Annotated in this window: 101 protein-coding genes and 2 pseudogenes (2 of these 103 running past the window's edge); 39 read left to right on the top strand and 64 right to left on the bottom strand. The window is 74.1% G+C overall.

The genetic code is table 11. The features are described from left to right. Positions 1–740, top strand: partial view of a PfkB family carbohydrate kinase gene (locus tag AC6JBM_RS08970; protein WP_497983124.1) — the 3' portion only. Its footprint begins 202 nt before the window's first position; only the last 740 of its 942 coding nucleotides appear in the window; the start codon falls outside the window, past its left edge; the stop codon is at positions 738–740. Between the two features lie 65 nt (positions 741–805). On the opposite strand, the gene AC6JBM_RS08965 is transcribed toward AC6JBM_RS08970, so the two are convergent. The 4 genes from AC6JBM_RS08965 to AC6JBM_RS08950 all read right to left on the bottom strand — a co-directional run bounded on the left by AC6JBM_RS08965 (position 806) and on the right by AC6JBM_RS08950 (position 2,910). Beyond that, entirely contained in the window at positions 806–1,090 is a 285-nt protein-coding gene (locus AC6JBM_RS08965; RefSeq protein ID WP_497983123.1) for a DUF6959 family protein, read from the bottom strand. A gap of 108 nt (positions 1,091–1,198) precedes the next feature. Beyond that, positions 1,199–1,435 carry a hypothetical protein gene (locus AC6JBM_RS08960; RefSeq protein WP_350622455.1) on the bottom strand — a complete coding sequence of 79 codons (237 nt, stop codon included), beginning with the start codon at positions 1,433–1,435 and terminating at the stop codon, positions 1,199–1,201. A 65-nt stretch (positions 1,436–1,500) separates the two neighbouring features. Continuing rightward, positions 1,501–2,385 (bottom strand): hypothetical protein, encoded by an 885-nt coding sequence (locus tag AC6JBM_RS08955; protein ID WP_497983122.1) that lies wholly within the window; start codon positions 2,383–2,385, stop codon positions 1,501–1,503. A 30-nt stretch (positions 2,386–2,415) separates the two neighbouring features. Continuing rightward, positions 2,416–2,910: a SigE family RNA polymerase sigma factor gene (locus tag AC6JBM_RS08950; RefSeq protein WP_350622459.1), complete on the bottom strand. Its 495-nt coding sequence runs from the start codon at positions 2,908–2,910 to the stop codon at positions 2,416–2,418. A 91-nt stretch (positions 2,911–3,001) separates the two neighbouring features. Between AC6JBM_RS08950 and AC6JBM_RS08945 the strand changes: the two genes are divergently transcribed. Next, on the top strand, positions 3,002–3,826 hold the full coding sequence (locus AC6JBM_RS08945) for a hypothetical protein (RefSeq protein WP_497983121.1): 825 nt from the start codon (positions 3,002–3,004) through the stop codon (positions 3,824–3,826). Here AC6JBM_RS08945 and helR read toward each other — a convergent pair. Beyond that, positions 3,810–5,930: an RNA polymerase recycling motor ATPase HelR gene (gene helR, locus AC6JBM_RS08940; protein ID WP_497983120.1), complete on the bottom strand. Its 2,121-nt coding sequence runs from the start codon at positions 5,928–5,930 to the stop codon at positions 3,810–3,812. The two genes, AC6JBM_RS08945 and helR, sit on opposite strands and share 17 nt — an antisense overlap. A 178-nt stretch (positions 5,931–6,108) precedes the next feature. Between helR and AC6JBM_RS08935 the strand changes: the two genes are divergently transcribed. Both AC6JBM_RS08935 and AC6JBM_RS08930 read left to right on the top strand, forming a co-directional pair. Next, positions 6,109–6,435: a hypothetical protein gene (locus AC6JBM_RS08935; RefSeq protein ID WP_350622465.1), complete on the top strand. Its 327-nt coding sequence runs from the start codon at positions 6,109–6,111 to the stop codon at positions 6,433–6,435. Positions 6,436–6,536: 101 nt separating this feature from the next. Beyond that, the gene (locus tag AC6JBM_RS08930; RefSeq protein WP_497983119.1) at positions 6,537–7,394 is read left to right on the top strand and encodes an alpha/beta fold hydrolase; all 858 of its coding nucleotides are present in this window, start codon (positions 6,537–6,539) and stop codon (positions 7,392–7,394) included. Here the strand turns inward: AC6JBM_RS08930 and AC6JBM_RS08925 are convergent. The 10 genes from AC6JBM_RS08925 to glgX all read right to left on the bottom strand — a co-directional run bounded on the left by AC6JBM_RS08925 (position 7,348) and on the right by glgX (position 18,978). After that, complete coding sequence (locus AC6JBM_RS08925; RefSeq protein WP_497983118.1) at positions 7,348–7,671, bottom strand: hypothetical protein; 324 nt, start codon at positions 7,669–7,671, stop codon at positions 7,348–7,350. The two genes, AC6JBM_RS08930 and AC6JBM_RS08925, sit on opposite strands and share 47 nt — an antisense overlap. A gap of 732 nt (positions 7,672–8,403) precedes the next feature. Next, the gene (locus AC6JBM_RS08920; protein WP_497983117.1) at positions 8,404–9,168 is read right to left on the bottom strand and encodes a hypothetical protein; all 765 of its coding nucleotides are present in this window, start codon (positions 9,166–9,168) and stop codon (positions 8,404–8,406) included. A gap of 427 nt (positions 9,169–9,595) precedes the next feature. Beyond that, positions 9,596–11,353 (bottom strand): ankyrin repeat domain-containing protein, encoded by a 1,758-nt coding sequence (locus AC6JBM_RS08915; protein WP_497983116.1) that lies wholly within the window; start codon positions 11,351–11,353, stop codon positions 9,596–9,598. Further along, the gene (locus AC6JBM_RS08910; protein WP_497983115.1) at positions 11,340–12,188 is read right to left on the bottom strand and encodes a type 1 glutamine amidotransferase domain-containing protein; all 849 of its coding nucleotides are present in this window, start codon (positions 12,186–12,188) and stop codon (positions 11,340–11,342) included. Before AC6JBM_RS08910 ends, AC6JBM_RS08915 begins: the two co-directional genes overlap by 14 nt. After that, positions 12,185–13,009, bottom strand: a complete 825-nt coding sequence (locus AC6JBM_RS08905; protein ID WP_497983114.1) for an MBL fold metallo-hydrolase — start codon at positions 13,007–13,009, stop codon at positions 12,185–12,187. Before AC6JBM_RS08905 ends, AC6JBM_RS08910 begins: the two co-directional genes overlap by 4 nt. Further along, entirely contained in the window at positions 13,002–13,775 is a 774-nt protein-coding gene (locus AC6JBM_RS08900) for a DJ-1/PfpI family protein (protein ID WP_497983113.1), read from the bottom strand. The genes AC6JBM_RS08905 and AC6JBM_RS08900 overlap by 8 nt, the downstream gene beginning before the upstream one ends. After that, positions 13,772–14,203: an ester cyclase gene (locus AC6JBM_RS08895; RefSeq protein WP_497983112.1), complete on the bottom strand. Its 432-nt coding sequence runs from the start codon at positions 14,201–14,203 to the stop codon at positions 13,772–13,774. Before AC6JBM_RS08895 ends, AC6JBM_RS08900 begins: the two co-directional genes overlap by 4 nt. 11 nt (positions 14,204–14,214) lie before the next feature. Continuing rightward, positions 14,215–14,799, bottom strand: coding sequence for a DJ-1/PfpI family protein (locus tag AC6JBM_RS08890; RefSeq protein ID WP_497983111.1), 585 nt, complete (start codon positions 14,797–14,799; stop codon positions 14,215–14,217). Next, positions 14,796–16,931 (bottom strand): AGE family epimerase/isomerase, encoded by a 2,136-nt coding sequence (locus AC6JBM_RS08885; RefSeq protein ID WP_497983110.1) that lies wholly within the window; start codon positions 16,929–16,931, stop codon positions 14,796–14,798. The genes AC6JBM_RS08890 and AC6JBM_RS08885 overlap by 4 nt, the downstream gene beginning before the upstream one ends. A 13-nt stretch (positions 16,932–16,944) precedes the next feature. Beyond that, positions 16,945–18,978, bottom strand: a complete 2,034-nt coding sequence (gene glgX, locus AC6JBM_RS08880) for a glycogen debranching protein GlgX (RefSeq protein ID WP_497983109.1) — start codon at positions 18,976–18,978, stop codon at positions 16,945–16,947. 89 nt (positions 18,979–19,067) lie between these two features. Here glgX and AC6JBM_RS08875 point away from each other — a divergent pair, with 89 nt between their 5' ends. After that, positions 19,068–19,847 carry a bestrophin-like domain gene (locus AC6JBM_RS08875; protein WP_497983108.1) on the top strand — a complete coding sequence of 260 codons (780 nt, stop codon included), beginning with the start codon at positions 19,068–19,070 and terminating at the stop codon, positions 19,845–19,847. Here the strand turns inward: AC6JBM_RS08875 and AC6JBM_RS08870 are convergent. Next, positions 19,817–20,740: a hypothetical protein gene (locus AC6JBM_RS08870; RefSeq protein WP_497983107.1), complete on the bottom strand. Its 924-nt coding sequence runs from the start codon at positions 20,738–20,740 to the stop codon at positions 19,817–19,819. The genes AC6JBM_RS08875 and AC6JBM_RS08870 overlap by 31 nt on opposite strands. A 36-nt stretch (positions 20,741–20,776) precedes the next feature. Here AC6JBM_RS08870 and AC6JBM_RS08865 point away from each other — a divergent pair, with 36 nt between their 5' ends. After that, positions 20,777–21,499, top strand: a complete 723-nt coding sequence (locus AC6JBM_RS08865) for an alpha/beta fold hydrolase (RefSeq protein ID WP_497983106.1) — start codon at positions 20,777–20,779, stop codon at positions 21,497–21,499. 632 nt (positions 21,500–22,131) lie between these two features. Here the strand turns inward: AC6JBM_RS08865 and AC6JBM_RS08860 are convergent. Continuing rightward, complete coding sequence (locus AC6JBM_RS08860) at positions 22,132–23,172, bottom strand: WD40/YVTN/BNR-like repeat-containing protein (protein WP_497983105.1); 1,041 nt, start codon at positions 23,170–23,172, stop codon at positions 22,132–22,134. 42 nt (positions 23,173–23,214) lie between these two features. Beyond that, a complete protein-coding gene (locus AC6JBM_RS08855; protein WP_497983104.1) occupies positions 23,215–24,750 on the bottom strand; it encodes an alpha-L-arabinofuranosidase B in 1,536 nt (511 codons plus the stop codon). 162 nt (positions 24,751–24,912) lie between these two features. Here AC6JBM_RS08855 and AC6JBM_RS08850 point away from each other — a divergent pair, with 162 nt between their 5' ends. Continuing rightward, positions 24,913–25,920 (top strand): NAD(P)H-binding protein, encoded by a 1,008-nt coding sequence (locus AC6JBM_RS08850; protein WP_497983103.1) that lies wholly within the window; start codon positions 24,913–24,915, stop codon positions 25,918–25,920. After that, a complete protein-coding gene (locus tag AC6JBM_RS08845) occupies positions 25,917–26,618 on the top strand; it encodes a CPBP family intramembrane glutamic endopeptidase (protein ID WP_497983102.1) in 702 nt (233 codons plus the stop codon). Before AC6JBM_RS08850 ends, AC6JBM_RS08845 begins: the two co-directional genes overlap by 4 nt. Here the strand turns inward: AC6JBM_RS08845 and AC6JBM_RS08840 are convergent. The 3 genes from AC6JBM_RS08840 to AC6JBM_RS08830 form a co-directional block, all read right to left on the bottom strand. Continuing rightward, the gene (locus AC6JBM_RS08840) at positions 26,615–27,106 is read right to left on the bottom strand and encodes an SRPBCC family protein (protein ID WP_497983101.1); all 492 of its coding nucleotides are present in this window, start codon (positions 27,104–27,106) and stop codon (positions 26,615–26,617) included. The genes AC6JBM_RS08845 and AC6JBM_RS08840 overlap by 4 nt on opposite strands. Further along, the gene (locus AC6JBM_RS08835; RefSeq protein ID WP_350622506.1) at positions 27,106–27,444 is read right to left on the bottom strand and encodes an ArsR/SmtB family transcription factor; all 339 of its coding nucleotides are present in this window, start codon (positions 27,442–27,444) and stop codon (positions 27,106–27,108) included. Before AC6JBM_RS08835 ends, AC6JBM_RS08840 begins: the two co-directional genes overlap by 1 nt. 132 nt (positions 27,445–27,576) lie before the next feature. Beyond that, positions 27,577–28,308, bottom strand: coding sequence for an alpha/beta fold hydrolase (locus AC6JBM_RS08830; RefSeq protein ID WP_497983100.1), 732 nt, complete (start codon positions 28,306–28,308; stop codon positions 27,577–27,579). Positions 28,309–28,362: 54 nt separating this feature from the next. On the opposite strand from AC6JBM_RS08830, the gene AC6JBM_RS08825 reads away from it, so the two are divergent. From AC6JBM_RS08825 to AC6JBM_RS08815, 3 genes are read left to right on the top strand one after another with little or no spacing between them, the layout of a single operon-like run. Beyond that, complete coding sequence (locus AC6JBM_RS08825) at positions 28,363–30,015, top strand: GMC family oxidoreductase N-terminal domain-containing protein (RefSeq protein ID WP_497983099.1); 1,653 nt, start codon at positions 28,363–28,365, stop codon at positions 30,013–30,015. After that, positions 30,012–30,617, top strand: a complete 606-nt coding sequence (locus AC6JBM_RS08820) for a TetR/AcrR family transcriptional regulator (RefSeq protein WP_497983098.1) — start codon at positions 30,012–30,014, stop codon at positions 30,615–30,617. Before AC6JBM_RS08825 ends, AC6JBM_RS08820 begins: the two co-directional genes overlap by 4 nt. Then, positions 30,614–32,047, top strand: a complete 1,434-nt coding sequence (locus AC6JBM_RS08815) for a flavin-containing monooxygenase (protein ID WP_497983097.1) — start codon at positions 30,614–30,616, stop codon at positions 32,045–32,047. Before AC6JBM_RS08820 ends, AC6JBM_RS08815 begins: the two co-directional genes overlap by 4 nt. On the opposite strand, the gene AC6JBM_RS08810 is transcribed toward AC6JBM_RS08815, so the two are convergent. Beyond that, positions 32,038–32,646: an acetoacetate decarboxylase family protein gene (locus AC6JBM_RS08810; protein WP_497983096.1), complete on the bottom strand. Its 609-nt coding sequence runs from the start codon at positions 32,644–32,646 to the stop codon at positions 32,038–32,040. The two genes, AC6JBM_RS08815 and AC6JBM_RS08810, sit on opposite strands and share 10 nt — an antisense overlap. Before the next feature lie 128 nt (positions 32,647–32,774). On the opposite strand from AC6JBM_RS08810, the gene AC6JBM_RS08805 reads away from it, so the two are divergent. Then, positions 32,775–33,140, top strand: a complete 366-nt coding sequence (locus AC6JBM_RS08805) for a hypothetical protein (protein ID WP_497983095.1) — start codon at positions 32,775–32,777, stop codon at positions 33,138–33,140. A 6-nt stretch (positions 33,141–33,146) separates the two neighbouring features. On the opposite strand, the gene AC6JBM_RS08800 is transcribed toward AC6JBM_RS08805, so the two are convergent. The 5 genes from AC6JBM_RS08800 to AC6JBM_RS08780 all read right to left on the bottom strand — a co-directional run bounded on the left by AC6JBM_RS08800 (position 33,147) and on the right by AC6JBM_RS08780 (position 38,305). Next, a complete protein-coding gene (locus AC6JBM_RS08800; protein ID WP_497983094.1) occupies positions 33,147–33,806 on the bottom strand; it encodes a response regulator in 660 nt (219 codons plus the stop codon). Next, positions 33,803–35,050 (bottom strand): sensor histidine kinase, encoded by a 1,248-nt coding sequence (locus AC6JBM_RS08795; RefSeq protein ID WP_497983093.1) that lies wholly within the window; start codon positions 35,048–35,050, stop codon positions 33,803–33,805. Before AC6JBM_RS08795 ends, AC6JBM_RS08800 begins: the two co-directional genes overlap by 4 nt. Before the next feature lie 84 nt (positions 35,051–35,134). Then, entirely contained in the window at positions 35,135–35,983 is an 849-nt protein-coding gene (locus AC6JBM_RS08790; protein WP_497983092.1) for an ABC-2 transporter permease family protein, read from the bottom strand. Next, on the bottom strand, positions 35,980–36,909 hold the full coding sequence (locus AC6JBM_RS08785; RefSeq protein WP_497983091.1) for an ABC transporter ATP-binding protein: 930 nt from the start codon (positions 36,907–36,909) through the stop codon (positions 35,980–35,982). The genes AC6JBM_RS08790 and AC6JBM_RS08785 overlap by 4 nt, the downstream gene beginning before the upstream one ends. 166 nt (positions 36,910–37,075) lie before the next feature. Next, complete coding sequence (locus AC6JBM_RS08780) at positions 37,076–38,305, bottom strand: D-alanyl-D-alanine carboxypeptidase family protein (protein WP_497983090.1); 1,230 nt, start codon at positions 38,303–38,305, stop codon at positions 37,076–37,078. Here AC6JBM_RS08780 and AC6JBM_RS08775 point away from each other — a divergent pair. Both AC6JBM_RS08775 and AC6JBM_RS08770 read left to right on the top strand, forming a co-directional pair. Then, a pseudogene (locus AC6JBM_RS08775) lies at positions 38,304–39,235 on the top strand (DUF6891 domain-containing protein). The gene AC6JBM_RS08780 and the pseudogene AC6JBM_RS08775 sit on opposite strands and share 2 nt — an antisense overlap. Positions 39,236–39,308: 73 nt before the next feature. Then, complete coding sequence (locus AC6JBM_RS08770; RefSeq protein WP_497983089.1) at positions 39,309–41,546, top strand: putative bifunctional diguanylate cyclase/phosphodiesterase; 2,238 nt, start codon at positions 39,309–39,311, stop codon at positions 41,544–41,546. 4 nt (positions 41,547–41,550) lie between these two features. Here the strand turns inward: AC6JBM_RS08770 and AC6JBM_RS08765 are convergent, their stop codons facing one another. Beyond that, positions 41,551–42,897 (bottom strand): chitosanase, encoded by a 1,347-nt coding sequence (locus AC6JBM_RS08765; RefSeq protein ID WP_497983088.1) that lies wholly within the window; start codon positions 42,895–42,897, stop codon positions 41,551–41,553. Positions 42,898–42,986: 89 nt separating this feature from the next. Continuing rightward, positions 42,987–45,215: a sensor histidine kinase gene (locus AC6JBM_RS08760; protein WP_497983087.1), complete on the bottom strand. Its 2,229-nt coding sequence runs from the start codon at positions 45,213–45,215 to the stop codon at positions 42,987–42,989. A gap of 65 nt (positions 45,216–45,280) precedes the next feature. Between AC6JBM_RS08760 and AC6JBM_RS08755 the strand changes: the two genes are divergently transcribed. Together AC6JBM_RS08755 and lysS are read left to right on the top strand one after the other, a co-directional pair. Beyond that, positions 45,281–45,658 carry a response regulator transcription factor gene (locus AC6JBM_RS08755; protein ID WP_350622534.1) on the top strand — a complete coding sequence of 126 codons (378 nt, stop codon included), beginning with the start codon at positions 45,281–45,283 and terminating at the stop codon, positions 45,656–45,658. Between the two features lie 33 nt (positions 45,659–45,691). Further along, positions 45,692–47,347: a lysine--tRNA ligase gene (gene lysS, locus AC6JBM_RS08750; RefSeq protein WP_497983086.1), complete on the top strand. Its 1,656-nt coding sequence runs from the start codon at positions 45,692–45,694 to the stop codon at positions 47,345–47,347. On the opposite strand, the gene AC6JBM_RS08745 is transcribed toward lysS, so the two are convergent. After that, complete coding sequence (locus AC6JBM_RS08745) at positions 47,306–48,157, bottom strand: ornithine cyclodeaminase family protein (protein WP_497983085.1); 852 nt, start codon at positions 48,155–48,157, stop codon at positions 47,306–47,308. The genes lysS and AC6JBM_RS08745 overlap by 42 nt on opposite strands. 87 nt (positions 48,158–48,244) lie before the next feature. Here AC6JBM_RS08745 and AC6JBM_RS08740 point away from each other — a divergent pair, with 87 nt between their 5' ends. From AC6JBM_RS08740 to AC6JBM_RS08720, 5 genes are all read left to right on the top strand, one after another. Beyond that, positions 48,245–49,144 carry a UbiA prenyltransferase family protein gene (locus AC6JBM_RS08740; RefSeq protein WP_497983084.1) on the top strand — a complete coding sequence of 300 codons (900 nt, stop codon included), beginning with the start codon at positions 48,245–48,247 and terminating at the stop codon, positions 49,142–49,144. A gap of 90 nt (positions 49,145–49,234) precedes the next feature. Continuing rightward, positions 49,235–49,408, top strand: a complete 174-nt coding sequence (locus AC6JBM_RS08735; RefSeq protein ID WP_497983083.1) for a hypothetical protein — start codon at positions 49,235–49,237, stop codon at positions 49,406–49,408. A gap of 3 nt (positions 49,409–49,411) precedes the next feature. Then, entirely contained in the window at positions 49,412–50,185 is a 774-nt protein-coding gene (locus tag AC6JBM_RS08730; protein ID WP_497983082.1) for a tetratricopeptide repeat protein, read from the top strand. A gap of 67 nt (positions 50,186–50,252) precedes the next feature. Beyond that, positions 50,253–50,873, top strand: coding sequence for an FKBP-type peptidyl-prolyl cis-trans isomerase (locus AC6JBM_RS08725; protein WP_497983081.1), 621 nt, complete (start codon positions 50,253–50,255; stop codon positions 50,871–50,873). 167 nt (positions 50,874–51,040) lie between these two features. Continuing rightward, complete coding sequence (locus tag AC6JBM_RS08720) at positions 51,041–52,156, top strand: ankyrin repeat domain-containing protein (RefSeq protein WP_497983080.1); 1,116 nt, start codon at positions 51,041–51,043, stop codon at positions 52,154–52,156. Between the two features lie 139 nt (positions 52,157–52,295). Here AC6JBM_RS08720 and AC6JBM_RS08715 read toward each other — a convergent pair whose 3' ends face one another. Next, positions 52,296–52,961 (bottom strand): TetR/AcrR family transcriptional regulator, encoded by a 666-nt coding sequence (locus tag AC6JBM_RS08715; RefSeq protein WP_497983079.1) that lies wholly within the window; start codon positions 52,959–52,961, stop codon positions 52,296–52,298. Between the two features lie 57 nt (positions 52,962–53,018). Here AC6JBM_RS08715 and AC6JBM_RS08710 point away from each other — a divergent pair, with 57 nt between their 5' ends. Then, on the top strand, positions 53,019–53,870 hold the full coding sequence (locus tag AC6JBM_RS08710) for an NAD(P)H-binding protein (protein WP_497983078.1): 852 nt from the start codon (positions 53,019–53,021) through the stop codon (positions 53,868–53,870). Positions 53,871–54,109: 239 nt separating this feature from the next. Here AC6JBM_RS08710 and AC6JBM_RS08705 read toward each other — a convergent pair whose 3' ends face one another. Next, positions 54,110–55,255, bottom strand: a complete 1,146-nt coding sequence (locus AC6JBM_RS08705) for a trans-sulfuration enzyme family protein (protein ID WP_497983077.1) — start codon at positions 55,253–55,255, stop codon at positions 54,110–54,112. A gap of 71 nt (positions 55,256–55,326) precedes the next feature. Here AC6JBM_RS08705 and AC6JBM_RS08700 point away from each other — a divergent pair, with 71 nt between their 5' ends. Then, entirely contained in the window at positions 55,327–55,926 is a 600-nt protein-coding gene (locus tag AC6JBM_RS08700) for a C40 family peptidase (RefSeq protein ID WP_497983076.1), read from the top strand. On the opposite strand, the gene AC6JBM_RS08695 is transcribed toward AC6JBM_RS08700, so the two are convergent. Further along, on the bottom strand, positions 55,913–57,019 hold the full coding sequence (locus AC6JBM_RS08695) for an ROK family transcriptional regulator (protein WP_497983075.1): 1,107 nt from the start codon (positions 57,017–57,019) through the stop codon (positions 55,913–55,915). The genes AC6JBM_RS08700 and AC6JBM_RS08695 overlap by 14 nt on opposite strands. Before the next feature lie 42 nt (positions 57,020–57,061). Here AC6JBM_RS08695 and AC6JBM_RS08690 point away from each other — a divergent pair, with 42 nt between their 5' ends. Next, complete coding sequence (locus AC6JBM_RS08690; protein ID WP_497983074.1) at positions 57,062–57,673, top strand: HAD family hydrolase; 612 nt, start codon at positions 57,062–57,064, stop codon at positions 57,671–57,673. On the opposite strand, the gene AC6JBM_RS08685 is transcribed toward AC6JBM_RS08690, so the two are convergent. Continuing rightward, positions 57,627–58,034, bottom strand: coding sequence for a winged helix-turn-helix transcriptional regulator (locus AC6JBM_RS08685; RefSeq protein ID WP_497983073.1), 408 nt, complete (start codon positions 58,032–58,034; stop codon positions 57,627–57,629). The genes AC6JBM_RS08690 and AC6JBM_RS08685 overlap by 47 nt on opposite strands. A gap of 54 nt (positions 58,035–58,088) precedes the next feature. Between AC6JBM_RS08685 and AC6JBM_RS08680 the strand changes: the two genes are divergently transcribed. After that, on the top strand, positions 58,089–58,544 hold the full coding sequence (locus AC6JBM_RS08680) for a group II truncated hemoglobin (RefSeq protein ID WP_497983072.1): 456 nt from the start codon (positions 58,089–58,091) through the stop codon (positions 58,542–58,544). A gap of 26 nt (positions 58,545–58,570) precedes the next feature. Here the strand turns inward: AC6JBM_RS08680 and AC6JBM_RS08675 are convergent, their stop codons facing one another. Both AC6JBM_RS08675 and AC6JBM_RS08670 read right to left on the bottom strand, forming a co-directional pair. Then, the gene (locus AC6JBM_RS08675; RefSeq protein WP_497983071.1) at positions 58,571–59,506 is read right to left on the bottom strand and encodes a GNAT family N-acetyltransferase; all 936 of its coding nucleotides are present in this window, start codon (positions 59,504–59,506) and stop codon (positions 58,571–58,573) included. A 63-nt stretch (positions 59,507–59,569) separates the two neighbouring features. After that, positions 59,570–60,379, bottom strand: coding sequence for a winged helix-turn-helix transcriptional regulator (locus AC6JBM_RS08670; RefSeq protein ID WP_497986434.1), 810 nt, complete (start codon positions 60,377–60,379; stop codon positions 59,570–59,572). 104 nt (positions 60,380–60,483) lie between these two features. Between AC6JBM_RS08670 and AC6JBM_RS08665 the strand changes: the two are divergent. Further along, a pseudogene (locus AC6JBM_RS08665) lies at positions 60,484–61,644 on the top strand (MFS transporter); the annotation flags it as partial. A 397-nt stretch (positions 61,645–62,041) separates the two neighbouring features. On the opposite strand, the gene AC6JBM_RS08660 reads toward AC6JBM_RS08665, so the two are convergent. Continuing rightward, positions 62,042–62,806: an SDR family oxidoreductase gene (locus tag AC6JBM_RS08660; protein WP_497983070.1), complete on the bottom strand. Its 765-nt coding sequence runs from the start codon at positions 62,804–62,806 to the stop codon at positions 62,042–62,044. A gap of 64 nt (positions 62,807–62,870) precedes the next feature. Continuing rightward, positions 62,871–63,341, bottom strand: coding sequence for a hypothetical protein (locus AC6JBM_RS08655; RefSeq protein WP_497983069.1), 471 nt, complete (start codon positions 63,339–63,341; stop codon positions 62,871–62,873). A 306-nt stretch (positions 63,342–63,647) separates the two neighbouring features. Between AC6JBM_RS08655 and AC6JBM_RS08650 the strand changes: the two genes are divergently transcribed. Beyond that, a complete protein-coding gene (locus AC6JBM_RS08650; protein ID WP_497983068.1) occupies positions 63,648–64,319 on the top strand; it encodes a hypothetical protein in 672 nt (223 codons plus the stop codon). Here AC6JBM_RS08650 and AC6JBM_RS08645 read toward each other — a convergent pair. Beyond that, positions 64,316–64,606, bottom strand: a complete 291-nt coding sequence (locus tag AC6JBM_RS08645; RefSeq protein ID WP_350610710.1) for a peptidoglycan-binding protein — start codon at positions 64,604–64,606, stop codon at positions 64,316–64,318. The two genes, AC6JBM_RS08650 and AC6JBM_RS08645, sit on opposite strands and share 4 nt — an antisense overlap. A 49-nt stretch (positions 64,607–64,655) precedes the next feature. Continuing rightward, positions 64,656–67,310 carry an AAA domain-containing protein gene (locus tag AC6JBM_RS08640; protein WP_497983067.1) on the bottom strand — a complete coding sequence of 885 codons (2,655 nt, stop codon included), beginning with the start codon at positions 67,308–67,310 and terminating at the stop codon, positions 64,656–64,658. A gap of 354 nt (positions 67,311–67,664) precedes the next feature. Between AC6JBM_RS08640 and AC6JBM_RS08635 the strand changes: the two genes are divergently transcribed. After that, positions 67,665–68,810, top strand: coding sequence for an ROK family transcriptional regulator (locus AC6JBM_RS08635; RefSeq protein ID WP_497983066.1), 1,146 nt, complete (start codon positions 67,665–67,667; stop codon positions 68,808–68,810). Positions 68,811–68,812: 2 nt separating this feature from the next. Here the strand turns inward: AC6JBM_RS08635 and AC6JBM_RS08630 are convergent, their stop codons facing one another. Then, complete coding sequence (locus AC6JBM_RS08630) at positions 68,813–69,220, bottom strand: hypothetical protein (protein ID WP_497983065.1); 408 nt, start codon at positions 69,218–69,220, stop codon at positions 68,813–68,815. A 185-nt stretch (positions 69,221–69,405) separates the two neighbouring features. Here AC6JBM_RS08630 and AC6JBM_RS08625 point away from each other — a divergent pair, with 185 nt between their 5' ends. Continuing rightward, entirely contained in the window at positions 69,406–70,188 is a 783-nt protein-coding gene (locus AC6JBM_RS08625; RefSeq protein ID WP_497983064.1) for a universal stress protein, read from the top strand. Here AC6JBM_RS08625 and yidD read toward each other — a convergent pair. The 6 genes from yidD to sthA form a co-directional block, all read right to left on the bottom strand. After that, positions 70,185–70,613: a membrane protein insertion efficiency factor YidD gene (gene yidD / locus AC6JBM_RS08620; protein ID WP_497983063.1), complete on the bottom strand. Its 429-nt coding sequence runs from the start codon at positions 70,611–70,613 to the stop codon at positions 70,185–70,187. The genes AC6JBM_RS08625 and yidD overlap by 4 nt on opposite strands. A 48-nt stretch (positions 70,614–70,661) precedes the next feature. Next, positions 70,662–71,933 (bottom strand): aminotransferase class I/II-fold pyridoxal phosphate-dependent enzyme, encoded by a 1,272-nt coding sequence (locus AC6JBM_RS08615; RefSeq protein ID WP_497983062.1) that lies wholly within the window; start codon positions 71,931–71,933, stop codon positions 70,662–70,664. 18 nt (positions 71,934–71,951) lie between these two features. Then, positions 71,952–75,062 (bottom strand): putative bifunctional diguanylate cyclase/phosphodiesterase, encoded by a 3,111-nt coding sequence (locus AC6JBM_RS08610; protein ID WP_497983061.1) that lies wholly within the window; start codon positions 75,060–75,062, stop codon positions 71,952–71,954. 254 nt (positions 75,063–75,316) lie between these two features. Further along, a complete protein-coding gene (locus AC6JBM_RS08605; RefSeq protein ID WP_497986433.1) occupies positions 75,317–76,480 on the bottom strand; it encodes an MFS transporter in 1,164 nt (387 codons plus the stop codon). Between the two features lie 121 nt (positions 76,481–76,601). After that, a complete protein-coding gene (locus AC6JBM_RS08600; protein ID WP_497983060.1) occupies positions 76,602–78,107 on the bottom strand; it encodes an NTF2-like N-terminal transpeptidase domain-containing protein in 1,506 nt (501 codons plus the stop codon). Positions 78,108–78,209: 102 nt separating this feature from the next. Further along, positions 78,210–79,613: a Si-specific NAD(P)(+) transhydrogenase gene (sthA, locus tag AC6JBM_RS08595; RefSeq protein ID WP_497983059.1), complete on the bottom strand. Its 1,404-nt coding sequence runs from the start codon at positions 79,611–79,613 to the stop codon at positions 78,210–78,212. A 296-nt stretch (positions 79,614–79,909) separates the two neighbouring features. Here sthA and AC6JBM_RS08590 point away from each other — a divergent pair, with 296 nt between their 5' ends. Continuing rightward, on the top strand, positions 79,910–80,404 hold the full coding sequence (locus tag AC6JBM_RS08590; protein WP_497983058.1) for a type II toxin-antitoxin system PemK/MazF family toxin: 495 nt from the start codon (positions 79,910–79,912) through the stop codon (positions 80,402–80,404). 493 nt (positions 80,405–80,897) lie between these two features. Here the strand turns inward: AC6JBM_RS08590 and AC6JBM_RS08585 are convergent, their stop codons facing one another. Beyond that, positions 80,898–81,557, bottom strand: coding sequence for a hypothetical protein (locus AC6JBM_RS08585; protein ID WP_497983057.1), 660 nt, complete (start codon positions 81,555–81,557; stop codon positions 80,898–80,900). 577 nt (positions 81,558–82,134) lie between these two features. Here AC6JBM_RS08585 and AC6JBM_RS08580 point away from each other — a divergent pair. Further along, positions 82,135–82,485, top strand: a complete 351-nt coding sequence (locus tag AC6JBM_RS08580) for an STAS domain-containing protein (protein ID WP_350610723.1) — start codon at positions 82,135–82,137, stop codon at positions 82,483–82,485. Between the two features lie 332 nt (positions 82,486–82,817). Here the strand turns inward: AC6JBM_RS08580 and AC6JBM_RS08575 are convergent, their stop codons facing one another. The 3 genes from AC6JBM_RS08575 to AC6JBM_RS08565 form a co-directional block, all read right to left on the bottom strand. Beyond that, positions 82,818–83,702, bottom strand: coding sequence for a DUF3159 domain-containing protein (locus AC6JBM_RS08575; protein ID WP_497983056.1), 885 nt, complete (start codon positions 83,700–83,702; stop codon positions 82,818–82,820). A gap of 195 nt (positions 83,703–83,897) precedes the next feature. Beyond that, positions 83,898–85,097 carry a polysaccharide lyase family 7 protein gene (locus AC6JBM_RS08570; protein WP_497983055.1) on the bottom strand — a complete coding sequence of 400 codons (1,200 nt, stop codon included), beginning with the start codon at positions 85,095–85,097 and terminating at the stop codon, positions 83,898–83,900. A 146-nt stretch (positions 85,098–85,243) separates the two neighbouring features. Then, on the bottom strand, positions 85,244–85,969 hold the full coding sequence (locus tag AC6JBM_RS08565) for a tyrosine-protein phosphatase (protein ID WP_497983054.1): 726 nt from the start codon (positions 85,967–85,969) through the stop codon (positions 85,244–85,246). 250 nt (positions 85,970–86,219) lie between these two features. Between AC6JBM_RS08565 and AC6JBM_RS08560 the strand changes: the two genes are divergently transcribed. The 5 genes from AC6JBM_RS08560 (at position 86,220) to AC6JBM_RS08540 (ending at position 94,258) form a co-directional block, all read left to right on the top strand. Then, entirely contained in the window at positions 86,220–87,596 is a 1,377-nt protein-coding gene (locus AC6JBM_RS08560; RefSeq protein WP_497983053.1) for an aromatic acid exporter family protein, read from the top strand. A 303-nt stretch (positions 87,597–87,899) separates the two neighbouring features. Then, positions 87,900–88,784, top strand: a complete 885-nt coding sequence (locus tag AC6JBM_RS08555; RefSeq protein ID WP_497983052.1) for a septum formation family protein — start codon at positions 87,900–87,902, stop codon at positions 88,782–88,784. A 140-nt stretch (positions 88,785–88,924) separates the two neighbouring features. Next, a complete protein-coding gene (locus AC6JBM_RS08550; protein ID WP_497983051.1) occupies positions 88,925–90,493 on the top strand; it encodes an ABC-F family ATP-binding cassette domain-containing protein in 1,569 nt (522 codons plus the stop codon). A 190-nt stretch (positions 90,494–90,683) separates the two neighbouring features. After that, positions 90,684–93,068: a DUF6493 family protein gene (locus AC6JBM_RS08545; protein WP_497983050.1), complete on the top strand. Its 2,385-nt coding sequence runs from the start codon at positions 90,684–90,686 to the stop codon at positions 93,066–93,068. Beyond that, positions 93,065–94,258 carry an SWIM zinc finger family protein gene (locus AC6JBM_RS08540; RefSeq protein WP_497983049.1) on the top strand — a complete coding sequence of 398 codons (1,194 nt, stop codon included), beginning with the start codon at positions 93,065–93,067 and terminating at the stop codon, positions 94,256–94,258. Before AC6JBM_RS08545 ends, AC6JBM_RS08540 begins: the two co-directional genes overlap by 4 nt. A gap of 23 nt (positions 94,259–94,281) precedes the next feature. Here AC6JBM_RS08540 and AC6JBM_RS08535 read toward each other — a convergent pair whose 3' ends face one another. The 3 genes from AC6JBM_RS08535 to AC6JBM_RS08525 form a co-directional block, all read right to left on the bottom strand. After that, complete coding sequence (locus AC6JBM_RS08535) at positions 94,282–94,788, bottom strand: hypothetical protein (RefSeq protein WP_497983048.1); 507 nt, start codon at positions 94,786–94,788, stop codon at positions 94,282–94,284. Between the two features lie 197 nt (positions 94,789–94,985). Then, a complete protein-coding gene (locus AC6JBM_RS08530; RefSeq protein ID WP_497983047.1) occupies positions 94,986–96,044 on the bottom strand; it encodes an FAD-dependent oxidoreductase in 1,059 nt (352 codons plus the stop codon). A gap of 18 nt (positions 96,045–96,062) precedes the next feature. Further along, entirely contained in the window at positions 96,063–98,027 is a 1,965-nt protein-coding gene (locus AC6JBM_RS08525; protein WP_497983046.1) for a hypothetical protein, read from the bottom strand. A gap of 117 nt (positions 98,028–98,144) precedes the next feature. Between AC6JBM_RS08525 and AC6JBM_RS08520 the strand changes: the two genes are divergently transcribed. Genes AC6JBM_RS08520 through AC6JBM_RS08510 form a run of 3 tightly spaced genes read left to right on the top strand, consistent with a single transcriptional unit; the run spans position 98,145 to position 101,533 of the window. Then, positions 98,145–99,104: a phosphotransferase family protein gene (locus AC6JBM_RS08520; protein WP_497983045.1), complete on the top strand. Its 960-nt coding sequence runs from the start codon at positions 98,145–98,147 to the stop codon at positions 99,102–99,104. A 46-nt stretch (positions 99,105–99,150) separates the two neighbouring features. Then, positions 99,151–100,920: a PAS domain-containing protein gene (locus AC6JBM_RS08515; RefSeq protein ID WP_497983044.1), complete on the top strand. Its 1,770-nt coding sequence runs from the start codon at positions 99,151–99,153 to the stop codon at positions 100,918–100,920. 46 nt (positions 100,921–100,966) lie between these two features. Beyond that, positions 100,967–101,533, top strand: coding sequence for an O-methyltransferase (locus AC6JBM_RS08510; RefSeq protein WP_497983043.1), 567 nt, complete (start codon positions 100,967–100,969; stop codon positions 101,531–101,533). Here AC6JBM_RS08510 and AC6JBM_RS08505 read toward each other — a convergent pair. From AC6JBM_RS08505 to AC6JBM_RS08460, 10 genes are all read right to left on the bottom strand, one after another. Next, positions 101,517–101,957: a universal stress protein gene (locus AC6JBM_RS08505; protein ID WP_350610739.1), complete on the bottom strand. Its 441-nt coding sequence runs from the start codon at positions 101,955–101,957 to the stop codon at positions 101,517–101,519. The genes AC6JBM_RS08510 and AC6JBM_RS08505 overlap by 17 nt on opposite strands. Before the next feature lie 17 nt (positions 101,958–101,974). After that, entirely contained in the window at positions 101,975–102,508 is a 534-nt protein-coding gene (locus tag AC6JBM_RS08500; RefSeq protein ID WP_497983042.1) for an MgtC/SapB family protein, read from the bottom strand. 22 nt (positions 102,509–102,530) lie between these two features. Beyond that, a complete protein-coding gene (locus AC6JBM_RS08495; RefSeq protein WP_497983041.1) occupies positions 102,531–103,316 on the bottom strand; it encodes a phosphotransferase in 786 nt (261 codons plus the stop codon). Between the two features lie 32 nt (positions 103,317–103,348). Beyond that, positions 103,349–103,960, bottom strand: coding sequence for an Rv1352/Rv1906c domain-containing protein (locus tag AC6JBM_RS08490; protein WP_497983040.1), 612 nt, complete (start codon positions 103,958–103,960; stop codon positions 103,349–103,351). A gap of 132 nt (positions 103,961–104,092) precedes the next feature. Then, a complete protein-coding gene (locus tag AC6JBM_RS08485) occupies positions 104,093–104,581 on the bottom strand; it encodes a GtrA family protein (protein ID WP_497983039.1) in 489 nt (162 codons plus the stop codon). Then, positions 104,578–106,089 carry an ArnT family glycosyltransferase gene (locus AC6JBM_RS08480; protein ID WP_497983038.1) on the bottom strand — a complete coding sequence of 504 codons (1,512 nt, stop codon included), beginning with the start codon at positions 106,087–106,089 and terminating at the stop codon, positions 104,578–104,580. The genes AC6JBM_RS08485 and AC6JBM_RS08480 overlap by 4 nt, the downstream gene beginning before the upstream one ends. Further along, positions 106,086–108,170: a glycosyltransferase family 2 protein gene (locus AC6JBM_RS08475; RefSeq protein WP_497983037.1), complete on the bottom strand. Its 2,085-nt coding sequence runs from the start codon at positions 108,168–108,170 to the stop codon at positions 106,086–106,088. Before AC6JBM_RS08475 ends, AC6JBM_RS08480 begins: the two co-directional genes overlap by 4 nt. 17 nt (positions 108,171–108,187) lie before the next feature. Further along, entirely contained in the window at positions 108,188–111,634 is a 3,447-nt protein-coding gene (locus tag AC6JBM_RS08470; protein WP_497983036.1) for a PA14 domain-containing protein, read from the bottom strand. 143 nt (positions 111,635–111,777) lie between these two features. Continuing rightward, on the bottom strand, positions 111,778–113,040 hold the full coding sequence (locus tag AC6JBM_RS08465; RefSeq protein ID WP_497983035.1) for a cytochrome P450: 1,263 nt from the start codon (positions 113,038–113,040) through the stop codon (positions 111,778–111,780). Between the two features lie 48 nt (positions 113,041–113,088). Next, positions 113,089–113,209, bottom strand: the end of a protein-coding gene (locus AC6JBM_RS08460; RefSeq protein ID WP_497983034.1) for a flotillin family protein. 1,322 nt of this gene lie beyond the right edge of the window; only the last 121 of its 1,443 coding nucleotides appear in the window; the start codon falls outside the window, past its right edge; the stop codon is at positions 113,089–113,091.

Raw genomic sequence — 113,209 nt, 5'->3', positions numbered from 1 at the left:
CGGTACGGGCGCTCGCCGGCGAACTGGACGTGCGGTTCGTCGACAGCGGCGCCGAGACCCGGCAGTGCCTGTGCCTGCTCGACGACGCCGGCGTGCTGACCGAGGTGTACGAGCCGGTCCCGCCCGTACCGCCGACCGTCTGGCCCGTCCTGCGCGACGTGCTGGCCGGCGAGATCACCGCGCTCGAGCCGGGCGACCTGGTCGCGGTGTCCGGGCGGGTGCCCCCGGGACTGCCGGTCGACGCGCTGGCCCAGATCGTGGATCTCGCGGCGGCCCGGGAAGTGGCCGTCGTCGTCGACTCCGACGGCCCGGCGCTGATTGAGGCGGTGCGGCGCGGGCCGGCGCTGGTCAAGGTGAACGCGCACGAGGCGGCGGCCGCGACGCACGGTGCGGCCGACCCGCTGGCCGCGCTCCGGTCGATGGGGGCTCATGCCGTCGTGGTGACCGATGGCTCCTCCGGGGCCCGGTACCTCGGCGACGACGGCACCCGGCTCGCCGTGACGCACGAGCCGATCGCCGGCGCGCTGCCGGTGGGCAGCGGCGACGCGTTTCTCGCCGGCTTCGCCGCGCACCGGCTGCGCGGGACCGCCGTGGACGTAGCGGAGTCGCTGCGCGTCGCCGCGGCAGCCGCGCGCGCCAACGCGCGGCACCTACCGGCCGGCGACATCTCCTGGGAGGCCGTCAACGCCGAACTCCCCCAGGTACGCGTCGAGCCCGGGCCAACCGGTACGTGCGTGTGAACACATAGGCGAAGGCGATCGAGGCCGAGTCGCGCGGTCAGCCCTGCTACTGACCGTCGCTGGGACTACGGCTCGTCGCGGACGTAGGGCCTCGCAAGGCCCTGGTCCGCCAGTGCCGACGCGTAGAAGCGCAGCATGTCGGTCATCTCCCCCACCGCGTAGTCGAGATCGTCCAGCGCCTCCTCGTCGTCGGCGGCGCGGCGCAACCGGGCGGCCGCGTCGGCGAAGGCTCGATGCAGCACGGAGAACGTGTCGCCCTGCACGTGGAGGCCCGGATACGCGCGGCCGTCCAGCCAGGTGACCGCGATGTTGCCGCCTCGCACGATGACGCGTGCCTGCTCGACACTCACCCGGCGATCATCCCATCGGAGGCGCGGAGCCGGGGGCGACACCGAGGTGGTGGCCGCCTCCGGTGCGGCGGGGGCGGCCCTCGGCCGGGTGGTGGCGGGGTGCGCCGGCTACGGCAGCGGGTGCCCGCCGTCGCCGTCGACCTTCGTGTCCATGACGCCGTCCTCGTCCAGGTCGACCATGGTGACGTTCACCTGGCCGTCGCCGTCGCTGTCGAGCTGGAACAGGTCGGCCTTGCCGTTGCCGTCGGTGTCGATGGCGAGGACGTCGTTGACGCCGTCGTGGTTGGTGTCGACGGCCAGCAGCTCGGTGCGCTGCTCGCCGCGGGTCTGCACGGGTTCGGTCATGGGCGGCACGATACGGCGGCGGCACCCGGGCCGGGCGACCCGGGTGCCGCCGCCGGTGCGGTGGCTCAGGCGACGATGTGGAAGGCCTGGTCGAGGGCGAGCGCGGCGAGCCGCTGGTCGTCGAAGGGCAGCTCGGTCAGCGGCGGGGCGGTGTTCTCCGGCGTGAAGTTGCCCTGCCGGGACTGCGCGACGTAGACGGTCGTGCCGTCGGGGTAGCGGTACGTCGACCACTTGTCGAGCCGGCCGTCGGTCTTGCTGCCGGTCGACAGCGCGACGGTCTGGCCGCCGGACTGCACGGTCGTGCAGGTGCCCGGCGCGGACCAGAAGATCAGGTCGCACAGGCCGGCGCCGGGGCGCAGGCCCGGCTCGTACACCTCCACGATCAGCTGCCCGGCGGTGGCGCCCTTGCGGATCTCCAGGGTGACCAGGTAGCTCCAGCGGTCCTGGCCGCCGACCTTGTCCTCGAACTGGGCCTGCACGATGTTCATCGGCGCGTCGGGAACGGCGGTGTAGCCGGCCGGCACCAGCGAGATCACGTGCGCGGCGAGGGCCTTCGCGGCGTCGGCCTTGCGGCCGGCCCGAGCGGTGCGGTCGCCCTGCGGCGAGCCGTCCACGCCGGTGGGCCAGACGGGCTTGGTCTCCCCGCCGGTCCCGATCGGCACCGGGCTCGGGGTGCCGTTCGCGCTGGGGCCGTTGCCGCTGGCCAGCGGGACGGGGCTCGGGGCGCCGGGGCCGGCGGCCTGCTGGGCGCCCGAGCCGGCGGTGGCCACCACCAGGCCGAGCGCGGTGACGATGGCGAGCACGCCAGCCCCGGCGGCCCCGGTGGCGAGCGTGCGGCGCCGGGCCGCGCGGCGGCCGGCCTGCAGGGCACCGCCCGGCGGCATGCTCGGCGGCGCGGTGGTGTGGTCGAGGGCGTCGCGCAGCGAGGCCCGGAACTCCAGTTCGTCCATGATGTTCGCGCTCTTTCGTCGCAGCGGTGGTCAGTCGGTGGTGAACGTCGGGCTCAGCCGGGCGCGCAGGGTCTGCAGTCCCCGTGCCGCCTGGCTCTTGACCGTGCCCGCCGAGCAGCCGAGCAGCTCGGCGGTCTCCTCGACGGAGAGGTCCTCCCAGTAGCGCAGGATCAGCACGGCGCGCTGCCGGGCCGGTACCGCGCTCAGGGCGGCCAGCACCGCGACCCGCTCCTCGGGCCCGGTGTCCACGGTCGGCGGCTCCGGCGGCGTGTCGCTGGTGCGCACGCGCCGCCACCAGCCGAGCCGCCGCTCGTCGAGGTACGTGCGCACGAGCGTGCGCCGCAGGTACCCGTCGAGCACCTCGTGCCGCGAGACCCGGTTCCAGGCGAGGTACAGCTTCGTGAACGCCGTCTGGGTGAGGTCCTCGGCCCGGTGCCAGTCGCCGCACAGCAGAAACGCCGTGCCGCGCATCGCGTCCGACCGCGCGGCGAAGTACTCGGCGAATGCCGTGTCCCGATCCGTCATGCGCTACTCACGGTCGCGGCCCTCCACCGGGTTGCACGCCCGGCCCGAATTTCTTCTGGCGCCGAACCCGGGCCGGGTGATCCAATGCGCCGTGCTCGCTCGTCACTGGCGCTGGGGCGCCGCCGCCGTCTCGCTCGCCACCGCGCTGTGGACCGCCTGGTTCACCGCCGGGCCCGTCGGCGAGTGGTTCACCACCGCATTGTTCCTCCTGGTGCCGCCGATCATCGCCGCGCTCATCGCCCCGGCGTGGCGCCCGGGGGCGGCCGTGACCGGGGCACTGCTGGTGGCGTTCGCCGGACTCGTCCTGTTCTCCACCGAGCGGCCGGACTCGCTGCGCCCGCCGCAGACCGACTGGCTGCTGCCGTACCTCGCGCTGGCCCTCGTCGCCTGGATCGCCGCGTTCGCCGCCCGGGTGGTCGCGGCCGGACCCGAGCGGCGCAGGACGGTCCTGCTCGCGGGCGCGGGCGGCGCCGTCGTGCTGCTGTGCCTGGCCGGGATCGTCGCGGGCGGCCCCGGCGGGCAGCGCCCCGGCTCCGGTGACGTGGACATCGACCGCAACGACCTGGTGCCGTTCCCCGCGGCCCTGCAGGACCGGCGGGTCGCCTTCGACTGCCGGACGGGCACCGGCGTGTGCACCGAGCTGATCGAGTTCTGGAGCGAGACCGGTCAGTCCCCGGACGAGGTCGCCGCGACGCTCGCGGCGCACCTGCGCACCCGGGGCTGGCCGATGGCCGAGGACCCGCGGACCGGACGGCTCACCGGCTGCCTGCCGATCCGCGGGGTGCTGCACTGGTCCGACCGGGCCTGCGCCGAGCTCGTCGCGTCCGCGGACCTGGACTGGCCCGGGGACGTCAAGCACCACGACGACGGCCTGGTGCTGGCGCTCGGGGCGGAGCCGCTCAGCTCGTCAGGATGACCAGCCGCTGGGTGGCACGGGTCATCGCGACGTACCGGTCGACCGCCCCCTCGACGCCCTCGCCGAACGCCTGCGGGTCGACGAGCACGACCAGGTCGAACTCGAGCCCCTTGGACAGCTCCGGGGTGAGCGAGCGCACCCGGTCCGTGCCCGGGAACCCCGGGGCGCCGATGACGCACGCGACGCCCTCGCCCCCGGCGTGCCCGGCGAGCCATGCGTCCACGATGGACGGCAGTTCGGCCGCGGTACCGTACGCGACCGGCACGCCGCCCTGGCGGATCGACACCGGCACGTTCGCGTCGGGCAGCGCGGCCCGGATCACCGGCTCCGCCTCGGCCATGATCTCGGCCGGCGTGCGGTAGTTGACGGTCAGCGACGCGAGCTCGATCCGGTCGAACCCGGCCCGCTCGAGCCGCTCCCGCCACGACTCGGTGAACCCGTGCCGCGCCTGGGCCCGGTCCCCCACGATGGTGAAGCTGCGCGACGGGCAGCGCAGCAGCAGCATCTGCCACTCGGCGTCGGTGAGCTCCTGGGCCTCGTCGACCACGATGTGCGCGAACGGGCCGGCCAGCGAGTCCGGGTCCACCCGCGTGAGCGCCGCCTCGTCGACGAGGGCATCGTGGAAGTCCTCGACGCGCAGCATCGAGACCAGCCCGGCACCGTACTCGTCGTCGGCGACGGCCACGATGTCGTCCACGACCCCGCGCATCCGCTCCCGCTCGACGGCCGCCTCCGCGGACTGCCGGTGCCGGCGCCGCACCGCGTCCGGGTCGCCGAGGCGCTGCCGGGCGGCGTCGAGCAGCGGCAGGTCCGAGACCGTCCACGCCGACGGTTCCGATCGCTGCAGCAGCCGTACCTCCTCGTCGCTCAGCCACGGCGCGCACTTGCGCAGATAGGCCGGTACCGAATAAAGATCCCCGACCAGGTCCGCCGCCTCGAGCAGGGGCCACGCGCGGCCGAACGCCGAGCCCAGGTCCCGGTTGCGGCGCAGCTCCCGCGGGTCGGCCTCGTGCCGGTCGGCCAGGATCTCGACGAGCTCGGCCCAGACCAGGTCGCGGGCCTCGTTGTGCGGGATGCCCGGCTCCGCCGCCAGGAACGCCTCGGCCCAGTCCTCGGCGGTGACGCGCAGGTCGGCGTCCTCGGTCGCCACGAGCGTCGGCCTGGTGGGCGGCCGCTCGTAGAAGCGCACCGCCTCCTCGATCGCGTGGACCATCCGCGCCGAGGACTTGAGCCGGGCCACCCGCGGGTCCGGCTCGGCCGCGGCCGCCTCGCCCTCGGCCACCAGGTCGCGCACCGTGCACGTCTGCACCCCCTCCTCGCCGAGGCTCGGCAGCACGTCGGAGACGTACGCGAGGTACGGCTGATGCGGCCCGACGAAGAGCACGCCGCCGCGGCGGTGCCCGAGCCGCGGGTCGGCGTAGAGCAGGTAGGCGGTGCGGTGCAGCGCGACGACGGTCTTGCCCGTGCCCGGCCCGCCGTCCACGACGAGGGCCCCGCCGGAGCCGGCCCGGATGATGGCGTCCTGGTCGGCCTGGATGGTGCCGAGCACGTCGCGCATCCGGGCCGAGCGGTCGCCGCCGAGGCTCGCGATGAACGCGGACTGGTCGTCCAGCGCGGCGTGGCCCTCGAGCCCGGCGGCGGTGAACACCTCGTCCCAGTAGTCGGTGATGCGGCCGCGGGTCCAGCGGTACCGGCGCCGGCTCGCCAGGCCCATCGGGTTGGCGTGGGTCGCGCCGAAGAACGGCTCCGCGGCCGGCGAGCGCCAGTCGAGCAGGAGCCGCCCGCCGTCGGCGCCGGTGAGCCCGAGCCGGCCGACGTAGACCGGCTCGCCGCCGTCCTCGGCGACCATCCGGCCCAGGCACAGGTCCAGGCTGTAGCGGCGCAGGGTGCGCAGGCGGGCGGTCAGGCGGTACACCTCCTGGTCCCGGTCCATCGCGGCCTGCCCGATCCCGCCGGGCGCCCGGCGCTCGGCGTCGAGCCGCGCCTCGAGCTCCGCGGTCACCTGCCCGAGCCGCGCGGCGATGGCCGCGAAGTGCTTCTCGTCGGCGGCGATGAGCGCCGGATCGTCCTTGGCCGGCTCGGACAGCGCGAACACTTCGGTCATGCGCGAATTCCCCCTTATTGGCACGAGACCGCCGATTCTGCGCCCCGACCGGGGCCTTGCCGCAAGCCCCCACCTGCGGTATACGCTAAGAATGGAGGAGCGATATGTGCTCCTCTTTTGCATATGACGGCTCGGCAGCCATTGATGGGCGCCGCTTGTTCTGCCGAGAATTCCGGCCATGAAGATGCGCCGTCTCCTGACCCTCGCCGCCGGCACCGTCCTCGCCGGCGCCGCCACCGTCGCCTTCGCCGCACCCGCCCAGGCCGCCACCGTCGACATCCCCTTCGGCCCCTTGTCCATCGGCGACTACTGCCACTCGCGCTACTCCACGGCATGGATCGGCTTCTACGAGAGCAGCGGGCTGCGCTGCTACACCGGCTCGAGCCCGCTGCAGTACGTGGGCAGCGGCGACCCGTACCTGGCGTGCAAGTACCTGACGCCGGACGTGGTGATGAGCGCGTCCCGCGGCGCGTCGGACGCCCTGGTCTGCCGCGTCATCCGCTGACCCGTCACGCCCGCCGGGCCGGGCACCGGCCCGGCGGCCCTGGTCTCGCAGCCGGCTAAACTGCTAACATCGTTCGCAGTTGCCGTACGCGAGGGGGAGGCATGCAGCAGCGGATCGTCGCGCCCGACGGGGCGGACATCGTGGTGCACAGTGTTGGCAGCGGGCCCGGCATCGTCGTGGTGCACGGCGGCGGGGTCACGATCGGGATCTACCAGCGGCTGGCGAACAGGCTCGCCGACCGGTTCACCGTGCACCGCTACAACCGGCGCGGACGGGAGGACGCCGGGCCACGCCGGGAGCCCTACACCTTCGAGCAGGACATCGACGACCTCGGGGCGGTGCTCGCGCACACGGGGGCGGGCAACGTCATCGGGCACAGCGCCGGCGGGTTCATCGCGCTCGAGGCCGCGCTGCGGCTGCCCATCCGGCGGCTCGCGCTCTACGACGCCGCCGTCAACATCGACGGCATGTTCCCGGCCGCGTGGCTCGACGCGGCGACGGCCGCGGCCCGGGCCGGGCAGACCGCGCGGGCCATGGCGCTCACCGGCGCCGGGATCAACACGCACTCGGGGACGTCCCGGCTGCCGCTGGGGATGCGGATCGCGATCTGCCGGCTGTTCCTGCGCACGTCGATCGGGCGGATGATGGGCGGGCTGCTGGCCACGACGCTCGACGAGTCGAACCAGATCCGCCTCGCCGACGGGCCGGCCACGCGCTGGGCCGCGGTGCGGGCCGAGGTGCTGCTGGCCTACGGGGCCGCCGGGCCGCCGTACTACGCCCCGCTCAACGCGGCCCTCGCCGACGCCCTGCCGCACGCGCGCGTGCTGCCCGTCGCGCGCAGCGGGCACGACGGCATCAACCGGGCGCCGGACTCGATCGTGGCGCCGCTCGCCGCGTTCTTCGCCGCACCAATCAGTGGATCCACGGAAGATCCGGAGGCATCTCGTACGTCACGCTGACGTCGAACCCCCCGTCCCCCTCGACCGTGAAGGTCAGGCCGAACCGGGACGGGCTGCCCCGGGCGACCATCGCGGCGCGCAGCGCGAGCAGCGTGTCGCTCAGCTCGTCGGTCCACGGATCGGCGAACGCCACCCAGCCGCTGCTGTCCAGCGGCCCGGTCGCCGAGTGAAACTCCATGCGCGCGCCGGTGTAGTGGTCGTCCACCTCGGCCAGCAGCACCGAGCGGACGGCCTCGGGCGGGGTGACCTTGCGCACGATGGCGACGATCGTGTCCACACACGAGATGCACGCGGCCGACACCTCAGACAAGGCTGACCCACATATCGACCATGGTCTCAGGATAGGGTGCGCCGGAAATCACTCGCACGGCAGGGCGCCGATACGATCCGCGACCACGGCGGGGGCTGATCGCGCCGCGCGGGTGCGGCACGACCGGGGCCGGCGCCGTGGAGCACACGCCGCCGCGCGGCACCGCACCGGACGGCGCGCGAACGCGGGTCCGTGCCAGCTTCCGAAGCGGCGTCGGCACTCCCGAGCCCGGCGGACGGCGGACGGCGGACGGCGGACGGCGGGCGGGCGGCGGCGAACGAGTCGCGATGGCCGGGCGCGTCGGACGGACAGCTGCGGACGACGGCAGCTGCGGACGACGGCAGCTGCGGACGACGGCAGCTGCGGACGACGGCAGCTGCGGACGACGGCAGCTGCGGACGACGGCAGCTGCGGACGACGGCAGCTGCGGACGACGGCAGCTGCGGACGACGGCAGCGGGCGGCGGGCGGCGGCGGACGGCGGCAGCTGCGGACGGCGGGTGCAGACGACGGCGGCGGGCGGCGGCGGGCGGCGGGCGGCGGGCGGCGAACGAGTGCGATGGCCGGGCGCGGCGGCGGGCGGCAACAGCGACGGCAACAGCGACGGACGGCGGACAGCGACGGCTGCGGCGAACGAGTGCCGACGGCCGAAAGCCGGACGGGTGACAGCCGAAGGACAGACGGTGGCGCGTGCCGGTGCTCAGTCGGCGAGGGCGGGGTTGGCCTCGACCAGCGGGCGCCCGTCGGCCAGCACCGTCCGCGCGGCCAGGGCGCGGACCAGGGCCCGCCCGCCGCTCACCGCCCCGTCCTCGTCGTTGCCGACCGCGGCCGGCGGCACCCGCAGCGTGACGAGCCGCCCGCCGCCGACGTCGGTGGTGTCCACGTCGAGCCCGGCGGTGTCCACCCGAGCGGCCGTGTCCCGCAGCCAGGTCGCCAGGGAGAACACCGGCAGCCCGCGGCGCCAGTGGTTCCAGTCCTGCCGCACGTGCACGAGGTCGATCCAGGCGTAGTCGGCCGCCCAGATCCGTCCGGCCTCGGCGACGAGCGCGGCGATGCCGGGCAGCCGCTCCTCCAGGGCCGGGTTCAGCAGCGGCTTGGTGCCGATCCGCAGCTCCGCCCGCGCCCCGGCCCGCCCCGGATCGGGGTCGCGCCACGTGATCCAGAGCCGCCCGCGGCCGAGCCCGAGCGCCTCGACGCCGGTGTTGCCGGTCGCGGCGAGGGCTTCCCGCAGCCCCCCGGCGGTCGCGTCGTCCGCCACGGGCAGCTGGCCGCCGCCGGCGGTCATCCGCACGGTGTCGGCCTCCCCCGGGAACACGGCGGCCAGGGCGCGCATGGTCTCGAGCAGGCGGCCGGCCCCCTCGGCCGCCGTCGATAACCGCGACGGCCCGTCGGTCCAGATCTCCCAGCGGTACGACATGTGCCCTCCGAAGCCCTCGTGCTCCCGCGCCGACACGGAACCCCGCACGGCTCGTGCCCCATGCCCGGCGCGGCGCGCGGCACCCGTCCCGGATGTGCCCGGTTCGGGCCGCGCCGCGCGCGGAGGGCATCGTTCGGTCCCGTACGACCTCCGCCAACCTATACGCCGCCCCGCGGCGACGTGTCGACCGGCTCGGGTCTGCGCTCGGCGCGGGCGAACTCGCCGGCGGTGAGCCGGGCGCGGGCGTAGGCCCGGGCCTTGTTCACCAGCCCGGGCCCGGCCGCGACAACGCGCAGTAGCGCGCCGCGCCGAAGACCGGCGGGACGAAGCCCGGCGGCGGCCGCCACTGAGGCGGCCGCGGTCCAGGCGGTTTTGGAATCGGATGCGCTGGATCGATGCGTGATGTCATGCCGACCTCCCCGTGTCTCGGCACACATCGATGCTATCCGACCCGGGCACCGCCCCGCCGACCCGATTACCCTGAGTGAGCACCCCGAGACGGATCGGCGGGCGCGCTGAGGGCGGCGAGGACGGCGGCCGCGTGCGGCCTGAGCACCGGGTCGGCGAGCGCCGCCGTGGCCCGGCCGAGCGGGGTGACGCCGGTGTGGTCGGGGATGTCGGCGCGGGCCCCGTGCGCGACGGCCCAGCGGATCTGCTCGAGGTGGCTGTCCACGGTGGACGGCGGGGCGGTGAGCGCGCGGTGCACGGTGTCGTCCAGGGCCGTCTGGCCGTTGATCGCCGGGCGCTCGTTGAGGGCGGCGGCGAAGGCGAGCGGCGGCATGTGCTCGGCGATCGCCCGCAGGCAGGCGAAGTGGTTGAGCACGGCGGCCCGGATGACGGCGTCGACGGCCATCGGGTGCCGCTCCGGCCGATCGGGGTCCGCGCCGCGGGCCAGCAGGTCGCGTACCACGCGCAGCCGGGCGGCGGCGGTCTCCTCGTCGGGGTCGGTGCCGGTGACCGCGGCGATGATCGGGGTCTGGCCGAGCGGGCCGCCCTGGCGGTTCAGGCCGAGGCCGGGCGCCGCGAGGCAGGCGGCGATGCGGGCCTCGTCGCGCGGGTCGGCGAGGGCGGCGACGAGCGCGTCGACGGGCGGGTCCGGCTCGCCGGCGATCGAGGCGAGGAGCCGGGCGCGGTAGGCGGCCTGCTCCTCGGCGAGCGGCAGGTCGGGCAGCAGGGACAGGATGGGCTCGTTGTGCCACAGCTCGGCCATGGTGCGGGCCGTGTAGCCGCGGACGTTGCAGGCCACGAGCAGCGCCGCGGGGTCGAAGGTCTCGAGCAGCCAGGCGACGAGGTCGCGGTGCCGGGCGCTGCCGAAGAAGACCGCCTGCAGCAGCACGGTGTGGCCGTTGACCGCGCTGGTCGCGTGGACGTGCTCGGGGTGGCGCTCCAGCAGCGCCCGCACGGTGGCGAGGTCGCCGTGCTGGGCGGCCCAGAAGACCGGCAGCGCGTCGGCGTCGGCGACCCGCAGGCCGGGGTCGGCGCCGGCGTCCAGCAGCATCCGGACCGCGGCGGCCTGCCCGCGCACCGCCGCCGCGCACAGCAGCGTCCAGCCCCGCGGGTCGCGCAGGTCCGGGTCGCCGCCGCCGCGCAGGTGGCGGGCGAGGGCGTCGAGGTCGCCGGCCCGGGCCGCGGCGAAGACGGGCCCGGTCAGCCACTCGGTGATGCTGAGCCGCTGGTAGAGCTCGTCGGCGGACATGCCGTCGTCGACGGGCACGGCGACCGGCATCGGGGTCATGCGCAGCAGGGACAGGGCCCGCATCGCGCAGTACCGCAGCCAGAGATCGCCATCGAGCGCGTCCAGCAGCAGCTTGCCCACAGTGGACGGATCACGCAGCGAGCACCCGACGCGCAGCAGGGCGCTCGCGGCGATGGCGTTGTCGAGCGGGTCCGGGCCGAAGGTGCCGTCCTCGCGCTCCATGGCCCGGAAGAACGCGATGGAGCCGTCCACTGTGGATCGGTCCGGCCAGGAGCACTCGTCGGCGACCGCGATCGTCATGAAGTGCTCCTCGCGGGTCGCCGCCCGCGAGGCCATCGCCGTGAGGGCCGGGCCCAGCAGGTCCCCGGCCCCGCCGACCATGTTCAGCCGCAGCACCGCCCCGGCCAGGGCCAGCACCGGTCCCCCGGCCGGCCAGAGCGCGAGCACCTCGGCCCGCACGTCGTCCGGGTGCGGCGTGCGGGCGCCGAGCAGCTCCAGCGCCTTCAAAGCGCTGAGGGAGTGATCAGACGAGAGCATCGGCGAAGCCGTACACCCGCAGGTCCTCCGTCAGCGCCCGCACCATCACCGAGCCGCACAGGTCGCTCTCGCCCACCGAGCGGCTGGTCAGGAACGGGTGGTCGAGGATCACGGAGAGCCGGTGCCCGACGTTGCCGTGGAAGCGCCCGTGCGGCCCGACCGCGTCGCGCAGGATGTACTCCAGCGAGAACGGCGGCGCCTCGAACACCAGCGGCGCCCCGTTGGCGCTCACGGCCCAGCCCGCGGTGTAGTCGTACTCCATGGTGTGCCCGGTGACGTGCCGCCCCTCGATGATCGGGCGCCGGTCGTCGAGCTCGCGGGCCATGGCCAGGCAGGTCACCGCGTAGCACTCGGCGGCGATGAGCTTGCCGGCCGCGTGGAAGCCGAGCACGAGGTCGTGCACGCGCGGGTTGTTCACCATGTCGACGATGGGGCCGCTGCCGCCGACGAGGAGCAGGGCGTCGTAGCGGGGCACGATCGCGTCCCAGGCCGCCTGCCGCCGGTCGTAGTACTCCTCCATCGCCGCGATGTAGCTGCCCGAGCTCAGGTACGGCCGGACGGGCAGCAGCCCGGCGAGGCTCTGGCGGTCCTTGAAGTACGTCTCCCAGTCCGTGGTCCGGGCCCGCTCCCCCATCTCGGGCGAGGTGACCGGCCGGCCGAGCGGCGGGTCCACATAGGAGCTGTCGAGGCTCCCGCCGTCCGGCAGCGGCTGCGCGCCGGTCGGGGTGGCGAAGTGCACGCTGATCCCGGCCGCCTCGAGCCGGTCGATGGGCAGCAGCAGCTCCTGCGCCCAGAACCCGTGCTCGGACACGACGCACAACACGTTCTTGCTCACGGGTTGACCTCCACGGTGGACGACTCGAACAGGCGCGGGATGAAGATGTCCAGCAGCTGCGGGCAGCGCCGCTGCGGGTAGGCGGCCAGCAGCGCCTCGCGGAAGGCGGCCGGGTCGTCGTGGGCCAGGCGCTGCTCGGCGAAGGCGAGGTAGTCGGCGTTGTGCAGCACCTCGGCGGCGTCGGCGACGGGGCCGTGCCCGGCGAGGAACACGTCGGAGCCGGAGGTGGCCATGACCCGCAGCAGCGCGACGGTGTTGGCGGCGTCGCGGGTGACGTACACGTGCGTGCCGCTGTAGACGAGGTCCTGCGCGATCGTGACGCCGTGCCCGGGCAGGGTCAGCACCAGCTGGGCGGAGCACTCGGCGTCGCGCACGACGTCGATCCGGTAGTCGACCCCGTCGACGGTGTCGAAGCCGGGCTCGGCCACGTGCCGCGGCATCACGACGGCGTCGGGGACCAACGGGCCGTACTGCGCCTGCCGCGCGGCCCGCTGCGCCTCCCCGGTGCGGCGCAGCTCCTCGATCGTCGCCTCGGCGGCCCAGACGGGCACGTCGGGGAAGGCGGTGCTGAGGCCGAACCAGTGGTCGACGTGGGCGTGGCTGAGGTACACCTTGCGGATCGGCTTGTTCAGCGCCTCCACGAAGCGCCGGAAGGCGATCGCGTAGGGCGCGACGAACTGCCCGTCGACGACCACGAGCGCGTCGGCGGTCTCCAGCACGTGCGTGGAGTCGGCGAGGAACTCGTCGGGCGCGGTGAAGGTGTGGACCGTGAGGTCCCCCCGCACGAACGAGGACGTGTACGGATCGGGCAGCTCAGGCATGGGCGCTCACCGGATTCCTGGCCAGGACCTCGACGAGCTTGGCGCCGAACGCCTGCGCCGACTCGACCGAGAGCCCGGTGACGAAGGGATGGTCGTGCACGACGCTGGGGTGCTCGCGGGAGGTCCTCGGGTCCGAGGCGACCGTCCCGTCCGGGCCGACCGCGTCCTGCACCATGTACTGCAGCGGGAACACGAACCCGCTCGTCTTGAGCTGCAGCCGCGGGTTGTCCGGGGTCGCGCGGACCACGTCGTACTCCAGATCCTCGACGAAGTCCCAGGCGTGCGGGTGCGCGGTGACGTGCCGGCCGTGGATCACGGAGCGCATGCCGTCGTCCGGGTCCCGGGTGAAGGCGAGCGCGGCGACGGCGTAGCAGAGCGCGCCGATCGTCTTGCCGGACTTGTACGCGTCGAGCACGAGCCGGTGCACGAGCCCGTTGCCGGCGACGTCCAGCGCGGACCCGGCCCCGCCGACGATGACGAGCGCGTCGTAGTCGTCCATGTCGGCGTCGCGGGTGCGGATCGGGTCCGCCCACTCGCCGGTGTCGAGGATCTGGTTGACCCGCGCCAGCAGCTCCGGCGGGTTCATCTTCACCTTCTGCATCGGGTCGACGAACTGCGGGTCCATGCTGATGACGCCGGGCAGCGGGGTCTTGCCGAGATAGGTGGCCAGCGTGAGGTCGTGCCCGGCCTCCTTGAGCGCGTCCCAGGGACCCTGCAGCTCCTCGGCCCACACGCCGTAGTTCGAGGCGATGACGAGAATTCTCACTGTTCCTCCTGCGACGAGTCCGAACCCTGCAACTGGCGGATCGCGGTGCCCCAGTCCTCGAGGTGGTGCAGGACCGACAGCCGCCCGTCGTCGCCGATCTCGTGCACGTCGATGGTCATGATGCTGAACGAGCGCCCGGTGTGCGGGACCATGAAGTCGCCGGCCGGGGTGCCCGACAGCTCGCTGCGCACGGCGATGTGGACGCCGTCGACGCTGAGGTGGAGGATCTCCACGTTGATGTCGGGCACCAGGTCGAAGAGGCCCTCGATGTACGGCCGCGTCTCGGCCTTGGTGCGGTAGCGCCCGTTGGTGTAGTACGAGCGCCAGTCGTCGGCCAGGACGGCGAACCCGGCGTCCCAGTCCCGCCGCTTGCTGCGGAACAGGTCGTAGAACGGTTCGATGAGCCGCTCCGCCGCTTGCTTGGTCATGATCCTCCCCCTCACACCGGCGCCGGGACCGCGGCCGCGACCCGGTCGATGACGGCCCGGGCGAAGAGGCCGGCCTGTGCGCCGGTGCGCCCGGTGACGAGGTCGCCGTCGACGACGACGTCCCGGTCGACGTAGCGCGCGCCCATGTTGAGCACGTCGCCGTACAGGTTGGGATGGCACGTCACCTCGCGGCCGCGGACGAGCTCGGGGGTCCGCGAGAGCAGCCACAGGCCGTGGCAGATGACGCCCTTGACGATCGTGGGCTCGGCGAAGGCCCGCTGCAGCAAGCGTGTCGCCGGCGGCAGGTCGTGCAGGTCCTCGCTGTAGCGCAGCCGGTCGGCGACGAACGCGCTGGGCACGATGACCGCCGAGTAGCCGCGCAGCGCCGCGTCGTCGAGGTCCTCGAAGGACCGTTCGCACACGAACGGCGCCTTGTACTCGTGCCCGGTGAACGTCAGCCGCGGCTGGCCCCACAGGCGGCTGAGGAAATGCACCTCCGCGCCCTCCTCCGGGAAGCGGTAGGAGTAGTACCAGATCTCGTGCTCGTAGAAGTCGCTCTCGATGAGGACCGCGATGCGGTGGCCGGCGAGCCTCACCGCACGAGCTCCTGGTCGAGCCGGCTGTCGCGCAGCTCCCGCTCGACCTGCCCGGCCGCGCCGGTGACGCGCAGCTCGACCTCGCGCTGCTGCTTGAGCATCGCGAGGTAGCGGGTCGCCTCCGGGTCGAGGTACACCAGCCCGGCCGCGTCGAGCTCGAGCCGCCGGCAGCCGTGGTCGAGCGCGCCGTCCAGGGCCGAGCGCAGCACCTCCATCCGCGGCGGGGTGAGGGACCCGGCGAGACTGATCTTCGCGGTACCGTCGCCGATGCGCAGCGTGTCGGCGCTGAACGCGACCGTCGGGCCGGTCAGGCGCACGCGCACCGTCTGCGGCTCGGTGCTGTGCGGCAGGTTCACCGTCATCGCGTCGGCGTCGAAGTCCGCGTGCTCGTGGCCGTCGACCCACACCTGCGCGATGCGCACCGCCCTGGGCGGCAGCAGGTCGGGCGCGACGCGCAGGGTCCCGCCGAACGCGCCCGGCCGCGGCGCGAAGTACAGCTCCAGCGGCTGGCCCTGGGTCTCCAGGTTCTGGTAGACGGCGGAGAGGTAGCACAGCTCGGCGCTGTGGTACATCGCCATCGAGTGCGAGCCCTTGCTGCGCTCCCCGCCGAGCATGAACGGGTTGCCGTTGGCGAGCACGTTGAAGTACACGCCGCCGGCCGTGGTGTCGAGCATCCAGCCGTTGTAGAAGGCGGCGCTCTCCCGGGCGTACTTGCTGTAGAACGGGTGCGCGAAGACCGCGTCGAGGATCTGGTAGGCGAGGATCCCCTGCTCCTGCTGCCACCAGGCCTTGCGGTCGTGCCAGACGAGCCGGTGGACGCTTTCCCCGGGCGCGGTGTGCCGCTCGACCATGTCGTACCAGCCGCCGCGCTGGCGGTCCATGCCGACGGCGGGCATGAGGTCGGCGATGCGCCGGGCGAAGGCGACCCAGTCGGCGTTCGGGCGCAGGTTGTTCACCCGGGTCAGGTTCCACGCGATCTTCAGGTTGTGCCCGACGATGGCCCGGTCGAGCTGCTGGCCGTACTCGCGGTCGTGGCTCCAGTCGCCGTGGAACTTCTCCTGCACGAACGGGCTGCTGTCGTAGTCCTGGAAGTGCGCGGTGATGATGTCGCACAGCTCGGCGAGCTCGTCGGCGTAGCGGCGCTCCCCCGTGGCCAGGTAGAGGTTGATGAGGTACGCCGGGATGTGGTCGCCGATCGAGTTCCAGTTCTTGCGGTCGGCGTTGGTGCGGGTGCCGTCGTCGAGGGACGGGCTGTGCGGGTCGAACGTGACCGGGTCGATGTGCGAGTAGTACCCGCCCCGCTCGGGGTCCTTGAAGTAGTGCTGGAACAGGTTCACGGTCAGGTCGATGATCTCGCGCAGGCGCGGGTCGCCGGTGATGCGGTACACCTGCGTGATGCCGGCGAGGGCGTAGATCTGCTCGTAGCACGGGATCGCGTCGAAGTCGTCGCCGGACTCGGAGGCGAAGACCTTGCGCTCGGTGCCGTCGGGGTTGATGACGAGCGCGTGGTACCAGTACGCGATCTGCTGGCTCCGGTCGATGCTGCACAGGTTGTCGATCATGTAGTTGGCACCCGCGACCGCCGCCCGCAGGTACCGCTCCCGCCCAGTCATGAGGTGCGCGGTGGCCAGCCCGTAGACGAGCCGCGAGACGGTGTCGGTCTCCTGGCGCGCGACCCCGGTCTTCGCTCCCTCCATCGACAGGTCGGTGCGGTAGGCGCGGTAGTCGAACGCGGTCGCGCCCGGGCCGAACTCCTCGTCGAGGTAGAAGTCGGCGATCCGCGCGATCTGGTCGACCCACCAGCCGGGCGCCTCGAACCGGAACTCGTCGGGCTCCTTGCCGAACATGAGCACGTGCTTGGCCTCGAACGCCGTGTGCTCCTGCTGCGGGTAGAAGATCCCGTAGATGTGCACCAGGCGCCCGTGTTGCAGCATCTTCCCGAGCTGGGCCGTCGCGTCGAGGTAGCCGTCACCGAGGTTGCGCACCATCTCGGCCGTCGTGGTGTCGGTGAGCGTGATCCGGTACGGGCGCCCGTCGGAGGTGTTCAGCTCGATGGTGCGGCTGGTGTCGTCGTAGCTGATGACGTAGCCCGCGATGAGATCGGAGAACGTGAAGTCGATGGCGTTGGGCACGGGGTGGCTCCTCTTACGCGTGGGACAGGAGCACGGCGATGCTGCGGCCGCGCAGGGTGTAGTGCGGACCGGCGACGGCCGGTTCGGCGCCCTCGTCGCGCAGGTCGTCACCCGCGGGCAGGGCGGTGTCGATGGCCCGCACCCAGCGGCGGCCGTCGACGGGGATCTGGAAGTCCAGCGGCTCCCAGTACATGTTCATCATGACGTGCAGGTCGGGTCCTCCCGCGCGGCCGCGGACGGTGCACGCCAGCGCCCGGGCCTGCGGGTCGGACCAGTTCGGGGCGCCGAGGTCGGTGCCGTGCCAGGCCGCCTCGTCCGGCGTGTAGAACTCGGGGGCGCGCAGGGTCGCGTGGCGGTCCCGGAAGGCGATGAGGCCGCGCCAGAAGCGCAGCAGTCCGGCGTTGCTCCCGGCCAGGTGCCAGTTGACCCAGCCGATCGGGTTGTCCTGGCAGTACGCGTTGTTGTTGCCCTGCTGGGTGCGGGCGAACTCGTCGCCCGCGAGCATCATCGGCACCCCGCGGGACAGCATGAGCAGGGTCGCCAGGTTCTTCATCTGCTGTTCACGCAGCGCCAGCACGCCGGGGTCGCCGGTCGGACCCTCCGCGCCGCAGTTCCAGCTCATGTTGTCGTCGTTGCCGTCGCGGTTGCCCTCGCCGTTGGCCTCGTTGTGCTTGTGGTCGTAGGAGACCAGGTCCGCGAGGGTGAAGCCGTCGTGGCAGGTGACGAAGTTGACGGAGTTGGACGGGGCGTGCCCGCGGGCCTGGTACAGCGAGGCGCTGCCCCCGAGCCGGTCGGCGACCTCGCCCACGAGCCCGGGGTCGCCGCGCACGAACCGGCGCATGGTGTCGCGGAAGCGGCCGTTCCACTCCGCCCAGCGGTAGCCCGGATAGCGCCCGACCTCGTAGGCGCCGGCCGCGTCCCACGCCTCCGCGATGATCTTCGTGTCGGCGAGGGTCTCGGACAGCTCGATCTGCCAGACCGCCGGCGGCTCGTCGAGCACGGCGCCGCCGGCCCCGCGGGTGAGCACCGCGGCCTCGTCGAAGCGGAACCCGTCCACGTGTATGTCGCGCACCCAGAACTCGAGGCAGTCCTGGATGAGCTTGGTGACGATGGGGTGGTTGGCCATGAGGGTGTTGCCGCAGCCGGAGTAGTCGGCGTAGTACCGCGGGTCGGCCGGGTCGAGGTAGTAGTAGTTCGCGTTGTCCAGGCCGGCGAAGGCGAACAGCGGGCCGAGGAGGTTGCCCTCGTCGGTGTGGTTGAACACCACGTCGAGGATCACCTCGATGCCGGCCGCGTGCAGGGCCCGCACCATGTCCCGGAACTCGTCGAGGTGCTCGCCGCCTTCGGGGTTGCGGCAGTACCGCGCGTGCGGGGCGAAGAACGCCGCGGTGCTGTACCCCCAGAAGTTGCGGCCCGTGTCATCGAAGTCCGCGACCGGCATCAGCTCGACCGCGGTGACCCCGAGCCGGCGCAGGTGCGGGATCTTCTCCACCACGCCGGCGAACGTGCCCGGGTGCGCCACCGCGGCGCTCGGCGAGCGCGTGAAGCCCCCGACGTGCAGCTCGTAGATCACCTGGTCGGCGAGCGGGCGGTTCAGGGGGCGGTCGCCGCGCCAGTCGTACGCGTCCACGTCGATGACCACCGAGCGCAGCGAGCGCGCGGTGTTGTCGCCCGGGCGGCAGGCCGCGTCGCGGTCCCAGCGGGCGCGGGAGACGCCCCTGGCGTAGGGATCGATGAGCGCCTTGTGCGGGTCGAAGCGGTTGCCGCCGCCCTCGGGGCCGGTCACGCGGAAGGCGTAGAAGGCCGGCGCCCGCAGCCCGCGCACGTAGCCGTGCCAGGTCGCGAAGCTCCGGTTGGTCAGCGGGTCGAGCCGGAGCGTGTGCGCGGGCCGCTCGGCGTCGTACGAGTCGAACAGCAGCAGTTCGACCCCGGTGGCATGCTCCGAGAAGAGTGCGAAGTTCACGCCCTCGGCGTCGCATCGGGCCCCGAACGGATGCGCTCGTCCGGGTTCGAGGGTCAGGGCGGTGTCCAGCGCCTGCGAGCTCATGGCGCCGACCGTAGCAAGATGATCACCGCGGGTGACCGGATCGCGCGTTCTGGGTCGGCCGCACCCGGGGCCCATTACCGTGTGATCGCGTGGAACTGTGGCTCGTGCGGGACGTCCCGGCGTGGCTCGTCGGCGTCCTGCTCATCGCCGGGCTGCCCGGCCTCACGCTCGCCTTCGACACCTTCGTGCACCGGCACCTGCCGCACCGCCGGCTCAAGCGCCACAACGAGGTCACCGGCGTCATCGTCGCCACCGTCGGCGTCGCCTACGCGATCGTCATCGGGCTGTGCGTGGTGTCGCTGTGGGAGGGCTACAAGGACGCGCAGGACACCGCCCGCGAGGAGGCCGTCGCGCTGACCCCGCTCGTGCCGGGCAGCGCGGTCTTCGGCGCCGACGTGCAGCGCTCGGTCCGGGCGGAGATCGTGCGGTACGAGCGCGACATCATCGCCGGCTGGCCCGCGCACCTGAACTCCGACCCGGACCCGCGCCGCATCGCCGACCTCGACCACCTCACCGGCGTCATCGCCGCGCTGCAGCCGGCGACGGAGGCGCAGAAGGCGTTCGTCACCGACGCCCTGCGTACGATCGGCCACGCCGAGGCCATGCGGCAGGCGGCGAAGTCCGAGGCCGACGATCGCCAGATGTCCCCGGTGATGTGGATCGGCGTGCTCACCGCGACGGTGGCGATCCTGGCGCTGTGCCCGCTGTTCGGCCTCGACGACACCGCGGTGCGCCGCACGCTGCTCGCGCTGGCCTCGGCGGTCATCGCGACCAACCTCTACCTGGTGGTGGAGATGAACTTCCCGTACTACGGCGCGTTCTCGGTCGGCACCGACGCCTACCGGGACGTGGTCGCCGCGCTGTCCTGAGCGTGCCGCCGCAGGTTGCTCATGGACAGGATGGACGAGCGCACCTCCTGCAGCAGCTCGGTAGTGCTCAGCGGCCGCCCCCACTCAGTCATCGCGGCGTCGTCGAAGCCGATGGTCTCGATGCCGCAGCCGTACCGCGTGCCGAGCAGCCGGATCGCGTCACAGTGCTGGTGGCGCACGTAGGGCGCGTTCGTGACGAGCAGGACCCGGTCGCCGGGGCGGGGCCGCTCGACGATCTCCGCCCACCCGGTGAGCGTGTCGGCGGTGTTGGCCCGCAGCCCCGGCCGCGTCGAGGGCGCCGCGAGCACGTGGATGCCGCCGTCCCACGACCGGTGATGCTCGTGCGCCGCCGCGGGCTCGCCGATGCCGAGGAACCGCTTGAACGCCTCGGCCATCATGTCGGCCTCGGTGTCGACGGGCCCGAGCCCGAGCCGCGCCCCCTCGCGGAACTCGCGGTCGTCGCGCCACCGCAGGCTGGCGAGCCCGGTGAGCGTCCGCGTCGTGAGCCCGGCGCCGAGCAGGCGGGCCGTGTAGTCGGTCCGCCCGAGGGTCACCCGGATTCCACCCCCGAGGACGAGCACGTGATCGTATGCGCGGTGCGCGGGGGCGGGCCGCCCGCCCATCCCGAGCGCGTGCAGGAGGTCGCGGACGCGCCGGTCCCGCTCCGGCTCGAAGTCGATCCGCTCGGTGTCGAAGCGCTCCTTCACGCCGCCGCGGTAGTCCCAGACCGCGCAGAACCCGGCCAGCTCCGCGAGCGACTGCCCGGCCGCGCCGCCGAACTCGGCCACCAGCTCACCCATCGCGGGCGACGCCGCCCACGCGTCGGCGGCCGCGGCCACCTCGCGCAGGTCCTGGCCGCCGGGCTCGCATCGCGGGAGGGGAAACGGTTCCATGGTCCCGGAAGCGTACACACGGCGAAGGTGAGACCCATGCAGACGCGTCTTCCCGACGGCCGGCGGCTGAGCTGGACCGAGCACGGCGACCCGGCCGCCCCGCCGGTGCTGTTCCTGCACGGCACCCCGGGCGCGCCGGCCGACCGCCCGCCCGCGACCGGCATCCGCCTGCTCTGCGTCGACCGCCCCGGCTACGGCGCCTCGGACCCGGCCGCGCGCCCGGCGCTGCTCGGCGTCGCCGACGACGTCGAGCACCTGCGGCGGTCCCTGGGCATCGAGCGCTGGGGCGTGCTCGGCTTCTCCGGCGGGGCGCCCTTCGCCCTGGCGTGCGCGGCCCGCCACCCGCGCCGCCTCACGGGGGTGGTCGCGGCGAGCCTGACCGGGCCGGACCGGGAGCTGCACACCGTCCACGGCCGGGAGCGGCGGCAGGCCTGGCGGCTGCGCCACGTCCCCGGTCTCGGCCGCCGGCACGTCACGCGGGCCGCCGCCGCGTTCGCCCCGCACGCGGCCGGCGTGGCCGCGGACTGGCTGGCCACCGACATCCACCCGTGGCGCTTCCGCCTGCGCGACGCAGCCGTCCGCACCCTGATCTGGGCCGGCGCCGGCGACCGGGGCCGCGCGGTGCCGGACGCGCCGCTGGTCGCCGCGCGCATCCCCGGCGCCGAGGTGCGCATCGCCGCCGACGCCGGCCACACCCCGGCCCCGGCCCACTGGGCGGCGATGCTCGCCTGGCTCGCGGCGCCGCCGTCACTGTCGTGAATGCGGCACGATCCGCTTTGTAACCTCGCCGCGCGCCAGGGCGTGTCATGCGTATCGGGCCGGAGCACCCACCGGCCTCTGGGACCGCGGACGGCCGATCGACAAGACGGGGGCGATCGGCCGTCCGCGCCCGTGCCGCCGGCCCCGGCGCAGCCCGGGCGGCCCGCCCGGGTGAGCACCCGCTCGGCCTGCCCGGCCATGTCCCGCACCAGGTCCGTCGCCGACGCCACGGAGCCGATGCGGTCCACCGCCTCGCCGGCCCAGACCGGCAGCGGCGGGATCGCGCCCCGCGCCACGTCGGCCGCGTACTGCTCGCGCACCGCCTCGGTCGCGGCGGCCTCCGGCGGCAGGTCGCGGAAGCGGTCCAGGTACGGGTGGCCGAGCGTGCGCGCCGTGTACCGCCGCGGCCAGGCGGAGCCGCGCGCCACGTCCAGGATGCGGCTCCGCGAGGTGTCCTCGCCCCGGCCGGCCAGCAGCGCCCCGGTGATCGCGGAGCCGGCTCCCCACGGGCCGCCGGGGTCCGCGAGCAGGGGCAGCTCCCGGCCGAGCCGCCCATCGGGGCGAGCGCGATCGGATGCCGCACGCCGAGCAGGCGCGTGAACGCCGTCACGAGGCTCAGGGGGCGAGCCCGGTCAGCGCAGGCGGGCGATGCGACCCAGCTCGCCCGACGCCCAGCAGGCGCCGTCCGCGCAGGCCACGGCGTCGAAGCTGCCGGTGTCGAAGCGGGTCCAGGTGCGGCCGCCGTCGCGGGTCCAGTCACTGCCGGTCGGGCCGACCGCGTACGCGGTGTCGTCGCGGGGCGAGCGCCAGGCCACGCCGGAGCGGTACTCGCCGGGGACCGTGCGCGCGACCGTCCACGTGCGCCCGCCGTCGCGGCTCGTGACGGCGCCGTCCGGGGCCGAGGCCGGCACGGCGAAGTCCCCGCCGACCGCGAGGCCGTGCGCCCGGTCGCGGAAGGCGAGGGAGTAGATGCCGGCCGAGGCGCCCGACGGGACCGGGGTGGTCGCGGCCGTCCAGTGGCGGCCGCGGTCGCTCGTGCGCAGGACCCGGGACGCGGAGCCGCCGCCGGTGGCGAACCAGGCGTCCGGGCCGGGGCGGGCGGCGGTCACCAGGCAGGTGCCGCTGGCGGCGAAGGCGAACTCGCCGTCGAGGGCCGCGGGCAGCTCGGCGCGCTGCGGCGCCCAGTGCCGGCCGCCGTCCTCGGTGGCCAGGAGCTGGAAGCGGCCGTCGACCGGGTCGCCGAGGGCGAGGCCGTGGCGGCGGTCGAAGAAGGCGAAGCAGTCGTAGAACGCGGCCTCGTCGGTGTTGCGGAAGGTCTCGGTCCAGGTGCGGCCGCCGTTGTCGGTGAGGTACACCCGCGAATCCTCGCCATTGCCGATCGACAGGACGACGGCGTGCTCGGCGTCGAAGGCCTCGATGTCGCGGAACTGCAGGCCGGCGGTGTCCGGCGGCCCGACGGAGCGCCAGCTGCGCCCGCCGTCGACGGTGCGCAGGACGGTGCCCCCGGTGCCGGAGGCCCAGGCGACCCGGTCGCTCACGGCGGCGAGGCCGCGCAGGCGCGCGGTGGAGCCGGTGTCGAGCAGCCGCCACGACGGTGCCGGCGGCCATCCGAAGCCGCCGGCACCGAGGACGACGGCAAGTCCGAGCGTGATCGCGACGATGCGGGACCTCATGTCGCCCGAACTTACCGACTTCGATGGAGTTTGGACAGTGCCTCAGGGGGTCCAGGGTGCGGTGACGACCCAGCTCACGTCGTCGGACCACAGCGCCGCGGCGTCCCACGCGTTCGAGCCGCCGTTGCTCGCGATGTAGAGCAGGTTGTTGTAGTGGCGGATGTACCGGTCGGAGAAGTTGAGCGACCGCAACGCGTTGCCCTGCCCGTTCTTGCCGGCCTCGGAGCAGAAGGTCGCGTCCTGGGCGAACAGGGCGCTGCCGTCGTTGGCCTGCAACGAGATCTGGTAGTTCTGGTGCCGCAGGTACTGCCCGCCGGTGTTCTTGGACTCGAACGAGTAGCAGGAGCTGTTGCCGAGCCCGGCGCGCACGATCCAGGAGGCGTTGGCCTTGTCCGTGGCCGCGCTCGACGCGCTCACCACCGCCGTGTTCACGGTGCCGCCGGAGTGGCTGATGTACCGCGTGGTGCAGCACGCCGTCGTCGCCCGCAGCGAGATCGACTGGCCCGGCGTGAGCGTGGTGCCGCTGCCCTGCCCGGAGGTGTTGTAGTTCGCGGCGACGATGTTGGCCTGGACCGAGTTCTCGGTGGCGTCGCTCGGGTAGCCCGAGGTCATGACGCCCTCGTAGAAGGTGCCGGCGGAGCTGTTGCTGTTGTCGCCGCCGATGCCCAGGATGATCGCGCCCTCCTTCTTCATCGGGTTGTAGCCGGACGCGTTCGGCCGGGCCCCGTTGTAGAAGGTCGACAGGCCGCCGGACTGCGCGTTGGCGCCGCGGATCGACCAGTGGTTCGGCTCGCCCTTGACGATCGCGGTCACGAACCGGTTGGCGATGCTCGGGTCGTTGCTGTTGTACCCGGGGTTCACGCCCGAGAACAGCCCGTTCTCGAGGTCGGCCATGATCCACGGGCCGTTGCCGGTGCCGTAGCCCCAGACCTTGATGTTGCCGAAGTAGATGGCCTCCATGGTGCCGTTGCCGTTGTCCCGGCTGTTGCGCTCGGCGTTGCCGTAGTCGAAGCAGCAGCCGCCGTTGTAGTGCGTGCCGTCGAAGATGGCGTACATGCCCTCGGGCTGGTCGCCGGTCGCGATGCCGTTGGTGTTGTTGTTGCGGTAGCCGGTGCCCGGGGCGACGAACACGCCGTACACCTTGTGCCCGCCGATCGTCACGGGCGCCGCGGTGGCGTTGGCGAGGTTGTCGTAGCCCCCGGCCGCCGGGCCGTTGAACCCGCCGGGCGGGGCCTGGGTGAGCCGGTTGTTGCGGCCGGTCTGGTCGTAGATGATCGTGATCACGCAGGACGTGTTCGCACAGAAGCTGTCCTGGGCGGCCGCGTTGGCGTAGCTGCCCGCGGCGACCGGCGCGATGTCCTGGGTGGCGTTGTCCGACGCCCGCCGGACCTGGTAGAGCGGGCCGCTGTAGGTGCCGTAGAGCGCCCGGGTGGTGCTGTGCGCGGCGACGCAGGGCGTGCCGCCGGCGGCGTAGATGTCGCAGGGCTGCGACGTCGCCGCCTGAGAGGTGCCGACCCCGACGAGAGCGCTCACAACGAGCGCACCGGCGAAGGCGGCCCCGAGGAGGGCCTTGCGCATGGTTTCTCGACCTCATTCCGTGTGGCGGTACGGATGGAACGCCGTGAATGTGAGCGCTAACATAGCCGAGTCGCCGCCGTCGCGCAACGCCCGGGACGGTCCGCCGGTGCGCCCGGGCGCCGGGGGGCATGAACGTTCCGCCGCCGTGGTATCAGAGAAGACATGACCTTGACCGTCCTGGTGACCGGCGCCTCCGGGTTCGTCGGGTCGCGACTCGTCCCGCGGCTGCTCGCCGGGGGGCACCGGGTGCGCGCGATGACGCGCCGGCCGGGGCAGTACACCGGCGAGGGCGAGCCCGTCGCCGGCGACGTCACCGACCCGGCGAGCCTGCGGGCCGCGCTCGAGGGCGTGGACGTCGCCTACTACCTGGTGCACTCCCTCGGGCTGGACGACTTCGTCGAGCGCGACGCCGCCGCCGCGCGCCACTTCGCCGCCGCGGCCGCCGAGGCGCGCCTGGAGCGGATCGTCTACCTCGGCGGCCTCGGCGCCGACGGCGACGCGCTCTCCGAGCACCTGCGCTCGCGGCGCGAGGTCGAGCGGATCCTGCAGGCGGGTCCGGTGCCGGTGACGACGCTGCGGGCGGCGGTCATCGTCGGGCACGGCGGCATCTCGTGGGAGATCACCCGCCAGCTCGTCGAGCACCTGCCGGCGCTGATCACGCCGCAGTGGGTCACCACCCGCACCCAGCCCGTCGCGCTGCCGGACATGCTGCGCTACCTCGCCGGCGTCGCGGACAGCGAGGCGGCGCGCGGCCGCGTCTTCGAGGTGGGCGGCCCGGACGTGCTCAGCTTCGCCGACATGCTGCAGCGGGTGGCGGCGATCCGCGGCAAGTTCCTGCCGAACGTCACCGTCCCGCTGCTCACCCCGCGACTGTCGTCGATGTGGCTGTCGCTGGTCACCGACGTGGACATCCCGACCGCGCGCACCCTCGTGGACTCCCTCAGCGCCGAGACGGTGGTGCGCGAGCACCCGATCGCGGAGCTGTTGCCCGGGCCGGCGCTGGGCTACGAGGACGCGGTGCGGCTGGCCCTGGCCGAGCGCGAGGCGGACGTGACCGGGCAGGAGGCGCAGCGGACCGCGACCGCCGCCGCCGAGGCCGCGCAGGCCGCCTCGCTGGCCCGCCGGCGGGTCGAGGAGGTCCGCGCGGAGCTGGGCGTGAGCGGCTCGTGAGGGCACTGCGCGACCTCGCCCGGGCCGCGTTCGTCGACCGCGTGCCGCGCACCCACGACGAGCCGGACGCGGCCTTCCGCCGCCGCCGGATCGTGGTCGCGGTGACCCTGGTCGTGGGCGCGGCGCTGCTCGGCTGGTCGCTGACGATCCGCCCCGGCGACCCGCTGTTCTACGCCACGACGCTCGCGGTCGCCGCGACCTGGGTGGCGGGCAGCCTGCTGTCCGGCCCCCTGCACCTGGGCCGCATCCTCTACCGCGACCAGCTGCGCCGCCCCGTGCTGACCCCGATCGCGACGGGCCTGCTCGTCGGGGGCGTGTTCGTGGCCGGCGCGCTGATCGTGGCGCACATCCCGCCGCTGCGCGCCTTCACCGGCGAGGTGCTCGACCACGCCCGCTACGGCGCGATCGTCCCGATCACCGCGGTCACCCTGCTCAACGGCCTGGCCGAGGAGGTCTTCTTCCGCGGCGCCCTGTTCGCCGCGATCGGCCGCCGCCACCCGGTGCTGATCTCGACCGTCGTCTACGCCCTCGCCACGATCGCGACGGCCAACCCGATGCTGGTCTTCGCCGCCGCGGTGCTCGGCACCGTGCTGGGCCTGCAGCGCCGCGCGTCCGGCGGCATCCTGGCCCCGATCCTCACCCACGTGACGTGGTCGACGGTCATGCTGTTCGCCCTGCCGCCGCTGCTGGGAACCTAGAGCTCCACCGCGACCGACTCCAGGCTGTCGAGGGAGCGCTGCATCCCGACCTCCATGCCCGAGGCGATGATCGCGTCGCGGGTCTCCTGGTCGCCGTATTCGCAGCGCATCTCCAGCAGCGTCCGCCCGCCGGACTCGGCGAGCGTGACCGTGATGAGCCCGGTGTGCGCGTCGGGGTCGGGCAGGCCCTCGAAGACCTCGGTGTTCACCAGCCGGTCGGGGGCCTCGATCTCGCGGTACACCCCGTGGAACGCGACCTCGCCACCCCCGGGAACGACCTGCACGTACCGCCACGTGCCGCCGACGCGCAGGTCGATCTCGGCCGACTGCATCTCGCCCATCCCCGCGCCCCACCAGCGCTTCACGAGCTCGGGCTCGGTGTAGGCCCGCCACACGAGCGCCTTGGGCGCGTTGAACTCACGGGTGATGAGGATCTGCAGGTCGGTCGGGAGCGTGACCTTCGCCGTGCCCCTGGTCGTCGTCGCCATCAGTCGGTCTCCTTCGCCTTGAGGTCGTCCAGCACGTCGTCCATGCTGTCGAATCGTTCGTTCCAGCGCCGCTCGTAGGTCGCGAGCCACTCGTAGAGCGGCTTGAGCGGCCCGGGGTTGAGCCGGTAGACCCGCTGCCGGCCCACCTCGCGCACCCGCACCAGATCGACCTCGCGCAGCACGCGCAGGTGCTTGGACACCTGGGGCTGCGCGAGGCCGAGCAGGTCCACGAAGTCGCCGACCGGCCGCTCGCCCTGTGCGAGCAGGTCGAGGATCTGCCGCCGCCGCAGCTCGGCGACGGCGTTGAACGCGTCCGTGGTGGTAGCCGCTCGTGCCATGCGTCAATCATATGCCGATAAGGGAATGCGTCAAGGGCAAACGCGGAAGAGCATCATGGCTCGGGCCCGCGTCACCTGCGGACCGTCGCTCCCGCCAGACATCCCGGCCTCCGCGGTGGCAAGAACAAAGCGCTACGCCGTGGCGGCGATCAGCTCGGCGCACGCACGCGGGTCGTCGTTGAACGGCAGGTGGCCGCAGCCCCGCAGCCGTATGTGCCGGGCGCCCGGCAGCAGCCGCGCGGCGCGGCGCGCCTGGAACGCGGGCAGGATCAGGTCCCGCGACCCCCACACGACGGTCACCGGGATGTCGGCGAGCGCCCCGGCGTCGCCGAACCGGTGCCCCGCGAAGGCGTCCCGGGCCGCCGCGAAGCCGGGCGCCGCCGCGAGGGCCCGCGCGTCGGCCACCCCCGCGACCGGATCGACCCGGGTGGGGTGACCGAAGAACAGCCCGAACAGCGCGGCCCGCCCCGCCGCCGTCGACGCGAGCCGGGGCAGCGCCGGGCCGCACGAGCGGGCGCAGGCCCGCGCCGCGGTGACCGAGGCCTGGCACCAGCGCCGCGAGACCGGGCCCCAGAAGCCGATCGGCGCGAAGGCCGTCACCGACAGCGCCGCCCCGCGCCGGCCGAGCTCGAGCGCCACACCCCCGCCCATCGAGCTGCCGGCGACGTGGAAGGGCGGCGGCACGGCCGCGAGGACCCAGTCGGCGAGCGCGGGCACCGAGGCGGCACCGGTGGCCGGGGCCGCGCCGAAGCCGGGCAGGTCGAGCGCGCGCACGTCGGCGAGGCGCGCCGGCAGAGCGGGCCGCAGCGGGTCCCACACCTGGCGGCGGCTGCCCAGGCCGTGCAGGAGGACCAGCGGCGCCATACCCGCGTATCGTACTTGTTGACAGCCCGACAACAAGGGCTCAAGGTGGCTCGCATGGAGTACGACGTCATCGTCGTGGGATCCGGGTTCGGCGGCAGCGTGAGCGCGCTGCGGCTGACCGAGAAGGGCTACCGCGTCGGCGTGCTCGAGACCGGCCGCCGCTTCGCCGACGCGGACTTCGCGAAGACGAGCTGGCGGCTGCGCGACTATCTGTTCGCCCCCGCCGCCGGCTGCTACGGCATCCTGCGCATGACGCTGCTGCCGGACGTGCTCGTGCTGTCCGGGGCCGGCGTCGGCGGGGGTTCGCTGGGCTACGCCAACACGCTGTACCGGCCGCCGGACGTCTTCTTCGCCGACCCGCAGTGGGCCGGGATCACGGACTGGAAGGCCGAGCTCGGCGGGCACTACGACACGGCCTCGCGCATGCTCGGGGTGGCCGAGAACCCGCGCACCACCGCCGCCGACGAGGTGCTGCGCTCCGTGGCCGAGGACCTCGGCGTGGCGCACACCTACCGCCGCACCCCCGTCGGCGTGCTCTTCGGCGAGCGCCCGGGCGAGACGGTGCCCGACCCGTACTTCGGCGGCGCCGGCCCCGCGCGCACCACCTGCACGTTCTGCGGCTGCTGCATGACCGGCTGCCGCGTCGGGGCGAAGAACACGACGGTGAAGAACTACCTGTACCTCGCCGAGCGCGCCGGCGCCGAGGTCCACGAGCGCACCACCGTGACCCGGGTGACGCCCCGCCCCGGCGGCGGCTACACCGTGCACGCCGTGCGCACCGGCGGCAAGCTGCGCCGGCGCGCCCGCACGTTCACCGCGCGCGAGGTGATCCTGGCCGCGGGCGCGCTCGGCACCCAGCGGATCCTGCACCACGCCCGGCGGCGGGGCGACCTGCCGAACCTCTCGCCCCGCCTCGGCGAGCTGAGCCGGACCAACTCCGAGTCGATCCTGGGCCCGCGCTCCCGCCGCCGCGACGCCGACTTCACCGACGGGGTGGCGATCACGTCCTCGATCCACCCGGACGCCGACACGCACATCGAGCCGGTGCGCTACGGCCCGGGCAGCAACCTGCTCGGGCTCATGGCCGCCGTCCTCGTCGGCGACACCGGCCGGACCCCGCGCTGGCTGGCGGGGCTCGGCCGGACGCTGGCCGGTTGGCGGGACTGGCCGCGGCTGTTCTGGCCGCGCCGGTGGTCGCAGCAGACGATCGTGCTGCTCGCCATGCAGCCCAAGGACAACTCGATCACCGTCGGCCCCCGCCGCGGCCCCCTCGGCGGGCGGCGCCTGACGAGCCGGCGCGGGATCGGGGAGCCGAATCCCGTGTACCTCCCGGTCGCCCACGACGTCGCCCGGCGCGTGGCCGGGAAGATCGACGGCGTGGCGCTCGGCTCCGTGACCGAGCTCGCCGGCCGGCCGGTGACGGGGCACTTCATCGGCGGGGCCGCGATCGGGGCGGACCCGGAGCACGGCGTCATCGACCCGTACCATCGCGTCTTCGGCCACCCCGGGCTCCACGTGGTCGACGGCGCCGCGGTGACCGCGAACCTCGGCGTGAACCCGTCGCTGACCATCACCGCGCTCGCCGAGCGGGCCCTGTCCCTGTGGCCGAACCACGGCGACCCGGACCCGCGCCCGCCGCTGGGCGCGCCCTATGTCCGCGTGGACGCCGTGGCGGCCCGCGATCCGGCGCTGGGGACGGCCGCGTGACCGGGACCATCACCGAGCGCGGGCGCCGCCTCGAGCCCGACCAGCGGCGCGCGCAGATCCTGTCGTGCGCGGTGCGGCTCTTCGGCGAGCGCCCCTACGCCGAGGTGTCGACGACCGGCATCGCCGAGGCGGCCGGCGTGGCCCGCGGGCTGATCAACCACTACTTCGGCACCAAGCGGGACCTCTACGTCGAGGCCGTGCGGGTGCTCGTCACCATCCCGCCGGTCGCCGTGGAGCAGCTGCCCGCGGGCGGCCTGGCGACCCGGGTCGACGCCAGCGTCACCTGGTTCCTGGACGTCGTCGCGCGGCACAGCGCCTCCTGGCTGGCCGCGGTCGACGCCGGCGACCCCGACGTGCGCCGGGTCCTGGCCGAGGCCGACGAGGTCGCGGCGGACAGCATCCTGGTCGCGATCGGCCTGGCCGGCGAGGACGGGCACCGCGACGAGCGCCGGGCGATGATCCGCGCGTACTGCGGCCTGGCCAAGGCGACCGCCCGCGAGTGGCTCGAGCGCGGCGCCCTGACCCGCGAGCAGGTCCACACGATGCTCGCGACCACGCTCATCACCCTCGTCCGCGAGGTGTTCCCGCGGGGGCCCTCGTGACGCGGATCGCCGTGGCCGGGGCCGGGTTCGGGGGGATCGCGGTCGCGCATCTGCTGCGCCGGGCCGGGTTCGGCGACGTGACGATCTACGAGCGGGCGGCGGAGGTCGGCGGGGTCTGGCGCGACAACACCTACCCCGGCTGCGCGTGCGACATCCCCGCGCCGCTGTACTCGTACTCCTTCGCGCTCAACCCCGACTGGTCGCAGCGGTTCCCGCCGCACGCCGAGATCCTGCGGTACCTGCGGACGTGCGCCGACGACTTCGGGCTGCGGCCGCATCTGCGCCTCGGCACCGCCGTCACGGCCGCGGCCTGGACCGGCACCGCGTGGCGCCTCACGCTCGCCGATCAGGCCACGGGGCTGCAGAGCACCGCGGAGTACGACATCCTGATCCCGGCAACGGGCCAGCTCTCGCGGCCGGTCGTGCCCGCGCTGCCCGGCGCGGAGGGGTTCGCCGGGCGCGCCGTGCACACCGCGGCCTGGGACCCGGCGATCGACGTCACCGGCCGGCGCGTCGGGGTCATCGGCACCGGCGCGAGCGCCGTCCAGCTCGTGCCCGCGATCGCGGACCGGGCGGCGCGGGTCACGGTGTTCCAGCGCTCCGCGCCCTGGACGCTGCCGAAGCCGAACCGGCGGTACGGCCGCATCCGCAGGACCCTGAACCGCCGTGTCCCGCCGCTCATGCGCGCGGCCCGGGCCGGCACCTGGCTGCTGACCGTGGTCACCGGGCGCGCGATGACCGGCCGCCCGATCGCCCGCCGCTTCGTGCGCGCCGTCTCGCGGGCCCAGCGCCTGCTCCAGGCCCGCCGGCTGGGGCCGGGGGTGACGCCGGACTACGCGATGGGGTGCAAGCGGGTCCTGTTCACCGGCGACTGGTTCCGCACGCTGCGCCGCGCGCACGTGGACCTCGTGACGCACGACATCGTCCAGGTCACGAGCGCCGGCGTGCGCACGGCGGACGGCTCGGCGTACGACTGCGACCTGCTCGTCTACGCGACGGGCTTCGCGGCGACCGAGTTCCTGGCCCCGCTGGCCGTGACCGGGCGCGACGGCCGCCGCCTGGAGGACGAGTGGCGCGACGGCGCCTACGCCCACCTGGGGATCACGGTACCGGGCTTCCCGAACCTGTTCCTCATGTACGGCCCGAACACGAACACCGGCAACACCTCCGTCGTGTACTTCCACGAGTCCCAGGCCCGCTACATCGTCCAGGCGGTCCGGGCGGTGGCCGAGTCCGGCCCCCTGGAGGTGCGCGCCGACGTCGCGGCGGCCTTCGACGCCGAGATGCGGCGCCGCCTGGGCGGGAGCGTGTGGGCGGGCTGCACGAGCTGGTACCGCACCGCCGCCGGCCGCGTGGTGACCAACTGGCCGGGGATGGCCTCGGAGTACCGCGCCCGGACCGCCCGCCTGGCGCGCTCCGACTACCGCTGAGCCGCGGCCCCGAACGACATCCGGAAGTCGTCGGCGACCAGCGAGAGCAGCGGCCTGCGCCCGGCGAGGAACCCCAGCGGGCCGCCCCGCTCGAAGTCCCACACGACCTTCGCCGTCCCGCACTTGGCCGTGGCCCGGACCGGCGTCGTCTTGGGCCGCCCGTGCAACGCCTGCGTGCACCGGAACCGGATCGGCAGCCGCAAGCGCGGCCGCGCGGCGGCGATCTCGGCCGAGGCGATCGACGCCGCCGCGGCCCGCGCGTGGGTGATCTCCAGCGCCGCGAGGTCCTTGGGAATCCCCCAGAGCTCGCGCCCGCCGTCGCGGGAGTCGGCGCTGTCGACCCAGATGTGCGAGATCGTCACCCGGGTCCGCAGCCCGGCCCGCACGAGCACGGCGGCCAGCAGCTCCCGGTAGCTCAGGTCGCCGCCGGGCCGGTAGTCCACCCACGCCGCGCCGACGAGCGCCCGCGACCCGGCCCGCACGATCCGCACGGCCCGGCGGAGCTCGGCCGGCAGCGCGGGCACCTCGGCGACCGGGATCGCCCACACCGACACGGTCATCCGGCCGCACAGCGACCACGGCTCCGGCGGGTAGCCCATGACCGGCACTCTACGCTTCTTGGCACCCTGCCAACAGCTGCCCGCGTGCCGGCACCGGGATCCGGCGAAACGCTCAGGTCGGGCGGGGCCGGGCCGAGCTAGGGCTGATCGGCGCCGGCAAGACCGTCATGCGGGAGCATCGGCAGAAGGCCCAGGCCTGCGGCGTGATCACCGTCGTGGTGGGCGAGCTGGGCGGCAGCGGCCCGGCGCACGCCACGGCGGAGCAGGGGGCCGCCTTCCTCGACCTGCCGATCGACGCGGGCGAGATCGACCGGCAGCGGCGGGAGGACGCGCACAACCGCGCCTTCGCGGACGGCCTCTTCCTGCACCCGAAGCTGCGGGCGGCGCTCGTCGGCATCGCCGACGACACGGACGCGCTGCTCGACGTCCGGCTCGACACCCAGGGCGACCGGGGCGAGCGGACCGCGAGGGCGGCGCGGCTCGGCGACGCGCTCAGCGGGCACATCCAGGCCGCCCGGGAGGCCTGCCGCTGAGGCGGTTCAGTGCGGCCGGGTGAGGCCCAGGTCGTACGCGATGATGACCGCCTGCACGCGGTCGCGCGCGCCGATCTTGGCCAGCACCCGGCCGACGTGGTTCTTCACCGTCGACTCGGCCAGGACCAGGCGCTCGGCGATCTCGCCGTTGGTACAGCCGTTGCCGATCGCGACCAGGATCTCGCGTTCGCGGTCCGTCAGCGTGTCCAGGCGCGGGTCCGGCGCCGGGCGGGCCGCGCCGCCGAGGTGGTGGGCGAACGCGTCCAGCAGCCGGCGGGTGAGGGCGGGCGCGATCACCGCGTCGCCGCCCGCGACCGCACGGATGCCGGCCAGCAGCTCCTCGGGGTGGGCGTCCTTGAGCAGGAAGCCGCTGGCACCGGCGCGCAGGGCGGCGTGCACGTACTCGTCCAGGTCGAACGTCGTGAGCATCAGGATGTGCGAGCGCCCGCCGGACTCGACGATGCGGCGGGTCGCCTCGATGCCGTCCATGCCGGGCATCCGCACGTCCATCAGGATGACGTCCGGGTGCAGCTCGGCGGCCCGCCGTACGGCATCCGCGCCGTTCTGGGCCTCGCCGAGGACCTCCGTGTCCGGGTTGCTCTCCAGCAGCATGCGGAAGCCCAGCCGCTGCAGGGGCTGGTCGTCCACGATGAGGACGGTGATCATGCGGGGTCGCCTCCGGGTGCGGGCGGCGGGGTCAGGTCGAGGTCGGCCACCACGCTCCATCCTCCGCCGGGGTCCGGGCCGGCGGTGACGGACCCGCCGTAGAGTGCCGCGCGCTCGCGCATGCCGATCAGGCCGTGCCCCTGCTCGCCGGGCCGGGCCGTGCGGTCCGCGCCGCCGGGCGGGCCGGTGTCGCGCACGACGATCCGCAGCCTGGCACCCTCGACGCGCAGCGCCAGGCGGACCCGCGTGCCGGGGCCGGCGTGCTTGAGCGTGTTCGTGAGGGCTTCCTGCACGATGCGATAGGCCGCCAGCTGTACGCCGAGATCCAGCGCCTCCAGCTCGCCGCCGCTCTGGTACTCGACCTCCGGCCCGGCCGCGCGGACGCGCCGGCACAGCGGCTCGAGGTCGGCGATGCCGGGCTGCGGGCTGAGCCCGTCCGCCTGCTCGCGCAGGACGCCCAGCATGCGGCGCAGCTCCCCCAGCGAGCGGCGGCCGGTGTCGCCGATGAGCCGCAGCGCCTCCTTCCCGCGCTCGGGCGCGACGTCCGCGGCGTAGGCGCCGCCGTCGGCGAGGGTGATGATGACCGACAGGCTGTGGCCGAGGACGTCGTGCATCTCGCGGGCCACCCGGGTGCGCTCGGTCGCGGCGGCCAGGCGGCTGCGCTGGTCGCGTTCGATCTCCAGCTGCACCGCGCGGTCGCGCAGCGCGGCGAGCTGGGCGCGGCGGACCCGCACCGCGAACCCGAGCGCGACGGCCGCGGTCCCGACGCTGGCGACGAAGAACAGCACGTCCCACGCCGACAGGACGCCGGAGACGCGCACGACCACCAGCGCGGAGGCGACCAGCAGCGCGGGCACCGCCCACGGCAGCCGGCTCAGCCGGCCGTGCAGCACGAGGCTGTAGACGGCGACGAGCAGTGCGACGTCGGCGCGCAGCATGACGCCGGCGGCCCACTCGGCGATGAAGACCGCCGCGACGGCGTAGCACGCGAGCAGCGGGGCCCGGCGGCGCCACCACAGCGGCACCAGCAGCGCGCCCTGCAGCAGCAGCATCTGCGGCACCGGCCGTTGCGTGAGGATCAGCGGCGAGTCGCGATGTTCCCGGCCCGGGACGAGATCGGGCACGCAGAACACCAGGAAGACCACGAGCACGACGGCGGTGTCCAGCGCCCACGGGTGCCGGGCGTCCCACTGCCGCACCCGCTGCCCGGCACGGAACAGCCAGGCGGTGTCCTCGGCGCTCACGTACCCATCCTCTCCCCGCGGCACCGGGGGCCGCGCCGTGCACGTGCACGGCGCGGCCCCCGGACGGCGGCCCTGGGCATCCGCTCAGGCGTCCGAGCGGACCAGCCGGATCGCGGCACCGGCCAGGGCCAGCGCGGTCCAGCCGAGCAGCACCAGCAGCCCGTTGCCGGCGGTGAGCGTCCCGGTGACGTGGTGCAGGGCGAAGATCGACTCGCCGGCGTTGCCGGGCAGGTACGGCGTGATGTCCGCCCGCCAGGACTTCGGCAGCAGCATCATCAGGCCGGGCACCAGCAGGAACAGGCCGACGAACGCCGAGATGCCGCCGGCCGTGGAGCGCAGCAGCGCGCCGAGCGCCACCCCGATGACGCCGACCAGGCCGAGGTAGACCGCCGCGCCGAGCAGGCCCGTCACGACCCCGTCGGCCGAGATGCCCATGGCCTTGGCGGTGCCGGACAGCACGCCGCTGCTGATCAGGAAGGCCCCGAACGCACCGGCCGCGCCGACGGCGAAGGCGACGACGCCGTACACGGCGGCCTTGGACCACAGCACCGGCAGGCGGCGCGGGACGGCGGCGAGCGTGGAGCGGATCATGCCGGTCGTGTACTCGCCGGACGTCGAGAGCACCCCGAGGACCCCGAGCGCGATCGTCGCGAACGTCGTGCCGAACAGGGCGAGGCTGTACGTCGTGGCATCGGCGAAGTCCGGGTCCATCTGCTGACCGGAGCCGGTCATCGACTTGTACCGCAGCGACGCGATCGTCCCGAACGCGAGCAGGAACAGCAGGCCGAGCCCGAGCGTGATCCAGGTCGAGCGCAGTGACCACTGCTTGTACCACTCCGAGCGCAGCACCCGGGCGCCGGTCACCTTGCGGGCCGGGCCGGCGGTGCGCGCCGGCACGGCGGCGCTCGGGCGGGTCTCGGTGGCGATGCTCATGCGGCTGCCCTCGCAGGGGTGGTCGTGGCGTGGTACTCGACGGCGTCCTTGGTCAGTTCCATGAAGGCCTCCTCGAGCGAGACCGCCTTCGCGGTGAGCTCGAACAGGGCGATGCCGTGCTCGGCGGCGGCGAGCCCGATGGCCCGCGGCGACATGCCGGTCACGCTCAGCTGCTCCGAGCCGGGCCGGCCGGTGATCTCGACGCCGGGACCGGACAGGACCCGGCGCAGCTGTTCCGGGTCGGCGGTGGCGACGACGACGGTGTCACCGCCGGCGGTGCGGACCAGCTCCTGCACGGTGGTGTCGGCCAGCACCCGCCCGCGGCCGACCACGATGAGGTGGTCGGCGACCAGCGCCATCTCGCTCATCAGGTGCGAGGAGACGAACACGGTGCGCCCGGCGGCCGCGAGGTCGGTGAGCAGGTTGCGAATCCACAGCACGCCCTCGGGGTCGAGCCCGTTGACCGGCTCGTCGAGCATGATCGTCTGCGGGTCGCCGAGCAGCGCGGCGGCGATGCCGAGGCGCTGCCCCATGCCGAGGGAGAAGGCCCCGGCGCGCTTGCGGGCCACCGGCTGCAGCCCGGTCAGCTCGATCAGCTCGGTCACCCGGCGGCGCGGGATGCCGTGCGTGTGGGCAAGCGCCATCAGGTGGTCGAACGCGGACCGGCCCGGGTGGATCGACCGCGCCTCGAGCAGCGCGCCGACCTCGTGCAGCGGCGCCGCGTGCCGCGCGTACCGCCTGCCGTTCACGGTCACCGAGCCGCTCGTCGGGGCGTCCAGCCCGATGATCATGCGCATCGTCGTGGACTTGCCGGCGCCGTTCGGCCCGAGGAAGCCCGTGACCGCGCCCGGCCGGACCGTGAAGGTCACGCCGTCGACGGCCGTCTTGTCGCCGTACCGCTTCGTCAGTTGCCGCGCCTCGATCATCGTCTCCCCCTCGGAGCTCCCGCGTTCTCACCGTGAACGCTAGGTTCGCCGAGGCCCCGATCCCCAGTACTGCGGTCCCGATCTCCGCCGGGCCCGTAGTACCGCGGTACCGGGCGCCACCTAGGGGTTCCGCCGCGGGGATCACGACGGCAGTTCTACCGGCGGTTCAGGTCCGGATCCGGCGGGCGCGGCGGAGCATCACGACGGTGCCGGCCGCGAACAGCACCACCAGCACGGCCAGGGCCACGACGCTGAACGAGAGCGAGCGGCCGGCCGCCGGAGCCTGCGCGCCCGCTGTGCCCCGGGCGGCCGCGGCCGCGGCGGCGGGCGACGGCGGCGGGGCGTGCAGCCGGGCCGCCTCCTCGGGCGTGACCAGGTGCCCGACCGAGGCGCCGGCGGGCCGGGTGAAGCCCCAGTCCAGCAGCGTCGTGCCCTGCTTCCAGGCGCGGGCGGGCACGATCTCGGCACCCATGATCGTGACGACGAGCCGCCGGTCGCCGCGCTTGGCGGCGCCGACGTACGTGTGCCGGGCCTCGTCGGTGAAGCCGGTCTTGCCGCCGATCCCGCCCGGATACTCGGTCAGCAGCTTGTTCTCGTTCTGGATCTGGAAGCCCTTCGGGTCCTTCGGCGGCTGGGCCGGCCACTGGAAGGTCAGGGCGCTGTCGTACTGCAGGAACGCCGCCCGGTCCAGGTTCTCCCGGGCGATGAGGGCCAGGTCGTAGGCGCTCGTGTACTGCTCGGGGGCGTCCAGTCCCGACGGGGTGACCGCGTGCGTGTCGTCGGCGCCGAGCCGGTGCGCCTCGGCGTTCATGGCCGCGATCGTCGCCGGGACGCCGCCCTCGCCGCCCCCGACCCGGGCGAGGGCGTTCGCGGCGTCGTTGCCGGACTGCAGCAGCAGGCCGTACCACAGCGTGGAGACCGGGTACCGGCCCCCGGCGATGATGCCGACCAGGGAGCTGTCGCCGGGCAGGTCGAGGTCGGCCGGGGTCGCCTCGACGACCTGGTTCGGGTCGAGCTTGGGCAGGACCGTCGCGGCGAGCAGCAGCTTCTGGACGCTGGCCGGACGGCGGCGCAGGTGCGGGGCGCAGGCCCCGAGCACCTCGCCGGTGTCGAGGTCGGCGACCACCCACGCCATCGCCGAGGTGACCGGCGGGGCGGGGGCGCCGGGCGGCACGGCCAGGCCCTTCGTGGCCAGCTGCGCGCCGCCGACGACGGGCGCGGCCGGGTCCCGCTCGGGTGAGGGCGGGGTGGGCGGGATGGTGGCGATGGACGTGTAGGGGCACGGCACCGCGGCGGTCGTGTCGGCGGCGGCGGACCCGGACGGCTCCAGCAGCGGCAACGGACCGGCCGACAGCACGGCGGCCAGCGCGCCGGCACCCAAACGCCACAGATCCATGAGCGGAAGCCTATCGAGACGGACAGTTGCCCGTCGTGCAGTCGTGAACGCGACGCCGGTTGCGACGGATCGCCGCTACCCTGCCGCCGTGGACGAATACCTGCGGCGGTACATCCGCCACGAGGTCGCGCGCGGGCGGCGCACCGCGGTGGAGATCGTGCGCGAGGTCGTGGCGGGCGGCGGCGACCCGGCCGCGGCGTGGGCGCTCGTCGCCGAGGCGTTCGCCGAGCACCGCGCGGACGCGGCGACCTGGCCGGCCGTCACCGACAACGACCGCCTCACGACCGCCTTCGCCCGCCTCGACGCCGCCGGGATCGTGGCCCGCGCGTCGTTCACGCAGACCCTGACCGACGGCGGGCACGAGATCCGGGCGATCCTGCGCGACCGGCCCGGCGCCCGCGGCTTCGCCTTCTACCACGAGCAGGACGAGAGCTCCTGCGTCGCCAGCGGCGCCTGTCGATCGCCTACGGGGCCCGCGCGGAGGACGGCGAGGCCACCGCGGCGGCCGGCCGGGAGATCGCCGACGCGCTCGCCGACGAGGGGCTCGCGGTGGCCTGGAGCGGCGACCCGGCGATCCGCATCGAGGTGAAGATGGCCTGGCAGGTGCGCCGGGCCGGCGCGCTCGCGGCCGCGCCCCCGCACCCGCTCCCGGCGGGCGAGCGCGCGGCCCACGTCGACCGGACCGGCTGGTCCGGCCCGTTCGAGCCGCCGACGGGCCGGCAGTCCCCCGCCGTCTTCGCGGGCGCGTACCTGCCGCTGCTGCCGGCGGGCGGCAGCGCGACCATCTGGGGCGAGGAGACCGGCATCAGGTTCTCCCGCGACGGCGGCGCGCTCGTCGCGGTGGTCGCCGGCGCGGACGGCGAGGACGAGCCCCCGGTGCGGCTCGCGCCCCTGGACGCGTGGCCGCTCGTGCGCGACCGGCTGCGGTAGCCACCGGCCCGGCACCCCATACTGCACCAGAACCGCACTCAGAAACGCCGCTCGCGCACCGATCGGTGTGGCCATGCCGGACAGCGCGCTCGAGCAGCACGAGATCGACTACCGGGCCCGCCAGGTCAGGCTGGGCACGTGGGTCGGCGTCGGGGTCATCCTGATCGGCGCCGTGCGCGTCCGGCTGGACTGGCACGGCGGGCCGTGGATCGTGGCCGCCATGCTCGTGGCCGCGCTGGGACAGGCGGGGCTGGCGATGCTGCCGTGGCGGCGGTACATCCAGGCCCCCTGGCTGCCCCGGGCGCTCGTCGGGTGGTGGCTGGCCAACCTGGTGCTGCTGCTGGGGTTCACCGCCTACGACACCGCCGCGCTGGCGATCTACCCGGCCGGCGTCATGCTCGTGCTGGCCTCGACGGCCGCGCTGGCCGACAAGGGCTCCGTGATCGGGCTCGGCACGCTCAGCATCGCCGGGTACCTGGCCCTGGTCATCACCCGGGACCGGCCCGTCGGGCCCACCCTGGCCGCGCTGACCGTCTCGCTCATGCTCGGCGTCACCTGGTTCTGCGCCCAGACCGCGAGCAACCGCAGCCGGATGGACCGGGCCCGGCGCCGCGCGGAGAACAAGATCGAGGCGCTGCTGGAGGCCTCGTCCGACGCGGTGCTGGCGATCCGCGGCGACGGCCGCGGGGTGACCTACGCGAGCCCGTCGGTGCGCACCGTGCTCGGCTACGACACCGCGTTCGTGACCAGCGATCTGCTCTCCGACATCACCCACCCCGACTACCTGCCCGTGTCCCAGGAGTGGTGGCAGCGGGTCATCGGCGGCGGGCCCGGCTACACCGCCCGGGCCGAGTCCCGCGTGCGCCGGGCCGACGGGGCCTGGATCTGGGTCGAGGTCATCGGCACCAACCGGACCGCCGAGGCGCCGCTCTTCGCCGCGGTCATCAGCATCCGCGACATCACCGGCCGCAAGGAGCTGGAGGAGGAGCTGACCCGGCAGGCGTTCGCCGACTCGCTGACCGGGATGCCGAACCGGGCTCTGTTCCGCGACCGGCTCGAGCACGCCATCGCCCGCAACCGGCGCGGCGGCGGCCGGATCACCCTGTTCCTGGTCGACCTCGACGACTTCAAGCTCGTCAACGACAGCCTCGGGCACACCGCCGGCGACCAGCTCATCGCTACCACCGCGCTGCGCCTGCACCAGCAGCTGCGCGCCGCCGACACCCTGGCCCGCCTCGGCGGCGACGAGTTCGCGATCCTCGTGGAGGACATCACCGAGATCGAGGCGATGGACCTCACCGAGCGGCTGCTGGCCGCGATCCGCCGGCCGCTGCGGCTGGGCAACCGCGAGGTCGTCTGCTCGGCGTCGATCGGCGTGGCGACCGCCAAGGCCGGCGACGGCGACGACGGGCCCGACCCCGGGGAGCTGCTGCGCAACGCCGATCTGGCCATGTACGCCGCCAAGGGCGCCGGCCGCGACCGCTACGCCCTGTTCGACCCGGCCATGTACGCCGGCATCATGCGCGAGGCCGAGGACCGCGCCGAGCTCGAGCGCGCCCTGGCCCACCACGAGTTCCTGGTGCACTACCAGCCGATCGTCGACCTGCCGACCAGCCGCCTCATCGGCGTCGAGGCCCTGGTGCGCTGGGAGCACCCGGCGCGCGGCCTGGTCGGCCCGAACACGTTCATCCCCCTGGCCGAGTCGACCGGGCTCATCGTGCCGCTGGGCCGCTGGGTGCTGCGTCAGGCCTGCGAGCAGCTGGCCGCCTGGTGCGAGCAGTTCCCGGCCGCGGCCGGGATCCGGGTCAACGTGAACCTCTCGGCGCGGCAGTTCCAGCACGAGGGGCTGGTCGAGGAGGTCGCCGGCATCCTGGCCGAGACCGGCGTCGACCCGCACCAGATCGTCCTGGAGATCACCGAGTCGCTGCTCATGCAGGACACCGACTCCACCATCGAGACCCTCGGCCGGCTCAAGGCGCTCGGCGTGCGCCTGGCCATCGACGACTTCGGCACCGGGTACTCGTCGCTGTCGTACCTCAAGCGGTTCCCGGTCGACATCCTCAAGATCGACCGCTCGTTCGTCGACGGCATCGACACCGAGCGCGGCGACGCCACGCTGGCCGAGGCGGTCGTGCAGCTGGGCCGGGCGCTGCAGCTGCAGACGGTCGCCGAGGGCATCGAGACCGCCGAGCAGTGGTCGACGCTGCAGGATCTCGGATGCGAGTTCGGGCAGGGGTACCTGTTCGCGCGGCCGGGCGCCGCCGACGAGATCTCCTCGATCCTCGGCGACGCCCGGGTCCCGCAGTCGTGAAACCCTAGGCGGAAATGGTGTACGGGTCCCCGTACACCTTCCACGACAGCGGCGGGTCGAGGTCGAAGTTGCGGTTGTTGAGGAACACCCGCTGCTCGGTGTCGACCCGGCTGGTGTCGCTGTGCGCCTCCTCGGTCTTCATCGCCGCGACCCGCGCGTCGAGGAAGGCGTTGAGGTAGGTCGCCTCGTCGCCGCCCTGGGCCGGGGTCTTGGCCTTGGCCATGGCGGCCTTGCGGATGCCGCCGAAGCTGACGGAGCTGTTGCCGGGGCCGTGCATGACGATCGCGTCGTAGTAGATGAACTGGCCCAGGGCCCGCAGGCCGTCGGCCTTGGCCTGGCTGACGGACGGGTTGAAGTACACCAGGTCCCGCTCGTCGTTCTGGGCCTGCTGGAACGCCGGGTCGGCCGCGGCGGTGCGCCAGTCCTTGGTGAAGTTCGGGTCCAGCCCGGCGTGCGAGGCGCTGTTGTTGACGCTGCGCAGCGCCGGCAGGTACTTCGCCAGCACGTTGCCGGGCACCCGCTGGGTGTAGAGCTCGACGAGCTCGAGCATGTCGCCGGTGCCGGAGCAGAAGCCGATGATCCCGGCGGTGTAGCCGCGCCCGTCGCCGATGTCCTCGATGTACTTGTACTGCGCCTTCCAGTCCAGCGAGGAGTTCTCCGCCGAGGACACCAGCTGCATCGCGATGTCCTTCTTGCGCGGGTCGGTCAGGTCCTTGCCCGGGGTGCCGGTGGGGCTCCTGGTGGGCGAGGCGCTGGCGGACGCGCTGCGCGACGGCGACGCCGACGGCGAGGCGGAGGCCGAGGGCCCGCCGGTGCGCGACGCCGACGGCGAGGCGGTCGGGGTGCCCTCGGTGAGGCTGCTGCCGTACACCTTGAACTCCCACAGCGAGTAGCCCCACTGGGTGCCGCGGGCCGTGCCGAAGAGCCGCACGTAACGCCCGGTGCCCGACAGGCCGGTGAGGTCGTCGGTGCCGCCGTCGCCGGTGGTGGTGCTGTAGACGGTGGTCCAGGCGTTGCCGTCGGCCGAGGTCTCGATGCGGTAGGCCTTGCCGTAGGCCGCCTCCCAGTTCAGGTTCACGTGCGTGATGCGCTTGGCCGCGCCGAGGTCGACGCGGATCCACTGCGGGTCGGAGCCTTCGGCGCTGGCCCACCGCGTGCCGGTGTTGCCGTCGAAGGCCTGGGCGGCGCCGAGCGACGAGGTCTCCACCGACGAGGACGTCGCCGGGCGGCCCTGGGAGAGCAGGGTCTCGGTGGCGGCGTCGGCGCCCTGCATGACGACGACGGTCGTCACGGTGCCGACGGTGAGCAGCGCCGCGGCGCCCAGGCCGGCCAGCCTGAGGGGGTGGTTCACGAGGTGCCTCCGGAAAAGGTCTGTCAGGCAACTTGCCTGCCAGATCTTTTGATCGGAGTGCCTCGATGTCAAGGTTCCTAAATGAGACTTCATTTCACGTTATGGTTGGCGGCCCGGACGGCGGCGGCCGGGCGCTGCAGACGCTCCCAGCCCTCGCCGGTGTCCGGCTCCCCGCCCGGGGTCCGGTGCGGCAGCAGCACGCTGAAGCGGGTACCGCCGCCGGGGTTGTCCTCCACCGCGATCGCCCCGCCGTGGCGCTCCACGATCCGCCGGCAGATGGCCAGGCCGAGGCCCGTGCCGCCGTAGTCCAGCGCGCGGGCCCGGCGGAACGACTCGAACACCCGCCCCTTCTCCTCGTCCGGGATGCCGATGCCCCGGTCGGCGACCTCGAGCCGCACGCCGTCCGGCCCCTCGGTCGCGCAGATCTCCACCCGGGGCGCGACCCCGGCCGGGGTGTACTTGACGGCGTTGCCGACGAGGTTGTCCACGACCAGCCGCAGCAGCCCGGCGTCGGCCCGCACCGCGGGCAGCGGCCCGATCCACACCGACGGCGCGGGCGGAGCGGCATCCGGTACCGCCGGCGACAGGTACGCCGCGGGGCGGGGCGCGGTCCGCTCGGCCACCACCGACTCGACCAGCGCCCGCAGGTCGATCTCGGCCACGTTGAGCGGGGCGTCGCGGGCGGTGGTGTAGGCGAGCAGGTCGTCGATGATGTCCCGCATCCGGGTCGCGCCCTGCCGGACCCGCTGCAGCGCCGCCCCGGCCGTCTCGGTGCGCGGCGGCACCCCGCCCAGCGCGTCGGCCGCGACCGCCGCGAACCCGTGCACCGCCGTGAGCGGGCTCTTGAGGTCGTGCGCGACGACCGCCGCGAACTGGGCGAGCTCGGTCTCGTAGCGCCGCAGCGCCGTGATGTCGTGCAGCACCGCGACCGCCCCGCCCGGGCCCCCGCCGGAGCGGTCGAGGGGCCGGGCGCTGACGCTCACCAGGATGCCGTCGGGGTGGGTCGCGTTGCGGATGACCATCTCCACCCCGTCGACCGGGATGCCGCCCAGCGCCCGGACCATGGGCAGCTCGGCCGCCGGGAACGGGGTGACCCGGTCGGGCCGGAAGGCGCCGTAGTGCGCGGGCCAGTCCTCGAGGTGCTCGGCGTCGTCGGCGGTGCCGAGCAGCGCCCGGGCCGCCGGGTTGTGCAGCAGCACCCGGCCGTCCTCGCCGACGACGGTCACCCCCTCGCCGACGCTGGTGAGGATCGCCTGCTGCAGGGCGGCCTGGCCGCGGGCCTCCCGCCCGGCCGCGCGCAGGTCCCGGGTCGCCGCCCGCACCAGCCCGAGCGCCTTGGCCCGCCGCGAGCCCAGCACGTGCACGAGCGCGGCGATGAGGACACTGAGCAGCACCCCGGAGGCCGCCGCGACGAGGGGGCGGTCGGTGAAGGCGCCCGGCAGCTCGTGCGGGTCCGCGGCCACCTCCAGGCGCCACCGCCGCTGGGCGATGTCGAGGTCCCGGGTCCGCTCCAGCGCGTCGGACGGGGGCGCGGTCGGGTGCACGGTCGCGATCGGCAGCAGCCCGCCGCCCTCCTGCGCGGCCGAGAGGGTCGCGGTGACCCGCGGGTGCAGGACCGAGCCGATCGCGCCGCCGAAGAAGTCCGGCCCGCGCAGGCCGAGCAGCACGAAGCCGCGCAGCCGCCCGTCCACCGCGAGCACCGGGGTGGCCAGGTTCAGCGTGCGGCGGCGCTGGGCCGGCGGCAGCGCGGTGTCGCGGGCGTCGACGGCGGCGGTGGACACCGCGGCCCCGCCGAGACTGCGGGCCTCGCCCAGGACGTCGGCGACCTCCGGTACCGTCGCGAAATCCGCGCCACCGGCGGCCGGCGCGCGCCCGTCGAGCTGGCGGCCGTAGACGGCGAAGTAGTGCCGGTCGGTGCCGGGGTCGGGCTGCAGGGTCAGGCCCGCCGCCCCGGTCGCCCGCCAGGCGTCCTGCACCGCGCGCACCTCGGCGGTGGCCGCGGGCACCACGAAGACCACGGCGGTCGCCCCGGCCAGGTTCTCCCCCGGCACCCGCACGGTGGCCCGGTCGAAGGCGGCCGGGGTCAGCGCGTCGTGCGAGCCCAGGGCGGCCGCGATCGTGTCGATCGTGTCGAGGTAGCGCTGCACCTCCCCGCCGACCGCCGCCTGCGCGAGGTCGACCTGCCGGTCCATCGCCTGGGCGGCCGAGCGGCCTTCCTTCTGCGCGAGGGCGACGCTCACCCCCGCGGTCGCGAGCAGCCCGAGCAGCAGCACGACCGCGGCCAGCCCGAGCGGCACGTACCGTCGCCCCGAATGCACCTCTCCACCATATTTGACCGAATTTATCCGTATACTGGGGTCAGCGCGATTCGGGGAGGAAAGTCATGTCGACGGTCCTGGTTGCCGAGGACGATCTGGCCATCCGCGATCTGCTCACCTTCCTGCTCGACACCTCCGGCCACCACGTGCTGGCCTGCGCCGACGGCGGCAGCGCGCTGGACACGGCCCGGCGCGAGCACCCGGACCTGGCCATCCTCGACGTGAGCATGCCCGGCATCAACGGCATCGAGGTCTGCCGGGCGCTGCGCGAGCGGGCCGACACCGAGCTCATGCCGGTGCTCATGCTCACCTCGCACGGGCAGTGGCTGGACGTGAGCACCGGCTTCGACGCCGGCGCCGACGACTATCTCGTGAAGCCGTTCGAGCCCAGCGAGCTGATGTCCCGGATCGAAACGCTGCTCGAGCAGTCGGGGGTCGACTAAAATTCGCTCGACCGGGTCGGGCAAGATGGTCGGGTGACGCACAGTATCGCTGACGACTGGGTTGCCCGCTTCGCCGACGAGGTCATCGAGGCCGCGAAGGACCGCGCGCCCGGCAAGCCCATCGTCTGCGCGTCCGGCCTGAGCCCCTCCGGCCCGATCCACCTCGGCAACCTGCGCGAGGTGATGACCCCGCACCTGGTCGCCGACGAGATCCGGCGCCGGGGCCACGACGTGGTGCACATCCTGTCGTGGGACGACTACGACCGCTTCCGCAAGGTGCCGGCCGGCATCGAGGGCGTCGACGAGTCGTGGAGCGAGCACATCGGCCGCCCGCTGACCGCCGTCCCCGCGCCGCCCGGCAGCCCCTACGCCAGCTGGGGCGAGCACTTCAAGGCGGCGATGGCGGCCTCGCTGGAGCAGCTCGGGGTGCAGTACCGCGGGATCAGCCAGACGGAGATGTACCGCTCGGGGGCGTATGTCGAGCAGATCCTGCTCGCGATGCGCGAACGGCAGCACATCGACGCGGTGCTCGGCAAGTACCGCACGAAGATCGCCCCCGAGGAGAACGACGAGGACGGCGAGGGCGCGACCGGCTACTACCCGTATCGGCCCTACTGCTCGGTCTGCAACCGCGACACCACCACCGTCACCGCCTACGACGACGAGACCACCGAGCTGACCTACACCTGCTCCTATGGCCACGGCGCCACGATCCTGCTGGGCGAGCACCACAACGGCAAGCTGGTGTGGAAGGTCGACTGGCCGATGCGCTGGGCCTACGAGGGCGTGCACTTCGAGCCGTCGGGGGTCGACCACACCTCCCCCGGCTCGTCGTACGTCGTCGGCACCCAGCTCGTCGCCGAGATCTTCGGCGCCAAGGCCCCGATCGGCCCGATGTACGCCTTCGTCGCCATCGCCGGGCAGGCCAAGATGAGCAGCTCCCGGGGCGGGGTGCCGACCCCGGCCGACGCGCTGCAGATCATGGAGGCGCCGCTGCTGCGCTGGCTCTACAGCCGCCGCCGCCCCAACCAGGCGTTCAAGGTCGCGTTCGACGACGAGATCCAGCGCATCTACGACGAGTGGGACACGCTCGGGCGCAAGGTCGGCGAGGGCACCGCGGCGCCGGCCGACGCCGCCGCCTACCACCGCGCGGTCGGCACCGCCGCCGGGCCGCTGCCGGTGACGCCGCGCCCGCTCGCCTTCCGCATGCTCGCCTCGGTCGCCGACATCACCGTCGGCGACCCGGCCCAGATGCTGCGGATCCTCACCGACGTCGACCCCGCGAACCCGATCGTCACGCTCGATGACGCCCGGCCGCGGCTGGACTGCGCGGTGCGCTGGGTCACCAGCTACGTGGCCGACGAGCAGCGCACCCACGTGCGCGCCGAGCCCGACGCCGAGCTGCTCGCGTCCCTCGACGACGAGCAGCGCGCCGCGCTCGCCCTGCTGGCCGAGCGCCTCGAGGACCAGTGGTCGCTCGAGGGGCTGACCAGCCTGGTGTACGGCGTGCCGAAGATCCGCCTCGGCCTGCCCCTGGACACCAAGCCGACCCCGGAGCTCAAGGTCGCCCAGCGGGAGTTCTTCTCCTTGCTGTACCGCCTGCTGGTCTCCCGCGAGTCGGGCCCGCGGCTGCCCACGCTGCTGCTGTCACTCGGCGCGCAGCGGGTCCGCACCCTGGTCGGCGCGTAGCACGGCCTCGGCCACGACGAGGTCCTGCCACGCCATTCCGGAGCCCTTGAAGAGGACTCGCCTCGCGGTGGCGACCGTGCCGATCCGGTGCAGGTCGTGCGGGGCGAGTCCGGCCAGGATGACGTCGCCGCACTCCCGCAGTGCGGTGGCGACGTCCTCGACGATGACGGTGGCGCTGCGGCACAGGGCCGTGTCGACCTCGCGCGCGTCGGGCTCGTGCGAGCCGATCGCGATCACCACCACGTCGTCGCGCAGGAGCGCGGAGTCGAACAGCGGCTCGCGGGCGGTCGTCGCGCACACGACCACGTCGGCGGTGCGGATCGACGCCGGCACCCCGGTCCCGCGCCGCACGATGTCCACATGGGACAGCTCGGCCACGGCGGCGAGGGTGTCGCGGTGGCCGAGGCCCTGCGGCCCGGCGCCGAAGACGACGACGCCGAGCGTGTCCTTGAGAAACGGCCGGACCGCGGCGACCGACACCGCCGGCGTGCGCAGGGTCGTCAGGGCCGCGCCGTCGAACAGGGCCGCGGGGCGCAGCGTCTCGCCGTCGAAGAGGACGTACACCGCGTTGACCCGCGGCAGCCCCCGCCCCGGGTTGCCGGGCGCGACGGTGGCCAGCTTCACGCCCGCGTGCGTCGCCGACGCGGCCGGCATGAGCAGCAGCTCCCCCGCGGGCAGCGGCACCGAGGAGCGGGGCACCCCGGCCGACGGGTCGAGGCCGTCGCGCAGGGCCGCCTCGATGGCCGCGACGGCGGCGGCGGGCGGCAGGAGCCGGGCGATGGCGGCCGCGTCGTAGTACGGGATCGTCATCGCAGCACGAATCCGGGCGTCATCCCGCGTGACACTTTGGCGAACGTCACAGCATCACCACAGTCCACATGGAGGATCGTAGTAGCCATGACGGGGGTCATGGATCGTCCCGCGGTGCTGCTCGTCGCCGTGTCCCGGCCGTGGTTCTGGCCGGTGTCGTGGGTGCCCGCCTACCTGGGCACGGTGCTCGCGTCGCACGCCTGGGTGCCCGCCCGCGCCGACCTGCCCCGGGCCCTGCTCGCGCTGCTGGTGCTCGGCCCGCTCATCTGGTTCGCGGTGCTGGCCCAGAACGACCTGCACGATCTGCCCAGCGACCGCGTCAACCCGCGCAAGGCCGGCGCGCCCCTGGTCACCGGGCGGCTCTCGGCGCGGCGGCTGCGGCGGTGGTACGTCCTGATCGCGGTCGCCAGCCTCGTGACCGCATGGTTCGTCGGGCCGCTGTTCGTGCTCGGCGTGGCCGGGGTGCTCGCGCTCGGGTGGGCGTACAGCGTGCCGCCCCTGCGCCTCAAGACCCGCCCGGGCTGGGACGTCGCGGTGAACGCGCTGGTCGTCGGCGTGGTGTCCCCGGCCGCGGGCTGGTCCGTCACCCGCCCGCCGTGGCAGTTCCCGTGGCAGTTCGCGCTGATCGGCCTGCTCTTCGCCGCGGCGCTCTACATCCCGACCACGGTGACAGACCTGGCCGCCGACGCGAGCGCCGGCTACACGACGTTCGCCGTGCGCTTCGGCCGCGGCGTGGTCTTCGCGGTCGGCCTCGCGCTGTGGGCCGCGGCCCTGGCCTTCTCGCTGGTGTGCGCGGCGCTGGACGCGCTGGTCCCGCGCACGACGCTGGTGCCGCAGTTGCTGATGGCGCCCGTGCTCGTGGCCGCCTACGCCGCCCTGACCCGGCGCCCGTCGATCTTCCGCCTGGCGCTGCTGTCGCTGCTGTTCGGGGTGCCGACGGCGGGATTCGCCCTGGCGTACATCGGCTCGGCCCCGCCCCCCGGCTGATGGACCGGCCCCCGGCTGACGGAACGGCATGGAACGCCGTCTTGGTGCACGGCCTTACTCGGAGGTCGTGGACAGATCGGAGGGACGCCGATGCGCCAGCAGGGTCAGCGGTTCTGGGAGTGGGTGATCTCGCCCAACGACAACGAGGTCGTCGTCGAGCAGCCCGTCGAGCAGCCCGCCGCGCCGGGCAACGGGTCGTGGGACGACCTGGTCTGGGACTGGCGGATCTCGCCGAACCACAACGAGACCGTCGTCGAGGAGTAGCCGATGCGCGCCGGCGTACGGCGGATGCTCGTGCTCGCCGTGCGCCGGCGTGACCGCGGGGACTACCGAGCCGCCGAACGGCTGCTGCGGCTCGCCCTCGCGCACGCGGAGCGCCGGCACGGGCGGCACGGCCTGCCCGCCGTCGACATCCGCGGCGAGCTCGGGGTGCTGCACAAGCTCGCCGGGCGGCCGGGCGAGGCGAAGACCTGGTATCGGCGGGCGCTGCGCGGGCTGCGCGCACGGCGGCGGCCCGACCTCGACCGGTTCGCCACGTTGCTGCACAACCTCGGCGGGGTCGCGCACGCGCAGGGGCGGCACGCGACCGGGGAGCCGGCCGCGCGGCGGGCGGTCGGGATCCGGGCCGCGCTGCACGGGGCCGACCACCCGGCCACGGCCGCCGACCGGGCCGCCTGGGCGGCGCTGCTCGACGGGTGCGGGCGCACCGAGGAGGCGGCGGCGCAGCTCGAACGCGCGCTGCGGGCGACGCGCGATCCCGTCGAGGTCGCCTTCGTCACGCACAATCTCGCCGCCGTCCGGCACCGGCTCGGCGACCTCGGCGCGGCCGCCGCCGGCTACGAGCGGGCGCTGCGGCTCAAGGAACGGCTGCTCGGGCCGGACCATCCGCAGCTGGCCGCGACCCTCGTCGGGCTCGGCGGGTCCCGGAGGCGGCCCGAGTACTACGAGCGGGCCATCGCCGTGCTGGAGCCGGTCGTGGACCCGCGCCACCCGACGCTGGCCGCCGCCCGGCGCGGGCTGCGGGCACTGCGGGAGCCGTGAGCGCCGGGGCGTCACCGTGGCCGTCCCCTCACGGAGGGTCTCGGCCGCGGTGCCGTACGGTGTTGCGGTGACCGAGCGAACGGATCTGCTGTCCAAGGCCGAGAAGCGCGCCGCTGTCAAGGCCGCCAAGGCCCGTGCCGCGCGCGCCGCCCAGCGCCGGCGGGTGCTGTCCACCGTGGGCGCCGCGGTGGCCGTCTTCGCCGTGATCGCCGCCCTGGTGATCCTGGTGGTCCGCTACGGCGGCTCCTCGGACCCGGTGGCGAGCCCGTCCGCCGCCGCGACCGAGGCCCCGTTCCCGCCGGTCCCCGAGGGCGCCGACCCGGCCCTGTCGAAGAAGCCGGACGTGAAGGCCGGCGGCGGCACGCTGACCAGCCTCGTGAAGACGACGGTCATCGAGGGCACGGGCCCGGCCGCCGCGGCGGGCCAGTCGGTCACCGTGAACTACGTCGGCGTGACCTACGCCGACGGCAAGGAGTTCGACGCCTCCTGGAACCGCAAGCAGGCGTTCACGTTCAGCCTCGGCGGCGGCCAGGTCATCAAGGGCTGGGACCAGGGCCTCGCCGGCATCAAGGTCGGCTCGCGGGTCCAGCTGGACATCCCGCCGGCCCTGGCCTACGGCGAGAACCCCACCGGCGGCCAGCCGGCGGGCGCGCTGCGCTTCGTCGTGGACGTCCTCGCCGCCCAGTAGCGTTCGGCACCACCGCCCAGTAGCGTTCGGCACCACCGCGGTCAGCCGCTCGGCCCGCGCCGTTCGCCGGGGCTTAGGCTCGGGCCATGGAGCCGTTGCGTGACGCCGAGTCCCGGGCCGCGAGGGAGGCCGGGATCGCCGTCTTCGCCGGGGCTTAGGCTCGGGCCATGGAGCCGTTGCGTGACGCCGAGTCCCGGGCCGCGCGGGAGGCCGGGATCGCCGTCTTCGCCGGGCGGGTCATCCTCGACGCGCGGCCGCCCATCGGCGACGACGAGCTCGCGGCCGTGCGGGACCGGTGCGCCGGGCCGGTGCCGGAGGGCCTGGTCGCGCTGTGGCGGGTGTCGTTCGGCGGGTGGCTCGACTACGACCTGCGGGTCGAGCTCGGCGGCGTGGACGTGCCGTTCTCGTGCAACGAGCTGTTCCGCCCGGGCGACGGGTACCGCGACCTGTGGGGCTGGATCGACCACGAGGCCGAGATCGGCGAGGTCGAGCGGCTGACCCACCTGCCGTTCGGCGGTTTCGAGTACCTGGACCGCGTCTACGTCACCACCGCCGGCCCGGATCGCGGCAGCGTCGTGGCGTGGCAGCAGGGCCTGCCGCCCGCATGGCAGATCCGCCCCGGCGACCGGGCGGGCCGCGTCGCGGACGACGTCCACGGCCTGTTCGCGCGGCTGGCGCTGGAGACCGACCCGTGGGCGGACGGCGACAGCGGCGAGCGCCTCCGCGACGCCGTCGACGAGCTCGGCGGCGGCCTCGGCGACAAGCTCCGCGCGATCGTCCGCGGCGCGGTGCTCGACTGGCGCTCCGCGGTCGAGCGCGGCACCGTGCACGCGGACGCGCGGCTGCGCCGGCTGGCCCTCCAGCACGCCGCGGCCGGGGACGACCTCGCGCTCCTGGACCGGCTGGCCGGCCTGGGCTGCGACCTGTCCGAGGACGTCGGCTCCGGCCTGACCCCGCTCGACGTGGCCGTGCAGCACGGCCACGAGCGCACGGCCCGGTGGCTGCTGGCCCGCGACGCCCCGGCGACGAACGCGCTGCGGTTCGGCGCGGCCGCGGTGAGCCTGGACCTGGCGCGGGACCTGCTCGCCCGGGGCGCGGTCACGAGCCTCGACACCGTGGCCGCGGCCGTGCGCAACGACGACTTCGCGGTCCTCGAGCTGCTCGCCGCGACCATCGGGGACAAGGCGGCCCTGGCCAAGCGGCTCAAGGACCTGGCCCAGTGGTCCCGGGCCGACGACACCCGGCTCGCGGCCTTGCGCCGGCTCGCCCGCGAGCAGCACTAGCCCGCCGGCAGCATCGGCCCGGCGGCAGCATCGGCGCAGCACCAGCATCGGCGCGGCAGCAGCATCCGCGCGGCAGCAGCATCCGCGCGGCAGCATCCGCGCGGTAGCAGCATCCGCGCGCGGCGGCCGCGGTCGGCACCTAGCGGCTCAGCCACTCCGTCAGCAGGGACCGTTCGCCGGGCGTCAGCGTGGGCAGGGTCGGGGCCACGGCGCGGAAGGCCACCGCGAGGGCCATGGCGTCGTCGCGCGGCACCGGTGCGGCGTCGTGCAGGATCGTGCGGAGCACCGACTCGAGCATCTCGTCCGCCAGCGACGGGTCGCGGTCCTCGGGGGGCGTGGCGAGCAGCGTGAGCACCACGCCGGTGCCCGCGGCGTGGATCAGCTCCACGGCCCGCGTCTCCGGCACCCGCAGCCGGCCCGCGGCGGCGACCCGGTGCACGCGGGCGCGCAGGACGGCCGCGCCCGCCTCCGCCGCCGGGGACGGGTGGGTGCGGGCCGGGTCGCTGAGCAGCGCGAAGAGGGCGCCGTTGGCCAGGCCGAAGCCGATGTGGGTGTGCCAGCCGGCGCGCAGGTCGGCGACCGGGTCGAGGTCGCCCGCGGCCTGGGCCTTGCCGGCGACGTAGGTGGCGAAGACGTGCTCGGCGACCGCGTCGAGCAGCGCGTCCTTGTCCTCGAAGAAGCGGTAGATGGTCGGGGCCTGCATCCCGGCCGCCTGGGCGACCGCGCGGATGGTCACCGCGGCCGCGCCCCGCTCGTGCAGCAGCCGCGCGGCGACCTCCACGATGCCCTGCCGCCGCGAATCCATGTAACGACGATAACACGGGCTTGCTAACAACGTTATTAACGGCGTTATGCTGGAACCATGAACAATGATCTGATCATCGTCACGGGGGCCACCGGCGCGCTCGGGAGCCAGGTCGTGCGGCACCTGCTGCGCCGGGTGCCGGCCGAGCGGATCGCGGTGAGCGTGCGCGACCCACGGAAGGTGGCGCTCGACGGCGTCGAGGTGCGGCAGGGCGACTTCACCGCGCCGGAGACGCTGGACTTCACGGGCGCCGGGCAGGTGCTCATCGTCTCCTCGAACACGCTCGGCGCGGCCGCCCTGACCCAGCACCGGGCCGCGGTCGACGCCGCGCACGCCGCCGGGGCCGGGCGCATCCTCTACACCAGCCACCAGGGCGCCGCCGCGGACTCCCGGTTCGCGCCGATGCCCGACCACGCGGCGACCGAGGCGCATCTCGCCTCGACCGGCACGCCGTGGACGTCGCTGCGCAACGGGTTCTACACGAGCACGATCGGGCGGCTGCTCGGCGGCGCGCTGGAGACCGGCGAGCTCGTCGCGCCGGCCGACGGGCCGGTGTCGTGGACGGCGCACGCCGATCTCGCCGAGGCGACGGCCGCCATCCTGACCGGCGCGGTCTTCGAGGGCCCGACTCCCCCGCTCACCGCGCCGGTCGCGCTCGACCTCGAGGCCGTCGCCGCGCTCGTCACCGACCTCACGGGCCGCACGGTGCGCCGCGTGGTCGCCGACGACGAGGAGTGGGCCGCGGGCCTGGTCGCCCATGGCGTACCGCCGGAGCAGTCCCGCCTGCTCCTGGGCATGTTCGAGGCGTCCCGCCGGGGCGAGTTCGCCGCGACCGGGCCGGCGCTGGAGGAGCTGATCGGGCGCCCGGCCACCCCGGTGCGCGACTACCTCGCCACGATCCTCGGCTGACGCCGCACCGCGTCGCACAGCGCCCGGCGCCGCCCGGTTCGCGGCGCCGGCCCACACAGAAGGCGCCCGCCCACACAGAAGGCGCCCGCCCACACAGAAGGCGCCCGCCCACACAGAAGGCGCCCGCCCACACAGAAGGCGCCCGCCCACACAGAAGGCGCCCGCCGCCCCCTCGGCGGCAAGCGCTTCCGCGGGCAGCGGTGGAGCCGCGCACAAGACGCCCGCCGGCCGTGCTCGGATCAGAGCGCGTCGAGGGCCTGGGTGAGGTCGGCGATGATGTCCTGCGGCTCCTCCAGGCCGACCGACAGCCGCAGCAGCGCCGGATCGATCCCGCCCGCGGTGCCGCCGTGCGTGAACAGCAGGCTCACCGGGTGCGTGATCAGCGTCTCGGTGCCGCCGAGGCTCACCGCGTTGAGCGCCAGCCGGGTTCCCTGCAGAACACGCTGCGCGACCTCGGCCGAGGCGACCGTGAACGACAGCATGCCGCCGAACCCGCTCATCTGCCGCCGCGCGAGCGCGTGCTGCGGGTGGCTGGGCAGGCCCGGGTAGTGCACGGCGGCCACGGCCGGGTGGGCGGCCAGGGCCTCGGCGACCGCCTGCCCGTTGGCGTTGTGCCGGGCCATCCGCAGCGGGAACGTGCGCAGGCCGCGCGCGAGCAGCCAGGCCTCGAACGGGTGGCAGGTCGGGCCGAGCACGCGCGCGGTCTCCCAGGCGCGCTCGATGAGCCCGGCCCGGCCCGTGAGCACGCCGGCGGTGACGTCGCTGTGGCCGTTGAGGTACTTCGTCGCCGACTGCACCACGAGGTCCACGCCGAGGTCGAGGGGGCGGGTATTGTACGGCGAGGAGAACGTGTTGTCGACCACGAACAGCGCGCCCGGCGCCGCGGCCCGCACCGCGGCCAGGTCCGTCAGCACCATCGCCGGGTTGCTCGGGGTCTCGGCATAGACGATGTCCGTGTGCTCGTCGACGGCGCTCGGCAGGTTCTCCTGCTGCACCAGTGAGACGTGAGCGCCGAACGAGGGCAGCACGTCGCGCAGCAGCGTCAACGCCGCCGTGTAGTGGTTGGTCTGGGCGACGACCCGGGTGCCGGCCCGCACGTTCGACAGCAGCGCGGCGCTGACCGCGGCCATCCCGCTGCCCAGCAGCAGCGCCCGCTCGGCGCCGTCGAGGTCGGCGAGCATGGCCTCGGCCTCGGCGGCGTTCGGGGAGCCGTAGCGCGTGTAGTACCCGACCGGCGCCACCGCCTCCGCGATCTGCGCGGCCTCGGGGCCGCGGGGTAGCTCATAGGTGCTCGTCTGATAGACCGGTGTCGTCACCGGGGTGCCGCCCGGCCGCTCGGGAACGTCCGGGTGCAGCAGGCGGGTCATGCTCGGGCGGATCTCCATGGGCCCAGTATCGCCGCTTCCGAGATGCCCGATTTGCCACGAACAAGAGGGTTCTTCGTTATGTTGCCTCCATGCGACATAGACGGATCGGAGCGGTCGTCCTCGCCATCGCGCTGCTGGGTGTACCGCAGCAGGCATTCGCGGCCGAGCAGCCCCAGACGACCGTGGTGCGGCCCGGCGACACGCTCTGGGGCCTCGCCCACCGCAACGGCACCACGGTGCAGGACCTGCAGCGCCTGAACAACCTCGGCACGTCCACCCTCATCCGCGTCGGCCAGACGCTCGTCCTGCACGACGACGCGGCCGCGATCCGGGCCCGCAAGACGGCGACGGCCATCGCCTACGCCAAGGCCCAGGTCGGCAAGCCCTACAAGTTCGCCACCGCCGGCCCCGACACGTTCGACTGCTCGGGCCTCGTGATGATGGCCTGGGAGGCGGCCGGCGTGCGGCTGCCACGGGTCACGTACGACCAGATCAAGGTCGGCGAGCGGACCACCCGCGACCAGCTGGTCCCCGGTGACCTCGTGTTCACCAACAACGGCGGCCACGTCGAGCTCTACATCGGCGACGACCAAGTGGTCAACGCCGGGCACACCGGCGTCTCCGTGCACCTGCAGGACCTGCCCCGCGAGGAGCAGATCGTCGCCTACGTGCACCTCACCGACGTGTGACGAGGTCCTCGAGGAGCCCGGCGAAGGCCGACTCGGCGGCCCCGATCGACGGTCCGAGGGCGCCCAGCCCGGCCGGGACGATCGGCGGGAGGGCGTCGCGGCGCCAGGCCATCGCGGCTCGCCGTACCGCCGCGGAGAAGACGTCCCCGGCCGACGCCATCAGGTCCGCGCCCAGCCCGCCCAGGGTCACCACGGCCGGGTCCAGCGCGTTGAGCAGCGCCCCGACGCCCCGGCCGAACGCGTCGGCCGCCTCGTGCACGGCGGCCCGGGCGGCACCGTCCCCGGCCCTCGCCGCGGCCAGCACCTCGCCCGCGAAGGCCCGGGGGTCGGCCGGGGCGGGCCGGCCGAGCGCGCGGGCCATCGCCCGGCCGTCGACGGTCACGTCCCAGCACCCGCTCGCCCCGCACGGGCAGGCCAGCGCCGGATCGCCGAACGGCACGTGCCCGAACTCGGCGGCGCCCGGCGCCGGGGCGCCGTCGATGAGCACGACCCCGCCGACGCCGACCTCGACGGTCAGGTAGAGGGCGACCGCGTGGCCCCGGGCGGCCCCGCGCAGCGCCTCGGCCACCCCGGCGAGGGCCGCGTCGTTGCCGACGGTCAGCGGCAGCCCGCAGCCGAGGCCGGAGAGGTCGACGTCGCGCCAGTTGAGGGTCGCGGCCTGCACGACGGTCGTGCCGCGCACGGTCGCGGGGACGGAGACCGCGACGCCCACGATGCGCCCGGTGCGCTCGGTGCGCAGCGCCCGCACCGCGTCCGCGATCTCGCCCAGCACCGCGGCGGGGTCGCCGCCGTGGCGGTGCACGGGCGCGGGGGCCAGCGCGCCGCCGACGGCCGCGGTGGTGACCCGCCAGGTCGCGTGGGTGAGCTCGACCACGGCGACGAGCGGCCCCTCGGGGTGCGGGACGAGCACGGTGGTGGGCCGGCCGCGCCCGGCGCTGGGCGCGGCGACCTCGCCGAGCAGCCGGGCCGCGCGCAGGCGCCCCATGATCTCGGTGGCCGAGCCGCTGCTGAGGCCGAGCCGGGCGGCCGCCTCGGCCCGGGTCACTCCGGGATTCGCGTGGGCGAACCGCAGCAGGTCTAGGGCGGCGGGCATTCCTCGAATATACTCGACCTACGAGTTTATTTGGAGGACGGCATGCGATTCGCGGCGGTACTACTCGATATGGACGGCACCCTCGTCGACTCGGACGCGGCGGTCGAACGGGCATGGCTCATGTGGGCGAACGAGGCCGGCGTGCCGATCGAGCAGCTGCGCCCCCGCATGCACGGCGCCCCGGCCCCGACCACGATCCGCGCGGTGCGCCCGGACCTGTCCGAGGAGCAGGTGCAGGCGGCGTCGCGGCGGCAGCTCGAGCTGCAGTACGCCGACCTCGACGACGTCGTGCCCACCCCCGGCACAGCCCGGCTGCTGGTCGCGCTCAAGGAGCTGGAGCTGCCCTGGGCCGTGGTCACGAGCGCCGACCGCCGGCTGGCCTCGGCCCGGCTGGGCGCGGTCGGCATCGAGCCGCCGCTGCTCGTGACGGTCGAGGAGACCCCGCGGGGCAAGCCGCACCCGGACCCGTATCTCGCGGCCGCCGCCCGCCTCGGCGTCGACCCGGCCGCCTGCCTGGTGGTCGAGGACTCCCGGCCCGGCATCGACGCGGGCCACGCGGCGGGGTGCACGGTCGCGGCCCTGCGCGGCCTGGACGCGGACCTGCGCATCACGACGCTGGCGGACCTGGCCGACATCCTGATCCAGCAGTCGTAGCGTCCCCGCCGGCCGACCCGACGGGGGTGCCGGTGCGGGCGGCGCGGGCCGTGCCCCAGTCGTAGAGCGCCTGCAGCACCGGCGCGAGGCTGCGGCCCTCCCCGGTCAGGGCGTACTCCACGTGCGGCGGGTTCGTGCCCAGGTCGCGGCGGGCGACGAGGCCGTCGGCCTCCAGCTCGCGCAGGCACTGGGTCAGCATCTTCTCCGACACGCCCGGCATGCGGCGGCGCAGCTCGCCGTAGCGGTGCACGCCCTCCTTGAGGTGGGCCAGGATCACCGGGCGCCACTTGCCGCCGATGACGTCCACGGCCAGTTCGACCGGGCAGTGGTACCGCTTCACCGTGCTCCTCCCGAACGCCACGCACCGAAAAGTGCGTACTTGTCGCCGTCCGCCCAACCGTGATCCCGTCGCGGTGTGACTCCGACACTCTACGAATGGGCGGGCGGCGAGGCGGCGCTCGAACGGCTCACCGACGTGTTCTACGCCAAGGTGCTCGCCGACCCGGCGCTCGCGCCCGTGTTCGCGCACATGGACCCCGGGCACGCGCACTTCGTGGCGATGTGGCTCGGCGAGGTGCTCGGCGGGCCGGCCGAGTACACCGCGCGGCGCGGCGGCTACCCCCACATGCTCGGCAAGCATCTGGGCCGCGGCATCACCGAGGCCCAGCGGCGCCGCTGGCTCGAGCTCATGATGGACGCCGCCGACGAGGCGGGGCTGCCCGGCGATCCCGAGTTCCGGGCCGCGTTCGTCGGCTACCTGGAGTGGGGCACGCGGCTCGCGGTGAGCAACTCCCGGCCGGGCGCGGAACCGGTCCGCGAGGCACCGGTTCCGCGCTGGGGCTGGGGCGAGGCGCCGCCCTATCAGCCGTAGCGAGCGTTGCCAGCCGTCGTGAGCCGCTACCGCCAGGTCATGTCGAGCTGGTTCTGGTAGTTGACGTAGCCGGCCCGGGCGAACGCGCGCGCCATCGGCACGTTGCCGACGTCGGTGCTGGCCCGGATGCGGGGAATGTCGTGCGCGGCCAGCACGCGGGTGCCCTCGGCGAGGATCGCGTCGATGTAGCCGTGGCCGCGATGCTCGGGCAGCACCGCGATGTACGCGATGATCGGCCCGTAGTCGTTGCGCGCCGGGAAGACGAACCCGACGGGCTCGCCGTCGGGCCGGGTCGCGACGCGCCACCAGTCCTGCGGGCTCGAATATCGTTCGAGCTCGCCGTGGAAGTGCTCCTCGGCGACCGCGCGCGGGCTCATCCGCTCGAGGTCGGCGCGGCTGTGCGCGTCGAGGGTGCCCGCGACGGCGCGGGTCATCAGGTCCAGTGCCTCGTCGGTGCCGGCGAAGCCGCGGAAGCGCAGCCGGCCTTCGTCGGGGCCTTCGTCGGGGCCTTCGTCGGGTGCGACCGGCGTGCCGGGCCGCCACTCGAGCCGGAGCCGTTCGACGAGCAGGCGCGCGCCGAGGCGCTCCAGGGCGGCCAGGCGCGGCCGTGCCGCCGCGTCCGCCTGACGCCAGTCCGGCGGCACGAACCGGATGTACTCGGGCGGGGCCGACCCGGCCGGCACGAGCCGTTCGAGCGCGGCGCGCACCAGCGCCTCCCCGGTCGCCGCGTGGCCGTCGGCGAAGTCGAAGAAGTCCATGAGCTGCGGCTCCGTCGCCCCGGGCCGCGCCCACCAGCCGGCGCGGGCGAGGACCTCCCCGTCGCGCTCGGCGATCCAGAGCCACTCGGGCCGGCGGTTGCCGCGCTCGAGGTCGCCCGGCACCTCGTCGTCGAGCTCGTAGGTCAGGCGGAGGAACAGGGGTAGTTCAGCAAGCCCGGCGATCGGGCGGAAGGTGACGTGCATGTGTGACTGCTCCAATGCGTGGCGCACGGACTGCGGACATGACCGGCTCCTCCCTTCCGGCGATCACGCGTCGCCGCCGACCTTCCTACCGGCGCCGGCCCCCGCCCGCAACCGCATTTCGCCGAGCATCGCGTCGACCGAGCCGGCCGGGTCGGTGATCGGGAACTGCACCGCCCGCACCGCCCCGGCGGGGTCGAGCAGCAGCGTGAGGCGCTTGAGCCGGTCGGCGCCGGCGACCCGGAACGTGGGCAGGCGCAGCGCGGCCGCGAGCCGGACGTCCTGGTCGGACAGCAGCGGGAACGGCAGCCGCGCGTGCTCGGCGAAGGCCCGCAGCTGGTCGGGGCGCTGGGTGCTGATCCCGCGGATGTCCGCGCCGAGCTCACGGAAGGCGGGCTCCCGTTGGGCGTACGTCAGCGACTCCAGCGTGCACCCCGTGGCGCCCGGGATGTCGCCCCAGCCGGGCGGGTGCCCTCCGGCGCCGGGTGCGAAGGCGCCGGGGAAGCAGTACAGCACCGTCCAGTTCTTGTTGTGCAGCCCCGGCACCGGGTGCCCGACGAGGGCGTGGACCCGCCGCGCCTCGGCCTCGGTGCCGATCGCGTCCAGCGAGCCGTCGCCCATCACGTGCCGCGAGCCCCAGTCCTGCAGCGCGACGAGCACCGGCAGCAGCCCCTCGCCCTTGGGCGTGAGGACGTAGTCGTGGCGGGGCGGGTGCTGCGAGTACGGCCGCCGCCGCAGCACGCCGTGCTCGACCAGGGCGCCGAGCCGCTCGGTGAGGGCCCGCCGGCTCACGCCCAGCCCCTTCGCGAGCGCGTCGAAGCGGGTGGTCCCCCCGGCGATGTCCCGCACGATGAGGAACGTCCACCAGTCGCCCATGACGCCGAGCGCCTGCGCGATCCCGCAGTCGGCGTCGGCCAGATCCTCGTGCCGCACCCATGCAGTATAGTCAGTTCCAATTTGGAACCCACTGAGGAGTGCGCATGTTCTGGCGCTGGTGGTCGGCGGGTATGGCCAGTTCCGCGGGGTCCGCGATCAGCGCCGTGGCGCTGCCGCTCACCGCCCTCACGGTGCTCGACGCGACCCCGGTGCAGATGGGGCTCGTCGCGGCCGCCGGCTACGCGGCCTGGTTGCTCATCGGCATGCCCGCCGGCGTGCTCGTGCAGCGGCTGCCCCTGCGCGGCGCGCAGATCGCCATGGACGTGCTGCGCGCCGTGGCGGTCGCGTCGATCCCGGTCGCGTGGGCGTTCGGCGTGCTCACCATCGCCCAGCTCATCGCGGTCGCGCTCGTGGTGAGCCTCGCGACGGTCGTCTTCGGCGTGGCCAACGCGACGTTCCTGCCCGCGATCGTGCCCCGCGAGCAGCTACAGTCCCGCAACAGCCTCACCTCGGCCACCGACGCGGTCGTGCAGCTCGGCGGGCCGTCGGCCGGTGGCCTGCTCGTGCAGCTGCTCGGGCCCGTGCCCACGCTGCTCGCCGACGCCGCGAGCTACGTCGCCTCGGCCGCGTTCCTGCGCACGCTCCCGGCGCGGCGCACCCCCGCGCCGCAGGACTGGCCGCCGATGCGCCGCATGATCGCCGAGGGCTGGCGCTTCGTGGCCCGCCACCCCGTGATGGGCCCGGGCATGTGGACCGCGACGGCCGTGAACTTCGTGTGCGGGGCGCAGCTGGCGCTGTTTCCGCTGTACCTCGTCCGGGTCCTGCACACCCCGCCCGGCCTGCTCGGCGTGCTGCTCGCCGCCGAGGGCGCCGGCACGCTGCTCGGCGCCGCCCTGACGTCCCGCGTCACCGCCCGCGCCGGGGCCGGGCGCGCCCTGATCCTGGCGTCCTTCGTCGCCGTGCTGGGAGCCACGACCATTCCCATCGGTACTGGCTGGGCCGCCTACCTCGCCTTCGCGCTGGGCAACATCGTCTTCGCCGGCGGCGTGGTGATCCTGAGCGTCACGACGCGCACCTACCGCCAGCTCGCCACCCCGCCCGAGCTGTTGCCGCGGGTGGCCGCGACGGTCCGCTTCGTGTCGTGGGGCGCGATCCCGGTCGGCGGGCTGCTCGCGGGCCTCCTGGCGGACGCGACGAACGCCCGCACGGCCCTGTTCGCCGCCGCGGCGGCGACGGTCCTGGCCCCGCTCGCCCTGCTCGCGAGCGCCCGCATCCGCTCAGCTGGTCTGGATCCGCACGACGACCTCGGACTCGGTGACCTTCTGCACGGCGATGTCGAAGCCCTGCGCGGAGGTGCTGCCGTCGACGGGCACGCTGACGACCGTCCCGCCGACGTCGAGCTTGACCTGGCCGTTGTCGACCCCGACGAGCTTGACGTCGACGCCGAGCACCGAGGACTCGGCGTCGACCCCGCGGTCGAACGTGACCGTGCAGGCGCTCGTGGTGCAGTCGACGTTGTCGGTACTGCACGCGCCCACCCCGAGCGCGAGCACGAACCCGGCGGCGAGCGCGGCGGACCTACGACCCAGCTTCGTAGCCATCATGCGGACCGAGTCTAGACGGCCCGCGCACGCACGCCCCGGCCCTCGCCCGCGGCGCCGGTCAGGTGGCCTGGCGGGTCGGCATGATGGTGACCTGCTGCAGGTTCACGTGCCTCGGCAGGGCCGCGGTGAAGGCGATGACCTCGGCGACGTCCTGCGGGGTCAGCCACTCGACGGTGTCGCGGGTCTCGTCGAGCCAGTCGCGCGCGCCCGGGTCGGTGACGTGGTCCTGCAGCTCGGTCCCCACGATGCCGGGCTCGATCGCGGTGACGCGGACGTCCTTCGCGCCGAGCTCCACGCGCAGGTGGCGGGAGAGGTGCGTGATGAAGGCCTTCGTCGCGGCGTAGACGGCGAAGTTCGGGAAGATGTTCTCGGCCGCGATCGACGAGGTGTTCACGAGGTCGGCCCGGCGGCCCTCGGCCGCGGCGGACACGAGGTGCGGGACCACGGCTCCGATGGTGTGCATCGCGGCGGACACGTTCAGGTCGATCTGGCGCTGCCACTGGTCGGTGCGCAGCTGCTCGACCGGGGCCGGGAGCATCACGCCGGCGTTGTTGACGACCAGATCGGCCGGGCCGAGCGTGGCGGCGGCCCGGTCGGCGGCGGCCGCCACGGCGTCGGCGTCGGTGACGTCGACGGGCACGCCGAGCGCGGTACCGCCGGCCAGGGTGATCTCCCCGACGAGCTCGTCGAGGCGGTCCTGGCGGCGGGCGAGCAGGGCGACGCGGGCGCCACGGTCGGCGAGCACGGTCGCGGTGGCCGCGCCGATGCCGCTGGACGCGCCGGTGACCAGCGCGACGCGGCCCTGCAGGGAGTCGTCGGTCATGCCCCCAGCGAACCCGTCCCGCGCCCCCGCCGCCCTCCCCCGCCCCGAAGGAGCCGCGGTGGTGTCACGGGTCAGCCAGTGACCGCAGCACCGCCCCGAGATGGTCGGCGGCCCCGCACAGGGCCTGGATCGCGTCGGCCGCGACGGGGCCCGTGGGCGGCGGCGCCGCCAGCAGCTCGGTCAGCACCCCGAGCGTCGTGGCCACCGCGTCGGCGACCGGGTCGGGGCGGCGGCCGCGGCGGCGGGCCACGGTGTGCTGGACCCAGGCCAGGCGGGCCGTCTCCAGCCGCTCGACCCCGCCGGCGCCGGCCGCGGCCCGGTCCGCCGCCCAGTGCAGGTCCGCCCGGTCCTCGACGTCGAGGCCGGCGAGCGTCTCCAGCGACTCCTGCCGGTCGACGAGCGCGGCCGTGAGGTGGGCGAGCAGATGCGCGCGGCGGCGGTCGGGGTCGAGGTCCTGCATGATGTACCGCGGATCCCCGGCAATGCCGAGCACGGTCATCGCCCGCAGCAGATCGTCGGTGCCAGGCAGGTCCATCGCGCCACCCTAGACCGGCCGGCCCGCGGCGGGCTGTGACGAATCCGGCAGTCCGCACCGACGCATCCGCCATCCGGCCCCACCGGGGCCGAAACCCGGCGAAACACCTGGTCGCGGCGCTGGCGGAGGGGCGTGCCGGACTCCGTGCGAGGTTGCCCTAGGCTGTGTCGAATTGGCGGCGGCGGGGCCTCCCGGTGACCCGATACATTCCCCTGCATAGGAGGTGGCACGGTGTCACAGAGTGCGAACGGGGACGACAACTTAGGCCGGCGCAACGCCTGGCTCTATTACCTGATCGTCGGCGGTGTGGGCATCGTGCTGCTGCCGTTCACGGTGGCGCTGCACGCCGAGCTCTGGCCGCAGCTCGTCGCGATCCTGCTGCTGGCCGGCTCCTGCGTCGTCGGGTTCCTGACGAGCTGGCGCACCCGCAAGCCGCGCACGCTCGTGGTGCGCCCGGACGCGTTCGAGGCGCCGCCCGCGTACTTCCGGCTCGCCGTCAACGCCGCGGGCATGCCGCCGGTCGTGGGCATCCTGTGCAGCATCGTCTACGACGACGATGACTGGGGCGTGTTCACCTGGATGCTGTTCGCGGTGACGCTCGGCTGCGCCTATCTGATGGTGTACGCCCTCGTCATGCTCATCCGCGGCACCGGGCGCCTCGTCCTGCGCGCCGACGGGCTCACCGTCGTCGACGCGACCACCACGCACGAGGTGCCGTGGGCGGCCATCATGTCCGGCCCGCTGCCGACGGTCTTCGGCGTCGGCCGGCTCGGCATCCTGTGGCCGGAGCTGGTGACCACGACGGGGTTCGGGCGCAAGAAGAACCTGCAGCGCATCCAGCTGCAGCTGCAGTCCAGCGCCGTGCACCGCGAGTTCCTGCACGACGCGGTCAACCACTACCTCAACCACCCCGAGGACCGCGGCTCGATCGGCACCGAGGAAGGGCTCGCGCACCTCCTGGCGACGATGCCGGCCTAGGCCGCCATCCCGAGGGAGCGCAGGTGGCGGGCCTCGCGGGCGGAGCGGGCGAGGGCCTGGGTCGTGCGCGGGCCGGCGATCCCGTCGACGGCGAGCCCGGCGCGGGCCTGGAAGCGGCGCAGCGCCTGCGGCAGCTCGGCCTCGAACGCGCCGGGCCGGATCAGCCCGAGCTCCGCGAGCAGCGCCCGGACCTCGCGCGGGTCGGCGGGCGGGACGGCCTCGTCGGTCGCGTTGACGGTGCCGGCGAGGGCGGCGCCGACGACGGTGAAGATGCGGCGAACGGTCATACGTCGAGTGTGTTGCGCAAACGTTCGGCGGGCGTCAGGGGAAACCCTGTCAACCGACCCTGAAAACGCCCGTCGTCAGGTCCAGCGCGGCGCGGACCGGGTCGCCCTGCCAGCGGCTCGGGAACGCCTCGCGCAGCGTCCAGCCGGCGCGCAGCAGGGCCCGCTGGCGCTCGAGGTGGGCCCGGTTGCCGTCCGGGTGCGGGGCGCAGACGAGGCCGTCGCCGTCCACGACGAGATCGACGGTCCAGTCCCCGACCCGGTAGGCGCGGTGGACCTCCCGCCCGGCCGCGGACAGCTCGGCGGCGAGGCGGGCGGCCCACGGTACCGCCGCCGGATCCGCGGCGTCGAGGGCCGGGCGGGGGTCGCCGGCGTGCGCGAGGAAGTCCGCGATCAGGCCGCTGCCGCTCGTGAGGGAGGTGACCACGACCAGGCGGCGGCGCGCGCGGGTGGTCATGACGTTGAACAGGTTCGGCTCGGCGGCGAAGCGCAGCCGGGCCGGGGTGTCGCCGTCGACGAGGCCGAGCGAGACGACGACGGTGTCGGCCTCGCCGCCCTGGAAGGCGTGCACGGTACCGCAGCGCAGCCCGAGCCGCTCGATCTCCTCGGCCGTGAGCTCCTTGAGCAGCGCGGCCTCGATCGCGTCGGCCTGCGGGCGGAAGGGCGTGACGACGCCGATCCCGGTGCGCCCGGCGGCGGCCAGCCCGCGCACGGTTTCCAGCACCGCGTCGACCTCGGCCTGGTTGACGCCGTCACGCACCGCGGCCCCGGCGACCCGCACGACGTCGATCGCGTCCTCGCGCTCGGCGGCCGGGGTGCGGGTCATGAGCGTGAGCCGGCCGTCGTAGAAGCGGCGCGCGGCGAACGCGATGAGGTGCGGGGCGCACCGGTAGTGCTCGCCGAGCCAGGTCGCCGGGGCGGCGCCGACGGCCACGTCGAAGGCGCTGGAGCGGCGCACGTCGATCCGGTCCGGCAGCCCGTGCTTCGCGAGGGTCGCGGCCACGTCGACGTCGGCGACGAACGACACGAACCGCAGCTGGCTCGGGTCACCGGCGACGAGCGCCCGGCGGGCCCGGGCCAGCACGGGCGCGGCCCGGATCTGGTCGATGTGCGCGGCCTCGTCGAGGATGACGAGGTCGAACAGGCCGGGCACGGGCGGCAGCAGGTCCTCGACGTCGGCGACGGTGCCGACCCACAGCGGCAGCGCCTTGACGAGCGCCGGCCCGTCGAGCGCGGCGAGGGCCTCGCGGCGGCGGTTGCGCCCGGCCCGCAGCGCGGCCCCGAGCTCGGCGGTGCTGCCGCGGGCGGAGCGGCCCCACCGGTCGGCGGCGGCCGCGGCGTCGCGCATCGCGGCCCCGACGGCGGCCCGCAGCCGGGCGTCGGCGTCCAGCAGCGCCGGCCAGACCGCGCCGAGGTCGGTCCCGCCCCGCACGGCGAGCGTGGCGGCGGCCCGGTCGGCCTCGACGGCCCCGAGCAGCTCGGCGAGCCGCCGCGGCTCGACACCGTAGCGGCGCCGCACGCGCCACTCGCGCAGGAGGCGGGACGCGAGGAGCCGTTTCGCCGCCGGTACGTCGAAGTCGGCGCCGAACACCCGGGGCGCCTCGGCCCGCAGCCCGGCCAGCAGCGGCTCCCACACGGCCATCTCGGCGGCCTTGCGCTCCAGGTCCAGCGCCGCGCCGATCGCGTGCTCCAGGCGCTCGATGGCCTCGGCGGCCGCCCGCACCTCGGCCCGGCGCGCGTCCAGCTCCTTGCCGCCGACGCCCTCGGGCCGCCCGGACGTGAGCGCGTGGGCGAACCGGTCGCGCCGCTCGGCGTCGCCGAACAGCACCGGCTCGGCCCCCGGGAACCGCCCGAGCAGCCCCGCGAGCACCTCGGCGGCGTGACTGGCCTGGGTCGCGACGAGCACCGACCCGCCCCGGTGCACGGTGTCGAGCGCGGCCGCGACGACCGCGTGGCTCTTGCCGTTGCCGGGCGGCCCGGACACGACGACGACCCGCTCCCGGCGCACCCGGCGGACCACCTCGCGCTGGGCCCGGTTCAGCGGCAGCGGCGAGTACACGGCCTCGTCGGCGGCATCGTCCGGCCCGGCGCCGTCGCCGTACACCTGCGCGAGCGCGGTCCGCTCCAGCCCCGGCCGGGTCGACCAGGCCCGCAGGGTGTCCCGCAGGCCCGGCGTGGCGACGTCGCGGGCCACGTACAGCGCCGCGCCGGCCCGCGCGAGCAGCCGCGCGTCGGGCTTGAACCCGGCGGCTTCCGCGGCGGTCTCGATCCAGGCGCCGGTCCCGACGGCCGCGAGCCACGCCGCCGTCCCGATCCCCGGCGCCGACTCCAGCACCGCGGCGAGCCCGCGATCCCCGATGAGCGGCGTGACCTCGAGGTCCCCGGCGGAGGTGACCCGGTATCCGCGCAGCCGGCTCCCCGACCCCTCCAGCCGCACCGGCTCGAAGAGCAGCGGCAGCCGCACCGTGCGCGCGACCCCGTCGACGTCGGCGGTGCCGACCAGCCACGCCCAGCCCCGCCGCAGCAGCCGCTCCTCCCGATGGAGCGAGTCCAGCGCGGCGAGGCGCTGCGCGGCCTTGCCGGCGGGCACCCGGTCGGGCTCGGTCAGCCAGAGCGGCGCCGGCGCCCCCTTGGCGACGTCGAGCACGCGGTCCCGGCCGGCCGGCGCGAGGTCGGCGAGCGCGGCGAGGACGCGGCTGGGCTCCATAGGAGCCCGATTCTGTCATGCACGTTCACGCCCTACGCATCCGTCGATGCCACGGTGTAGAGGTTCACGCGGGTGTCGAGCCGGTCCGCCCGCGTGGTGAGCCCCGCGCCGCGCTCCACCACCGTCCCGTTCGGACACTCGGCGAGGAAGTCGCGCGGGCGTGCGAGGTGATGAACATCGTCCGCTGGATCGCCCCGAGGCCGGCCACGGCGGAAGCATAGACGGTGGCCTTCGTCGCATTGTGTCGGTTGAGTTGGGTTTATGTCAGGTCTCGGATTGACACCGACCGGGGCCGCCCATAAGTTTCGAGCCACCATGACGCACCTCGGCGGATCATCGAAGCTGCTCAGGGCCATGAACGACGCGGCCGCCCTGAGTCATGTGCTGGAACGCGGGCCGCTGACCCGCGGGGAGCTGCGCGACCTCACCGGGCTGTCCAAGCCGACGATCTCCGAGGCGCTGCGCCGCCTGACGGAGGCGCGGCTGGTGAGCGTCGTCGGCTACGTCAGCGCCGGGCCGGGGCCCAACGCCGAGGTGTACGCGGTGAACCCCGACGCCGCCTACGCGGTGGCGCTGTCCGTGCGCTCGGTCCGCGACCCGGACAGCCACGGTACCCCCACGGTCACCGCCGCCGTCACCGACCTCGCCGGCGCGGTGCGCGGCCGGCTGGAGTCGGCCGTCGACTTCGCCGCCACCGACACCGTGGCCGTGGTCGCCGACATCGTCGACCAGGTGTGCAAGGAGGCCGGCGTCGCCCGCGACCCGGTCGCCCACGTGCAGATCGCCGTCGCCGGCTCCTACGACCAGCGCGTCGACGTCCTGCACCACGTGGACATCCCCGGCTGGGGCCGCTCGGGACTGGTCGAGGACCTGCGCAGGCGCCTCGGCGTGACCGTCGGCGTCGACAACGACGTGAACCTGGCCGCCGTCGCCGAGCGGGCCCACGGCGCGGGGAGCGACACGGAGAGCTTCACGCTGCTGTGGCTCGGCGAGGCGGGCCTGGGCCTGGCCATCGACCTCGGCGGCACCCTGCTGCGGGGCGCGCGGGGCGGGGCCGGCGAGATCGGATACATGCCGATCGGCGCGAGCACCGACTTGCAGACCCTCGTCGGCGGCGCCGCGGTCCTCGAGCTGGGCGCGGCCCACGGGTTCGCCGCCCCGACGGCCGCGGGCACCATGGCCGCCGTCGCCGCCCGGGCCGCCGACGGGGACCCGGCCGCGGCCGAGTTCGTCACCGTCCTCGCGGGCCGCATCGCGCTCGGCCTCTCGGCCGTCGTCGCGGTGCTCGACCCGCCGCTGGTCGTCATCGGCGGCGAGGTCGGCCGGGCCGGCGGGGAGCTGCTCGGCGCCGCGGTGGCCGCGGCCCTGGCCGAGGCGGCCCCGCTGGACACCACCATCGCCACGACGCGGGTGCAGGACGACGCCGCCCTGCTGGGCGCCCAGGAGGCCGGCCGGGCCTCGGTGCGCGAGGCCCTGCTGGCCGGCCTGAGCCGCCCCTGAGCTCAGTCGTCCTCGGACTTCTTCGGCTTGCGCTTGCGGGCGGCCGTCCGCTTGCGCGGCTTCGGCGCCCCGGACGCCAGCTTCGTGTAGGTCAGCATGTTCGCCAGCCCGATGCCGACCGCGGCGAAGAGCACCTGGATGCCGAGCTCCCACCAGCTCCACTGGATCTTCCACACCTTGACGACGGCCTTGTCGTCGAGGTTGACGAGCTCGGCCACGAGCGTGCCCAGCAGCGCCGCGCCGACACCGATCAGGAACGTGATGAACACGCCGATCGACTGCCGGCCGGGGAGCACCAGCCGCCCGAGCACGCCGATGAGCAGGCCGATCGGGATGGCCACCCAGAAGTCGTTGATGTGCATGTTGGTCGCGCGCTCCCCTCGCGTGTCGGTCGAGACGGGACCGTACACGATTGCTTCGATGCGTTTTGCTCGGGCCCGCGTCACCTGCGGACCGTCGCTCCCGCCAGGAATCCCGGCCTCCGCGGGGGCAAGGGCGACGACCGCACCGCCTCGGGCGGGAACCGCGGGCGCCCTTGTGCCGGGGCGCACCGCGAGAGACGGTGGAATCGGGACAATCGGGAAGGAGGCGCGCCATGCTGCTGGAACACTGCCCGATCGTGGTCGGTGTGGACGGCTCCGCCGCAGCGCTGGGCGCCGTGCGCTGGGCCGCCGACGAGGCCGCGCGACAGCAACGCACGCTGCGGATCGTGCACGCGATGAGCTGGCACGGGTCCGCGGAAGGCCAGGGCCTGGTGCTGGACGCGGCCACCGAGGCCAAGGGCTGGCAGCCGGGCATCGCGGTGGAGACCATGACCCTGGGCGGCTCCCCCGCGTGGATCCTGCGCCAGCAGTCCCGCACGGCCGCCCTGGTGGTCATCGGCGGCCGGGTCCACGACGGCAGCGTGCTGGACGCGTCGGTCAGCGCGCACCTGGCGTCCTTCGCGCACTGCCCCGTGCTCGTCGTCAACAACGGCTGGCGCTGGGCCGACCCGACGACCGCGCTGCCGGCCCACGCCCCGGTCGTCGTCGGCGTCGACGGCTCCCCGTCGAGCCAGCGCGCCCTCGCGTTCGGCTACGGCGAGGCCGCCTCCCGCCACGTGCCCCTGCTCGCCGTCCACGCCGGCCGGGCCCGCCCGCACGAGGTCGTCGCCGCCGGGCTCGAGCCGTGGCTGTACCGCCACCCGGAGGTCGAGACCCACTTCGACAGCCGCGACACGGGCGTGCTGGAAACCCTGACGGAAGCGGCCCGCAACGCCCTCATGCTCGTCGTCGGCGCGCACCGGGTGGGCTGGTACGAGCAGCCCCGCCCGAACCCGGTGACCCAGCTCGTCGTCCACCACGCCGCCTCGCCGGTCCTGGTCACCCGCAGCGTCTAGACCGGCACCGGATCGGCCCCGCGGGCGCCGCCCGGGCGGCAGCGGGCCAGGCGCCGCGCGGCCAGCCAGACGCCCCGCACGGCGCCGTGGCGGGTGATGGCCTCGGCCGCAAAGTGCGAGCAGCTCGGCGTGAACCGGCAGCACGGCCGCGCCCGTTTGGCGGAGACCTCGGTCTGGTACCGCCGGATCGCCCCGACGAGCGGGCCCTCCGGCGACGCCGCCCGCCGCGGCGCCCGCGCCATCGTGAAGAGCATCGCCGGCAGCGACAGCAGCCCCACCATGAGGCAGGGGCCGTCGATCGCCTCGCCGATGCAGCAGCCCGCCTCGAGCAGGCAGGCATCGCGCAGGCAGCTGTTGCCGCCGCCGCGCCGGTAGCCGTAGTCGTCGTGATGCCGGTGCCGCCGGCGGGACCATCGTTCGCGCATGACTCCGTGATACCGCCCCGGCGCCACCCGTAGGGGAGCCCCCCGATGTCAGCTCGCGCTGGACTCCCGGGCCTCCTGGAACACGCCCGCGCCCGCCAGCTCCGAGATGACGTCGTTGAGGGTGTCGATCTCCGCGTCCGTGTTCGCCGCGGTCACCTGCACCCGGAAGCCGACCTGGTCGCGCGGCACGCCCGGGTAGGGCGCCAGCGTCACGAACAGCCCGCGCTCCCACAGCAGCTCGGACACGTCGACGAGGTCGCGGTCCAGCGCGATCGGCAGCTCGATGATCGGGGTGTCGTCGGTGTTGGGCGTGAACACCCCGAGCCCGCGCACGTGGTTGAGCACGCGCATCGACATCCGGTAGAGCTCGGACCGCAGCTTGTCGCCGCGCTCCGCGTTCACGTCGAAGCCGGCGAGCACCGTGGCCAGCGAGGCGGTCGGGGACGGGCCGGAGTAGAGGTACGGCGCCGCCGAGGCCTTGAGCCGGTTCTTGAGCGCCGTGGGCACCGCGAGGAAGGCCATGAGCGACGAGTACGCCTTCGAGAAGCCCCCGACGAGCACCACGTCGTCGTAGGACTCCCCGCAGTACCGGATGATGCTGTTCCCGGCGGTGCCGTAGGGGCTGGTCTCGTCGGCCGAGCGGCCGCCGATGACGCCGAAGCCGTGCGCGTCGTCGATGTAGAGCACGGCGCCGTGAGCCCGGCACAGGTCGAGGTATGCCCGCACGTCCGGGATGTTGCCGGTCATGCTGTTGACGCCGTCCATGCACACGAGCACCGGGCCGCCGGCCTTGGACGCCGCCGCGGCCGCCCCGGGCAGCAGCGACGCCAGCTCGTCCAGCGAGCGGAACCGCGAGAGCGTGGCGCCCTGGGCCCGGGCGAAGACGCAGCCGTCCCAGATGGTCTTGTGGGCCCGGGCGTCGATGAGGATCTGGCCCCGCTGGGCGAGCACCGGGATGACGGAGAGGTGGATCTGCGTGATGGTCGGCAGCACCAGCGCGTCCTCGGCCCCGAGCAGCGCGGCCAGCCGCTCCTCGATCTGCGGGTACAGCGCCGGGTTGCCCAGCATCCGCGACCACGACGGGTGCGTGCCCCAGCGGCGCAGCTGCTCCTCGACCGCCCCGATGATCTGCGGCTCCAGGTCGAAGCCGAGGTAGTTGCAGGAGGCCCAGTCGGTCAGCCAGTGCTCCCCGACGCGGATGCGCCGCCCGTCGATCTCGTCGATGACCGCGTCGTAGAACCGCGTCTCGGTGCGCAGGCGGGCGATGCCGCTGTACCGCGGGTCAAGGTCAACTTCGGTGGCCAGCTCTGAGGCGTGCACAAAATCCTCCGGGGTGTTTCAGGCCGCGGTTCGGCCTCCCCGTTGAGGCCCCGACGCATCGTCCGACAACCATTGACTCGCGTCACCGTAGCTCAGCGGCCTCGAGAACAAGTACCCCTGGCCGTGGTCGCAACCCATCGTGACCAGCAGTTCGCGCTCCGCCGACGTCTCGATGCCCTCGGCGACGACCTGCAGCTTGAGAATCCGGGCGAGCTGCACGATCATGTCGACGACCGCGTGCTGCTCCGCCGAGGAGACCACCGTGTCGATGAAGCTCTTGTCCAGCTTGAGCACGTCGACGGGGAGTCGCCGCAGGTAGGACAGCGACGAGAAGCCGGTGCCGAAGTCGTCGATGGCGATGCGCACCCCGGCCTGGCGCAGGGCCTCGAGCTCGGCCGCGACCTCGCCGTCGTCGTGCAGCAGCAGGCTCTCGGTCATCTCCAGCAGCAGCCCGCCCGGCGGCAGGCCCATCCGGTCGATCTCGGCGAGCACCCACTGGGCGAAGTCCGGCGCGCGGAACTGCCGGGCCGAGACGTTCACGGAGACATAGATCTCATCTTCGGGGTACGCGATCCGCCACTGCGCCGCGGCCGTGATGGCTTGGCTGAGCACCCAGGCGCCGAGCGGGACGATGAGCCCGCTCTCCTCGGCGACGGAGATGAACTCGTCCGGCGGGACCATGCCGCGGGTCGGATGGTCCCAGCGCACGAGGGCCTCGAAGCCGCGGGTGCGGTCGTCGGCGAGCGTGACGATGGGCTGGAAGTGCAGCAGGAAGGCCTCGCCGGCGATGGCGCGGTCGAGGTCGGCGCGCAGCTTGTGCCGCTCGACGACGGCGCTGTGCAGCGAGGACTCGAAGCGCCGCCAGCGGTCCCGGCCGGCGTCCTTGGCCACGTAGACGGCGAGGTCGGCGTGGCGCAGCAGCTCCTGGGCGCTCGCGGCCTCGGCGGTGGTGGACACGCCGATGCTGGCCGTGGCCGACACCGTGCCGTGGGCGAGCTCGAACGGCGCCTTGAAGCTCTGCAGCACCCGCTCCGCCACCCGCTCCACGTCGGCGGAGGTCCCGGCCCGGCGGACCAGGGCCGCGAACTCGTCGCCGCCGAGCCGCGCGACGGTGCCGGCCGCGCCGTAGGAGCCGTCGACGGCCCGCAGCGCCTCGGTCAGCCGCTGCCCGACCGCGACGAGCAGCGCGTCGCCGGCGCCGTGGCCGAAGGTGTCGTTGACCACCTTGAAGTCGTCGAGCTCGACGATGAGCACGCCGACCGTCGCGCCCGTCTCGGCGCCGGACGCGACCGCCTCCTGGACGCGGGTGAGGAAGACCTCGCGGTTCGGCAGGCCGGTGAGGGCGTCGAAGGTGGCGCGCTGGTACAGCTCCGCCTGCAGCCGGCTGCGCTCGGTCACGTCCCGCAGGGTCACCACGACCCCGCGCACGGTGGGCTCGCCGCGCAGGTCGCGGAAGGTCGCCTCGACCAGCGCGGGCCGCCCGTCGGGGCCGGTCACCTGCAGGTCCTGCCCGGGCCGGGCACTGTCGGCGACGGGCGCGTCCACGGGGCGGCGGGGCAGGTCGGCGGGCAGCGGCGCGGGGCGGTGGACCGGCTCGGTGGCGCGGACCTCGGCCAGGCGCCGGGCGACCTCGGCCGCGCTCTCCTCGGCGAACGCCGTCGGCAGCGGGGTGCCGAGCAGGTCGGAGCCGAACAGCGCCCGCGCGGAGGGGCTGGCGTAGCCGACGAGGTCGCCGTCGCCGACGATGAGGATGACGTCGGCGGTGTTGAGCACGAGGGTGCGGAAGTACGCCTCGCTGTTGCGCCGCCCGACCTCGTCGCCGAGCGCGATGCGCTCCAGGGCCATCGCGGCCTGGGTGGCGAGGATCTGCGCGGCCTCCTGCAGCCCGGCGAGCACGACCTCGTCGGCGGCCACGTACAGCGCCCGCTCCGCGGCCCGCCCGTCGGCCAGGGCCAGCGGGCAGCACAGGGCGACCTCGAAACCGCCGAGCTCGGCGGCGAGCTCGGGCTCCAGCTCCGACAGGTACGGCATCGACACCTTCGGCCCGCGGGCGGGGCCGAGCGCGACGGCGTAGGGGCGTCCCGGCGGCAGCAGCTCGGCGACGGCGCCGCGGACGGTCCGGGCGACACCCCCGGCGTCGGTGGCCATGAGCAGCGCGGCACCGGCGCTGCGCAGGCGTCGCTCGCGCTGCACGGTGAGCCGCTGCGCGCGCACCGCCCGGCCCAGCCGCAGCAGGACCAGTCCGGACAGCAGCGCCGACACGGCGGCAATGGCGGCGGCGTCGCGCACCTGGCCTCCCCGCATCTCGACGAACAGCACGATCGGAGCGATGAACAGCGACAGCCCGAGCAGCAGCAGGCGGCCGAGCCGCTCCTCGCCGCCGCGATGGACCTGGGGCTCGGTCAGCTGCCGCATCGAGGGATGCAGCGCCGCGACGCCCCACAGCGCATAGAACGCCGCCCAGCCGATGTCGATCGGGCCCCCGGTGTGCCAGCTGCCGGCGAGCTGGTGCAGGCCGTAGCCGACGTCGGAGCTGAGCAGCCCGACGCCGCCGAGGGCGAGCAGCGCCAGGGCGGCGTGGAACCGCACGGAGGCGATGAGCCGCGCGCCGACGAGCAGCACGACGATGTCGGCGAGCGGGTAGGCGATGGAGATGGTCCGGTCCAGGGTGGACAGGTTCGGGTTGTCCACGTAGGGCCGGATCAGGAAGATGTACGACAGCAGGCCGAGCCCGGCGGTCAGCGTGACGGCGTCGAACAGGCCGCCGAGGTCGCGCCGGACCACGCCGAGGCGGTAGAGCCAGACCAGGGCCGCGGCGATGAGGACGTACATCGTGAGGTAGAACGCGTCCGCGAGCGACGGGAAGCCGGACTGGTGCAGCAGCCGGGTCAGCACGTCGGCGATGAGGTCGCCGGTGATGAAGCAGGCGACCGCGCCGGCCAGCAGGAGCCAGGGCGCCCGCTTGCGGGGCTTGTGCAGGTGCACGCCGAGCAGGATCGCGGCCACGCTCGAGCAGCCGATCGCGGACCACAGCACGGGATGGAGGCTGGGCAGCGCGAAGTTGGCGATCACCAGGACCGCCATCGCACCGGCGTAACCCGCCAGCACCCCGCGTGCCGACCCACTCACTCTCTGCTGCCTTCGTTAGCGATCACCAGCCCCGCCCCGCGCGCTCGCGGCGAGGCAGACGCTACCCAGTTCGCTGCCGAATGAGGAGTACCTGGCAGGATCGTTCCGAGCGGCCCGCACGACGCTTTTGACGCCATTTGCGCATTTGGCGGTTTAGATGGTACTGCCCAGTGCCCGTCATATCTACACCGTGCGATGACCCGTTTTACGCTGGGCAACCAAACGATCGGATTCATTCACGCAAACGTTCAGTGTCACTCGCAGTCATTCGCAGTCATTCGTGCTGTTCGCGGTCTGACCATGGTGATTGAGAGGGCCGCGGTCAGGACGGCGACGCACCAGACCCCGCCGGCGGCCCAGGCCCCGAACAGCAGCAGCGCCGAGAGCTCCGTGGCCAGGGCCGCGACCGAGGTGACCGTCGCCCGGGCGGCCCCGTCGACGACGGCCTGCAGGCGCGCGTCGGCGATGACGAGCACCAGGCGGTACAACCCGTAGAAACCGGCGACGAGGACGATCCCGGCCGGGCGGTCCAGCGCGGCCGCCCCGGCCAGCAACAGCCCGGCGGCCAGCAGCAGCCCCGCGAGTCCCCGGCCGGGCAGTCCCCCGGCGCGGGCGGCCAGCGCGGCCCCGGCGGCCCCGCCGAGCGTGATGACGAGGGTGGCGGCCGGGTTCAGCGCGGTGGGCACGCCCCAGCCGTGGGCGAGCAGCGGGAAGTACTCCTCGACGGCGTCGAGCCCGGCGAGCGCGGCGAGCACGAGGGCCGCGGCGCGCACGGCCGGGCGCCCGGCCGCCTCGCGTACGCCGTCGCGCAGGGTCGCGAAGTACCCGAGCCCGCCACCGTCCTCGAGTTCGCCACCGCCGCCGGTCCCGCGTCCGCCACCGTCACCGTTCTCGAGTTCGCCGCCGCCCCCGGTCCCAGGTCCGCCCGCGGCCCCGCGGACCTCGGGCAGCCGCGCGGCGAGCGCGGACGCGGCCAGGCAGATGGCGACGCTGACCCAGCCGACGAATGGGTAGCCGCCGAGCGGGAACAGCACCGCGGCGACCACGGCCGCCGGCACCTGCGCGACCAGCCCGGCCGCGGTGACCTGGCCGGAGACGCGCACGTACCGGGTCTCGTGCCCGGCCGCGAGCAGCCCGTCGTAGAGCAGCGCCTCGATCGACCCGCTCGCCAGCGCCCCGCCGAGGCCCCAGAGCACGAACCCGGCCGCGAACACGGCGAAGGAGGGCAGCGCCGTCCACAGCGCGAACCCGGCCGCCTGCAGCAGCCCGGCCGCGACCAGGTTGGCGCGGCGGGAGAAGCGGTCGGCGAGGGCGCCGGTGGGCACCTCGGCGGCGATCCCGACCGCGGACCAGAGCGCGAACAGCAGCGAGATCTCGCCGCCGGACAGGCCGGTGTCGGTGAACAGCAGGGCGTACAGCGGATAGAGCGGAACGGCGTCGGACAGCAGCGCCCAGCCGACCCCGCGGCGGCTCAGGCGGCGGACGTCGGCGGGCGGGGGCTCCGGTGTTCTGCGTCAACCGAACGGCATGGTGCGCACGCTACTTGATCGCGGCGAGGAACGCGTCCGCAATTGCGCCCGTGGCCTGGCTCGTGCCGTCGGTGACGTACACGCAGTAGGCGATCCCGTCCCGCACGCCGACGCTCAGGCCGGGCACGCTGAGCGTTCCCGTCACCTTGGCGCCGGCCTGGGCCTTCGTGTCCTTGATGAGCACCGGCTCCTGCCACGCGCCGCGGTCCAGCGCCGCGGCGGCCGCGGCGTACCCGATCGGGGCGGCCGTCACGCCGTTCGCGTCGGCGCGGCCGGTGAACACGTCCGCGCCCAGGTTCCACTTGCCGCCGACGCCGAGGCTCGCCGGGTCCGCGGGCCACGCCGGGCCGGGGATCTCGCCGAGGAAGGCGAGGTTGTACCCCGCCGGGCCCGGCCCGTTCGCGACGGCGAGGACGGTGCCGTCGCTGACCTTCACGGCCACCAGCGCCGAGGGCTTCCCGCTGCCGGCGAGGGCGGCGTCGGCGGCCTGCTGCACCTTCACGTCGATCGTCGTGGCGATGACCGCCCCGTCCTGGGCCGGCAGCGTGAACAGCGGCTCGCCGGCGTCCTTCTCGAACGGCGCGATGGAGACTCCCGGCAGCCCTCGGAGCTGGGTGTCGTACCGTCGCTGCATCCCGGTGAGCCCGGAGACGTCACCGGCCTTGAGCGCCCCGTTGCTCGCGTCGATGATCTCCTTCGTCGCCGGGCCGGAGGTGCCGAGCAGGGCCCGGGCGAACGTGCGGGTCATCGGCAGCGAGAGCGTGCCCGCCCTGACCCGGATGCCGGGCGTCTTGTTCAGGTCGGTGGCGATCTCGTCGAAGTCGGTCTTGCGCAGCGTCACCACGTCGACGAACGCGTCCGGCTTGGCCGCCTGGAGCTTGGCGGGCAGCCCCTGCACGTCGACGTCGGCCTGCACCGAGCGGAACACGTCGCCGAGGTGCGTCACCAGGTCGGGCACGTTCGGCACGGCCCGGGGCTCGACCCCGACGTAGACGACGGGCGTCTCGGCGACGATCGGGGTTCCGTCGGCGGCCGCGATCTTCCCGCGCCTGGCCGGGGTCGCGCGCAGGGACAGGTGCTGGCCGTCCTCCAGCTGCGGGTGGACGGTGCCGGGGCCGAAGTACACCTGCCAGCGTTTGCCGAGCAGCCGCGCGTGCACGGTGGTGTCGTAGGCCCACTTCCGCCCGTCGGGCAGCGTCCACGCCACGGCGACGCTCAGCGTGGCGTCGGACGCCTGGAGCTCGGCCTTGCCGTGCGGGGTGAGCTCGGGCCGGCGCGCGGACAGGTCGCCCTCGGTGCCGGCCAGCAGCTCCTTGGCCGCCGCGGCGTCCAGGGTGCGGCCCTGCGGGGTGAGCAGGTCCGGGAAGCCGGTGAAGTCGGCCTTGCGCCAGCCGGCGAGGAAGGCCGTGAACCTGTCGTTCACGGCCTTGTCCCGATCGTCGTCGCAGGCGGCGGCCAGGGGCGCGACCAGGCTCAGCGCGCCGAGCAGCAGCAGGATTCCCCGAAGCCTTCTCACGCGCCGACGATAGCGGCCTCCGCCTCCGCAAGCTCCGGCGGAGGCCTTCCAAGCTGTGCCTCCTGGTGAGCGGCCCCTCCGCTTCGCTGCGGACCGCCCACGCTACACGGACAAGCGCGACACGGATCGCATCTTGTTCATTGCGTCAAGTGCGGCAACTTTGTACGACTCCGCGAGCGTCGGGTAGTTGAAGACCGCGTCCACCAGGTAGTCCACCGTCCCGCCGCAGCCCATCACCGTCTGTCCGATGTGGACGAGCTCGGTGGCGCCGGTGCCGAAGACGTGCACACCGAGGATCTTGCGGTCCTCGGGCGAGACGATGATTTTCAGCATGCCGTACGAGTCGCCGATGATCTGCCCGCGGGCCAGCTCCCGGTAGCGGGAGATGCCCACCTCGAACGGGATGCTCGCGTCGGTGAGGTCGTCCTCGGTGCGCCCGACGAAGCTGATCTCCGGGATGGTGTAAATGCCGATCGGCTGGAGCTGGCCCATGCCCCGCACCGGCTCGTCGCAGGCGTGGTGCGCGGCCAGGCGGCCCTGCTCCATCGAGGTCGAGGCGAGGGCCGGGAAGCCGATGATGTCGCCGACGGCGTAGATGTGCGGGACCTCGGTGCGGAAGTGCTCGTCGACCGTGATCCGCCCGCGCGTGTCGGCGGTGAGCCCGGCCTTGTCCAGCCCGAGCAGGTCGGCGGCGCCCTGGCGGCCGGCCGAGTACATGACGGTGTCGGCGGCGATGCGCTTGCCGCTGGCCAGGACCGCGACCGCGGTGCGCCCGTGCCGCTCGACGGCGGCGACGGACTCACGGAAGCGGAAGGACACCGACAGGTCGCGCAGGTGGTACTTGAGCGCCTCGACGATCTCCAGGTCGCAGAAGTCGAGCATGCGCTCCCGCCGCTCGACCACGGTCACCTTGGTGCCCAGGGCCGCGAACATGGAGGCGTACTCGATGCCGATGACCCCGGCGCCGACCACCACCATCGAGGCCGGCACCTTGTCGAGGTTGAGGATGCCGTCGGAGTCGATGATCGTCACGTCGTCGAAGTCCACGCTGTCGGGCCGCGCCGGCCGCGTCCCCGCCGCGACGATGATCTTCTCCGCGCTCACGTGCGACTCGCGCCCCTGGTCGTCCTCGAGCGCGATGGTGTGCGGGTCGACGAACCGCCCCGTCCCCTGCAGCAGCCGGACCCGGTTGCGGGCGAGCTGGCTGCGGATGACCTCGATCTCGCGCCCGATGACGTGCGTGGTGCGCGCGCCCAGGTCGCCGACGGTGATGTCCTCCTTGACGCGGTAGCTCTGGCCGTACATCTCGCGCTGGTTGAGGCCGGTCAGGTACAGGACCGCCTCACGCAGCGTCTTGCTCGGAATGGTGCCCGTGTTGATGCAGACCCCGCCGATCATGTTGCGCCGTTCGACGACGGCGACCCGGCGGTCGAGCTTGGCGGCGGCGATGGCGGCCTTCTGACCACCCGGCCCGGAGCCGAGCACGAGGACATCGAAGTCGTACATGGTCCACAGTCTCCCCGGCGCGCCCGGGACGCGTAAAGACGCGTGCGGCTATGGTCGCCCGCTCTTCAAACTGCGGCCACGCAACCGGGCTCCGCTTCCCTGAGCTACGACTACCGTCCGCGGCTACGGCCCGGGTGCGGCTGTTCTCTCGCGGGCCGCGGCCGCGCTACGTCTCTAGGCCGGCCGCGGCGGGGCTGTTCTCTCCCCGGCCGCGGCGGGACTGTTCTCCCGCCAGCCGCGGCGGGCTCGGGCGTGCTCCCCGGCGGGTGGCGGGCCTTGCGGCTATGGTCGTCGGCGTGAAGCGTCTTCTGCAAGCCGTGGCCACGCGCCTGGGTGTGCGCCGCCCCGCCCCCGCCCCGGCGCCGGCCCCCCGCCCGCGCGCCCCGCACCCCGTTCCCGGCCCACCGCCGCAGCGCCACGAGACCGAGAAGCTGCTCGAATACTCCCCCAGCCTCGACGGCGACGCCGACCCGGGCGAGATCGTGTGGACCTGGGTGCAGTACGAGGAGGACCCGCACCAGGGCAAGGACCGCCCGGTGCTGGTCGTCGGCCGGAAAGGCGCCGCGGTGCTCGGCCTGATGCTGTCGAGCCAGTCGGATCGGGACGGGCAGCGCAACTGGTTCGCCCTGGGCCCCGGCTCGTGGGACCGCGACAAGCGCCCGAGCTGGGTACGGTTGGACCGCGTCCTGACGGTCGACGCCGACGGCATCCGCCGCGAGGGCGCGATCCTGGACCGCGAGCGCTTCGACCGCGTCGCGGCGGAGCTGCGCTCGGGCTACGGCTGGTCCTGACGCTCCCGGCTCTTCGTCACCGCCCTTTCGCACACCCACAACCGGCCCGGCCGCCGGCGCTCGGCTCGAATCTCGTCCAGGCGCCCGGCCCGGGCCGACCGGCCCCTCGTCCGTATGTGCGCGGGTCGGCCGTGCGCCCGGTCCCAGGTCGCCGGTGTGCGGCCCGGCTCGGGCTCCTCCGCCAGCACTCGGCAGCGCGCGGCCCGGCCACCGGCGCACGGAGACGGTCGTGCACGCGGCCCGCTCCGCCGGGGTGCCCGCCGACCGGCTGCACACCGAACGCGCTCGACTCGCCCCGGCTCGGGCGCCTGGGCTCGGCGAGGTCAACTCCAGGTTGCCCGGGTCGACGATCGGCGCCCGGTGCTCGGCGCCCGGTGCTCGACTCAACCGAGTTCGGGCGGTGCGGCTCGGCAAGTGAGCGGCGCCGGTTTCCCACGGAAATGTCCGAACACTTCGTGTCCGGACATTTCCGACTTTTCGTATATGCCCGGGTTTACGACTGCTGCGTAACCTGCATCGGCAGCATCCGGCCGAGCTCCTCGCGCATCACCGCGGCCGCCGCGTCGAAGTCGTCGGCCTTGGTCTCCGTGCCGTCGCGGGTCACCACGCGCCACTTGCCGTCGGCCGACGAGGACAGGGTCGCGCGGCCGGGCTGGATGCCGCGCTCGAAGTCCGCGGTCGAGGAGGCGGTGAACGTGGCGACCGCCGGGCGGTGGCGGTGCAGGAACCGGTCGGCGACGGCGAGCAGCGGCTCGCGCACGTCGGTGTCGGCCGGGATCGGGGTGATGTCATAGCAGCGGTACGCGCGCGCGGCCACCAGCACCCGAATGCGCTCGGCGTCGAGCATCAGCGCACCGTCCGCGTGATCGTCCGCCGTGAGCCCGACCTGCACGAACCCGCGGGGCCCGTGCAGCCCGGCGGCAACGGCCGCGACCGCGGGGGCGAGCTCGAGCCGGCTGCCGCTCCCCTCGACCGGCGCGGCCAGGTGGCGCAGGAGCAGCGACCCGACGCCCGCGCTGAGCACCGAGTCGGTGCGGTCGGCCTCGGTGAGCCCGAGCAGCCGCGGCGTCTGCCCCGGCTGGCTGGCACTGGCCAGCAGGAACGACAGTTCGGCGGCGGTCATGCTGAGCTGTTCGGTGGCGGTCCCGTCCATGGCGTCCTATCCCGTCGCGCGGCTGTCGTGGCAATGCCCCCTGCGACCGGCGCGGCGAACGCTCCGCCGCATCGAGGGGTCGAAAGGCTCAACGTCGCCGGCCGCCGGGAGTCACGCATCGATTCCACCTCCGGCAGGACTCGTAGCCACCCGCCGGAGGGCACGCACCGAATCCACCGTCCGTTCCGCCGCCCGCAGGACTCGCCTTCGGTGCCGGCCTCTGAATCCGTCGCCTGTGTGAAGCCGCCACCGATCACCCGCGGCGCACACCCCGAATCCACCCGCCCGTAGGACCCACCTTCGACCGCCCGGACGACTCGCCGCTGGCCGCCGGGGCACCTACCGAATCCGTCGCCCGCGGGGTTCGGCGCCGGTCTGCCGAGTTGTCGAGGCGGCGGGAAAGCGGATCGCGATAGGTTCGAATACGGGGGGTGAAGGCGGGCGACGCTAACCGACACGCGCTGGTTTCAAATCGGGCGTGGGATCGCGAGGGGCGATCACGGGGGCGGTAACATGCCGCGTGTTCGACCGGAGAGGGACCTCGCTTGACGCAGCGTGACAGGCCATGGGGGCGGAAATGACCGACGGCATCGCGACCGGCACCGTGGGTGGGTGCGTGGTAGTCACGCCGACCGGGGCGCTCGACGTTGCCACCTCGCCGGAGCTGCACGCGCTGCTGCATCAGACCCTCGACGACGGCGAGACGCGGCTGGTGCTCGACCTGTCCCAGGTCGACTTCATCGACTCCACGGCGCTGCGGGTGCTGGTGTCGATCCACAAGCGCCTGCGGGAGGGCGGCGGCTTCGCCGTGGTGTGCCCGCACGCGCGCATCCGGCGGATCTTCGACCTGACCGCGCTCGACCGGGTCCTGACGCTGACCGACACCGTGGACGAGGCCCTGGCGGCACTCAGCAAGACGCCCCGGTAGCCGGGCGGCACCGACCAGACCGCGGCGCGCGAGGCGGACTCGCCCCAGCCGGGCGGGGCGACGCGAACTCGTCCAGCCGGGTAAGGCGACGCGGGCGGGCGGATCGAGGCCGGCGGATGCCGGAATAGCTCACCAGCAGGGTGCGGCGCCGGACAAAAGACAGCCGGGCGGCGCCATGCGGGGCCCACGGGTCCGTCAGGCGCGCTCGTCCAGCCGCACGACGGCGCCATTGCGGGCTGTGGTGCGTCAAGCGCGCTCGTTCAGCCGCACGACGGCGCCATTGCGGGCCGCGGTGCGTCACGCGCGACGGCGCCGTTGCGGGCCGCGGTGCGTCAGGCGGGCTCGTCCAGCCGAGCGGGGCGGGGGTGGCGGATGCCAGGGTGGTCCGCGGGCAGAGCCCGGCGCAGAACCCACCAGCTCACCGCCAGACAAGCGGCCACCAGCGGCCAGGTCAGCATCGTCTGCGCGGCGGCCAGCCACAGCACGGCACCCGCGGCGTAGAGCGGGATGAAGACGGCGAGGCGGATGACGTACTGCAGCACCCACACCCAACTCGCGCGCTGATAGGCCCGCAGCAGGGCCCCGTCGGACCGCCAGCGGGTCTTCTGGCCCAGGACCGTGCCGACGATCAGGCCGAGGAAGGGCCAGCGGACCAGAATGCTCGCGGCCCAGGCCAGGGCGGAGACGGCGTTGGTCAGCACGCGTACGCCGAAGAAGTCCTCGGCCCGCCCGGTCCGCAGGGCCACCAGGGCACCGGCGCAGACGACGAGGAGACTCAGGACGGTGCCGATCGGGCGCCGGCGCTCCGCCAGACGCCAACCGGCGACGATCGCTCCTGCCAGCACGGCGATGCCCGCGCCCCACGGGATCGAGTGGCCGCCGGCCACCCAGCCGATCGCGAAGCCGGCCAGCGGGGCCGCGGTCTCGACGGCCGAGCGCCAGCCGCCGAGCAGATCGGTGAGCGACTCGTCCGCGGGCTGACCCGAACCAGCGCCGTCCGCGGGCTGACCCGAACCGGCAGCGTCCGCGGGCTCACCCGAACCAGCGCCGCCCGCGGGCTGACCCGAGCCGACAGCGTCCGCCGCCTGGTCCGAGCCGACAGCGTCCGCAGCGGCCGGAGCCGTCGGCGCAGCATCGCCGGAGGGCGGAACCGCGTCGGCACCACTCGGGCCGTCCCCCGCGTCGACCAGCTCTGCCGGCTCACTCTCGCGCGCCATCCGTCCCCCGCCTCGCCCACGCTCCGCTCGAACGAAGGTTAGCCTGCCCTATCGGGCGCGAGCGAGGCAAGAAGACGAACGCGCTGGGCATCACGGCCATGACGCACGGTCAGCACTCCGAGCACGCACGCCGCGCCTCACGCTCAGCACACCAGGCGCTGCCCATGAGACGCGGCCGCAAACGCGCGAAGCGGGTCAGCCGTGACTCACGGTCAGCGCGTAGAACTTCACCTTCGCGCCGTTCGTGGTGCTCTCCGACGAGGACTGGTTGTAGGAGCCGGCCTTGAAGTACATGCCGTACTGGTTGAACGACGACGGAATCCCATAGCTCGTCGTGCTGCCGTTGATCGTCAGCTTGATGGTGTTCCCGCCGGAGACCGCGATCACGTAGCTCCACTTCACCCCGAGCGGCACGTTGCCCACGGTGTGCAGCGTCTGGCCGCCGTCCGGCGAGTTCTCGGTGCCGAGGATGATGTCGCCGTTGGGCCGGTAGTACAGCTCCAGCAGCGGCTTCGTCGACGGTCCGCCGGTGCCGAGGTGGATCTGCCCGACGCACACGTTCTTCGTGACCGAGGGGATGCGCAGCGTCGCGGAGAGCTTGTGCGAGCCCGCGAGCTTCCAGTCGGCCGCACTGCCATTGGCGTTCATCTCACGCAGCTCGGAGCGCGCGTAGTTGGAGTTCGGCGTGGTCACGCCCTTCTCCGGCGCCCAGAACGTCATCGAGCCGTCGGTCTTGTCGGTGAAGAAGTACGCCGGGTTGACGTACCCGTTCGCCCCCTTCAGCTGCGAGGGCGGGATCTGCGTCGGCGATCCGGGGCTGCCCGTCGGCAGCTGGAGCTGCCAGATGGACAGGTCGAAGTTCCCGCCCGGCGCGACGGCCGGGTCGAGGCCCGACGAAGGCGTCGTCGGCGTCGTCGTACCGCCCGGCAGCGTCCACGCCTGGTTCGCCGAACCCGCGCAGGTCCAGATCTGCAGGCGAGTACCGTTGGCAGAGCTCTGATCCGTGGCGTCCAGGCACTTGCCCGAACCCGTGTTGACCAGCGCCGACCCGTTCGCGGTCCACTGCTGGGCCGCGGTGCCGTTGCAGTCGTAGAGCTGGATCTTCGCCCCGTTGGCGGTCGACGCCGCCGTCACGTCGAGGCACTTGCCGAGCGCTCGGACGGTGTTGTCCGCGGTGCCGATCGTCCAGCTCTGCGCGTTCGTGCCATTGCAGTCGTACAGCTGGATCGCGGCCCCGTTCGCCGAGCTCGCGCCGGCCACGTCGACGCACTTGCCGCCGAGGCCGACGATCGGCCCGGCGGTCGCCGCGGTGGCCGCGGTGACCCCGAGCACGCCGAGCGCGCCGGCCACGGCGGCGGTGGTGAACCCGATGAGAATCTTGGAACGGCGTTTCATGGGCGGTCCCTTGCCGATCGGGGGTTATCTGGCAGAGTGGCTGCCAATAAACGCCCCCATCGATGCGTTGTCAACCGGCCCGCGAACCCGAAAACGGGCATCCGCGCAGCTCACACCGTTGTTAGGAAACTTGAATTAAGTTTCGCTTAGCCAGCCGGCCGCTCCAGCAGGTTCTCCTCGAGGCGGGCGAAGGTCGCGGCGGACAGGCCGAGGTAGTCGCGGACCGACCCGTGCCGCGCGCGCAGGTCGGCGAGGAACAGCTGCATGGTCTCGGCCGGCGAGAGCAGCCACCGCGCGGGCATCCTGGCCACCTCGGGGTTGAGCGCGCGCAGGAACGCCATGCTGCGCTCGGTCGCGCCCTGGGTGAGCGCGTAGTCCTCGGCGATCACGTCGTCGGGCACGCCGAGCGCCCCGAGCGTGACCGCGGCCACCACGCCGGTGCGGTCCTTGCCGGCGACGCAGTGGACCACGACGGGCGCGTTCTCGGCGTCGGCGATGATCTCGACCGCGGCCACGACCGCGGCCCGCCCGTCCTCGGCGAGTTCGAGGTAGCGGTTGGCCAGCCAGCGGGCGTCGCTGGCCTCGTCGGCGTCGACGGACGCCTCCCACTCCGCGTGTACCGGATGCAGATGGTGGTACGTCAGCCCGTCGAACGCGTGCACCCGCCCGTCGCGCTCGATCTCGCGCGGGCGGCGCAGGTCGATGACGGTGCGCACGCCGAGCGCGGTGAACGAGGCGGCGTCGGCCGGGTCGATGCGGCTGAGCGAGTCCGACCGGAAGAGCCGGCGCCAGCGGGTCGTCCGGCCGTCGGCCGCGGGGTACCCGCCGAGATCGCGGAAGTTGAACAGGTTGGGGTGGTCGTAGTTCCGCACGGCTTGGACCCTACGCGAGGCGGCCCTCGCGGTGGGGGGCGCGATAAGTCGGGCGCTCCGCGCCGCGACTTATCGGACATTTCATGATTTACCGGTGCGTGCGGCTTTCAATGCTCCGGCTCGCGCGACCCGGGCAGGACCCGAATGGCGCGGAGGGCGCCGCGGGCGAGTGTGTGCTTGACCGCTTCACGGCGTCGCCGAGGCCCCCGGTTGAGAGGATCGAGCCGTGGCACGCAGACCCCATGAAGTCGTGACCGAACCGCTCGGAGCACTGCTCGCCAGCGTGCCGCAGAGCAAGCCGAGCTGGCTCACCATCGCCAAGACCACCGCGGCCGCGACGATCGCGTGGGCCCTCGCCCGGCAGCTCAACGAGAACGCCGCCGTCCTCTTCGCGCCCGTCGTGGCGGTGCTGACATTGCAGGCCAGCGTGTACGGCTCAATCGCCACCGGCCTCCAACTGCTCTTCGCGAACCTCATCGGCACCGCGCTGGCCATCGCCTGGACGCAGCTGCTCGGGCTCACCTGGTGGTCGCTGGCCCTCGCGGCGTTCGCCGCGCTCGCGGTCGCGAGGCAGGTCACGAACACGCCCCTGGCTCGCAACCAGCTCACCATCGCGACCCTGGCGGTGCTGGTGCTGGCACCGATGGCGCGCGGGTACGGCCAATGGCGCTTCGTCGACGTGGCCCTCGGCTCGGTCGTGGGGTTGACGATCGCGGTGGTCGTGCCCGAGCGACCGCGGATCGCGAAGATCCGGGCGACGCTGGAGGCGTGGGGCCGCGGGTGCGTCTCGGTGCTCCAGCACATCGCGGACGAGCTGGGAACGCGCCCGGACCCGGCGGCGGGCGGCACGGGCACCCAGCCGAACCCGGCGGTGGGCGGCACGCCACCGGCGGACGAGCCGGGCACCCGCCCGGACCCGGCGACGGGCGGCACACCACCGGCGGACGAGCCGGGCACCCGCCCGAACCCGGCGACGGGCGGCACACCACCGGCGGGCGAGCCGGGCACCCGCCCGAACCCGGCGACGGGCGGCACACCACCGGCGGACGAGCCGGGCACCCGCCCGAACCCGGCGACGGGCGGCGCACCACCGGCGGGCGAGGCCGTCCGGCCGCTCGGGCCCACGGAGCGGCACGACTGGATCGCCGAGTCGCGCAAGCTCAACGAGGTCGGCTCGGAGGCGGCCGCCGCGGTCGCCGGGGTCGAGGAGGTCACGCTCCTCAACGTGTTCGCGCGCGGGCTGCGGCGGGACGTGGAGCAGGTCCGGCGGGAGCAGCTCTGGCTCGTGCGCGTCACGCTGCAGGTGCGGGCGATCTCGCTCGCGACGGACCGGCTGTACGACCGGCCGGGCCAGCCACCGGCCCTCGACCGCGCCACGCTGCGCGCGCTCATCAACGCGCTCGCGCACCTGCTCGAGCGGCGCATCGAGGGCGAGGAGGTCAACGACACGTCGCTGCGGGCGGGGCTGATCGCGGCGGTCGAGCGCGTGCACACCGTGTTCCCGACGGCGATCGCGGTGCTCGACTCGGTGTCGCTGCTCGGGCGGCTCGACCAGCTGCGCCAGGACATCGCGGGCGAGTCCGCCGAGGCCCTGGTCAATCCGGACACTCTTCCCCGAAATGCGTGAATACCCTGTCGGGCGATAAGTCCGAAATGTCGCGGCGCGAAGCGCCCGACATTTCGGCCCGCGCAGCGTCGCCCCGCGCAGCATCACCGCCGCGCAGCATCGCCCCGCACAGCGTCGCCCCGCACAGCGTCGCCCCGCACAGCGTCACCGCCGCGCAGCATCACCGCCGCGCAGCATCGGCCCCGCGGCGCCCGGCATTGCGGCCCGCGCAGCCCGCGGCCGCCCGTCGACTGTTCGGTTGATTCCGGCGCCCCCGAGAAGGTGACACAGTGCCCCTCGCATCATTCGCGGGGGAGGCAACCGATGAAGCGCATCGCGCTGCTGGCCTGTGCCGTGGCGCTCGTCGCCGCGGCCGCCGGCTGCGGTCCGGCCCGGGCCGGCGACGGCAACCTGGTCGACGACTGGACCATGCTCACGGCCGCCAAGGTCCCGGAGCCCACCGCCGGCAGCTGCTGGTCGACCACGGCGAGCACCGCCTCCGGCGCGGCCAGCGTGGCGATGATCCAGCAGCCGTGCGACATGGACCACGTCTTCGAGACGGTGAGCGTCGGGCACTTCACCGGCGCCGCGGAGAAGGGCACGAACCCGCCCGTGGCAGCGGCCCTCGCCACGGCGTGGACGGAGTGCGACCAGGCCGCGAGCGACTACCTCGGCGGCGAGTGGCAGGGCGGCCGCGTGTGGGTCGTGGTCACCGCGCCGACCGCCCGGCAGTGGGAGGGCGGCGCGCGGTTCTACCGCTGTGACGTCGGGGCGCTGCGCTCCGAGGCCGGCATGCTCGAGCCGCGCAAGGCGACGATGAAGGGCGCGCTCGCCGGCGATCTGAAGCTCGGCTGCGGCGTGCTGGTCGGCACCACGCAGGACAGCTGGGACGACATCACGCCGGCGAAGTGCACCGACCCGCACGACGCGGAGTACGTGGGGACGGTGTCCAGCCCGGTCAAGGACTACCCGGCCGACGAGAAGGCCTACGACGCCGCGTTCGGCAAGGCGTGCGAGACCAAGCTGTTGTCCTACGCGAACATGAGCCGCACGAGCTGGAACTCGCAGAAGGCGCTCTACTACGGGTACTGGATGACCGGCGACGAGGACGAGTGGGCCGCGGGCAACCACAGCGCCCGGTGCTACGCGATGATCGAGAAGAAGAAGATCAGCCGCTCGCTCAAGGGGGCCGGGGACGGGCAGGTCTGACGGCGGCGGCGAAATCACATTGCCGGGGCCGGGCGGCCGGGTTATCTTCAAGGGGATGTGATCACCAGACCTTCCCGCGCCCGCGCCTGAGGACCTATGTGCCCGGCGGGCGGAAGTGTCTACCCCATTGGTGGTCCGCCTTGTCTCGACAGCCTCTGCTCGCCCATGACCTCGTGCGCACCTTCGGCACCCGCCGCGTGCTCGACGGGGTCTCCCTCACCGCCGCGCCCGGCCGCCGCATCGGCCTGATCGGCGAGAACGGCACCGGCAAGTCCACGCTGCTGCGGCTGCTGGCCGGCGCCGACGAGCCCGACGGCGGCACCGTCGAGCGCCCGGCCGACCTCGGGTACCTGCACCAGGAGATGCCGTTCGACCCGGCCGCGACCGTGGCCGACGTCGTCGCCGACGCGGTGCGCGAGGCCCGCGAGTGCCTCGCCGCCATGGACGCCGCCCTCGCCGCCGGGCACCTCGACGACTACGCCGGGCTGCTGGAGCGCGCCCAGGAGATCGACGCCTGGGACGCCGACCGGCGAGCCGGGATCGTCCTCGACGGTCTGGGTCTGGCAGCGGTACCGCATGATCGGCGCCTGTCCACCCTCTCGGGCGGGCAGCGCGGACGCCTCGCACTCGCGGCCCTGCTCGTGCGCCGCCCGGCCGCGCTGCTGCTGGACGAGCCGACGAACCACCTCGACGACGACGCCGCGGCGTTCCTCGAGGCGCAGCTGCGGGAGCTGCCCGGCGCGGTCGTGCTCGCCAGCCACGACCGGGCGTTCCTCGACGCGGTCTGCACCGACGTCGTCGACCTCGACCCGGCCGTCGACGGGCCGGTGCGCTACGGCGGCGGGTACTCCGCGTACCAGGCCGAGCGCCGCGCCGAACGCGAACGCTGGGAGCGCCGCTTCGCCGAGGAGCAGGAGGAGCTCGACGCGCTGCGGCACGCGGTCTCGGTGACCGCGCACCAGGTCGCGCACAACCGGCCCAAGCGCGACAACGAGAAGATGAACTTCGGCCGCACCACCGGCCGGGTCGAGGGCCAGATCTCCCGCCGCGTCCGCAACGCCGCCCGGCGCCTGGACACGCTCACCCGCGAGCAGGTCCGCAGGCCCCCGCCGCCGCTGCGGTTCCGCGCCGGTGCGCTCGCCACCGAGGCCGACGGCCTGCTCGTGGCGCTGCGCGACGTGCACGTGCCGGGCCGGCTGACCCTCGACCGGCTCGACATCCCGGCCGGCGACCGGCTCCTCGTCACGGGCGCGAACGGCACCGGCAAGTCGACGCTGCTCGCCGTCGTCGCCGGGCGGGTCCCGGCCGCGGGCGTCCAGCGCCGGCCCGGCCTGCGCGTCGGGCTGCTCACGCAGGACACGGCCTTCGAGCGCCCGGACCGCACGGCCCTGGCGACCTACGAGGCCGTGCTCGGGGAGGATCGAGCGGCGGCGGTACCGCTGCGCAGCCTCGGCCTGCTCACCCCGCGCGACGCGGCCAGGCCGGTCGGCGAGCTCTCCGTGGGCCAGCGCCGCCGGCTCGACCTGGCCCTGCTCATCGCGGACCCGCCGGACCTGCTGCTGCTCGACGAGCCGACGAACCACCTCTCCCCCGCGCTGTGCGACGAGCTCGAGGCGGCGCTCGCCACCGGCCCCGGCGCGTTCATCGTCGCCAGCCACGACCGCTGGCTGCGTTCCCGCTGGGCGGGCCGCACACGGCAGCTGGGCTGAGCCGCGATGCTGACGATCGACGCCATGCACGCGCGGCCGCGGAAGTCGTCGCCGGCCACGACCACCGGCTGCGCTCCCGGCAGCGGGGCTGAGCCGCGATGCTGACGATCGACACCATGCACGCGCGGCCGCGGAAGTCGTCGCCGGCCACGACCACCGGCTGCGCTCCCGGCAGCGGGGCTGAGCCGCGATGCTGACGATCGACGCCATGTACGCGCGGCTGCGGGACTCGGACGACGGCGTCGGGATCCTCCTGGCGGACCTGTGGCGGCTCGATCCGGGGCCGCCGCCCGCCGGGCCGCCGCCCCCACGGCTGCGCCAGCAGGTGGCCGAGGTCGTGGGGAACATCGCGGTGCACTGGCCGCAGCGGGCGATGTTCGCCGGGGTGCGCACCCTGGAACGGCTGGGCCAGATCACGCTGGAGCGCGACGAGACCTACGTGCTGGCGATGATCTCGGCCCTGGGCGACCGGGGCGAGGCCGAGCCCCGCCTGGCCGCGATCCGCGCCGACGAGGAGCTGCGCGAGTCGCTGCTGTGGCGCGTCTTCGAGGTCGAGGGCGGCGGCGAGGTGAGCCTGGCCAACGTGGACAAGTTCAGCCACCCGGACGCGGGCTGGAGCGCGTGCCTGCACACCCTCGCGGCCGACGGCACGCTGCCCCGCGAGCGGCTCCTCGACGCCTGCCTGCGCGCCCTGGCCCGGGACTTCAGCGCGTACCGCGCCGGCTTCTTCTCGCAGCTGTACACCGCCCTGGCGCCCGCCCCGGCCGAGCTCGACCAGGCGCGGCTGCTGCGCCTGCTGGCGTCGGGGGTGCCCGCGACCGTCTCGTTCGCGGTGCGGCACCTGGTGGCCGTGGACAAGGCGGGCGGGCTGGACGACCCCGCCTTCGTCGGCGGGGCCGGGGCGGCGCTGACGGTGCCGGCGAAGGGTACTCCCCTGGCCGTCCTGGCGCTCCTGGCCCGGATTCAGGCGCGCAACCCGTTGCTGGCCGACGACATCACGGCGGTCGTCGCGCTCGGCCTGGAGCATCGGCATCGCGAGGTGCAGCAGCGCGCCCTGGCCCTGCTGCGGGCGGCGGGCGCCACGGCGGAGATCGCCGGGCGCATGGAGCTGCTGGAGCCGACGGTCGCCCGCGAGGCCGCCGACTGGCTCGGCTCAGGTCCGTCCACTGTGGATCCGCAGTCGGCCGGGCCGGGAACCGAGCCGTCGGCCGAGCCGGGAAAGCAGCCCCCGGCCGAGCCGGGAAAGCAGCCCCCGGCCGAGCCGGGAACGCAGCGGTCGGTGGACGAGCGGGTCGCGGCGCTGCTCGCCGGTGAGACGGACCCGTTCGAGATCGAGCGCTTCCTCGCCGACGTCGCCGCGGGCCGGGTGGGCCGCGACCTGTCCGGGCCGGCGCGGCGGGTGCACCGGCGCGGCGACGACGGGTCGATCGCCTTCGCCGCCGCCGCCCTCGTGCTCGGCGAGCCTCCCAGGGCGCGCGGGACGCTCCCGGCCGAGCGGATCCGCGAGCTGCATCGCCTGGCCGGGCCGCGCCCGCTGCTGGCCACGCCCACCGACGCGTCCGGGTGGCTCGACCCGGCCGAGCTCGTCGCGCGCCTGGCCGCCGCCCCGCAGCCGCCGCACCACGATCTCGTCGCCGCCCTGCTGCGCCTGCACCCCGACGGCCGGGCCGGGGCCCTGCGCGCCGCGGCCGGGCTGCCGGGCGAGGCGGGCGCCGCGGTGCGGTACGCGCTCGGCGGGCCGCCCGCCCCGATCGGCGACCGGGCCGTGTGGATCGCCGCCGCCCGCTCCCGCGCCCCGCTGGACGACGACCCGCACCTGCTCGCCGCCGGGCTCGGCGATCCGGGCCAGGGCCGGGCCGTGGACATCCCGCTGCGGGTCACCGAGCACCGGCACACCTACCGGGACGGGCCGCACACGCGGTCGGTGCAGTGGTCCGAGCCGGACCTGCGCACGTACAAGGGCGCCGCCGACCAGCCGACCGTCCTCGCCGCCCGGGACTGGCCGGGGCCAAGCTGGATTCCGTGGCTGGCGTGGACCTGGCCGCACGACGCCGAGGTCTTCTGCGGCGAGGCCCTCGGGGAGATGCTCGGCGCGGCCGACACCGAGCGGGCCTACGGCGCGCCCGCGGTCCTCGACGCCCTCGCCGGGCACCCCGGGCGGCTCGGACCGCTGGCCGCCGGGGTCCTGGCCGCCGGGCTGACCGCGACCGAGATCGGGCCCCGCACGCGCGCCGCCGAGGCCTTCGCGGCGGTCGTACCGCCCCGCCGCCTCGACCCGGCCCTCCTCGCCGGCGCGATGGTGACCCTGGCCCACCACGCGACCGCGAGCCGCTGGTCCTCGGCGCTGCGCGCGTCGGGCGCCGCGCCGGCCGTGGCCGACGTGCTGTCCCGCGCCCTGCCGCGGCTCCCCCGCGACCACCCCGGCCTGCACGCGCTGATGGCGACCCTGCACGAGGAGTCCGTCCGGGCCGGTGGCGTCCCCGTGTCGCCCGGGTTGCGCGCGTGGCTGGCGGGGTTCGCGGGCTCGTCCAAGGCCGCGAAGACCGCCCGGGCGCTGCTGGCCGAGCCGGCATGAGCGACGTCGAGCAGGCCTACCGGTACCTGCGCCCCTCCACCGTGGACGATCGCGGCACGGTGCTGTCCACGAGCGGCGGCCCGGAGCCGAACCCGTACTTCTACGACGGCCTCGTCGAGCACGCCGAGCCCGTGGCCGCCGCCCTGCTGACCGTGGCCCGGATCGCCCGCACCCGCTTCCACACCCCGCCGAACATGGTCGCGGCCGCGATCCGGGCCGCCGATCCGGTGGTGACCGCGGACGCGGCCGGGCACCTGCGGTTCGAGGCGCTGTCGGCGTGCTGCGGCGTGTACGGCCGGCTCGACCTGCTTCCCGAGGCGCTCGAGTCCGTCCCGCGCGCGTGCGGAACGACCAATGTGGACGTCAACGCGCCCATGCGCGAGGCCCTCGCCGGGATCGGCGGGCTCGATCCGATGCGGCTCGCCGTCGGGGCCGACGAGCTGCGGCTGTCCACGCTGGACGGTGACGTGGTCGAGCGGCGGGTACCGCTGCCCGAGCGCTGGGTGCGCAGCCTCGCCGAGGTGCACGTGCTGGCGCGGGCGATGGGGCCGGGGGCGCGGTACCCGGCCGCGGCCGTGCGCCGGCTCCTGCAGGCCCAGCCGCGCGGGCCGCAGCACGGCACCCTCTTCGCGGCTCCGTCGCCGGCCGGCCCGCAGCTGTCCACCCGGCCGGTGCCCGGGGCGGTGGGGGTCGCGGGGCTGGACCGGCTGCGGGTGGTGGAGCCGCTGCTGCGCCGGGCGAGCGGGGTCCGCACCTTCGGGCTCGGCACCGCCTCCGCCTGGGTGCTCGACCTGCCGGGCGCCCGGTTCACGGCCATGCTGAGCCCGGCGCCGAGCCGCGCGTTCTCCGGGGAGGGCGGCATCCTCGACGGCGGCGATCCGACCGGCGGCGACTTGGCCGGCGGGACCGGGTTCGACCTCGCCGGCGGGGGCGCGTTCGAGCGGGTGCTGCCGCTGGACGCGCTCGTCGACGCCGGGGAGCAGCCGCGGATGCGCGACGCGCGGGCGCTGGTCGCGGCCGGGGCCGTGCACCCGTCGGCGGACGGTGCCGTGGTCCACAGTGGAGGCACTCCGTACACGGTGCGCTCGACGGACGGCGGGGAGCGGTGCACGTGCCAGTGGTTCGCTCAGCACGGGCTCGGCCGCGGGCCCTGCAAGCACATCCTGGCCGTGCGGCTCAGCCGCCCCTAGGCACCGTCCTGCCGGAGCCCCGGCTACGGCAGGCTGGCCCTCTCGCCGGTGAGCTCGTCGGTGACGTGGACGCGGCGGCCGTCCGGCGGGCGGTGCCGCGGGGTGGCCAGGATCTTCGCGAAGCGCACGATGCCGTCGCGCCACCAGGTGCCGTCAGGCAGGCCGAAGAGGTTCGCGTCGAGGTCCGAGCGGACGGTGACGGTCAGGCCGCTCCAGACCCGGTCGGGCTCGCCGGGCAGGGGCGACGGGTGGTCCGAGGTCGTGTGGACGGTCGTGGACCGGGACAGTTCGGTGTACCACAGGCCGGAGCGGATGATGTCGGCCACGGTTCGCCGGGCCGCGTCCGGCGGGGCGGCGACCGTCGCGCCGCGCACGGTGGCCGACAGCGAGCCGCCGTGGTGCAGGGTCACGTCGACCACCGGGGCGGCGGGGGCGAGGCGCAGCAGGTCGGCGGCCGTCCACGCGGCGATCACCAGGGGCCAGTCGGCGGCCGGGTAGGCGCCGAAGTACAGCCCGGGATTCGCCTTCACGGCGCTGGACACCGACCGTACCCGTGAGCGAAGGACCGGTAACCCGTTGTCAGCCACGCGGCAGACTTTGACAGTCGCACCCTTCGATGTCCAGACCCTCGGACCCTGTGGCTGAGATTTAACACAAGACTTGCATGTGCAGATAACACGGTGCGGTCTTGTCCCGCGGACGCCGGGATTCCTGGTGGGAACAACGGTCAGATCGTGACGCGGTCCGAGCCAAAAACCGCTGCCAATGCGTGAACGGCCTCGCGACCGGCCCGGTTGGCCCCGACCGTGCTCGCCGAGGGGCCGTAGCCGACCAGATGGACCAGCGGTTCACGAACGGTGCGGGTGCCCTCCATGCGGATGCCGCCGCCCGGCTCGCGCAGGTGCAGCGGGGCGAGGTGGGCCAGGGCCGCGCGGAAGCCGGTCGCCCAGATGACCGCGTCGAACGGCTCGAACCGCGACCCCCACACGGCGCCGCCGGCCACGAGCCGGTCGAACATCGGGCGCCGGTGCAGGGCGCCGCGCGCCTCGGCCCGGCGGGCCAGATCGGTCCAGCCGAGGCCGGTCACGCTCACCACGCTGCGCGGCGGCAGCCCCGAGGACACCCGGGCGGCGACCTGCGCCACGACCTCGCGGCCGTAGTCCTCGGTGAACTCGCCGGCGTGGAAGACCGGCTCGCGGCGCGTCACCCAGACCGCGGAGGGCAGCTCGGCCAGCAGGTGGATCGCCGACGCGCCGCCGCCGACCACGAGGACCCGCTGGTGCTCGAAGTCCTCCGGCCCGCGGTAGTCCGCGTAGTGCAGCTGGCGGCCGCGGAAGTCCGACGTCCCCGGGTAGTACGGGACGTACGGCGCGGTCCAGGTGCCGGTCGCGTTGATGACGGCGCGCGCGGTCCACGAGCCGGTCCGGGCGTCGGCGCGGAAGCCGTCGCCGTCGCGGGTCACCGCGGTCACCGCGACCGGGCGCAGCACCGGCAGGTCGAAGGCGGCCTCGTAGTCGCGGAAGTACGCCGGGACGACCTCGGCCGCCGAGCCGGCCGGCGGGGGCGTGAACGGGCGGCCGGGCAGGTCGAAGATGCGGTGCAGGGAGCCGGCGGCGAGCGACGGGGAGCGGTGCCGCCACGCGCCGCCCGGGCCCCGGCCGGCGTCGAGCACCGCGAAGGACAGGCCGCGCCGCCGCAGCCAGTAGGCGGCCGACAGCCCGGCCTGTCCCGCGCCGATCACCACCACGTCCACGGCGGGTACAACCCCGCCGGGGACGCGGATCATGCCGGAAGGTGACCGGCCTTACTTCGCCTTGCCCTTCACCAGGGCCCAGGCGGTCGTGTTCAGCGTGTCCTCGGTACCGGCCAGGCCCTCGTCCGGCGTGAACACGTCCTCGCCGAAGTCGTAGTCGAAGTCGTCCGCGGTGCCGCCGATGTTGTCCGGCCCGACGCCGAACAGGCCCGGGAACGCGCCGCCGGCGTCCATGAGGTTGGGCGTGTCGTTGAGCGGGTCGGTGTGGAAGTTGCCGTAGAGGTGCCCGGCCTCGTGCGTGATCACGTTGCCCAGCGCCCGGCCGATGAACTTGATCTTGTTGCTGGCCGGGGTGATGTACGTGTTCAGGGACGCGTCGCCGCTCGGGTCGCTGAGCACGTCGAGCAGCACGATCGCGCTGTCCTCGGTCGCGTAGTTGCCCGGGTCGATGTACTGCGAGATGCCGATCGTGTCGATGCCCGACTCGGCGATCGTGCCGCCGACGACGATGCGGTGCACGTCGGGCCGGCCGAACGGGTCGGCGTCGTCGCGACTGTTGAGGATCTTCAGCCCGACGCGCGGGTCGGTGCCGCGGGCCTTCGCGTCGGTCAGGATGTTCTCCCGCACCGTGGCGATGACCTCGTTGATCACCTTGTCCTCGTCGGCGGCGCTCAGGCCCCACCGGCCGAGGAAGCCCTGCAGCGGGCTGAGCTGGCGCACCCCGGGGCCGCCGAAGATGGCGGTGTTGATCCGGGCGCCGTCGAAGTCCAGGTAGAGCGTCTGGGTGACGCCCTGCTCCAGGGCCTCGGGGCCCGGCCGGTAGGCCTCGACGGTGATGTCGTACTGCCCGGCGAGCCCGCCGACCTCGACGGTGTAGCGGCCGTCGCGCGGCGCCACGTAGGACACGACCGCGTTGCCGCCGCCCGGCAGCGGCGAGGCGGGCGCGTAGATGAAGCTCGCGTCCTGCTCGGAGCCGAAGACGACCCTCCCGCCCGGGTCGCGGACGGTCAGGCGGGTGCCGACCCCGGCCACCGAGCCGCCGAGCACGTCGCCGGCGACCAGGTCCACGGCGTAGAAGTCGAGATCCGGGTACGCGAGGGAGACGTCGAGGTTGTAGGCGCCCTCCCGGCCGGTGCCGAGGCCGCTGCCGGAGTCGAAGGGGTCGGCCGGGAACACGGTGCCCAGGCCGTACCCGGCGATCATCAGGTAGTAGTCGCCGGTCGCCGGGATGGCGAAGTCGAGCAGGCTGCTCAGGCCGGGGCCGCTGTCGTCGTCGGCGGCCACGATCTCGCCGGTCGCGTCGTACAGGCCGACGACGGTGTCCAGGGTGCCCGAGGTGCCGGCGATGAGCTGCTGCCCGGCGTGGCCGTGGACCTTGACGAAGTCGAAGTCGCCGGTCGCGTCGCCGGTGCTGCCGTGCGGGCCGTCGCCGATGGCGCCGGTGGTGCTGAACCCGTTGCGGTTGGCGCCGAGGCCGAACTCGTACGCGAGCGGGATCGAGCCGTCGTCCTCCGCGGCCGGGTTGAGCGCCGAGGGACTCACCGCCTCCGGCGAGAGCTGGCCGAGGACGCGGACGCGGTTGTTGAGCTTCTTGCCGGTCCCGAAACCCTTGATCAGCTCGGCGGTGGCGTGCGAGTCGTTGGACCCGTGGGTGCCCTTCGGCTCGGCCTCGTCGTGGACGATCGGGTTCGCCGCGGCGAGCTTGTTCTGCGCCTGCCGCTGCTGGGCGCGGGCCTTGCCGGCCGCCTTGGACTGCTCGGACCAGTAGTACTTGTCGACCTTGGCCGGGTCCCGCAGCAGCGCGGTGTAGGGGTTCGCGGCCCCGGTCGCGGCCAGCTTGCCGGACGCGGTCTGCTTCGGGACCACCTGGACCCCCGCGGCGAGCTGCCGCCGGATTCCCGCCTGGAGATCACCGTGCGGGGCCTTGGGTGCCGCGGCCGCCGGTGTCTGTGCGACTACCACCCCGGCGCCGGCGATCAGGCCGGCCACGGCGATACTCGCGAGCCTCTTCCTCACTTGGCCTCCCCATTGAGTAAGGCTGATCCGAGCACGCTACCAATGATGTACTTCAATTCGTAAGGCGATCGATCGACCGAGGGACGTCAATGTCCTGGCCGGCGGTAGGGTGTACGGGTGTCCGCGGTCATCAGTCCCACCCAGCGGCAGCTGACGCCGGCGGCCGTCACGGCCCTGCTGCGCGAGCGCTCCGGCCGCATCGCCGTCCACTGTGGACCACTGTCGGGCGGCACCTTCGCGGCCGTCTGGGCGGTCACCCTCGACGACGGCACCGAGGCCGTGGTCAAGATCGGCCCGCCGCCCGGGGTGCCGCTGCTGCGCTACGAGCGCGGGCTGATCGCCGCCGAGGCGCGCTACTACCGCCGGGCCGGCCAGGCGCCCGGGGTGCCGGTGCCGCCGGTGCTCGCCGCCGACGAGGACCTGGTCCTGGCCGGACGGCTGCCGGGACGCCCGTTGACGGAGCCGGATACAGACGACGCATCGGTACGGCACGAGCTGGGCGAGGCACTCCGGCGCCTGCACACGGTGACCGGCGAGCGGTTCGGCTACGACGGGCCCGGCCGGGCGGGCGGCGACACGTGGCCCGCGGCGTTCGCGGCCATGACCGCCGACCTGCTCGCCGACGGCCGCGACTGGGGCGTGGACCTGCCGGTGCCCGAGTCCGAGATCATGGCGGTGCTCGATCGCCACGCGGGAACGCTGGCCGAGGTCACGGTGCCGAGCCTGGTGCACTTCGACCTGTGGGACGGCAACGTGCTGGGCGAGGGCGGGCGGCTCACCGGGCTCGTCGACGGCGAGCGGTACTTCTGGGGCGACCCGCTCTACGACTTCGTCTCCCCCGCGATCGGGCGCCGGATCGAGGACGAGCCCGGGCACCCCGTCCTGCGGGGGTACTACGGGCAGTCGTCGGTCGCGCTCACGGATGCGCAGCGGGTGCGGCTCATGCTGTACCGAATCCAGTTCTGCCTGTTGTTGCTGATCGAGATGCCGAGCCGGGCCGTCGCGGGCGAAGCGGAGCGGGAACGCCGGGAGTGGGTCACCCCCTGGCTGCTCTCGGACCTGCGGGATCTGCACTGATCAATCACGATGTGATATAGATGCATCACCTACGGTGAGGATGTCGATGGGTGTGCTGCGCGGTAGACGACTCCTGGTTGGCTACGCCGTGCTCGTGGCGGCGCTGGCGATCGTGCTCTTCGTCCGGCCGGGCCTGGCCCCGGTCGTCTGGGCGGCGATCGGCCTCGCCTCGGCCGGCGCGATCGTCACCGGCATCGCACGGCACCGCCCGCAGCGGCCCGCCCCCTGGTGGGCACTGTCCGCGGCGCTGATCGCGATGACGGTCGGCGACGTCCTCTACGGCCTCGCGCCGGACGACCCGCCGGCCCTCGCCGACGTCGCCTACCTCACGATGTTCCCGGTCGGCGCGGTCGCCCTCATCGGCCTGACCCGCGCCAGCACGGTCCTCGACGACCGCACCCGCCTGATCGACCTGCTCGCGCTCGGCACCGCCGCGCTGCTGGCCGCCTGGGTGTTCATCGCCTCCCCGCGCCTCGACGGCGGGCTGAGCCCGGCGGACTGGTCCACCGAGGCCGCCTTCACCCTCGGCGACGTGATCGTGCTCGTCGTGACCGTCCGGCTGGTCACGGCGGCGCCGCGCAGCCCGTCCGCGATCCTGCTCGCCGCTGGCGCGGCCGCGATGCTGACCGGCGACGTGTGGTACGGCGTCGGCCACGCCGCCCACGACGTGATGCGCCCCGGCGGGCCCGCGGACCTCGCCTACGTGGTGTCGTACGCCGCCTGGGGCGCCGCCGCCCTGCTGTCCGCGATGACCAGGCTCACCGCCCCGCCGGCCGGCGCCGTGCGCGCCGCCCGCGAGCCGGTGGGCGGCCTCGGCCTGATCCTGCTGCTCGTCTGCGTCGCGTTCGCCCCGCTCGTGCTCATGGTGCAGGCGCTCACGGGCGGCGTGCACGACGGCCCGATGATCGCCATCGCCTCCGGCATCACGCTCGTGCTGCTCGTGGTGCGGCTCAGCGACGCGGTCGGCAAGCACGCCAGCGCCCTGCGCCGCGAGCGCGCCCTGCGCCAGACCGGCACCGTGCTCGTCGGCGCCCACGACGCCGGCCAGGTCGCGGCCGCGGTCAAGTCGGCCGTCGCCACCCTGCTGCCCGCCGAGGCCCCGCACGCGATCGTCGTGGACTTCAGCCTCACCGACCTGCTGCCGCTGGGCGAGCTCAGCACGCCCCGCATCCAGCCGATCGCGGACATCCCGCCGCTGTGGAGCGCGAAGCTCTCCGAGTGGGACCACGTGCTCGTCTGCCCGCTCGACGCCGGCGTGCTCTACGTGGCCGGGCGCCGCCGCGACCTGCTCACCGCGATCGACGCCGTCTCCGTCGTCGCCGGGCAGGCGGCCCTCGCCCTGGCCCGCATCGGCCTGACCGACGCCGCGAGCCGCCGCGACAGCGACGAATACCTGCGCGCCGTCACCGAACACGGCGGCGACGTGGTGCTCGTCCTCGACGACGACCAGCGCATCCGGTACACCAGCCCGTCGGTCACCGAGGTGCTCGGCATCTGGCCCACGCCGTTCGCGACCCTCCGCGAGATCGTCGCCCCCGAGGACCGCGAGCAGGTCGAGCGCACCGTGGCCCGCGCCCGGGACGAGGACCGCGACGGCACCCGCGACGAGTGGAGCCTGCGCCGCCCCGACGGCCGCCGCATCCTGCTCGAGGTCATCTTCCGCGACCTGCGCGACGACCGCCTGGTCCGGGGCATGGTCGTGACGCTGCACGACGTCACCCAGGACCGCCGCGCCGAGCACGAGCTGCTGCGCCGCGCCTTCACCGACACGCCTGCGGCCCAGAATCGCGACAGCTCCGCCCGCAAGTTCCAGTGACCCGCCAGTGGCCCTCCGGCCTCGTCGACCCGCGCGGCCTGCCGTGGTGACCCCGCTGGTCGACGCCGCCCGGGCCGCCGGCTTCGCCCGGTCCTGCCGGGACGAGCACGGCGAGCTGCTGCGCGTGCTGGCCCGGGGCGTCGGCGACGGCGTGATCGGCGAGACGGGCACCGGCGCCGGGGTCGGCCTGGCCTGGCTCACGGCGGGCGCGGCGCCGGGCGCGCGCCTGGTGAGCATCGAGCGGGACCCGGCGCGCGCCGCCGCGGCCGCCCGGCTGTTCCGGGACGAGCCGCGCGTCGAGGTCGTGACCGGCGACTGGCGCTCGCTGCGGCCCTTCGGCCCGTTCGACCTGCTGGTGCTGGACGGCGGCGGCCAGGGCAAGGGCTCCGAGCCGCCGCTGGACCCGGCCGAGTGGCTCCGCCCGGGCGGCCTCGTCGTCATGGACGACTTCACGCCGTGCACGAGCTGGCCCCCGACGTACGAGGGCCGGGTGGACGAGGCGCGGCAGTGGTGGCTGACCCACCCGGACCTGCGCGCGACCCAGGTGAACGTGACCCCCGACGCCGCGACCCTCCTGGCGGCCTACCTGCCCGGCGCTACGGCACCACGGTGACGGGCCAGCGGCCCGACTTCACCAGGCGCACGGCGAGGGAGCCGACCCAGCGATGGCCGAAGCGGCGGCTCGCCCCTACCACGACCGCGTCGGCGCGCAGCTCCGTCGCCACGCGCACCAGCTCCTGGTAGGGGTCGCCGCGCACGGCGATGAAGTCCGTCGTCACGCCGGTGTGCAGGGCGCCCTCGTGGACCTGCCGGCGCATGTCCTCGATCGACTCCGCGATGGCCTGCTCGACCGCCCCGGCCGCCTCGGCGACCAGGCGGCTCGCGGCCGGGGCTCCGGTCACGAAGACGACGACCAGGCGGGCGCGCTGGCGGCGGGCCAGCCCCGCGGCGTACGCGCCGGCCCGCATCGACGTGTCCGAGCCGTCGACACCGACCACGATGACCTTCGGGCCGTCGGTCCCGAGTTCGAACTGCACGGGAACAGGATGCCGTACTAGGTCGGGTCGTGCCGGTGGGAGGGGTGTGGCTCGTCGTCGCTCACGAACCGGTCGGCGAAGCGGCCCGCGTCGAGGCGGCGCAGGAACGGGATGTACCGCAGCTCCAGCGTCAGCAGCACGAGCACCGTGGCCCCGCCGGCCACGACCATGAGCCCCTCGCCCGCGCACGCCCCGATGACCGCGGCGGCGAGGATGGTCGCCGCCGTCGTCACGCCGTGCAGGGTCGCGAGCTGGCTCTGGCTGCGGGTGCCCTTCGACGCGGGCGCGATCGGGTCCTGGGCGGTCGCCTGGGGCGGGTTCTGGCGGAACAGCAGCCCCGCCCCGATGAACCCGACCCCGGTGATCGCCCCGGCGAGGGCGGTCGGCGCGTTGAGCTGGGCGAGCAGCCCGATCACGCCGCCGGCGATCCCGACGAGCGCGAAGGTCCGGTCCCCCGCCGTGGAGCCGCGCAGCTCCCGTTCATACCCGAGCGCGTAGGTCAGCGCGAACGCCACCGCCAGACGCCCGACGAGCACGAGCTGATGTCCCACGCCGGAAGCATAGGGCGGCCCGTCACCCGGCCGCCGCCTCCGGGCCGGGGAAGCCGTCCAGCTCGCGCACGGCCGTCTCCAGCGCGGCGTCCACGCCGTGCTCGATCATCCGCTGGTAGGCGGGGTCGCCGGCCGCGGCGACGCGCCGGATGCCCTCGGCGGAGGCGCTCACGCGCCGGCGCACGATCCCGGCGAACTCGGCGAGGGACCCGCTCCAGCCGTAGGCGTCCAGGAACAGCCGCAGCCGCCGCGGCCGCTGCTCGAAGGCGGTGAATCCCTCGGCCGCCACGACGTGCCGGGCGTGCAGCGGCACCCAGGCGAAGGCCGTGAAGGCCAGGTCCCATTCGGGGGTGACCGGAGCGGCGAAGTCCCAGTCGAAGAACCCGGTCAGGCGCCCGCCGGACCAGGCCGCGTTGTACGGCGCCGCGTCGTTGTGGCCGATGATCAGGCCGGGCCGCCAGGACCCGCCCTCGCGCCAGACCGCGTCGGGCCCGGGCGTGAAGCCGGCCACGGCGGTGTGCAGGTCGCGCAGCCAGCCGGCGACCTGGCGCAGCGCGTCGTCGCTGTGGACCCACCCGGGCCAGGGCCGGGCGTCGCCCACCACGTCGCCGGGCAGGAACGACAGCACCTCCCGGCCCTGCTCGTCGAAGCCCAGCGCGCGGGGCGCGCCGTCGAAGCCGGCCGCCTCCAGGTGCCGGAGCACCGCGTGCACGGAGGGCGTCCAGCGGCCGGCCGCCCGCCGCACGGTGTCACCGACCCGCACCGCCCCGCCGGTGTTGCCGCCGGCCATACGCCGCTCTTCGGTCACGCCCCCATCCTGGCGTACCCGTCGAGCGGCCGTCACCCGGTCTTCGCCCACGTGCCGCAGCCGTCGCTCTTGAACCCCGCGTCGGACTTGGCAATCTTGACGGTGATCGGCGAGCCGGGGCCGGCATTGTCGTTGGCCAGGATCGATCCGACGCCACCGCCGAAGTCCTTCATGCGCTCCCAGTAGCAGTTGCGTTCACTCGCCGGAACCTTGGTCTTGTAGGTGCCGGGCGCGATGTCGACGTTCACCTCGTAGGTTCCGTCGCCGAAGGAGGTCACCGGTCCGGCGGCCGGAGGCGGTGCGGCGGCCGTGGCCGGCGTGGTCGTGGAAGGCGTGGTCGTGGAAGGTGCGGTCGTGGCCGGCGGCGAGGGTATGTAGACCGTCTCGATCTTGTAGGCCGTCGTGACGACCGGCGAGGGCGTCACGACGACCGAGGCCGCGACGTCCGCGTCGCCGGCCACGGCCGCGCCGGCGACGGCGCCGAGTCCGAGGCCGACGACGAGGCCGGCGGCGCCGACGGCCGCCGTCAGGCGACGTGCGTTGCGCACCGGAGCCAGCGGCGGCACGACGGCCGGCGGCGGGTCGAACGCGACCGGGCCGGGAACGACGGGAACGTCGGGCTGCGTGGTGCTCGGGTCACTCATGTGCTGCAGTGTCACAGCGTGACCGAGAGGCGGCGTACCGCTGAACGGGCTCGGCCGATCGGGAAACGGTTCGCCTTGATCGCCCGGCGGCCGAAGCATTCCGGCAGGTGCCGGCGTTGCCGGGCCGGTGGGTCAGGTCGTGTCGGCGAGCGCCAGTGCCGGAGGCGGCACGGGTGGGGCGAGGGCCGGCTCCCGGGCCGGCTCCCGGGCCGGCTCCCGGGCCGGCTCCCGGGCCGGCTCCCGGTAGATGAAGCGATCGGTCACGGCGAAGCGCAGGACGAACGCCGCCGCCAGCGTGGTCAGGTTCGCCGCCACCGAGTTCACGTGCAGGGTGCCGACCAGGAGGGTCAGCAGGGGCAGGCGCACGGCCAGGTCGAGGTTGTTCAGCACGGCGAAGCGGGCCAGGCGGCTCCACCACGGGCGGGCCGCCCGGCGGCGCCGGAAGACGAGCGTGTCGACCAGGACGAAGTTCCACAGGACGGCCACCTCGGTCGCCGCGACCGCGGAGGCCAGGTAGTGCACGCCCAGCCGGTCCGACAGCAGCCACATGACCGCCAGGTTCGGCAGGACGCCCGACGCGCCCGCGGCGCCGAAGGCCGCCAGGCGCAGCAGGCGGGTCACCGGCGGACCTTCCGGACCTCGATCTCGCCGAAGCGCTCGACGACGTCCGAGCCGGCGACGCCCGCGCGCAGGGTCGGCAGGGAGGCCAGGGTGCTGTCGGCCTGGCCCGCCATCACGATGTAGTCGATGCTCGACACGCCCGCGGGCAGGACCTCCTCCATGACCTCCGGGTCGGTGTCGACCTTCCAGAGCCAGACGGGCCTCGTTAACCCGGCGAGCTTCAGGTCGAGCCAGATGTAGTCGTCGGTCACGACGACCGAGTCGCGGGGGACGTGGTCGACGACCCAGCGCGTGGCGGCGCGGGAGTCGGCGCTGCCGTCGGTCCTCGACTGGGCGATCATCGTCGAGGCCCACGCGGGGAGCACGAGGGCCACGGCCACCAGTGCGGCCGCGCCCGCCGGGAGGTACCGCCGCCAGGAGGGCAGCCACGCCCACAGCTCGTCGCCGGCGCCCGCGATGAGCAGGGCCGCGAACGGGAGCAGGGCGATGACGTAGGCGAAGGGCAGGTAGCCGCCGCGGCACATCATCGCGACCTGGATGAGCAGGGCCAGGGCGATCGGGCGCAGGCGCGGGACGAGCAGTGCCGCGGGCACGAGCAGTACACCTGGAATGATCAGCCAGGGATCGAGGTCCACCCACGAGTGGGCCAGCGAGTAGGCGCCCGACGAAGGGTCGAGGAGGCTGCCGCTGCCCGCGCGGCCGAACACCTGCCACCACAGCGCCCAGCCGAGGCTCACGTGCCCGTCCCCCGGCACGAGCTCGTTCTTGAGCAGGGCGAAGACCGGGTACGCCGAGACGAGCACGACGAACGCGACCCCGAACACGCCGAGGTTCCACGGCCGGGTCCGGCGGTCCGTGTGCCGCACGAGCAGCCAGACCAGCGCCGGGAGCAGGATGACGATGGTCTCCTTGCACAGCGCGGCCCCCGCGAACCACACCGCGCTCCACAGCGCCGCGCCGACGCTGCGCCGCGGGGAGGCGGCCGCGGCCAGGGCGGCGAGCATGAACATGGTGGCCAGGTTGTCCAGGAACACCATGCGGTGGAAGTACACGGCGAGCGGGCTCAGCGCGAACAGGGCGACGGCGACCGCCGACCAGGCGCGGTTGAACTTCAGCCGCCGGGCCAGCAGCCACAGCAGGGCGCAGCTGACCAGCGCGGCGATGAGCATGACCTCGCGGCCGACCATGACGCCGCTGGGGGCGCGGTCGAAGCCGTCGGTCAGGCCGGCGTACCCGGCGATGATGGCCCAGCCGAGGAACGGGTGGTCGTACCAGTACGTGTAGTGGGCCAGGGCGCCGTGGTCGAGCATCGCCCAGGCCTGGTCGACGTAGGTGCCCTCGTCGTCGTTGACCCGGCCCGGCCAGCCGTGCAGGTTCCACCCGTTGACGAGCCCGGCGACGACGAGCAGCGGCGCGAGGACCCAGGCGGACCGGTAGGACCGTCGCCTGGCCGGGGGCGCCGGTGCGGCAGTGGCGACCGAGCGCTCGATCTCCAGGACCGCGGTCATGACGCGAGCACCGGGCGGTGGTGGCCGCCGTGGGCCGTCTTGTGCCAGGTGGTGTTGCCGTCGAGGTGCTGCCAGACGGCCCAGAACGCCGCGCCCATCAGCACCCACTGGTACACCGGGGCGCCGATGAGCAGGAAGGCGTAGTGGCGCCACAGGACCTTCTGCCGGTACGAACGCGCGAACTCCCGCAGCCCCACGACCTGCGTCGCGAGCGTGATGAGGATGGGCAGGAACGGCGCGTACATGAGCATGGCCACGAACACGGGCACCTTCAGCCACACGATCGTCGCGATCGACAGCGGCAGCAGCAGCGCCGAGAAGGCCTGCAGGAACGGGGTGGCCAGGATGTACCCCGCCAGCACCCGCTGCCGCAGCGTGGGCAGCGCCGACCAGCGGCCCTCGAGCAGGATGCTGAGGAACCCCTGGTTCCAGCGCACCCGCTGCCAGAACAGCGATCCGGCCCGCTTGTTCGCGATGGTCTGCGGCACCTCCTCCCGGGTCGCGAGCTCGGGCTCGTAGGCGGCGACGACCTTCGCGCCGTACCGCGTGCACAGCAGCACCCCGAGCGCGCAGTCCTCGGTGAGGTTGTCCGGCCACCCGCCGGCCTTCTCCAGCAGCGCGCGGCGGATGAACACGGTGTTCCCGCCGAGCGGCACGAATCCGGTCCGCACCTGGTAGAACATGCGGCTGGTGAACCAGAAGAAGTACTCCATGACGTTGTGCACCTTGAACCAGTCCCGCGCCCGCGAGCCCAGCGTCATCAGCTGCACCCCGCCCTGCACGACGTCGGCCCCGGTGCGCCCCAGCAGCGTGTCGACCCGCGTGAGCAGCTGCGGGGCCACGTCGTCCTCGGCGTCGACGACGCCGACGACGGTGCCGGTGGCCACCGCCAGGGCCGCGTTGAGCTGCCGCGGCTTGTTGGAGCGCTCGTAGGCGCGGATCACCGTGCGCACCCGCCCGTGCGGGTCGTGGCCGGCCCGCACGCGCTCGACCTCGGCGATCGTGGCGTCGTCGCCCTCGCACAGCGACACGAGGATCTCGTAGTCCGGGTGGTCCTGCTCGAGCAGGTGCCGCAGCGTCCCGGCGATGACCAGGTCCTCGTGCAGCGCCGGCACGATGATCGTGAACCGCTCGTGGTGGACGCCGTCGCTGAACGGCCAGCGCATCTGCGAGACCGCCTCGGGCGTGCGCCAGCCGTACAGCCGCCAGCGCACCTCCAGCGCGCCGACGACGGTGTTGTAGACGGCGACGGCGGTCACGAGCAGCGCCAGCACCGCGGCCCCGGACAGCGGCGCGGCCACCAGCCCGGCGGTGACCGCGCCGACGAGCGCGAGCAGCGTGCCCCAGCGGGCGGCCGGGGTCGCGAACCAGGTCGTCGCGCGCAGGGTCGGCAGCTGGCGCAGGTACAGCAGCCCCTGCCGCAGGTCGCCCTTGCTCTGCCCCGCCAGCCGCGCGCCGAACTCCAGCGGTAGCTCGGTCCGGCGCAGCCGCGGGTAGCGGGCCAGGATCTCCAGCAGGATCTTGAACCCGCGGGCGCGCAGCCGGTCCGGGTCGACCTTGTCCAGCCGCACCCCGAAGAACCCGGTCATCGGGTCGGTGACGCCGCGCAGCGCCACCGGGAACGCGGCCCGGGCGAGCAGCGTCGAGCCGGTCGAGACGGCCTGGCGCAGCGGCCCGTCGAGCCCGCCGCTGGTGCCGCCCTCGCGGTAGCGGCTGGCCATGACGAGGTCGTGGTCGTCGAGCGCGGCCAGCATCGCGGGCACGAGCTCCGGCGGGTGCTGCAGGTCGGCGTCCATCACGAGCGCCCGGGTCGCGCGGGCGCGCCGGTAGCCGTCGACGACCGCGCCGGCCAGGCCGCCCACGCGCTGCGCGCCGGTGCGGTGGAAGACCCGCACGCGCATGGTCGCGGGCAGCTCGCGGGCCGCGCGCGAGATGGCGGCGACGGTACCGTCGTCGTCGCTGTCGTCCACGAAGAGCAGCTCGACGTCGTCGACGACCGCGGCGAGCCGGCGCATCAGCGGCCCCACGTTGTCCTCCTCGTGCCGGCAGGGGATGACGATCGTGGCCCTTGGGCTGGTCACAGCGGATCTCCTCAAGATCACAGACGGATGACCGAACAGCGCGCCAGTGCGCTCCCGCCGCGCTCGAAGTACTCGACCGTGATCGTGTGGTCGCCCTCGAGCAGGGTGGTGTCGTACGTGTAGGTGGCCGGTGGGTGTTCGGACCAGCCGTCGATGACCACGTCCCCGTCGAGGCGCACGCGGATCCCGTCGTCGCTGGTGGCGGTGATGCGATAGGTGCCGCCGGCGAGGTGGTCGGTCCTCGTCCAGCGGGCGGAGAAGCCGTCGGCGGGGATCGCCGGGCCGGGCGAGCCGCTGCCCCAGTCGAAGTCGATGGCGCCGTCGGTGCGCAGCATCGCCGGGGCGCCGCCGAGGTCGGTGCCCACGTAGTAGGCGCCGGTCCAGCCGGCCGGGGCGGCGACGTCGCCGACGCGTTTGTAGCCGAAGTGCAGGCGAGCGCCGGCGGCGTGCTCGTAGTACTCGACCCTGATGTCGTGGGCGCCGCCGAGCAGGGAGACGTCGGCGCTGAAGTCCTCGTTCTGGTCGCGCCACTTGTCCACGATCGGCAGCCCGTCGACCGAGACGCGGACCCCGTCGTCGGAGGCGCCCGAGAAGCGGTAGAGCCCGGCGGGCAGCACGACGGTGCGGGTGTACTCCGCGCGGAAGTCGTCCACCCCGATCCCGTGCCCGGGCCCGCCCTCGCCCCACTCGTGGTCCACTGTGGACTCGCTCGCGTAGTAGTCGGCGTTCGCGTCCGTGTACCGGGCGAGGTACGGCGGGGCGGCCGGGATGTCCCCGGTGCGGGCCCAGGCCAGCCGGGCCAGGGCGCCGCCGCCGTTCTCGTAGTACTCCATGACCACGGTGTGCGCGCCGTTGCCCAGCGGCAGGTGCGCGGTGTAGGGCGTCGGCCCCTGGTCGCCCCAGTGGTCGACGGCGAGCTGCCCGTCGACCCACAGGCGCACCCCGTCGTCGGTCGTGGTGGTGAAGTCGTAGTACCCGGCGCTCAGCGTCAGCGACCGGGTCCACCGCGCGATGAAGTGGTCCTCGGCGATCCTCGGATCCGGCGACCCGAGCTGCCAGTCGTGGTCGATCGCGGGCTCGTCGCGGGTCAGCGCCGGGGCGGCCGACGGCACGCTGGGCTTGTCGCCGGAGCCGGGGGTGTTCCAGTACTGCGCGGTGAACACGTCCCGCGGCTGGTCCGGCGTCGTGTCCCAGCTCAGCCGGGCGCTCGCGTCCACGACGTTGTCGTAGAACTCCATCCGCACCGTGTGCTCGCCGGCGCCGAGGTCGGCCACGTGGTCGTAGGCGGTCGGGCCCTGGTCGTGCCACTGGTCGATGACGAGGTCGTCGTCGATGAAGAGGCGGGCGCCGTCGTCGGAGGCGATGGTGAAGCGGTAGCGGCCGTAGGCGAAGTACTCGGTCTTCGTCCAGCGGGCCGAGAAGTGGTCGGCGGCGATGCTCGGGTCGGGCGAGCCGGTGGACCACACGAAGTCGACGGTCTTGTCGCTCCTGACGAGCGCGGGGGTGCCGTCGAGGTTCTGGTTGTTGAAGTACTCGCCGGTGAACGGGGCCGACGGGGCGTAGGTCGCGGTCCAGGTGGCGTCGGCCGGCGGGGTGGTCACGAAGTGCCGGATCGCGCCGCCGTCGGACCAGCCGGTGAAGTGGTAGACGGTGCCGGCCGCGTCCACGGCGGTCGGCGGCGCGGCGAGCTCGCGCTGGAAGCCGACCACGCCCTGCACCTGGTCCGGAGTCGCGATCGGGACGCCGTCGAGGGTCAGGCCGAGGCCGGGCGGGCTGGTCGCGAACGTCATCGTGGACGTGCGCGGGTAGATGAACACCGACCGGGCGCTCGACAGGCCGTTGCGGTCGGTCACGGTCACCTTGATCTCGAACCAGGTGTTCGCCGACGCCTCGCCCGTGGTCGGGATCGTGAACTGCCCGACCCGGCCGGTCAGCGGCCCGACGAACGGGTGCACGTGGGTGTTGTGGTGCAGGAAGACCTCGGTCTTGATGTCCCCGTCGGAGACGTCGAAGCCGGCCGCGTCGTTGCCGAAGGCGTTGACCGTGATCGTGTCGCCCGAGTCGTACGCGCTGCCGTCGACCGGCGCCGCGATCCGCACGGTCGGCGGGGTGCCGACCTGGACGACGATCGGCCGGGAGGCGACGGTGCTCGTGCCGTCGGAGACCGTGAGCGTCGCCGGATAGACCCCGACGTTCGCGTACACCTTCGCCGGGTTCGGCGCCGTGCTGCTGCTGCCGTCGCCGAAGTCCCAGGCGTACGTCAGGTCGTCCCCGTCGGGATCGCTCGTGCCGGCCGAGGAGAAGTGCACGGTCAGCGGGGCCGGGCCGCCGGTGGGGTCGGCGGCGGCGTGCACCACGGGGGCGTTGCCGGCCGGGCTGTACGACACGCGGTAGAGCTGGCCGGGGAAGTACGTGAGGTAGTAGAGCGATCCGTCGGGCGCCACCTTCAGGTCGACCACGCTGCCCGCCTCGAGGTCGAAGTCCTCGACGCGCCGGACCTGCCCGGTCTCGTCGAGCACCGCGCGCTTGATGAAGCCGCGGGAGTAGTCGCCGAAGAACAGGCTCCCGGCGTACTCGGCCGGGAACTGCGTGCCGTGGTAGACGGGTCCGGCGGTGACCGCGCCGCTGCCGCCGTCGTGGTTGTAGGCCGAGACGGGGTCGGTGTAGCCCGCGCAGCCGGTGGCGCAGCGGCCCTCGTGCACCGGCCAGCCGTAGTTGCCGCCCTTGACGACGAGGTTGAGCTCCTCCCAGGTGTAGTCGCCGACGTCGCCCGCGTAGAGGCGCCCGGTCGCGGCGTCGAACTGGAAGCGCCACGGATTGCGGAACCCGTAGGCCCAGATCGCCCCGAGCCGGCCCGGCTGCCCGGCGAACGGGTTGTCGGCCGGGATCGAGCCGTCCGGGTTGATCCGCAGGATCTTGCCGTGCGGGTTGGAGAGGTCCTGGGCGTTGGGCGGGTAGCCGTTGTCCCCGACCGCGAAGTAGAGCTTGCCGTCCGGCCCGAAGCGGATGCTCCCGCCGACGTGCAGCAGCTGCGACGGCGACTGGGTCTCGAAGATCGTGAAGGGGCCCTCGGTGCCGACGTCGCCGGACGCGTCGAAGCGCACGAGATGGTTTCGCAGGTCGTGGCCGGTGAAGTAGAAGTACACCCAGTGGTTGGCGACCCCGAACCCCGGATCGAACGCGACCCCGATCAGCCCGCGGTCGCCGGAGGCCTCCGAGGGCAGGTCGGCGAACGGCTGCGCGAGCAGGTGGCCGTCCTTGAAGATCTTGACTTTGCCGGTGCGCTCGAGGATGAAGACCCGCCCGTCGGGCGCGATCTCGAACCCGGTCGGCCCGTCCAGTCCCGCCCCGACGACGAGCTGCGTGGCGAACCCGGCGGGGGTGGCGGCGCGGGCCGCGGGCACGGGCCCGAGCAGCGCGGCCACGAGGGCCAGCAGGAGGGTGAACGGCAGCGTCCGGCGCACGGCGAGAATGCTCCGGCCGCGGTGTGATGCGCCCGTGGCATTTCCACGAATACGCCGTCACAGCATTGATTCGGCGCCGTTTCCAGCAATTCAGGGATGCACACGCGTGAGGCCGGAGGACCCATCCGGAAACACGCGCTTGCTCAGATCGTCACCGGCAGCGACTCGAATCCGCGCAGGACCCGGGTGGTCCGTCGATGTGGTTCGCCGTCGATGCGCAGGTCAGGATAGCGCTCGAACAGCATCCGCAGCCCGATCTCGCCCTCGAGCCGGGCCAGCGCGGCGCCGAGGCAGTAATGCACCCCGCCGGAGAACGACAAATGCTCGCGCGCATTCGTCCGGGTCACGTCGAATGTGTCCGGATCGGGGAATACTTCCGGATCGCGGTTCGCGCCGCCGAGCATCGCCATCACGACATGCCCCGGCTCGATCGCCGCTCCGCCGAATTCGGTGGCCTTCCGGCAGACGCGCGCGGTCACCTGCACCGGCGAGTCGAAGCGCAGCGTCTCCTCGACCGCGTTGCCCCACCGCTGCGGCTGCTCGCGCAGGATCGCCAGCTGCTCCGGGTGGCGCATGAGCAGCCAGGCGCCGGTGCCGAGCAGGTTCACGGTGGTCTCGAACCCGGCCGCGAGCAGCAGCCCCGCGGTCGCCAGCAGCTCGTCCTCGCTCAGGTCGTCGAGCCGCACCAGCTGGCTGAGCAGGTCGTCGCCGGGCTCGCGGCGCAGCCGGGCGAAGTGCCCGCGCATCCAGTCGTTGACGTGCCGGATGTTGATCTCGGTCTGCCGGTAGGTCGCGAACGACAGCCCCAGGTCCAGCGTCGGCGCGGCGGCGTTGCCCCAGGCCAGGAACTTCTGGCGCATGTCCAGCGGGACGCCGAGGATCTCCGCGATCACCGTCACCGGCAGCAGGGAGGCGAAGTCGGCGATCAGGTCGGCCGGCTTGTCCCGCAGCAGGTCGGCGCACGTCTGCTCGATGCGCGGCCGCAGCCCCTCGATCGCGCGGGCGGTGAACACCTTCGAGACGAGCCGTCGGTACCGCGTGTGGTCGGGCGGGTCCGTCACCAGCATCGACGGCGGGTCGACCGGCCCGATCGGCGAGCTGCGGCGGCTGAACCGGAACATGAGCCCGATCGGCGCCGGCAGCGGCCGGTCGGAGAACCCGACCCCGAAGGCCTCGTGCCGCAGCACCGCCCCGGCGAGATCGTGCCGCGCGGTGGCCCACATGAGCCGGCTGCGCACGAGCGGCGCGGTCTCGCGGATGCCCCGGTAGAACGGGTAGGGATCGGCGCGCACGGCCGGGTCGATGAAGAACCGGGCCTGCTCGTCGCCCTTGCGCGCGGCGGCGTTGATGCCGGCCCGCATGAAGCCGTGCTTGGTCGCCCATCGAACCGCGGTGCCTGGAAGCATGACGCACCCCCTTGGTACTCGACGGTACCAAGGGGGTGCGCCTCCGGTCTACTTCGCCTCGATCGCCTCGGGCTTGCCGTTGCTCCCGCTCGCGCCGCTCGTCGCCAGCCCGGCCAGGAGGGCCTTGAGGTCGACGCCGGTCAGGTCGGTGCCCAGCTGCAGCCCCTGG

It is taken from the genome of Dactylosporangium thailandense, assembly GCF_059739745.1.
The sequence above is the reverse complement of the archived record's forward strand: the minus strand, read 5'-3'. Positions and strand labels throughout refer to the sequence as shown.

Coding starts and splice junctions, on each gene's coding strand:
- AC6JBM_RS08950 (WP_350622459.1), bottom strand. CDS start 2,910: ATGACGGATCGGGACACGGCATTCGCCGAGTACTTCGCCGCGCGGTCG.
- AC6JBM_RS08905 (WP_497983114.1), bottom strand. CDS start 13,009: ATGCCTGAGCTGCCCGATCCGTACACGTCCTCGTTCGTGCGGGGGGAC.
- AC6JBM_RS08570 (WP_497983055.1), bottom strand. CDS start 85,097: ATGAAACGCCGTTCCAAGATTCTCATCGGGTTCACCACCGCCGCCGTG.
- AC6JBM_RS08640 (WP_497983067.1), bottom strand. CDS start 67,310: ATGGAGCCCAGCCGCGTCCTCGCCGCGCTCGCCGACCTCGCGCCGGCC.
- AC6JBM_RS08740 (WP_497983084.1), top strand. CDS start 48,245: ATGACGGGGGTCATGGATCGTCCCGCGGTGCTGCTCGTCGCCGTGTCC.
- AC6JBM_RS08660 (WP_497983070.1), bottom strand. CDS start 62,806: ATGACCGACGACTCCCTGCAGGGCCGCGTCGCGCTGGTCACCGGCGCG.
- AC6JBM_RS08930 (WP_497983119.1), top strand. CDS start 6,537: ATGCAGCAGCGGATCGTCGCGCCCGACGGGGCGGACATCGTGGTGCAC.
- AC6JBM_RS08865 (WP_497983106.1), top strand. CDS start 20,777: ATGCAGACGCGTCTTCCCGACGGCCGGCGGCTGAGCTGGACCGAGCAC.
- AC6JBM_RS08515 (WP_497983044.1), top strand. CDS start 99,151: ATGGGTGTGCTGCGCGGTAGACGACTCCTGGTTGGCTACGCCGTGCTC.
- yidD (WP_497983063.1), bottom strand. CDS start 70,613: ATGCGCGAACGATGGTCCCGCCGGCGGCACCGGCATCACGACGACTAC.
- AC6JBM_RS08580 (WP_350610723.1), top strand. CDS start 82,135: ATGACCGACGGCATCGCGACCGGCACCGTGGGTGGGTGCGTGGTAGTC.
- AC6JBM_RS08800 (WP_497983094.1), bottom strand. CDS start 33,806: ATGATCACCGTCCTCATCGTGGACGACCAGCCCCTGCAGCGGCTGGGC.
- AC6JBM_RS08575 (WP_497983056.1), bottom strand. CDS start 83,702: ATGGCGCGCGAGAGTGAGCCGGCAGAGCTGGTCGACGCGGGGGACGGC.
- AC6JBM_RS08860 (WP_497983105.1), bottom strand. CDS start 23,172: ATGAGGTCCCGCATCGTCGCGATCACGCTCGGACTTGCCGTCGTCCTC.
- AC6JBM_RS08540 (WP_497983049.1), top strand. CDS start 93,065: ATGAGCGACGTCGAGCAGGCCTACCGGTACCTGCGCCCCTCCACCGTG.
- AC6JBM_RS08770 (WP_497983089.1), top strand. CDS start 39,309: ATGCCGGACAGCGCGCTCGAGCAGCACGAGATCGACTACCGGGCCCGC.
- AC6JBM_RS08895 (WP_497983112.1), bottom strand. CDS start 14,203: ATGACCAAGCAAGCGGCGGAGCGGCTCATCGAACCGTTCTACGACCTG.
- AC6JBM_RS08810 (WP_497983096.1), bottom strand. CDS start 32,646: ATGGGCTACCCGCCGGAGCCGTGGTCGCTGTGCGGCCGGATGACCGTG.
- AC6JBM_RS08935 (WP_350622465.1), top strand. CDS start 6,109: ATGAAGATGCGCCGTCTCCTGACCCTCGCCGCCGGCACCGTCCTCGCC.
- AC6JBM_RS08780 (WP_497983090.1), bottom strand. CDS start 38,305: ATGGATCTGTGGCGTTTGGGTGCCGGCGCGCTGGCCGCCGTGCTGTCG.
- AC6JBM_RS08805 (WP_497983095.1), top strand. CDS start 32,775: ATGCGGGAGCATCGGCAGAAGGCCCAGGCCTGCGGCGTGATCACCGTC.
- AC6JBM_RS08850 (WP_497983103.1), top strand. CDS start 24,913: ATGACCTTGACCGTCCTGGTGACCGGCGCCTCCGGGTTCGTCGGGTCG.
- AC6JBM_RS08830 (WP_497983100.1), bottom strand. CDS start 28,308: ATGGCGCCGCTGGTCCTCCTGCACGGCCTGGGCAGCCGCCGCCAGGTG.
- AC6JBM_RS08585 (WP_497983057.1), bottom strand. CDS start 81,557: ATGGACGGGACCGCCACCGAACAGCTCAGCATGACCGCCGCCGAACTG.
- AC6JBM_RS08690 (WP_497983074.1), top strand. CDS start 57,062: ATGCGATTCGCGGCGGTACTACTCGATATGGACGGCACCCTCGTCGAC.
- AC6JBM_RS08730 (WP_497983082.1), top strand. CDS start 49,412: ATGCGCGCCGGCGTACGGCGGATGCTCGTGCTCGCCGTGCGCCGGCGT.
- AC6JBM_RS08835 (WP_350622506.1), bottom strand. CDS start 27,444: ATGGCACGAGCGGCTACCACCACGGACGCGTTCAACGCCGTCGCCGAG.
- AC6JBM_RS08555 (WP_497983052.1), top strand. CDS start 87,900: ATGAAGCGCATCGCGCTGCTGGCCTGTGCCGTGGCGCTCGTCGCCGCG.
- AC6JBM_RS08825 (WP_497983099.1), top strand. CDS start 28,363: ATGGAGTACGACGTCATCGTCGTGGGATCCGGGTTCGGCGGCAGCGTG.
- helR (WP_497983120.1), bottom strand. CDS start 5,930: ATGACCGAAGTGTTCGCGCTGTCCGAGCCGGCCAAGGACGATCCGGCG.
- AC6JBM_RS08635 (WP_497983066.1), top strand. CDS start 67,665: ATGAACGACGCGGCCGCCCTGAGTCATGTGCTGGAACGCGGGCCGCTG.
- AC6JBM_RS08870 (WP_497983107.1), bottom strand. CDS start 20,740: ATGGAACCGTTTCCCCTCCCGCGATGCGAGCCCGGCGGCCAGGACCTG.
- AC6JBM_RS08695 (WP_497983075.1), bottom strand. CDS start 57,019: ATGCCCGCCGCCCTAGACCTGCTGCGGTTCGCCCACGCGAATCCCGGA.
- AC6JBM_RS08625 (WP_497983064.1), top strand. CDS start 69,406: ATGCTGCTGGAACACTGCCCGATCGTGGTCGGTGTGGACGGCTCCGCC.
- AC6JBM_RS08735 (WP_497983083.1), top strand. CDS start 49,235: ATGCGCCAGCAGGGTCAGCGGTTCTGGGAGTGGGTGATCTCGCCCAAC.
- AC6JBM_RS08530 (WP_497983047.1), bottom strand. CDS start 96,044: ATGATCCGCGTCCCCGGCGGGGTTGTACCCGCCGTGGACGTGGTGGTG.
- AC6JBM_RS08645 (WP_350610710.1), bottom strand. CDS start 64,606: ATGACCGTTCGCCGCATCTTCACCGTCGTCGGCGCCGCCCTCGCCGGC.
- AC6JBM_RS08675 (WP_497983071.1), bottom strand. CDS start 59,506: ATGCACGTCACCTTCCGCCCGATCGCCGGGCTTGCTGAACTACCCCTG.
- AC6JBM_RS08720 (WP_497983080.1), top strand. CDS start 51,041: ATGGAGCCGTTGCGTGACGCCGAGTCCCGGGCCGCGCGGGAGGCCGGG.
- AC6JBM_RS08955 (WP_497983122.1), bottom strand. CDS start 2,385: ATGGACGAACTGGAGTTCCGGGCCTCGCTGCGCGACGCCCTCGACCAC.
- AC6JBM_RS08790 (WP_497983092.1), bottom strand. CDS start 35,983: ATGAGCATCGCCACCGAGACCCGCCCGAGCGCCGCCGTGCCGGCGCGC.
- AC6JBM_RS08465 (WP_497983035.1), bottom strand. CDS start 113,040: ATGCTTCCAGGCACCGCGGTTCGATGGGCGACCAAGCACGGCTTCATG.
- AC6JBM_RS08915 (WP_497983116.1), bottom strand. CDS start 11,353: ATGCTCTCGTCTGATCACTCCCTCAGCGCTTTGAAGGCGCTGGAGCTG.
- AC6JBM_RS08785 (WP_497983091.1), bottom strand. CDS start 36,909: ATGATCGAGGCGCGGCAACTGACGAAGCGGTACGGCGACAAGACGGCC.
- sthA (WP_497983059.1), bottom strand. CDS start 79,613: ATGTACGACTTCGATGTCCTCGTGCTCGGCTCCGGGCCGGGTGGTCAG.
- AC6JBM_RS08855 (WP_497983104.1), bottom strand. CDS start 24,750: ATGCGCAAGGCCCTCCTCGGGGCCGCCTTCGCCGGTGCGCTCGTTGTG.
- AC6JBM_RS08755 (WP_350622534.1), top strand. CDS start 45,281: ATGTCGACGGTCCTGGTTGCCGAGGACGATCTGGCCATCCGCGATCTG.
- AC6JBM_RS08700 (WP_497983076.1), top strand. CDS start 55,327: ATGCGACATAGACGGATCGGAGCGGTCGTCCTCGCCATCGCGCTGCTG.
- AC6JBM_RS08480 (WP_497983038.1), bottom strand. CDS start 106,089: ATGACCGCGGTCCTGGAGATCGAGCGCTCGGTCGCCACTGCCGCACCG.
- AC6JBM_RS08745 (WP_497983085.1), bottom strand. CDS start 48,157: ATGACGATCCCGTACTACGACGCGGCCGCCATCGCCCGGCTCCTGCCG.
- AC6JBM_RS08545 (WP_497983050.1), top strand. CDS start 90,684: ATGCTGACGATCGACGCCATGTACGCGCGGCTGCGGGACTCGGACGAC.
- AC6JBM_RS08960 (WP_350622455.1), bottom strand. CDS start 1,435: ATGACCGAACCCGTGCAGACCCGCGGCGAGCAGCGCACCGAGCTGCTG.
- AC6JBM_RS08840 (WP_497983101.1), bottom strand. CDS start 27,106: ATGGCGACGACGACCAGGGGCACGGCGAAGGTCACGCTCCCGACCGAC.
- AC6JBM_RS08670 (WP_497986434.1), bottom strand. CDS start 60,379: ATGGGCGACTGGTGGACGTTCCTCATCGTGCGGGACATCGCCGGGGGG.
- AC6JBM_RS08715 (WP_497983079.1), bottom strand. CDS start 52,961: ATGGATTCGCGGCGGCAGGGCATCGTGGAGGTCGCCGCGCGGCTGCTG.
- AC6JBM_RS08705 (WP_497983077.1), bottom strand. CDS start 55,255: ATGGAGATCCGCCCGAGCATGACCCGCCTGCTGCACCCGGACGTTCCC.
- glgX (WP_497983109.1), bottom strand. CDS start 18,978: ATGAGCTCGCAGGCGCTGGACACCGCCCTGACCCTCGAACCCGGACGA.
- AC6JBM_RS08710 (WP_497983078.1), top strand. CDS start 53,019: ATGAACAATGATCTGATCATCGTCACGGGGGCCACCGGCGCGCTCGGG.
- AC6JBM_RS08490 (WP_497983040.1), bottom strand. CDS start 103,960: ATGAGTGACCCGAGCACCACGCAGCCCGACGTTCCCGTCGTTCCCGGC.
- AC6JBM_RS08655 (WP_497983069.1), bottom strand. CDS start 63,341: ATGGACCTGCCTGGCACCGACGATCTGCTGCGGGCGATGACCGTGCTC.